The sequence below is a fragment of the Streptomyces sp. NPDC050548 genome (assembly GCF_044457385.1).
Classification (GTDB): Bacteria; Actinomycetota; Actinomycetes; order Streptomycetales; family Streptomycetaceae; genus Streptomyces.
In genome coordinates this window covers 451,866-542,936 of sequence record NZ_JBITGV010000004.1, presented here as the reverse complement: position 1 = coordinate 542,936, position 91,071 = coordinate 451,866, and the positions used below count along the sequence as shown (strand labels likewise).

At 69.5% G+C, this 91,071-nt stretch carries 78 protein-coding genes and 1 pseudogene; 28 read left to right on the top strand and 51 right to left on the bottom strand.

Going from position 1 to position 91,071, the window contains the following annotated elements; all coding sequences use genetic code 11:
- Nucleotides 1-127 precede the first annotated feature (127 nt).
- From ACIBJH_RS15660 to thyX, 3 genes are all read right to left on the bottom strand, one after another.
- Nucleotides 128-1,813, bottom strand: a complete 1,686-nt coding sequence (locus ACIBJH_RS15660; protein ID WP_399117364.1) for a ribonuclease J — start codon at nucleotides 1,811-1,813, stop codon at nucleotides 128-130.
- A 128-nt stretch (nucleotides 1,814-1,941) separates the two neighbouring features.
- Complete coding sequence (gene dapA, locus ACIBJH_RS15655) at nucleotides 1,942-2,841, bottom strand: 4-hydroxy-tetrahydrodipicolinate synthase (RefSeq protein ID WP_399117363.1); 900 nt, start codon at nucleotides 2,839-2,841, stop codon at nucleotides 1,942-1,944.
- 211 nt (nucleotides 2,842-3,052) lie between these two features.
- On the bottom strand, nucleotides 3,053-3,793 hold the full coding sequence (gene thyX, locus ACIBJH_RS15650) for an FAD-dependent thymidylate synthase (RefSeq protein ID WP_399117362.1): 741 nt from the start codon (nucleotides 3,791-3,793) through the stop codon (nucleotides 3,053-3,055).
- A gap of 213 nt (nucleotides 3,794-4,006) precedes the next feature.
- Here thyX and ACIBJH_RS15645 point away from each other — a divergent pair, with 213 nt between their 5' ends.
- Both ACIBJH_RS15645 and ACIBJH_RS15640 read left to right on the top strand, forming a co-directional pair.
- Nucleotides 4,007-4,246, top strand: coding sequence for a hypothetical protein (locus ACIBJH_RS15645; protein WP_399117361.1), 240 nt, complete (start codon nucleotides 4,007-4,009; stop codon nucleotides 4,244-4,246).
- Between the two features lie 122 nt (nucleotides 4,247-4,368).
- On the top strand, nucleotides 4,369-4,923 hold the full coding sequence (locus ACIBJH_RS15640) for a hypothetical protein (protein ID WP_399117360.1): 555 nt from the start codon (nucleotides 4,369-4,371) through the stop codon (nucleotides 4,921-4,923).
- Between the two features lie 78 nt (nucleotides 4,924-5,001).
- On the opposite strand, the gene ACIBJH_RS15635 is transcribed toward ACIBJH_RS15640, so the two are convergent.
- The 5 genes from ACIBJH_RS15635 to rpsO all read right to left on the bottom strand — a co-directional run bounded on the left by ACIBJH_RS15635 (nucleotide 5,002) and on the right by rpsO (nucleotide 10,492).
- Nucleotides 5,002-5,454 carry a hypothetical protein gene (locus tag ACIBJH_RS15635; RefSeq protein ID WP_399117359.1) on the bottom strand — a complete coding sequence of 151 codons (453 nt, stop codon included), beginning with the start codon at nucleotides 5,452-5,454 and terminating at the stop codon, nucleotides 5,002-5,004.
- A gap of 10 nt (nucleotides 5,455-5,464) precedes the next feature.
- On the bottom strand, nucleotides 5,465-6,217 hold the full coding sequence (dapB, locus tag ACIBJH_RS15630) for a 4-hydroxy-tetrahydrodipicolinate reductase (protein WP_399117358.1): 753 nt from the start codon (nucleotides 6,215-6,217) through the stop codon (nucleotides 5,465-5,467).
- Between the two features lie 25 nt (nucleotides 6,218-6,242).
- A complete protein-coding gene (locus tag ACIBJH_RS15625) occupies nucleotides 6,243-7,622 on the bottom strand; it encodes a M16 family metallopeptidase (RefSeq protein WP_399117357.1) in 1,380 nt (459 codons plus the stop codon).
- Nucleotides 7,619-9,841, bottom strand: coding sequence for a polyribonucleotide nucleotidyltransferase (locus ACIBJH_RS15620; protein WP_399117356.1), 2,223 nt, complete (start codon nucleotides 9,839-9,841; stop codon nucleotides 7,619-7,621). The genes ACIBJH_RS15625 and ACIBJH_RS15620 overlap by 4 nt, the downstream gene beginning before the upstream one ends.
- Before the next feature lie 363 nt (nucleotides 9,842-10,204).
- Nucleotides 10,205-10,492, bottom strand: a complete 288-nt coding sequence (gene rpsO / locus ACIBJH_RS15615) for a 30S ribosomal protein S15 (RefSeq protein WP_019075416.1) — start codon at nucleotides 10,490-10,492, stop codon at nucleotides 10,205-10,207.
- Between the two features lie 283 nt (nucleotides 10,493-10,775).
- On the opposite strand from rpsO, the gene ACIBJH_RS15610 reads away from it, so the two are divergent.
- On the top strand, nucleotides 10,776-11,057 hold the full coding sequence (locus ACIBJH_RS15610; protein ID WP_399117355.1) for a DUF397 domain-containing protein: 282 nt from the start codon (nucleotides 10,776-10,778) through the stop codon (nucleotides 11,055-11,057).
- A 61-nt stretch (nucleotides 11,058-11,118) separates the two neighbouring features.
- On the opposite strand, the gene eccD is transcribed toward ACIBJH_RS15610, so the two are convergent.
- Nucleotides 11,119-12,630, bottom strand: coding sequence for a type VII secretion integral membrane protein EccD (gene eccD / locus ACIBJH_RS15605; RefSeq protein ID WP_399117354.1), 1,512 nt, complete (start codon nucleotides 12,628-12,630; stop codon nucleotides 11,119-11,121).
- A gap of 351 nt (nucleotides 12,631-12,981) precedes the next feature.
- Between eccD and eccCa the strand changes: the two genes are divergently transcribed.
- The gene (eccCa, locus tag ACIBJH_RS15600; RefSeq protein ID WP_399117353.1) at nucleotides 12,982-16,956 is read left to right on the top strand and encodes a type VII secretion protein EccCa; all 3,975 of its coding nucleotides are present in this window, start codon (nucleotides 12,982-12,984) and stop codon (nucleotides 16,954-16,956) included.
- Nucleotides 16,957-16,980: 24 nt separating this feature from the next.
- On the opposite strand, the gene ACIBJH_RS15595 is transcribed toward eccCa, so the two are convergent.
- The 9 genes from ACIBJH_RS15595 to ACIBJH_RS15555 form a co-directional block, all read right to left on the bottom strand.
- Nucleotides 16,981-19,110, bottom strand: a complete 2,130-nt coding sequence (locus ACIBJH_RS15595; protein WP_399117352.1) for a protein kinase — start codon at nucleotides 19,108-19,110, stop codon at nucleotides 16,981-16,983.
- A 33-nt stretch (nucleotides 19,111-19,143) separates the two neighbouring features.
- A complete protein-coding gene (locus ACIBJH_RS15590; RefSeq protein WP_399117351.1) occupies nucleotides 19,144-21,303 on the bottom strand; it encodes a protein kinase in 2,160 nt (719 codons plus the stop codon).
- A gap of 84 nt (nucleotides 21,304-21,387) precedes the next feature.
- Complete coding sequence (locus ACIBJH_RS15585) at nucleotides 21,388-22,272, bottom strand: serine/threonine protein kinase (RefSeq protein WP_399117350.1); 885 nt, start codon at nucleotides 22,270-22,272, stop codon at nucleotides 21,388-21,390.
- 137 nt (nucleotides 22,273-22,409) lie between these two features.
- Nucleotides 22,410-22,709: a WXG100 family type VII secretion target gene (locus ACIBJH_RS15580; protein ID WP_043683472.1), complete on the bottom strand. Its 300-nt coding sequence runs from the start codon at nucleotides 22,707-22,709 to the stop codon at nucleotides 22,410-22,412.
- A 46-nt stretch (nucleotides 22,710-22,755) separates the two neighbouring features.
- A complete protein-coding gene (locus ACIBJH_RS15575) occupies nucleotides 22,756-23,100 on the bottom strand; it encodes a WXG100 family type VII secretion target (RefSeq protein ID WP_019075425.1) in 345 nt (114 codons plus the stop codon).
- A gap of 71 nt (nucleotides 23,101-23,171) precedes the next feature.
- Nucleotides 23,172-24,419: a S8 family serine peptidase gene (locus ACIBJH_RS15570; protein WP_399117379.1), complete on the bottom strand. Its 1,248-nt coding sequence runs from the start codon at nucleotides 24,417-24,419 to the stop codon at nucleotides 23,172-23,174.
- An 89-nt stretch (nucleotides 24,420-24,508) separates the two neighbouring features.
- Nucleotides 24,509-25,735, bottom strand: coding sequence for a S8 family serine peptidase (locus ACIBJH_RS15565; protein WP_399117349.1), 1,227 nt, complete (start codon nucleotides 25,733-25,735; stop codon nucleotides 24,509-24,511).
- Nucleotides 25,736-25,828: 93 nt separating this feature from the next.
- Nucleotides 25,829-27,610, bottom strand: a complete 1,782-nt coding sequence (locus ACIBJH_RS15560) for a hypothetical protein (RefSeq protein WP_399117348.1) — start codon at nucleotides 27,608-27,610, stop codon at nucleotides 25,829-25,831.
- A 2-nt stretch (nucleotides 27,611-27,612) separates the two neighbouring features.
- Nucleotides 27,613-28,026, bottom strand: a complete 414-nt coding sequence (locus tag ACIBJH_RS15555) for a hypothetical protein (RefSeq protein WP_399117347.1) — start codon at nucleotides 28,024-28,026, stop codon at nucleotides 27,613-27,615.
- Nucleotides 28,027-28,709: 683 nt separating this feature from the next.
- On the opposite strand from ACIBJH_RS15555, the pseudogene ACIBJH_RS15550 reads away from it, so the two are divergent.
- The 8 genes and pseudogenes from ACIBJH_RS15550 (at nucleotide 28,710) to ACIBJH_RS15515 (ending at nucleotide 36,235) form a co-directional block, all read left to right on the top strand.
- Nucleotides 28,710-29,104 (top strand): annotated as a pseudogene (locus ACIBJH_RS15550) (hypothetical protein).
- Between the two features lie 247 nt (nucleotides 29,105-29,351).
- Nucleotides 29,352-29,516: a hypothetical protein gene (locus ACIBJH_RS15545; RefSeq protein ID WP_399117346.1), complete on the top strand. Its 165-nt coding sequence runs from the start codon at nucleotides 29,352-29,354 to the stop codon at nucleotides 29,514-29,516.
- Nucleotides 29,517-29,648: 132 nt separating this feature from the next.
- Nucleotides 29,649-30,170, top strand: a complete 522-nt coding sequence (locus ACIBJH_RS15540; RefSeq protein WP_399117345.1) for a hypothetical protein — start codon at nucleotides 29,649-29,651, stop codon at nucleotides 30,168-30,170.
- Between the two features lie 98 nt (nucleotides 30,171-30,268).
- The gene (locus ACIBJH_RS15535; RefSeq protein WP_399117344.1) at nucleotides 30,269-32,584 is read left to right on the top strand and encodes a hypothetical protein; all 2,316 of its coding nucleotides are present in this window, start codon (nucleotides 30,269-30,271) and stop codon (nucleotides 32,582-32,584) included.
- Nucleotides 32,585-32,587: 3 nt separating this feature from the next.
- Entirely contained in the window at nucleotides 32,588-33,217 is a 630-nt protein-coding gene (locus ACIBJH_RS15530; RefSeq protein WP_399117343.1) for a hypothetical protein, read from the top strand.
- A 676-nt stretch (nucleotides 33,218-33,893) separates the two neighbouring features.
- Nucleotides 33,894-34,559 (top strand): hypothetical protein, encoded by a 666-nt coding sequence (locus tag ACIBJH_RS15525; protein WP_399117342.1) that lies wholly within the window; start codon nucleotides 33,894-33,896, stop codon nucleotides 34,557-34,559.
- 224 nt (nucleotides 34,560-34,783) lie between these two features.
- The gene (locus tag ACIBJH_RS15520; protein ID WP_399117341.1) at nucleotides 34,784-35,455 is read left to right on the top strand and encodes a hypothetical protein; all 672 of its coding nucleotides are present in this window, start codon (nucleotides 34,784-34,786) and stop codon (nucleotides 35,453-35,455) included.
- 117 nt (nucleotides 35,456-35,572) lie between these two features.
- The gene (locus ACIBJH_RS15515) at nucleotides 35,573-36,235 is read left to right on the top strand and encodes a hypothetical protein (RefSeq protein ID WP_399117340.1); all 663 of its coding nucleotides are present in this window, start codon (nucleotides 35,573-35,575) and stop codon (nucleotides 36,233-36,235) included.
- 11 nt (nucleotides 36,236-36,246) lie between these two features.
- On the opposite strand, the gene ACIBJH_RS15510 is transcribed toward ACIBJH_RS15515, so the two are convergent.
- Genes ACIBJH_RS15510 through ACIBJH_RS15500 form a run of 3 tightly spaced genes read right to left on the bottom strand, consistent with a single transcriptional unit; the run spans nucleotide 36,247 to nucleotide 38,459 of the window.
- Nucleotides 36,247-36,762, bottom strand: coding sequence for a hypothetical protein (locus ACIBJH_RS15510; RefSeq protein ID WP_399117339.1), 516 nt, complete (start codon nucleotides 36,760-36,762; stop codon nucleotides 36,247-36,249).
- A 55-nt stretch (nucleotides 36,763-36,817) separates the two neighbouring features.
- Nucleotides 36,818-38,113, bottom strand: a complete 1,296-nt coding sequence (locus ACIBJH_RS15505) for a putative T7SS-secreted protein (protein ID WP_399117338.1) — start codon at nucleotides 38,111-38,113, stop codon at nucleotides 36,818-36,820.
- A 40-nt stretch (nucleotides 38,114-38,153) separates the two neighbouring features.
- Nucleotides 38,154-38,459 carry a hypothetical protein gene (locus ACIBJH_RS15500; RefSeq protein ID WP_399117337.1) on the bottom strand — a complete coding sequence of 102 codons (306 nt, stop codon included), beginning with the start codon at nucleotides 38,457-38,459 and terminating at the stop codon, nucleotides 38,154-38,156.
- A 369-nt stretch (nucleotides 38,460-38,828) separates the two neighbouring features.
- On the opposite strand from ACIBJH_RS15500, the gene ACIBJH_RS15495 reads away from it, so the two are divergent.
- The 4 genes from ACIBJH_RS15495 (at nucleotide 38,829) to ACIBJH_RS15480 (ending at nucleotide 42,779) form a co-directional block, all read left to right on the top strand.
- Nucleotides 38,829-39,182 carry a DUF4333 domain-containing protein gene (locus ACIBJH_RS15495; RefSeq protein ID WP_399117336.1) on the top strand — a complete coding sequence of 118 codons (354 nt, stop codon included), beginning with the start codon at nucleotides 38,829-38,831 and terminating at the stop codon, nucleotides 39,180-39,182.
- Between the two features lie 266 nt (nucleotides 39,183-39,448).
- Entirely contained in the window at nucleotides 39,449-39,922 is a 474-nt protein-coding gene (locus ACIBJH_RS15490; protein ID WP_399117335.1) for a hypothetical protein, read from the top strand.
- Nucleotides 39,923-39,933: 11 nt separating this feature from the next.
- The gene (locus ACIBJH_RS15485) at nucleotides 39,934-42,237 is read left to right on the top strand and encodes a hypothetical protein (protein WP_399117334.1); all 2,304 of its coding nucleotides are present in this window, start codon (nucleotides 39,934-39,936) and stop codon (nucleotides 42,235-42,237) included.
- Nucleotides 42,234-42,779, top strand: coding sequence for a hypothetical protein (locus ACIBJH_RS15480; RefSeq protein ID WP_399117333.1), 546 nt, complete (start codon nucleotides 42,234-42,236; stop codon nucleotides 42,777-42,779). The genes ACIBJH_RS15485 and ACIBJH_RS15480 overlap by 4 nt, the downstream gene beginning before the upstream one ends.
- Before the next feature lie 34 nt (nucleotides 42,780-42,813).
- On the opposite strand, the gene mycP is transcribed toward ACIBJH_RS15480, so the two are convergent.
- The gene (mycP, locus tag ACIBJH_RS15475; RefSeq protein WP_399117332.1) at nucleotides 42,814-44,070 is read right to left on the bottom strand and encodes a type VII secretion-associated serine protease mycosin; all 1,257 of its coding nucleotides are present in this window, start codon (nucleotides 44,068-44,070) and stop codon (nucleotides 42,814-42,816) included.
- Nucleotides 44,071-44,095: 25 nt separating this feature from the next.
- Entirely contained in the window at nucleotides 44,096-45,628 is a 1,533-nt protein-coding gene (gene eccB, locus ACIBJH_RS15470) for a type VII secretion protein EccB (protein WP_399117331.1), read from the bottom strand.
- Nucleotides 45,629-45,844: 216 nt separating this feature from the next.
- On the opposite strand from eccB, the gene eccE reads away from it, so the two are divergent.
- From eccE to ACIBJH_RS15455, 3 genes are all read left to right on the top strand, one after another.
- On the top strand, nucleotides 45,845-47,158 hold the full coding sequence (eccE, locus tag ACIBJH_RS15465) for a type VII secretion protein EccE (RefSeq protein WP_399117330.1): 1,314 nt from the start codon (nucleotides 45,845-45,847) through the stop codon (nucleotides 47,156-47,158).
- On the top strand, nucleotides 47,158-47,913 hold the full coding sequence (locus ACIBJH_RS15460) for a hypothetical protein (protein ID WP_399117329.1): 756 nt from the start codon (nucleotides 47,158-47,160) through the stop codon (nucleotides 47,911-47,913). The genes eccE and ACIBJH_RS15460 overlap by 1 nt, the downstream gene beginning before the upstream one ends.
- A 346-nt stretch (nucleotides 47,914-48,259) precedes the next feature.
- On the top strand, nucleotides 48,260-51,196 hold the full coding sequence (locus ACIBJH_RS15455) for an SCO5717 family growth-regulating ATPase (RefSeq protein WP_399117328.1): 2,937 nt from the start codon (nucleotides 48,260-48,262) through the stop codon (nucleotides 51,194-51,196).
- A gap of 69 nt (nucleotides 51,197-51,265) precedes the next feature.
- Here the strand turns inward: ACIBJH_RS15455 and ACIBJH_RS15450 are convergent, their stop codons facing one another.
- The 9 genes from ACIBJH_RS15450 to rimP all read right to left on the bottom strand — a co-directional run bounded on the left by ACIBJH_RS15450 (nucleotide 51,266) and on the right by rimP (nucleotide 63,151).
- The gene (locus tag ACIBJH_RS15450) at nucleotides 51,266-52,216 is read right to left on the bottom strand and encodes a bifunctional riboflavin kinase/FAD synthetase (RefSeq protein WP_200714800.1); all 951 of its coding nucleotides are present in this window, start codon (nucleotides 52,214-52,216) and stop codon (nucleotides 51,266-51,268) included.
- A gap of 139 nt (nucleotides 52,217-52,355) precedes the next feature.
- Complete coding sequence (locus ACIBJH_RS15445; RefSeq protein WP_399117327.1) at nucleotides 52,356-55,718, bottom strand: trypsin-like peptidase domain-containing protein; 3,363 nt, start codon at nucleotides 55,716-55,718, stop codon at nucleotides 52,356-52,358.
- 404 nt (nucleotides 55,719-56,122) lie between these two features.
- Nucleotides 56,123-57,028, bottom strand: coding sequence for a tRNA pseudouridine(55) synthase TruB (gene truB / locus ACIBJH_RS15440; RefSeq protein WP_399117326.1), 906 nt, complete (start codon nucleotides 57,026-57,028; stop codon nucleotides 56,123-56,125).
- Complete coding sequence (rbfA, locus tag ACIBJH_RS15435) at nucleotides 57,025-57,477, bottom strand: 30S ribosome-binding factor RbfA (RefSeq protein WP_399117325.1); 453 nt, start codon at nucleotides 57,475-57,477, stop codon at nucleotides 57,025-57,027. The genes truB and rbfA overlap by 4 nt, the downstream gene beginning before the upstream one ends.
- A gap of 38 nt (nucleotides 57,478-57,515) precedes the next feature.
- The gene (locus tag ACIBJH_RS15430) at nucleotides 57,516-57,809 is read right to left on the bottom strand and encodes a DUF503 domain-containing protein (protein WP_018531172.1); all 294 of its coding nucleotides are present in this window, start codon (nucleotides 57,807-57,809) and stop codon (nucleotides 57,516-57,518) included.
- 136 nt (nucleotides 57,810-57,945) lie between these two features.
- Nucleotides 57,946-61,122: a translation initiation factor IF-2 gene (gene infB, locus ACIBJH_RS15425; protein WP_399117324.1), complete on the bottom strand. Its 3,177-nt coding sequence runs from the start codon at nucleotides 61,120-61,122 to the stop codon at nucleotides 57,946-57,948.
- Nucleotides 61,123-61,268: 146 nt separating this feature from the next.
- The gene (locus ACIBJH_RS15420; RefSeq protein ID WP_399117323.1) at nucleotides 61,269-61,547 is read right to left on the bottom strand and encodes a YlxR family protein; all 279 of its coding nucleotides are present in this window, start codon (nucleotides 61,545-61,547) and stop codon (nucleotides 61,269-61,271) included.
- 90 nt (nucleotides 61,548-61,637) lie between these two features.
- Complete coding sequence (gene nusA, locus ACIBJH_RS15415) at nucleotides 61,638-62,636, bottom strand: transcription termination factor NusA (protein ID WP_019074814.1); 999 nt, start codon at nucleotides 62,634-62,636, stop codon at nucleotides 61,638-61,640.
- A gap of 2 nt (nucleotides 62,637-62,638) precedes the next feature.
- Nucleotides 62,639-63,151, bottom strand: coding sequence for a ribosome maturation factor RimP (gene rimP, locus ACIBJH_RS15410; protein ID WP_399117322.1), 513 nt, complete (start codon nucleotides 63,149-63,151; stop codon nucleotides 62,639-62,641).
- A 307-nt stretch (nucleotides 63,152-63,458) separates the two neighbouring features.
- Here rimP and ACIBJH_RS15405 point away from each other — a divergent pair, with 307 nt between their 5' ends.
- From ACIBJH_RS15405 to ACIBJH_RS15395, 3 genes are read left to right on the top strand one after another with little or no spacing between them, the layout of a single operon-like run.
- Complete coding sequence (locus ACIBJH_RS15405; RefSeq protein WP_399117321.1) at nucleotides 63,459-63,983, top strand: hypothetical protein; 525 nt, start codon at nucleotides 63,459-63,461, stop codon at nucleotides 63,981-63,983.
- The gene (locus tag ACIBJH_RS15400) at nucleotides 63,980-64,444 is read left to right on the top strand and encodes a ferritin-like domain-containing protein (protein WP_399117320.1); all 465 of its coding nucleotides are present in this window, start codon (nucleotides 63,980-63,982) and stop codon (nucleotides 64,442-64,444) included. The genes ACIBJH_RS15405 and ACIBJH_RS15400 overlap by 4 nt, the downstream gene beginning before the upstream one ends.
- 44 nt (nucleotides 64,445-64,488) lie before the next feature.
- Nucleotides 64,489-65,379 carry an aminoglycoside phosphotransferase family protein gene (locus tag ACIBJH_RS15395; RefSeq protein WP_399117319.1) on the top strand — a complete coding sequence of 297 codons (891 nt, stop codon included), beginning with the start codon at nucleotides 64,489-64,491 and terminating at the stop codon, nucleotides 65,377-65,379.
- Nucleotides 65,380-65,545: 166 nt separating this feature from the next.
- Here ACIBJH_RS15395 and ACIBJH_RS15390 read toward each other — a convergent pair whose 3' ends face one another.
- The 4 genes from ACIBJH_RS15390 to ACIBJH_RS15375 are packed head-to-tail and all read right to left on the bottom strand — an operon-like array spanning nucleotide 65,546 to nucleotide 68,146.
- Nucleotides 65,546-66,118 (bottom strand): hypothetical protein, encoded by a 573-nt coding sequence (locus tag ACIBJH_RS15390; RefSeq protein ID WP_399117318.1) that lies wholly within the window; start codon nucleotides 66,116-66,118, stop codon nucleotides 65,546-65,548.
- Between the two features lie 29 nt (nucleotides 66,119-66,147).
- Entirely contained in the window at nucleotides 66,148-66,696 is a 549-nt protein-coding gene (locus tag ACIBJH_RS15385) for a WhiB family transcriptional regulator (protein WP_399117317.1), read from the bottom strand.
- Nucleotides 66,693-67,565 (bottom strand): BN159_2729 family protein, encoded by an 873-nt coding sequence (locus ACIBJH_RS15380; protein WP_399117316.1) that lies wholly within the window; start codon nucleotides 67,563-67,565, stop codon nucleotides 66,693-66,695. Before ACIBJH_RS15380 ends, ACIBJH_RS15385 begins: the two co-directional genes overlap by 4 nt.
- On the bottom strand, nucleotides 67,562-68,146 hold the full coding sequence (locus ACIBJH_RS15375) for an RNA polymerase sigma factor (protein ID WP_399117315.1): 585 nt from the start codon (nucleotides 68,144-68,146) through the stop codon (nucleotides 67,562-67,564). Before ACIBJH_RS15375 ends, ACIBJH_RS15380 begins: the two co-directional genes overlap by 4 nt.
- Before the next feature lie 361 nt (nucleotides 68,147-68,507).
- Here ACIBJH_RS15375 and ACIBJH_RS15370 point away from each other — a divergent pair, with 361 nt between their 5' ends.
- Both ACIBJH_RS15370 and ACIBJH_RS15365 read left to right on the top strand, forming a co-directional pair.
- Nucleotides 68,508-68,930 carry a helix-turn-helix domain-containing protein gene (locus ACIBJH_RS15370; protein WP_399117314.1) on the top strand — a complete coding sequence of 141 codons (423 nt, stop codon included), beginning with the start codon at nucleotides 68,508-68,510 and terminating at the stop codon, nucleotides 68,928-68,930.
- 190 nt (nucleotides 68,931-69,120) lie between these two features.
- The gene (locus ACIBJH_RS15365) at nucleotides 69,121-69,369 is read left to right on the top strand and encodes a hypothetical protein (RefSeq protein WP_399117313.1); all 249 of its coding nucleotides are present in this window, start codon (nucleotides 69,121-69,123) and stop codon (nucleotides 69,367-69,369) included.
- A gap of 75 nt (nucleotides 69,370-69,444) precedes the next feature.
- Here the strand turns inward: ACIBJH_RS15365 and ACIBJH_RS15360 are convergent, their stop codons facing one another.
- From ACIBJH_RS15360 to dxr, 11 genes are all read right to left on the bottom strand, one after another.
- A complete protein-coding gene (locus tag ACIBJH_RS15360; RefSeq protein WP_399117312.1) occupies nucleotides 69,445-69,654 on the bottom strand; it encodes a ferredoxin in 210 nt (69 codons plus the stop codon).
- 1 nt (nucleotide 69,655) lies between these two features.
- Nucleotides 69,656-70,885, bottom strand: a complete 1,230-nt coding sequence (locus ACIBJH_RS15355; RefSeq protein ID WP_399117311.1) for an NADH-ubiquinone oxidoreductase-F iron-sulfur binding region domain-containing protein — start codon at nucleotides 70,883-70,885, stop codon at nucleotides 69,656-69,658.
- Entirely contained in the window at nucleotides 70,885-71,463 is a 579-nt protein-coding gene (locus ACIBJH_RS15350; protein ID WP_399117310.1) for a ferric reductase-like transmembrane domain-containing protein, read from the bottom strand. Before ACIBJH_RS15350 ends, ACIBJH_RS15355 begins: the two co-directional genes overlap by 1 nt.
- A complete protein-coding gene (locus ACIBJH_RS15345) occupies nucleotides 71,460-72,419 on the bottom strand; it encodes an FAD:protein FMN transferase (RefSeq protein WP_399117309.1) in 960 nt (319 codons plus the stop codon). Before ACIBJH_RS15345 ends, ACIBJH_RS15350 begins: the two co-directional genes overlap by 4 nt.
- Nucleotides 72,419-72,745 (bottom strand): hypothetical protein, encoded by a 327-nt coding sequence (locus ACIBJH_RS15340; RefSeq protein ID WP_399117308.1) that lies wholly within the window; start codon nucleotides 72,743-72,745, stop codon nucleotides 72,419-72,421. The genes ACIBJH_RS15345 and ACIBJH_RS15340 overlap by 1 nt, the downstream gene beginning before the upstream one ends.
- A gap of 109 nt (nucleotides 72,746-72,854) precedes the next feature.
- Nucleotides 72,855-74,570 (bottom strand): proline--tRNA ligase, encoded by a 1,716-nt coding sequence (locus ACIBJH_RS15335; RefSeq protein WP_399117307.1) that lies wholly within the window; start codon nucleotides 74,568-74,570, stop codon nucleotides 72,855-72,857.
- 73 nt (nucleotides 74,571-74,643) lie between these two features.
- Nucleotides 74,644-75,207 carry a GNAT family N-acetyltransferase gene (locus ACIBJH_RS15330; protein WP_399117306.1) on the bottom strand — a complete coding sequence of 188 codons (564 nt, stop codon included), beginning with the start codon at nucleotides 75,205-75,207 and terminating at the stop codon, nucleotides 74,644-74,646.
- A gap of 115 nt (nucleotides 75,208-75,322) precedes the next feature.
- Complete coding sequence (locus ACIBJH_RS15325) at nucleotides 75,323-76,171, bottom strand: GNAT family N-acetyltransferase (protein WP_399117305.1); 849 nt, start codon at nucleotides 76,169-76,171, stop codon at nucleotides 75,323-75,325.
- Nucleotides 76,172-76,387: 216 nt separating this feature from the next.
- Nucleotides 76,388-77,545: a flavodoxin-dependent (E)-4-hydroxy-3-methylbut-2-enyl-diphosphate synthase gene (gene ispG / locus ACIBJH_RS15320; RefSeq protein ID WP_200714782.1), complete on the bottom strand. Its 1,158-nt coding sequence runs from the start codon at nucleotides 77,543-77,545 to the stop codon at nucleotides 76,388-76,390.
- A gap of 202 nt (nucleotides 77,546-77,747) precedes the next feature.
- Entirely contained in the window at nucleotides 77,748-79,040 is a 1,293-nt protein-coding gene (locus ACIBJH_RS15315; protein WP_399117378.1) for a M50 family metallopeptidase, read from the bottom strand.
- 8 nt (nucleotides 79,041-79,048) lie between these two features.
- Entirely contained in the window at nucleotides 79,049-80,317 is a 1,269-nt protein-coding gene (gene dxr / locus ACIBJH_RS15310) for a 1-deoxy-D-xylulose-5-phosphate reductoisomerase (RefSeq protein WP_399117304.1), read from the bottom strand.
- A 187-nt stretch (nucleotides 80,318-80,504) separates the two neighbouring features.
- Here dxr and ACIBJH_RS15305 point away from each other — a divergent pair, with 187 nt between their 5' ends.
- A complete protein-coding gene (locus tag ACIBJH_RS15305) occupies nucleotides 80,505-80,954 on the top strand; it encodes a lamin tail domain-containing protein (protein WP_399117303.1) in 450 nt (149 codons plus the stop codon).
- 7 nt (nucleotides 80,955-80,961) lie between these two features.
- Here the strand turns inward: ACIBJH_RS15305 and ACIBJH_RS15300 are convergent, their stop codons facing one another.
- Both ACIBJH_RS15300 and ACIBJH_RS15295 read right to left on the bottom strand, forming a co-directional pair.
- Nucleotides 80,962-82,893, bottom strand: coding sequence for an acyl-CoA dehydrogenase family protein (locus ACIBJH_RS15300; protein WP_399117302.1), 1,932 nt, complete (start codon nucleotides 82,891-82,893; stop codon nucleotides 80,962-80,964).
- A 111-nt stretch (nucleotides 82,894-83,004) separates the two neighbouring features.
- Nucleotides 83,005-83,814: an endo-1,4-beta-glucanase gene (locus ACIBJH_RS15295; RefSeq protein WP_399117301.1), complete on the bottom strand. Its 810-nt coding sequence runs from the start codon at nucleotides 83,812-83,814 to the stop codon at nucleotides 83,005-83,007.
- A 254-nt stretch (nucleotides 83,815-84,068) separates the two neighbouring features.
- Here ACIBJH_RS15295 and ACIBJH_RS15290 point away from each other — a divergent pair, with 254 nt between their 5' ends.
- The 3 genes from ACIBJH_RS15290 (at nucleotide 84,069) to ACIBJH_RS15280 (ending at nucleotide 87,707) form a co-directional block, all read left to right on the top strand.
- Entirely contained in the window at nucleotides 84,069-85,082 is a 1,014-nt protein-coding gene (locus ACIBJH_RS15290; protein ID WP_019074791.1) for a LacI family DNA-binding transcriptional regulator, read from the top strand.
- Between the two features lie 63 nt (nucleotides 85,083-85,145).
- Nucleotides 85,146-87,188: a TIM-barrel domain-containing protein gene (locus ACIBJH_RS15285; protein WP_399117300.1), complete on the top strand. Its 2,043-nt coding sequence runs from the start codon at nucleotides 85,146-85,148 to the stop codon at nucleotides 87,186-87,188.
- A 129-nt stretch (nucleotides 87,189-87,317) separates the two neighbouring features.
- On the top strand, nucleotides 87,318-87,707 hold the full coding sequence (locus ACIBJH_RS15280; RefSeq protein ID WP_399117299.1) for a hypothetical protein: 390 nt from the start codon (nucleotides 87,318-87,320) through the stop codon (nucleotides 87,705-87,707).
- An 18-nt stretch (nucleotides 87,708-87,725) separates the two neighbouring features.
- Here ACIBJH_RS15280 and ACIBJH_RS15275 read toward each other — a convergent pair whose 3' ends face one another.
- Entirely contained in the window at nucleotides 87,726-88,439 is a 714-nt protein-coding gene (locus ACIBJH_RS15275; RefSeq protein ID WP_399117298.1) for a hypothetical protein, read from the bottom strand.
- Between the two features lie 36 nt (nucleotides 88,440-88,475).
- A complete protein-coding gene (locus ACIBJH_RS15270) occupies nucleotides 88,476-90,770 on the bottom strand; it encodes a glycosyl hydrolase family 95 catalytic domain-containing protein (RefSeq protein WP_399117297.1) in 2,295 nt (764 codons plus the stop codon).
- Between the last annotated feature and the right edge of the window lie 301 nt (nucleotides 90,771-91,071).

Genomic DNA, 91,071 nt, shown 5'->3' with positions numbered 1-91,071 from the left:
TTAGCCCTCTCCGCTCCCCCCCCCACCGCGGGGCCCCCCCCCCCCCCCGCGCGCGCCCCCCCCCCCCCCCCCCCCCCCCCCCCCCCCCCCGCTCCAGGTTCACGCGTACGAGGGGGTCGTACGACGGTCAGACCTCCACGACGACCGGGAGGATCATCGGCCTGCGCCGATAGTTGTCGGAGACCCACTTGCCGAGCGTGCGGCGGATCAGTTGCTGCAGCTGGTGGGGTTCCACCACGCCGTCCTGGGCCGAGCGTTCCAGGACCTCCGTGATCCTCGGGACCACGTCCACGAAGGCGGAGTCGTCGATGCCGGAGCCGCGGGCCTGGATGTGCGGGCCGCCCGTGATCTTGCCGGTGGACGAGTCCACGACGACGAAGACCGAGATGATGCCCTCGTCGCCCAGGATCCTGCGGTCCTTCAGCGCGGGCTCGCCGACATCGCCGACCGAGAGGCCGTCGACGTACACGTAACCCGCCTGGACCTTGCCCGAGATCTTGGCCTTGCCCTCGATGAGGTCGACGACCACGCCGTCCTCGGCGATGACGATCCGGTCGTGCGGGACGCCGGTCAGGGCACCCAGCTCGGCGTTGGCCCGTAGGTGGCGCCATTCGCCGTGGACCGGCATCAGGTTCTTCGGCTTGCAGATGTTGTAGAAGTACAGCAGCTCGCCGGCCGAGGCGTGTCCGGAGACGTGGACCTTGGCGTTGCCCTTGTGGACGACGTTGGCGCCCCAGCGGGTGAGGCCGTTGATCACCCGGTAGACGGCGTTCTCGTTGCCCGGGATGAGCGACGACGCCAGGATCACCGTGTCGCCTGCGACGATGCGGATCTGGTGGTCGCGGTTGGCCATGCGGGACAGTGCGGCCATCGGTTCGCCCTGCGAGCCCGTGCAGACGAGGACGACCTCGCTGTCCGGGAGGTCGTCGAGCGTCTTGACGTCCACGACCAGGCCCGGCGGCACCTTGAGATAGCCGAGGTCACGGGCGATGCCCATGTTCCGGACCATCGAGCGGCCGACGAAGGCGACCCGGCGGCCGTACTCGTGTGCCGTGTCCAGGATCTGCTGGATGCGGTGCACGTGGCTGGCGAAGCTCGCCACGATGATGCGCTTGCGGGCGCCCGCGAAGACCTGTCGCAGGACGTTGGAGATGTCGCGCTCGGGCGGGACGAATCCCGGGACCTCGGCGTTCGTCGAGTCGGCGAGGAGCAGGTCGATGCCCTCCTCGCTGAGGCGTGCGAACGCGTGTAGATCTGTCAGACGACCGTCCAGCGGAAGCTGGTCCATCTTGAAGTCGCCGGTGTGGACGACCATGCCCGCGGGGGTGCGGATGGCGACCGCGAGGGCGTCCGGGATCGAGTGGTTGACCGCGACGAACTCGCAGTCGAACGGGCCGATGCGCTCGCGGTGCCCTTCGGCGACCTCAAGCGTGTACGGGCGGATGCGGTGCTCCTGGAGCTTCGCCTCGATGAGGGCGAGGGTCAGCTTGGAGCCGATCAGCGGGATGTCCGCCTTCTCGCGAAGGAGGTACGGGACTCCGCCGATGTGGTCCTCGTGGCCGTGCGTGAGGACGATGCCGTCGATGTCGTCGAGGCGGTCCCTGATGGACGTGAAGTCCGGCAGGATCAGGTCGATTCCGGGCTGCTCCTCCTCGGGGAAGAGCACGCCGCAGTCGACGATCAGCAGACGGCCGCCGTATTCGAAGACCGTCATGTTTCGGCCGATTTCTCCGAGGCCGCCGAGTGGGGTGACCCTCAGGCCGCCTTCGGGGAGCTTCGACGGAGGGGCGAGTTCAGGATGCGGATGGCTCAAAAGACTCTCCTACCCATGCGCGCCACGTACCGGTGGGCACGTGGCGCGCATGACGTTCGTGCAAATGCAGTTATTGGATGTGGGGTGCAGGCGCCGAAGCCCTGCGTATTCAGTTGTGAAGTCTGTTGTCAGAGCTGTACCCCGCCGGCGGCAAGATCGATCTTGAGCTGGGCGATCTCCTCGGAGGAGCACTCGACCATCGGTGAGCGCAGCGGTCCGGCGGGCAGTCCCTGGAGGGCGAGTGCGGCCTTGGTGGTCATGACGCCCTGGGTGCGGAACATGCCGGTGTAGACGGGGAGCAGCTTCTGGTGGATCTCGGTGGCCTTCTGGACGTCACCGGAGACGTACGCCTCCACCAGGGTGCGAAGTTCGGGGGTGACCACATGGCCGACGACCGAGACGAAGCCGACCGCGCCCACGGAGAGCAGCGGCAGGTTCAGCATGTCGTCGCCGGAGTACCAGGCCAGGCCGGTCCGGGCGATGGCCCAGCTGGCGCGGCCCAGGTCGCCCTTGGCGTCCTTGTTGGCGACGATCCGCGGGTGCTCGGCGAGCCTGACCAGCGTCTCGGTGCCGATCGGGACCCCGCTGCGGCCGGGGATGTCGTAGAGCATGACCGGCAGTTCGGTGGCGTCGGCGACCGTTGTGAAGTGTCGGTACAGGCCCTCCTGCGGGGGCTTGTTGTAGTACGGCGTGACGATGAGCAGGCCGTGTGCGCCGGTGCGTTCGGCCGTGCGGGCGAGTTCGACGCTGTGGTGGGTGTCGTTGGTGCCGACGCCGGCGATGACGTGGGCGCGGTCGCCGACCGCTTCCAGTACGGCTCGTACGAGATCCGCTTTCTCCGCGTCGCTGGTGGTCGGGGACTCACCGGTGGTGCCGTTGATGACCAGGCCGTCGTTGCCTGCGTCCACCAGGTGGGTAGCGAGCCGCTGCGCGCCGTCGAGGTCGATCGCGCCGTCCGCCGTGAAGGGCGTGACCATGGCGGTGAGGACCCTCCCGAAGGGGGTCTGCGGAGTGGAGGTCGGAGCCATGGGTAACACGCTACTCGCTGCTCAATGCGGGGTCTGCCCTCGGGGCAGGCGACAAGTCGTGACAAATATGGAGCCCGGCACTGCCTGCTCGGGGGTTCAAGCAGTGCCGGGTCCGTTTGATCAGGCTAGATGAACTTCTCCAAATGCCGCAATACGGACACTTCGCGCGACTGATCCGTACATGTGTGCCCGCCCGGCAAACAGAGGTGCGCTACGGGGCGACACGACCGTTGGCATTGAAGGCCGCGTAGGTGAGTGGCATGAGCTTGGCCCACTGCTCCTCCATCTTCTCGCCGACCATCTCGATCTCCCGCTGCGGGAAGGACGGCACCTTCGCCAGCTCGTGCTGCGTGCGCAGGCCCAGGAAGTGCATCAGCGAACGGGCGTTGCACGTGGCGTACATCGAGGAGAAGAGGCCTACGGGGAGCACTGCACGGGCGACTTCGCGGGCCACGCCGGCGGCGAGCATCTCCTGGTAGGCCTCGTACGCCTGGCGGTACGAGTCCTCCATGGTGCGGCCGACCAGCTCCTGCTGGGCCTGAGTGCCCTCCACGAACACGTACTTGCCCGGGCGGCCCTCCTGGACCAGCTTGCGGGACTCACCGGGGACGTAGAAGGCCGGCTGGAGCTCCCTGTACCTTCCCGATTCCTCGTTGTACGACCAGCCCACCCGGTGCCGCATGAACTCGCGGAAGACGAAGATCGGGGCGCTGATGAAGAAGGTCATCGAGTTGTGCTCGAAGGGGCTGCCGTGGCGGTCCCGCATCAGGAAGTTGATCAGGCCCTTGGAGCGCTCGGGGTCCTTGCCCATCTCTTCCAGGGACTGTTCGCCGATCGTCGAGACGCGGGCGGCGAAGAGCACGTCCGCGTCGGACGCGGTGTGCTTGACCAGTTCGACGGTGACATCGCTGCGGAAACTGGGCTTGAGGTCGTCGGCGGGAGTGTCGGTCACGGCTCGGAGGGTCCTTCCATCACGTCTCTCGGGCGGCGCCCACTCTACGGCCCGGCACTGACAACGGGGCGTTCGGTGCCGTGCCGCGACATTCGTTGGCGAACTTCTGCGAATTCGGTGAAACGGGGCACCAATTGAGGCGTTCGCTCGTCTGTCTTGGTGAGAGCCACCCGTTCGATCCCGATTCGATCCCTGAGGGGAGACGCACCACCGATGCTCCGTCGGCGCGAACCCGTCCCGTTCGCCTTCATCGCCGAGACCGACCGCTTCCGCAGCAATGTCACTCCGCCGCCTCGTGAGCGCGCGTCCGCCGGTCAGATAGCCGGGCGTTGGCTTCTGGGGCTCACCATCGTCGCCGGAATCGTGGGCTCCCTGGTCCTCGGTATGCCGGCGCTGTCCCAGAACAACCTCTCGACCCAGAACCAGCAGTCGCAGGCCGCCGACAACCGCTGACCAGGCACGCGGTCACACCGTCGACCATGACTCGTCCGGACCCCCAAGGGTGGTGAGCGGGAACACGGCCGGATAACCTCACCGGGCACAGCCCACGCATGGATTCAGTGAGGACACCAGCCGTGCCCCTGCCCTTCCTTACGGCCGACCGCGCATTCGAGGCCGCGGACGAGCTCGCGCTGCCGTTCGACGACCGCGACCGCTGGCGGCGCCCCTACCGGCCCGGACCGTGGCGGGTGGCGGTGTCGGCGCTCGTGCTGCTGCTCGCGTCGTACGTGCTCTTCGCCGCCGTCATCATCGCGTTGACCGGCTCGCGGTCCGAGGCCGGGGTGATCCTCGGTATCGCGATGGTCGTCATCCTCTGCGCCCTGCGGTTGCTGCGCATGGGCGTGTGGGTGAGCGCGCGCGGGCTGCGCCGGGTGCGGTTCTTCTACACCCTTACGGTGCGGTGGGACCGGGTCGCCGCCGTGCGCACGGTGCAGCAGCCGGTGCGCTGGCTCGGGCTGCCGCGCACGGTGCAGGGACAGGCACTGCTCCTCGTACGGAAGGACCGTGCCCCCGAGGACGTGGCCGCGCTGCTGACCACGCACGACATCGACTTCCTGGCGCGTGCCTCCGCCTTCGACCGGGCCGCGGACTCGGTCGAGGTGTGGTCCGACGAGTACCGGCGGAGCTGACCGGCCGAGAGCAGCGCCGAAGGGGCCGGTCCGCAGCGAGTGCGGGCCGGCCCCTTCGGCGTACAGGCGTACGGGAGTTCAGGCCTGGACGGGGCGGCCGGCGTGCAGGGCGATCGCGCGTTGCATGGCTTTGCGGGCGCGCGGGGTGTCGCGGGCGTCGTGGTAGGCGACGGCGAGGCGGAACCAGCTGCGCCAGTCGTCGGGGGCCGCCTCCGTCTCGGCCTTGCGCTTGGCGAAGACCTCGTCGGCGGAGTCGCGGTCGATCCGGCCGCCGGGCGTGCGCCTCAACTCGTCGACGGGCAGGCCGCCTTCGGCGTCGAGGAGGGCGGCGAGGCGGTTGGCGTCACGGACGAACTGAGTGTTCTTCCAGAGGAACCACACGCCGATCACCGGCAGGATCAGGACCGCGATCCCGAAGGTGACGGTGATGACCGTGCCCGACTGTATGAGCATGACGCCGCGGCTGCCGACCAGGACGAAGTAGAAGACCAGGACGGCGGCCGTGACGGCGTAGGTGAGTTTGGCGCGCATGTCGTGAGCCTCAGCCCAGGTCCAGGAAGTGTTCCAGGCCGAAGGTGAGGCCCGGGGTGGTCACCACGCGGCGGGCGCCGAGCAGGATGCCCGGCATGAAGCTGCTGTGGTGGAGCGAATCGTGGCGGACGGTCAATGTCTCGCCCTCGCCGCCCAGCAGGACCTCCTGGTGGGCGAGCAGGCCGCGCAGGCGGACGGAGTGGACGGGGATGCCGTCGACGTCCGCGCCCCGCGCGCCGTCCAGGGCCGTCTCCGTAGCGTCCGGTGCCGCGGCCGTGCCCGCCTTCGCGCGCGCCTCGGCGATGAGCTGGGCCGTGCGCGTGGCCGTACCGCTCGGGGCGTCGACCTTCTTCGGGTGGTGCAGTTCGATGACCTCGACCGACTCGAAGTAGGGCGCGGCGATCTGCGCGAACTTCATGGTCAGTACGGCCCCGATGGAGAAGTTGGGGGCGATGAGGACGCCCGTCTCCGGGGATGCCGCCAGCCAGCCGTTCAGTTGCGCGAGGCGTTCCTCGGTCCAGCCGGTGGTGCCGACGACCGCGTGGATGCCGTTCCGGACGCAGAAGTCGAGGTTGTCCATCACCGAGGCGGGGGTGGTCAGTTCGACCGCCACCTGGGCGCCTGCGGCCGTGAGCGCCTCCAGGGTGTCGCCCCGGCCCAGGGCGGCCACCAGTTCCATGTCCTCGGCGGCCTCGACGGCTCGTACCGCCTCGGCGCCGATCCGGCCCTTGGCACCGAGGACCGCCACGCGCAGCTTGCTCATCGTTCTTGCTTCCTTACGACGGGTGTTAGACGACGGCGTCGTTCAGTCGGGCCGCCTGCTTGTCCTTGAGCGGGCCGATGACCGCCAGCGAGGGTCGTTGTCCCAGGATCTCGCGGGCGACCTCGCGGACCTCGTCCGGGGTGACCGACGCGATCCTGGCCAGCAGGTCGTCGACGGACATCTGCTCGCCCCAGCACAGCTCGCTCTTGCCGATGCGGTTCATCAGCGCGCCGGTGTCTTCGAGGCCCAGGACGGTGGAGCCCTGGAGCTGGCCGACGGCGCGGCCGATCTCGTCGTCGGACAGGCCGTGTTCGGCGACCTGGTCGAGTTCGTCGCGGCAGATCTTCAGCACGTCGTGGACCTGCGAGGGCCGGCAGCCGGCGTAGACCCCGAAGAGTCCGCAGTCGGCGAAGCCGGACGTGTACGAGTACACGCTGTAGGCCAGGCCGCGCTTCTCCCGGACCTCCTGGAAGAGGCGGGACGACATGCCGCCGCCGAGGGCCGTGTTGAGGACGCCGAGGGCCCAGCGGCGCTCGTCGGTGCGGGCCAGCCCCGGCATGCCGAGGACGACGTGCGCCTGCTCGGTCTTGCGGCCGATCAGCTCGACGCGGCCCGTGGTGCGCAGGGTGCGGCGGCCGTCGCGCGGGGCGATGGGCGCGGCCTGGGCGTTCTTGAAGGCGCCGGCCTTGTCGAAGGCGGCACGGACCTGTCGTACGACCTTGTCGTGGTCGATGTTGCCCGCCGCCGCGACCACGAGGTGGGTCGGGTCGTAGTGCTTCTTGTAGAAGCGGCGGATGCGGTCCGCGGTGAGGGCGTTGACGGTGTCGACCGTGCCGAGGACCGGGCGGCCGAGGGGGTTGTCGCCGAACATCGTGCGTGCGAACAGGTCGTGCACGCAGTCGCCCGGGTCGTCCTCCGTCATGGCGATCTCTTCGAGGATGGCGCCGCGTTCTACGTTGACGTCCTCCTCGCGGATGAGGGAGCCGGTCAGCATGTCGCAGACCACGTCGATGGCGAGCGGCAGGTCGGTATCGAGCACGCGCGCGTAGTAGCACGTGTACTCCTTGGCGGTGAACGCGTTCATCTCGCCGCCGACCGCGTCGATCGCGGAGGAGATGTCCAGCGCGCTGCGCTTGTGCGTGCCCTTGAAGAGGAGGTGCTCCAGGTAGTGCGTGGCGCCGTTCAGCGACGGCGTCTCGTCGCGGGAGCCCACGTGTGCCCAGATGCCGAAGGTCGCGGAGCGGACCGAGGGCAGGGTCTCGGTGACGATGCGCAGGCCGCCCGGGAGGGTGGTCTTACGGACCGTGCCGATGCCGTTGGTGCCCTGGATGAGGGTTTGGGTACGGGCGACGGCCCGCGCCTCCGAGGAGGTGCGGGCCGTCGTCGTGGTGCTGGTCGACGTCACTTGTCGCCGTCGTCCTTCTTGTCGTCCTCGGCGTTCTCTTCACCCTCGATGACGGGGATCAGGGAGAGCTTGCCGCGGGAGTCGATCTCGGCGATCTCGACCTGGACCTTCTGGCCCACGCCGACGACGTCCTCGACGTTCTCCACGCGCTTGCCGCCGGCGAGCTTGCGGATCTGCGAGATGTGCAGCAGACCGTCCTTGCCCGGGAGCAGCGACACGAACGCGCCGAAGGTGGTGGTCTTGACGACCGTACCCAGGTAGCGCTCGCCGACCTCCGGCATGGTCGGGTTGGCGATGCCGTTGATCGTGGCGCGGGCGGCCTCGGCCTGCGAGCCGACCTGGGCACCGATGTAGATGGTGCCGTCGTCCTCGATCGTGATCTCGGCGCCGGTGTCCTCCTGGATCTGGTTGATCATCTTGCCCTTCGGGCCGATGACCTCGCCGATCTTGTCCACGGGGATCTTGACGGTGATGATCCGCGGGGCGTTCGGGGACATCTCGTCCGGCGTGTCGATCGCTTCCATCATCACGTCGAGGATGTGGAGGCGGGCGTCACGGGCCTGCTTGAGGGCGGCGGCCAGGACGGAGGCGGGGATGCCGTCCAGCTTGGTGTCGAGCTGGAGGGCGGTGACGAACTCCTTGGTGCCGGCGACCTTGAAGTCCATGTCGCCGAAGGCGTCCTCCGCACCGAGGATGTCGGTGAGGGCGACGTAGTGCGTCTCGCCGTTGATCTCCTGGGAGATCAGGCCCATGGCGATACCGGCGACGGGGGCCTTGAGGGGCACACCCGCGTTCAGCAGCGACATGGTGGAGGCGCAGACCGAGCCCATGGACGTCGAGCCGTTCGACCCGAGGGCCTCGGAGACCTGACGGATCGCGTAGGGGAACTCCTCGCGCGTCGGGAGGACCGGGACCAGGGCGCGCTCGGCGAGCGCTCCGTGGCCGATCTCGCGGCGCTTCGGGGAGCCGACGCGGCCGGTCTCGCCGACGGAGTACGGCGGGAAGTTGTAGTTGTGCATGTAGCGCTTGCGGGTCACCGGGGAGAGGGTGTCCAGCTGCTGCTCCATGCGGAGCATGTTGAGCGTGGTGACGCCCAGGATCTGGGTCTCGCCACGCTCGAACAGCGCCGAGCCGTGCACGCGCGGGATGGCCTCGACCTCGGCGGCCAGGGTGCGGATGTCGGTGACACCGCGGCCGTCGATGCGCTTCTTCTCCTTGATGACGCGCTCACGGACCAGGGACTTGGTCAGCGAGCGGTACGCGGCGGAGATCTCCTTCTCGCGGCCCTCGAACTCCGGGAGGAGCTTCTCGGCGGCGAGACCCTTGACGCGGTCCAGCTCGGCCTCGCGGTCCTGCTTGCCGGCGATGGTCAGCGCGGCGGCGAGCTCCGGGCGGACGGCGGCGGTGAGGGCCTCCAGGACGTCGTCCTGGTAGTCGAGGAAGATCGGGAACTCGCCGGTGGGCTTGGCGGCCTTCGCGGCGAGGTCGGCCTGCGCACGGCAGAGCACCTTGATGAAGGGCTTCGCGGCGTCCAGACCGGAGGCGACAACCTCCTCGGTGGGCGCCTCGGCGCCGCCCTGCACGAGCTGGATGGTCTTCTCGGTGGCCTCGGCCTCGACCATCATGATCGCGACGTCGCCGTCCTCCAGGACGCGACCGGCGACGACCATGTCGAAGACGGCGTCCTCAAGCTCGGTGTGCGTCGGGAACGCGACCCACTGGCCGTTGATCAGCGCGACGCGGACGCCGCCGACCGGGCCGGAGAAGGGCAGACCGGCCAGCTGCGTGGACGCGGAGGCGGCGTTGATCGCCACGACGTCGTACAGGTGGTCGGGGTTGAGCGCCATGATCGTGGCGACGACCTGGATCTCGTTGCGCAGGCCCTTCTTGAAGGAGGGGCGCAGCGGGCGGTCGATCAGGCGGCAGGTGAGGATGGCGTCCTCGGAGGGACGGCCCTCACGGCGGAAGAAGCTGCCGGGGATCTTGCCGGCGGCGTACATCCGCTCCTCGACGTCCACCGTGAGGGGGAAGAAGTCGAGCTGGTCCTTGGGGTTCTTGGAGGCGGTGGTGGCCGACAGCACCATGGTGTCGTCGTCCAGGTACGCCACGGCGGAGCCGGCGGCCTGCTTGGCCAGGCGGCCCGTCTCGAAGCGGATGGTGCGGGTGCCGAAGGAGCCGTTGTCAATGACGGCCTCGGCGTAGTGGGTCTCGTTCTCCACTAGCGTTTTCTCCGTTACTTGTCGTCTTTCGTCCCTCCCCGCCCGTGTGGCGGGGGGACGGTGGCGGAGAAGCGCTGTCTGGTGCGGGCCGGTCTTCGATCGAAGCACCCGGGGTTTCCTGCCCGGGGGCCACTACCGAGGACCGGCGGCTGCGAGGCGCGCTTCTCCTCGTTCGTTTCGTACGTTGTTCGTACGGTGTCGTGCTGCCCTGCGTTGTCGTGCTGTGTCCTGCGTATTGCGTTGTGCTACCACACTACAAAGCGGCAGTGACACTCCGCACGTTTCCGCACGTACGGGCAATCCGCACATACGGCAAAGGGAGCGGGTCCCGATCGTTTCGGGACCCGCTCCCCTCACGGCGTCTTACTTGGCGCCCGCCGCACCGCGACGGATGCCCAGGCGGTCGACCAGCGCACGGAAGCGCTGGATGTCCTTCTTGGCCAGGTACTGCAGCAGCCGGCGGCGCTGACCGACCAGGATCAGCAGACCACGACGGGAGTGGTGGTCGTGCTTGTGGGTCTTGAGGTGCTCGGTCAGGTCCGAGATGCGGCGCGAGAGCATGGCGACCTGGACCTCGGGGGAGCCGGTGTCGCCCTCCTTCTGGCCGAACTCGGTGATGAGCTGCTTCTTCGTAGCGGCGTCGAGCGACACGCGTACTCCTCGTAGTCTGAGATGTGCCACCGAGTGCCCCTGGTCCACTTCTCAGGGGAGCTTCCGTAACTCGGGAGGCGGGATCCGCTGGGCGCTGCCTCCAGAGCGGTGAGCTCCAGGGGTGCGTACACAAACGGCCGCTACACAGCGTACCAGCCTGGGGGGACACCTCGGTCCAGCTCCGTGAAGGGCCCTGACCGGGGCGGATACGGCCACTAGGGTGATCCGCATCCACATGAGGACCGTGGATCACGTCGGTTCGTCGGGAAGGGGTCGCTTCGCCATGGCGGAGACGGAGCAGGAGATCAAGGCACGCAAGGAGCGGGAGCGGGACGAGCTGTACGCCCTCGACATCTCGGGCGTGGAGTGGCGCAGCGCGCCGGGCACGGAGGAGCACGAGGAGCGCGTCGAGATCGCCGACCTGCCCGGCGGAGGGATGGCCATGCGCTCGTCGCTCGACCCGGACACCGTGCTGCGCTACACGGAGGCGGAGTGGACGGCCTTCGTGCTGGGCGCCAGGGACGGCGAGTTCGATCTGGAGCCCGCTCCGGAGGAGCAGCAGTAGTCGTAGGCGTGGAAAAGGGGCGGCACGCGTGTGTGCCGCCCCTTTCGCATGCCTGCGGCTCCTAGCTGGTCATCGCCCGTGCCTGCGCGTACACGTCGAAGACGGCCAGGGAGAGTGGGATCAGGGTGAGCAGGACGAAGCTCTCGGCGATCTCCAGGAAGCGGCCCCAGAAGGGGGTGACTCCGCGCTTCGGGGTGATCAGGCCGACGGCGGTGACCAGGGCGGTCGACGCGGCTACGGCCGCCGCGAGCCAGACGCTGCGGATGTCGAGGGAGTTCGGGTCGCCGAGGAACGCGTCCCGCACGTACGCGTGCGGCGGGTTCAGGGCGAGGCCCAGGCCCAGGAAGACGAGGGCGGCCAGGCCCGCGGCGAGGGTGGCGCCGACCTGGGCGGTGTAGCGGAACAGGTGGGCGCGCATCAGCATCGCGACGCCGGTGGCGAGGGCGAGGAGCTGTGCCCACACGTCGCTGGAGAAGCCGAGGACGATCGAGGCGCCCACGGAGACGAGGGCGCAGCCGCCGACCAGGCCGACGAGGAGTTCGTGGCCGCGGCGGGCGCGGGCGGCGATGCGTTCGGCGTCGACGGGCTCCTGGGCCACGGGTTCGCCGTCGCCGTAGCCGCGGGTGGGGTTGGGGGGTTCGAAGCCGATGGGGAGGCGGGCGAAGCGCATGGACAAGCCCGGCAGGAAGGCGAGCGCGCACACGGAGAGCGGGGCGCAGATCGCGGCCGTCTCGATGGGCTTGAGGTGGGCGAGCATCGCGGTGAACGTCGTCAACAGGCCGATGGCGGAGGCGAAGACGAAGGCCACGAAGGGGCCGTCGCCGCCGGGTGACACCAGGGTGAGGACGACGGCCGCGACGAGGACGGCGGCGCAGGCCAGCAGGAACTGGAGTCGCCCAATGCCTTCTCCTTCGGAGAAGGGGAGCAGTCCGGAGCCCGCCACGGCGATGTTCGGGAGTGCGCCCAGGCCCAGGGCGACCGCCGAGCCCCGGTCGTCGTACACGCGTGCGCGTACGCACGCGATGGTGACGAGGAGGATGCCGGCGAGGCCGGCGACGATGCCCTGGAGGCCGTTCATGTCGTGGTGGATCTGGGAGCTCCAGGCCACGAACGCGAGCAGCGCGGGCAGGATGCCGCCGGCGACGAGACCGGCGGCGCGCGTCAACTCGCCGTTCCACAGGGCACGGTCACGGGTGACGGCGGCGGCGACCGCCTCGGAGACGTCGTCGTAGACGGCCGGCGGCAGCGAGTCGGCGAAGGGGCGCAGGGTGAGCAGTTCGCCGTCGAGGATGCGCTGGGCTGCGAAGGAGCGGGCGCCGTCGAGGACGGTGCCGTCGCGGCGGACGAGGTGGTACCCGACGGGGGCGCCGTCGGTGAGGCTCTGCTGGGACAGCCGCAGGATCTCGGGGTACAGGTCGGCGACGGGTACGTCGTCGGGCAGGGCCACGTCGATCCGGCTGTCGGGCGCCACGATGGTGACCCGGCAGAAGCCGAAGCCCATGCCCGCCCCGGATGGGGCTCCGCTGCCCGTTCCGCCGGTCGCGCCCGCCGGCGCGGAGGCCGTGATGCTCACCTGCTGTTCCCCCTTGTCAGTGACGGACGGTCCGCGAAGGTGCCGCGCGCGTCCGTCGTGAAGTTCCGCCGTAAAGATCCTGTGCAGGTCGCGCCGTACCATCCGTCCCGCCGGGCTGTCGCGCCGTAGCGCCCCGCGCTCAACGGGATCCGACGGGATCCGCCCGCCGCGAACACTGCGGTTTTGCCCGGTTTTCCCGGAACGATTCGCAACTGCTCACACGTCTCACGGGCACCCTACCGCCCGTCGTTGTCAGTGGTTGTCAGTAGGATCGCGCAGTGCGGATCGGCGTCCGCCCGACACGGGGCGGCGGACGTAAACAACTCGGTCCGGCAAGGGAATTGGTGCTTAGTGAGCCAGATCGTCGTCAAGCGCCCGCCGAGGTCGCTGCCGAAGGAAGTGCCCACGGACGAGGTCATGCTGCAGGCTCCGCCGGAGCTGCCGCGCGGCCAGCAGGAGGGCGCCATGATGCAGCTCCTGCCCATGCTCGGCATGGGCGGGTCGGTGGTGTTCTTCTTCAACCCCAGTGCCCAGCCGTTCATGAAGATCATGGGCATGGTGATGATCGCGTCCACGGTCGCGATGGGCGTCTCGATGCTGGTCCGCTACCGCCGGGGCAACCAGGGGCAGATGGCCGACATGCGCCGTGACTATCTGCGCTATCTGTCCCAGACCCGGCGTACGGCCCTGGAGACCGCGCGGGCCCAGCGCGACGCCCAGTACTACCTGCACCCTTCGCCGGAGCAACTGTGGGCACTGGTCGCCGAGGGCAGCCGGGTGTGGGAACGCCGCACGAACGACGAGGACTTCGGGCAGGTGCGGGTCGGCCTCGGCCCGCAGGGTCTCGCCACTCCCCTGGTCCCGCCGGAGACCGCCCCGGTCGACGAGCTGGAGCCGCTGACGGCGGGTGCCATGCAGCGTTTCCTGGCCACGCACAGCACCCTTGAGGACCTGCCGATGGCGGTCTCGCTGCGCGCCTTCTACCACGTGACGATCAGCGGCGAACCGGCCACCGTGCGCGGCACCGCGCGCGCCCTCGCCGCCTCCCTCGCCTCGATGCACTCCCCCGAGGACCTCGTCATCGCCGTCGCCACCGGGCGCGAGTCGGTGCCCGAGTGGGAGTGGGCCAAGTGGCTCCCGCACGCGCAGGCGCAGGGGCTCGCGGACGGCGCGGGCACCATGCGGCTCATCAGCACCAACCCGATGGAGCTGGAGGAGATGCTCGCGGACCGCCTCCAGGGCCGCCCGCGTTTCCACCCGGCCGGAGCGCCGGTACCCGAACAGCCGCACCTCGTGGTCGTGTTGGACGGCGTCTCCCTGCCGCCCACCTCTTTCCTGGCCAGCCCCGAGGGCCTCCAGGGGGTGACGATCGTCGAGATCGTGCCCGGCGACCTCAGCAGCGGTCGCGGTGACCTCTCGGTCGTCGTACACCCGAAGGAACTCCGCCTGGAGTCGGGCCACGGCATGGTCTACGAAGGCACGCCGGACGTCCTGTCGTACGAGGCCGCCGAGGCGCTGGCCCGGCAACTGGCGCCGCTGCGCATGGTGTCGGGCGGTGACGACGACGAACCGCTGCTCGCCAACCTGGAGTTCACCGATCTGCTGAACCTGGGCGACGCGGCCTCCGTCGACCCGAAGCGGACCTGGCGCCCGCGCTCCACGGCGGAGCGGCTGCGGGTGCCGATCGGGCTCGGTGAGGACGGCCGGCCCGTGATGCTCGACCTCAAGGAGGCGGCCCAGGAGGGCATGGGCCCACACGGTCTGTGTGTCGGCGCGACCGGTTCCGGCAAGTCGGAGCTGCTGCGCACGCTGGTCCTCGGCCTCGCGGTGACGCACTCCTCGGAGACGCTGAACTTCGTCCTCGCGGACTTCAAGGGCGGTGCGACCTTCGCCGGTATGGCGCAGATGCCGCATGTGGCGGCCGTGATCACCAACCTGGCGGACGACCTGACGCTCGTCGACCGTATGGGTGACTCGATCCGCGGTGAGTTGAACCGCCGCCAGGAGATGCTGCGCGACGCGGGCAACTACGCCAACATCCACGACTACGAGAAGGCGCGCGCCGCGGGTGCCCCCTTGCAGCCGGTGCCGTCACTCGTCCTGGTGATCGACGAGTTCAGCGAACTCCTCACCGCCAAGCCGGACTTCATCGAGATGTTCGTGCAGATCGGCCGCATCGGCCGTTCGCTGGGCGTGCATCTGCTGCTGGCCTCGCAGCGCCTGGAGGAGGGCCGGCTGCGCGGCCTGGAGACGTACCTCTCGTACCGGATCGGTCTGCGCACGTTCTCGGCGGCCGAGTCGCGGGCCGCGCTCGGGGTGCCGGACGCGTACGAGCTCCCGAACGTGCCGGGTTCCGGCTTCCTGAAGTACGGCACCGACGAGATGGTCCGCTTCAAGGCGGCGTACGTCTCCGGGGTGTACCGCACCGGTTCGCAGCAGGCCGCCGCGCTCGGCGGGCCGCTCCCGGTGGACCGCAGGCCGGTGCTGTTCACGGCGGCGCAGGTGCCGGTGCAGTACGCGCCCGTGCCGCGTCAGCGCCAGCCGGAGACGCCGGACGAGAAGGACGACGCGCTCGCCGACACCGTGCTCGACGTGATCGTGCGGCGGCTTGAGGCGCAGGGTCCGGCCGCCCACCAGGTGTGGCTGCCCCCGCTGGACAGCCCGCCGTCGCTCGACTCCCTACTGCCCGGACTCGCGGCCGTCCCCGGCCGGGGCATGACACAGCCCGGCTACGAGGGCGCGGGCCGGCTCGTCGTCCCGGTCGGCCTGGTCGACAAGCCGTACGAGCAGCGGCGCGACCCGCTGTGGACGGACTTCGGCGGCGCGGCCGGCCATATGCAGATCCTCGGCGGCCCGCAGTCCGGCAAGTCGACGCTGCTGCGCTCGCTCATCGCGTCGTTCGCGCTCACCCACACTCCGCGCGAAGTGCAGTTCTACGCACTGGACTTCGGCGGTGGCGGTCTGTCGGCGGTGGCCGGTCTGCCGCATGTGGGCGGGGTGGCCTCCCGGCTCGACCCGGAGAAGGTCCGACGTACGGCGGCCGAGGTCTACGGCGTGATGACCCGCCGCGAGGAGTACTTCCGTACGGCCGGGATCTCCTCGATCGCCGAGTTCCGCGCCCGCCGCGCGCGGGGCGACATCTCCGTGACGGACCAGCCCTGGGGTGACGTCTTCCTCGTCATCGACGGCTGGGGCAACTTCCGTACGGATTATGAGGCGTTGGAGCCGCTGGTGCTGGACATCGCGGCCCGCGGGCTCGGTTACGGCATCCATGTGATCCTCACCGCTTCGCGCTCCATGGAGGTCCGCGCGAACATGAAGGACCACCTGATGAACCGGCTGGAGCTGCGGCTCGGCGACCCGATGGACTCGGAGTTCGACCGCAAGGTCGCCGCCAACGTGCCCACGGGCGTGCCCGGTCGGGGCCAGACCCCGCAGAAGCAGCACTTCATGGCGGCGGTTCCGCGCATCGACGGCCTCTCCTCGGACACGGACCTCGCGGAGGCGACGACGGCCCTCACGGCCGAGGTCGCCCGGCACTGGCAGGAGCCCGGCGCGCCCGAAGTCCGGCTGCTGCCACGGGAGTTCGCGGCGGCCCAGCTGCCGCCCGGCGACCGGTTCCCGAACCGGGGCATCTCCTTCGCCCTCGACGAGGACAACCTGGAGCCGGTGTTCGTGGACTTCGACCAGGACCCGTTCTTCCTGGTCTTCGGCGAGAGCGAGTCCGGCAAGTCGAACCTGCTCAAGCTGCTGATCAAGCGCCTCGGCGAGCGCTACGACGGCAACGCGTGCAAGCTGTTCGTGGTCGACAACCGGCGTTCCCTGCTGGGCGTGACCCCGCCCTCGCACCTGGCCGAGTACATCCCGATGTCGAACCAGATGCAGCACCACATGGACGCGCTGGCCGACCTGATGCAGCGCCGGACGCCGACGTCCGATGTCACTCCGCAGCAGCTCCGGGACCGGAGTTGGTGGCGGGGCCCACAGGTCTTCGTGATCATCGACGACTACGACCTGGTGTCCACGTCGAGCGGCAACCCGCTGTCGGGGCTGACGGAACTCCTGCCGTTCGCCCGGGACGTGGGCGTGCGCTTCATCATCGCCCGCTCCACGGCGGGTGCGGGGCGCGCCGGTTACGAGTCCTTCATGCAGCGGATGAAGGAACTCGGCGCCCAGGGCGTGGTGTTGGCGGGCGACCCGGCCGAGGGCGACCTGCTGGGCGGGGTCAGGCCGCGGCCGATGCCCGCCGGGCGGGGCGTGTTCGTGTCCCGGAAGCGAGGCAAGCCGCTGGTCCAGATCGGCCGGGTGGCGGACGGGGACGAGTGAGGACCGGGGAAGCCGCTCAGGTCTTCAGAACGTGGTGAGGGCGACGACCTTGCTGTCGTGCATGAGGAAGACGCGGTTTCCGTCGGCGGCGAGGCGGGTGTAGTCGGTACGGGGGAACTCGTACCGCCACAGCCTCCCCCCGTCGACCGCCTTCGCGGCGTCGAGCTCCATGGGCTCGGTCGCCACCACGCTCTTGTCGATCGACCAGACCGCGTGCCCCTGCGGCAGCGCACGGCCCGCGTAGAGAGCGGTGCCCGCGGATTCGGAGTAGCCGGACCACAACTGGCTGCCGTCGCGCGGGTCCAGGCGTCGAGGATAGATGCCCTCCGTGGCGTAGAGCCTGTTCCCGGAGACCGTCACGGGACCCCACCGCTCGCGGTAGAGGTCCCCGTGGGGCTTGACGCTCCAGATCCGCTCCCCGTCGGCGATCCGCACCGCCTCCAGGGTGTAGCCGCCGAGGTACACGGTGTCGCCCCGGACGGCCGGCCGGAGCCCGATGGGGACATGGGCGAGGCGATTCCACGTCATACGGCCGTTGCTGGTGTCGATCGCCAGGAAGTTGCCGTCGGTCGTCCCCATGACCAGCCGGCCCGGGCCGACGGCGGCCGGGGCGATCACCTTTTTACGGAAGTCGGCCGGGACCGTCGCCGTCCAGCCGACCTTCGCGTCCGCGCGGCGCACGCTGCGCAGCCGGTCGTCCTTCGTGATGACGTACACCGACTCCGCGTCGGCGCCGAGGAGTTGGGCCGCCTCGGCCGCCGGGCAGGTCCACTTGGCCTCGCCGGTGGACGAGACGTACGTACGCAGCCCGCCCTGGCTGTCCGTGCCCACGACCAGCCGGTCGGAGAGCGACAGATAGCCGCTCTTCGTCACCACGCGGGGCGCGCTCCAGCGGCGTCTGCCGTCCTTGACGCCGTAGGCCACGATCCCGCCGCTCGCGGCGCCGAACACGAGGACGTCCCGCACCGGCAGGAGATACGGCGAGTAGACATCCGCGGCGTTCTCCAGAGTCCAGAGGGCGGTGGGCCGGCCCAGGGAGCCGGAGGCCTGGTCGGCGACGACGGCCATCCTCGCCGTGGGGGTGGGCACCGCCGACGGGACGGTGAAGGGGCTGTTCGCCAGCCGGACGCTCGTACCCCCGTCCGACGAACCGAGCAGCCAGGCCGTCGTACCGCCCCCGGCGGCGAGCACCACGCCCGTGGTGGACAGTCCGGTGACCAGCCGCCGCCGTGTCAACAACCGTCTCTCGCCCGGCAGTTGAGCGGTCGTTTCGGTGGTCATCCGACAGGCGCCGGTCTCCTGCTCCCTGATGGAGTCGGCGAGCCGTCCCCGTTTCCAGGCCCGGTCGGCGCGCTTGGGGACGTCCATCGCCCGTACGATCTCGGCGGGTTGGGGCCGAGCGGCCGGGTCCTTGGCGAGGCAGGGTTCGACGAGCGCCCTCAACTGCGGCTCCACGTCGTCGAGTCGGGGCTCCCCGTGGACGACCGCGTACTGCACGACGGCCACATGGGAGCCTTCGAAAGCACGCTGTCCGGTGAGCGCGTAGGCGAGCACCGCACCCAGCGAGAACACGTCCGCGGCGGGGGTCACGCGTTGGCCGAGGACCTGTTCGGGGGCGCCGTAGCCCGGGGTGACGGGGGCCTGGCCGGTGGTGGTGAGGGTCAGTCCGTGTTCGGGGCGGGCGATGCCGAAGTCGATGACGCGTGGCCCGTCCGAGGTGAGCACGATGTTCGGCGGCTTGAGATCGCGGTGGATGAAGCCCGCCGCGTGGATGTCGGCGAGGGTGTCCGCGAGGGAGGCGCCCAGGGCGCGCAGCGCGGGCTCGGTGAGCGGCCCGTGCGCCTCGACCGCCTCGGCCAGGGTGAGTCCGGCGAGGAACTCACTGGCGATCCACGGCCGCGTCCCCTCGGTTCGGGCCTCCAGTACGGCGGCAACTCCCTTGCCGCGTACGGCCTGTGCGGCCTGCGCCTCGCGCACGAAGCGCTGGGCGAGCTCGGTGTCGTGGGCGAGTTCGGGGCGCAGCACCTTCACGGCGGCGAGGGTGCCGGGGCCGTCCTGGCCGAGGTAGACCTTGCCCATGCCGCCTTCGCCGATGACGCCGAGCAGACGGTAGGGACCGAGGCGGATCGGGTCACCGGTGCCGAGAGGGTTCATCGTGGGTGTCCTTCTGCGGGTGGGTCGCGGCGGTCACCTGAGCGGGTAGGCGGACAACCGGTCGTCGTCCACGGCGAGGACCAGCCGGGCCTCGGGGTACGCGTGGAAGTGTTTTCCGGCCGTCCGATACGTAAGTACGGTTCTGTGCCCCGTGAGGTTCACCGCCCGCAGTTGCAGCCCGTTGCGGTAGTACGCGTAGCGGGTGCCGACGACCGGCTGCCAGACGGTGTAGGCCTCCCCCGCCTCGGAAGTCGCCTCGGTCCACAGGACTTTGCCGGTCGCGGCGTCGATGGCCGTGAGCCCGATGCCCGAACCGACGGTGTACACCACCCCGTTCGCGAGCGTCGGCGGGCCGTAGATCTGCCCGGCCTTGGTGGCCCACCCCAGCGCACCGTCGCTGAGCCGCAGCGCCCGCAACTGGGTACCACCGAGGTAGAGATACGTCTCGTCCACGGCCAACTCGCCCCGGATCGCGTCGGGATCACTGACGTTGTACGGCAAGTCCCAAAGGACCGCACCGCTGTTGATGTCCCGTACGACGACGAGCGTCTGTGACTCCGCCGTCGCCTGAAGGGTCACCAGGCGCTCCCCGACGACCTTGGCCGCGACGAAGTGCAGCCGCCGGCTCCCGCTCGACCGCCGAGGCAGGGGCTGCGTCCAGCGCGTCCGACCGGTCCCGAGGTCGGCGGCGCGCAGCGTCCAGGTCTGTGCGGGCAGGAAGCCCCTGTCCGCCGGGACCTGCCCCTGGCCCACCGCCACGTACGCGATGTCGCCTACGACGCACAGGAGTTGGTTCGGTACGAGGGTGGGCGTGGCGTCCGTGAGGGCGGCCGGGGTCGGTTGCGTGCTGTCCTGGTTGTCGCTCCAGGTGTCGATCGACACCGACTCCGCCGCCTTGGCGGGATCGTGGCCGAGCAGGTACAACTGCCCTTTCTGTACGGCCGTTTGCCACCAGTTGGCGGTGACGCGCACCTCGCCCCGCGACCGCCCGGTGGTCGGCGCGAGGCGTTCGGCGGTCGCGTTCAGCGGCAGCCAGATCGACCCGTCGGCCTGATACGGCACGACCAGGCCCCAGCCCAGCACGTCGAGGTCCTTGCCGCCGTACTGCCACAGCGGAGCGAGGTTGCGCGTCTGCGGCGGCGCCTTCGCGGAAGGAGTGGTGGCACGCCCCTTGTACCACCAGACACCACCCGCGGCGGCGGTCGCGGCGAGCGCTCCGCTCACGGCGAGGAGCCCGCGGCGCGAGGGTCCGGACACCGACGTGACTTCGGTGGTGCCCTCCTCGGCGACCGGGGCGGGCAGCCGCTGCGGCACGGTCCGCCATACGTCGGCGGCCCGCCGCCCGATGTCCGCGAGCACGGCGTCGGGCAACTGCTCGGCGAACTCGCCGCTCCCGTCGTGCAGTTGGGCCGCGAGTTCGGCCAAGTAGGGCCGTTGCGCAGGCTCCTTGGCGAGGCACCGGGCCAACAACGGTACGAGCGCGGGCGGTACGTCGCGGAGGTCGGCCTCCGCGTACCGCACCCGGTACATCAGGTCCGCGGGCTGCCCGCCACCGAACGGGGCCCGCCCGGTGGCCGCGAACACCAGCACACCGGCCAGCGCGAAGACGTCGCCGGCCGCGTCGTGCTCCTGCCCGGCCGCCTGCTCCGGGGACATGAACGCCGGGGTGCCGACCGAGGCACCGGTACGGGTCAGCCGGTCGTCGCCGATGGCCCGCGCGATCCCGAAGTCGATGACCTTCGGGCCGTAGGCGGTGAGGAGGATGTTCGACGGCTTCAGGTCGCGGTGCACGACGTCCGACCGGTGGAGCTGGTCCAGCGCGGAACACAGTGCGGCGCCCAACGCCCGCACCGACCGCTCGGGCAGCGGACCCGTGCTCAGAACGGCCTCGTCGAGGGCGGGCCCGAGCACGAACTCCGTTGCCAGCCAGGGCGTTTCGGCGAACGGATCGGCGTCCACGACCCGGGCCCCGAACCGGTCCCCGATGACCCGGGCCGCGTCCACTTCGAGCCGGAACCGGCTACGGATGCCCGGATCGGTCGCGATCCGGGCGTGCATCGTCTTGAGCGCGACCGTACGGCCGCCGACGCCACGCGCCATGTACACCGTGCCCATGCCACCACTGCCGAGCCGGGCAACCAGCCGGTACGGACCGAGAGTTACGGGGTCGTCGTGGGCGAGGGGTGTGGGCATGGGGTTCCGGGCTCACGTCGTCAGGGGCTGTGGTGGGAGGGAACTGGGTACCGCGGCCGATACGACGCTCACTCCCGGCCGCGACTACGGGGACAACTGCACCTCGGCGGCCAGCACGGAGGCCGACTGATGAGCGACGGCCGCGACGATCCGGGCGGGCAACCAGCCGACGCCGAGCCAACCACCGCCTGCCGGAACGGCAGTTCGGGAGTCGGGCGCCAGCTCCCCGATGATGTCAGAGAGTTGAGGCCGATGGGCCGGATCACGCGCCAAACACCGCGCCACCAGCGAGCGCAGCACGGCCGGCAACTCCCCACGCTCCGGGGCCGTATGACCCGTGGCGGCGTACGCGAGCGTCGCGCCCAGCGCGTATACGTCACCCAGCGGACGCGGCTGTCCACCGGCCGCCTGCTCGGGCGGAAGACTCCCGGCGTCCAGCCCAGGCGCTCCCCACCGCGGCACACCGTCCGGCCCGGCGGCCCGCACCGCCCCGAAACAACCGAGCCGAGGCCCGTCGGCGGCGAGCAGCACGGCCGCCGGACACACCCCCGCGTGCGTCAACTCCTGCCCGTGCAGCACGGCGAGCGACTCGGCCAGTGCTACGGCGAGTGCGAGCACGGTCCGCTCGGGCAGGGGACCGCCGTTCACCGCGAGGGCGGTCGGGAGCGGCAGCGCGGGCACATAGGGCCGGGCGTGCCACGCCTCACCACCCGGGGCGGCGAGTTCGACGGCCGGCAGCACCCAGGGCCCGAGCAGATACCGCGAGGTGTCGGCCTCCGCCATGAACCGCCCCGGGTCGGCCTTCGACAGGGGCGCACTCAGCAGGACGGTGCGGTCACCGTCGGGGCTGCGGGCGATGAAACGGCGTTCGGGGGTGGGGGGTTGAGACGGGGTGTGGGCGGGGGTGTTGCTGTCGAGCCGGGTGACGACTGTGTAGGGGCCGATCCGCCGGGTCGTTGCGCTGGCCATAGCCATGGATCGTGCGCTCCCCTCCGTCCGGCGTCGGCTGGCGCTCACCCTCTCGTGCGGGGGCCAGGTACGGCAACAGGGTGGGCGCCTCCCGCGCGCACCCACCCTGTGTTGCTGTTGTTGCTGCGTGCCTCGCCCTACTGGAAGTAGCTGGCGGCCTTCTTGTCGCCCTCCATGTAGGTACCGCCCGACGTGTACACGACGTGGCCGATGCCGGTCAGCGCGGTGTGGATGTCGTTGGCTTCCTTGTCCCAGCGGTGCAGCTTCTCGTTGAAGGTGTTCTGCGCGTCACCCTCCCAGTACTGCAGGCTCTTCACGACCAGCGCGCGAAGCTCCTGAAGGTCCTGCTCCAGCTGCTTCGCCTCGTTGCCGATCTTGGTGGCCGCGAAGTCCAGCCCGTCATAAGTGACGGAAAGGCCGTCGGAGTTACGGCTCATGCGTGTGTACCTCGTCTCGTTCGTATGGGGCAGTGGGCGTCGTGACTCAGTAGGAGCTGAGCGGGGAAGTCACTGTCGGGGCGCCGTCCTGGAGGTCGATCTTGTTGACCGCCGCACGGACCTCGTCTTCCTTGCTGTCCTTGATGTTGCGCGTCGCGGTCATCGCCTCGATGACGTCACCGAGGATGGTGCCGATCTTCTGCAGCGACTCGTTGATCTCGTACTGCTTCTTGTCGAACGCGGCACGCCCGATACCGTGCCACTGGCCCTCAAGCCCGTCGATCACACCCTGAAGCCCGTGCACGCGCTTGGCGATGCCGTCGTACTTGTCGAGCATCTGCTTCTGAATATCGACTACTGCGGCATCTTCGAGCTTCTGCTTGTTGGACATGGTCAGCTCACCCTTCTTCTATTGACTGGCGTCGTGTGTTGACTGATGCGCGGTCTGGCTGGAAATCCCGGTCATCTGGCACGCCGTGCGCGCATTACGGCTACGCCCGCACCGCCGATGACGATGGCTGCGGCCGCGCCGCCGAGTGCGATCCAGAGCGTGTTGCTGTCGCTGGACGACTCGGCGCTTGATCCTGCGGCTGAGGTGCCGCCGGTTGAGGTCTTTTGCCCGGCCTGTGACGTGGCTGAAGCGGACGGGGAGGGGGAGGACGACGTTGCCGACTTGGCCAGCAGGTCCCCGCCGTTGTCTTTCGCGAGGGGGTCGACGTTTGCGGGGCCAGCATCGTAGTCGGCGTTCTCAAGGACTATCCGGGGCCTGATGAATCCATAGCCCGCGTACTTGCTCGGGTCGTCCTTCGCCCACGTACGGCCCGCGGTGTCGATCAGGGAGCGGGTGACCTGGTTCACCGTCCAGTCGGGGTGCGCGGACCAGATCAAGGCCGCGGCAGCGGCGGTGAGGGCAGTTGCCGGACTCGTACCCTTGCTGTCGCAGTAGTCGCGGAAGGCAGCGTTGCACCACGCGGGAATTGCAGCACCTGGCGCCGCGAGGTCGACATAGTTTCCGTACGAGGAGAACTTCGAAACCGTCAAAGATTCGTCGGCGGCCGCGACACCGATCACATACGGATAGCCAGCCGGGTAGTCGATGAAGTTGGTCTTCCCGTCATCAGCGTTGTTACCGACAGCGGCGACCAATAGTTTCCCCTTGGAGGCGGCGTAGTTGATAGCCGCTTTGTCCTCCTCGGTGGTCATACCGCCGAAAGACATGCTGATGATCTTTGCATCGGTGTCGGCCGCTGCCCTGAGTGCCTCCGCAGCCTCGGGCGTCTTATCCTTCTCCGCCCCGCTCTTGAGACCCTCCAACTGCACGCGGTACGGGACGATCTTCGCGCCCGGCGCCAGTCCCTTCAAACCCCCGTCCGCTCCCGTACCCGCGATCAACTCTGCCATGGACGTTCCATGCCCGTCATAGTCAACCGTGGCGTGGTAGGCGACCGCCTCGGGAACGTCATCGGCCAGGACCTGCCCCTTGAGCGAAGGGGTGTTCGCGTTCACTCCCGTATCGATGACAGCAACCTTGACGCCCTTCCCCGTGCTGACCTTCCACATCTGCTCGGCATGCATCGTGTCCAGGTACCACTGCTTCGACTGCTCGTCGTACGCGGCGGCGCTCGGGGCAAAGCCGATGCCCGCAGTTGCCAACGCACTGACGACCACACTCACGGCACGTACTCGTCCGACATGACGCGTCAACGCCATTGACCGCCCTCGCTCGCGCTTAGTTGGCAACGGACGGCACATCACGTCGCGACGTGGTGGGCCGATGCGCTTCGTTGTCATTCCGCGGATCACCTCGCCCGTCGCGCACGCATGACGGCTACGCCCGCGCCGCCGATGACGACGACCGCGGCGGCACCGCCGAGTGCAATCCAGAGCGTGTTGCTGTCACTGGACGACTGCGCGTTTGATCCTGCGGCCGAGGTGCCGCCGGTTGAGGTCTTTTGCTCGGGTTGGGAGGTCGCGGATGCGGACGGCGTGGATGCCGTCGATGGCGAACTCGCCGACTTCGCGAGCAGGTCGCCACCGTTTTCCTTCGCAAGCGGATCGACATTCGCTGGACCGGCGTTGTAGTTGGCGTCGCCAAGGACCTCACGAGGACGAACAGCCCCATAGCCCAGATACGAGCTCGGATCGTCCTTGGGCCAATCACGACCAGCGGTGTCGATCAGGGCACGGGTGACCTGGTTCACCGTCCAGCCAGGATGGGCGGACCACACCAGGGCAGCTGCAGCCGAAGCGATAGCAGCTGCCGGGCTCGTACCCTGACGGCCGTCACAATATGAGTGGAATTTGGCGTCACACCACCCGGGAATGGCTTCACCCGGCGCGGTGAGGTCCACGTATCCTCCATACGAGGAAAATTTCGACACTGTACCGGATTTGTCCATTGCCGATACACCGAGAACGTAGGGATAGGCCGCAGGGTACCCGACGTGGCCTTTCGCCTCACCGGCATTTCCGACCGCGGCAATCATCAACTTACCCTTTGAAGCGGCATATTTGATCGCCGCTTCCTCATCAGGATCAACATAGTCCGAACCGAACGACATGTTGATGATCTTTGCATCAGTGTCAGCAGCCGCTCTGATAGCGTCCGCGGGCTCGGGCGTCTTCTTCTTTTCTTCTTCGCTCGTCAATCCCTCAAGCTTGATGCGGTAGGGGACGATTTTGGCTCCTGGAGCCAACCCCTTAACACCACCACCAGCTCCGGTTCCCGCGATCAACTCGGCCATACTCGTGCCGTGGCCCTCATAGTCGTCAGTTGCGTGGTACGCCACCGCCTTGGGGACCTCGTCGACCAAGACCTGCCCCTTCAAGGACGACGTATCAGGGTTCACCCCAGTGTCAATTACAGCAATCTTGACACCTTTACCGGTGCTCACCTTCCACATCTGATCGGCCTTCATGGGATCCAGATACCACTGCTTCGACTGCTCGTCAGAGGCCACGGCGCTTGGCGCGAGACTCACCCCTGCAACAGCCAGGGCGCCGACGACCACACCCATGACACGCACCCGTTGTACGCAACGCGCCTTGAGGAGTGCGAACCCCTCGACTCGTCGGCTGGTCCTCCCTGACTTCATGACGTTGTATGTCCTCGCTCGCGCTCAATTGCCGGTCGGCGGCACATCGCGCCGTGGCTTGGTGGGCATGCATGTCTCTTCATCTTCGACAAGATGGTCGGGACTCGTATCGCCGGAGTCCGCGTTCCTCCTGTCACCCGTTTTCCCGTGGTTGCCGACCCCACGTACCAGGCCAGCACCTCCCCGAGTCATGCCATTGCGCTCGGCTTGAGCAACAGAGTTACGCGCAGCGGACTGGCCGGTGACTGCCTCAGCAGATCGCGCACCACCACGAGAAACGGTCGCGCCCGCGCCCGGCTTGGCCGTGGACTCCGGTGTTCCGATGACACCACGCTGTCCGGGCCGACCGGTGCCATTCCTTGAGTTGCTCGCATCCTCGGCACCGACAACAGTGCCGCGAGGAATCCTCGACCCGCTCTTCCCCGAAGTGTCACCCGTGGCCGTAGGCCTCCCCCCGACCACACCGTTGGCCCGGCCGGCACCAGTGGCCGGTCCTCCATTGGCTCTAGGCGTCGACGTGCCGCCAGGTCGTGGAGTCCCACCTGTGACACCGCGGCCCATGGGGGACGACTTCGCCCCGGAAGCTGTGCCTTTGGCCAACGATCGACCAGTCTCTGCAGTGCGGCCCATCTGGTTCGTGAGCCCTCGCGTTGCGGAGCGCCCTGAACTCGCATTGTTCGAGCCGGACGTACCAGTTCGCCCTTGAGGGGACGCCGGCGAACGGAAACCGCCCGCTCCGCCAGCGCTTCTACCTGAAATGCCATTGGGAATCGAGGCGCCGTAGCCGCCCTCGAACGCACCGTTTGGGCCGCTCCCGACCACAGGTGTGCCCGTGGCCGCCGATGTATGGCCCGTTACGGTTGCGGCCGAGGACGGGGGTGGGAGTGTGCCGACACTGTCGATATGCGTCCGAGCAGGGACATCGGTGGGCGTAGTCACTCCGGTGACGTCGTTCGACGATGCCGACGTGTCGTGTGTGCTGTGCGCGCTGGTGTGGACCGAAGCGGCTGACGTCACATGATGACTGCTGACAGCCGTTTTCCCGGTCGACTCCGTCCCGTTCGAGGTATGGCCTTCAGGCGTGAAATAGCCTGAACCCGATGGCTTGGGTACACCGACATCCGGCATGTCGGTGAACGTCGGAGCCTGCTCCTGCAGGACCTGCAGTTGCTCTTTCGACACCGAGTAATACGACGACAACCGATTCATCTGGTTGATCGCCTCTTGGCGATGGTTCTCCACCTGAACTGCAGCGGTGTAGTCGTGTTTGCTAGTGGTCTTCTCGACTTCGGTGAACGCTGAGGGTCGCTTCGGATTCGCTCGCGTGTCACGTGGCGGCATCGCCCCACGCACGGATGCCAGTCCCACGGCTGCGGCGGTGATCTGGTCGCCCGCCCCTCCGGCGAAGTCACTCAGGCTGTGTGTAGCGACAACGAGCGAACTACCCCAATCCCGGAAGGCGTCGCCCGATTCTCCGACCCAGTGGACGTTGTCGATATGACCACTGAGTTCCTCAGCAGCCGCCTTGATCGCATCGCGCGCGTCCCACAGTGCCTTGCCGGAGGATTCAAGGTCTTCGGGATTGGTCTGCCGAACGAGGTCGAGCATCTCGTTGAGATCGAGATTCAAACCGTCGAAGTCCGTACGATCCCGCACTGCCTGACCAAACGGAGTGGCCTCGACCGCAGTGCGAAGCATGTTGTTGAGGAGACCCCCCTTCGGACGCTCCTCAACTCCTCGCGCAAAGTCCGTGACAGAGTTCTGCGTCGAGATCCGATCCAGATCGCCCTTGTGTTTGTCAGTCATCGTCAGAGCCTCGCACCAGTCTTCGGACCGTCCGCGTCCTTCTTCGGGGCGCGAATCTCCTTGATCTCCGTCTGGATCTCCCAGAACCGCCGACGCTGCTCCTCCTCAAGGTTGTCGAAGCCTCGATGCGCCCCCTGAACCGCGATGCCGATCGCCTCGATCTGCAGATGGAGGGTTTTGGACAGGGAGGTGAGCTGCTGGTGGACGCTGTTGTACTGGCGGTACAGATCGTGCGGTTCAGGGAAGACGCTCTCCTGCCCCTCGCCGAGCGATGTCACATTGATCGTCTGGGCACCGACCCGCGTCGGGTTGCCCGCCGACGACTCAAGGACACTCAGAACCGAGTCCACCCGCTTCATGAAGGTGGTCAGCGCCTCGTTGCTGGCCTCCAGGTTCGCCGCCCTGGTAGCCGACACGTCCCCCACCATGTCTGCCGGAAGCACGACGCTCCTCCCCGTTTCCCCGTACATCCATCGGTCGCAGCTGAACCGAGGACGATGAACCGCTCACCCTACGATCGCAAAGCGAGCCACTCCTGACAACGCGTTTACCACTCTAGTCAGCCTGTACATCGAGGCCAACCGGCCTGTGTGTTAACTCAGTTACGAGGGCGGGTCAGACGCCACGGTCTGCCGGTTTTGTCACTTTACGACTTATCGATCACGCGTCCCCAGTACCGGCGTCCCGGGGGAGGTCCGAGCCCGCACGACCACGTCGGATGCCGTCGGCCGGGCTCCCGTTGCGATCTTCATGGAATTCCCACACGCGACCGGTCACTCCGGATCGCAACGGCTCCCACGCGCCACTCGGGGCGCATCGGTGTCGACAGGGGGTGCCCGGTCGAGTCATGCGCCGACAGCGCCGGGTTTCGGCCACCGCTGTCTTCCGGCGAGCAAGCTCGGCGCGGCCAGGACCCGTCGACCAACCACAGGCTCAGCACCCGCTCGAACCTTCACGATCGACAATCACCGCGCATCGGACGCGACTCCAATTTTCCTCGGCACGGGTTGTTCACTTGACCAACTCATCGTCAAGCAGGAGACAGCATCGCCTGCCGACCGGTACGTCGGAGGCAGCGCACGGGGGAAGGTGACCAACGGTGGGCCGGGACGAATGGGAGCAGCTCAAAGGCGACGCGCCGGCGCGCCGACAGAGCTCCACGCACATGCAACTCAACTCGGTCCCCGCCGATCCCGGCGGCGGCAATCCGCAGGGTGACCTGCGGGTCAGCCAGAGCGACCTCGCCCGTACGAGTTCCATCAAGGCCGGCGACGGCCTCAAGAGCGAGGGCTACGAGATCAGTTCGGCGCTGGACCACATCGCCGAGCACTGGGTGGACCAGGTCCAGTCGCTCCTCGATGCGACGGCCCACATCTCCAACCACCTCGACTACACCAAGGGTGCGCGCACGCGGGCGACGAGGCGTACATCGCGGGCACGCTCAGCAGCATCGCCACGCTCGACAAGGGCTTCGACGAGCGGAAGGGCGGCTGACCCGAGCGACTCTCAAGATGAACTCATAGGTCACCGCACACAGTTGAACGACGCCATCGACCGCTGCACCAAGAAGTACCTGCCCGTGGTGGACACCGGCGGCGGTACCTTCGTCGTCACGTTTTCACCTCGCGGGTGACGGCATCAAAGACGGGAGTGCACCCTGCGCGAGCGCCGCGTCCGACACCTCGCGCCTCGACTCCGCTGCCCCGTCGGTCCCGGACGCGCGAAGAACACCGTGCTCTCCGTGGTCATCGGAACGTACAGACTCAACCGGAATCACGACGCCCGGGCCCCTGAAGACCTGACCCGCGTCGGCTACGGCGCCGCCGTGAGACTCGCCCAGCAGATGAACTGCCTCCGGGAGAGCAAACTCCCCGCACCCTTGGGCGACTTGAAGAAACTCATCTGAGCCGACGGCGTCCTCCCTGAAACTTCACACGCCACCAATCGCCACATTTCGGACCTGACCAGGACTTTACCCGGAACGGATTGCCAGCTTGACCGGAGATCGGAGTCGAGCGCACGGGGGAAGGGTCTGTCCATGGCGTGGGAAGAGTGGGAGCAGCTCAAGGATCAGGCCGCCGATCGGCAGTCGCCTGCCATGCAGTTGAACCACGTCGACGGTGGCGGCGGGACGTACGGACCCTATGTCCTGCCGAAGGAGTACGGCGATCTTCGGGTCGGACAGAAAGACCTGGCGAAGATCGGCAACGCCGCGAACTCCCTCTACAACCAGCTCTGGGACAAGGCCCGCGTCGCCGTACCCAGCAGCGACTCCGCGGCCGGCGACCTCTCGAAGCAGGGGTTCGCACTCGGCGCCGGGCTCCAGCATGTGTCGACCCGCTGGGAGGAGCAGCTCAAGTCCCTGATGGACGCGTGCGCCCAGATCTCCAACCACATGCACACCACGACAAAGCTGCACGCCGGCGACGAGGGCTATATCCAGCGGCAGATGAGCAGCATCGACACACTGGACGCCGGCTTCGACGAACGGGTCGGCGTGCCGGGCGAGAAGAATCCCGTCCATTCCGGAGACAAGGGCAGGAAGGACGAGAAGAAGTAGCGAGCGCCGGGGCGGACAGCGGTCCGGCCACATCGCCGGTCTCGCATTCACTCCCCCTTCTTCGTCTGTTCTGCCGCCCTCTCCAAGGACACATCCCCATGCAACTCGACGCTCTCCGCGACGCGAATTTCACGCTGCTCGACGACGCCGTATCCGACTGGTCGACGCTCGTCGGGCACCTTGAGGAACTCAAGAAGGACGCCGAGGACGACCTTCACCGGGCCGCCAACAAGGCCGACTGGGCCGGTATGAACGCGAAGGTGTCCAAGGAGTTCATCGGGAAGACCGCTGGTGAATTCACCGACGCCCACACGCAGGCCAATTCGATTCACAAGATCCTCAGCGACACCCGGGACGAACTCAAGGCCTACCACGGGCAGTTGGTCGACGCCATTGAAGGCGGCCGGAAGAAGAACCTCACGGTCATCGGCTACGACGGCGGTTTCACGGTCACCACGAATGTTCCCCCCGAGGGCCGTGCCCAGGGGGACAAGGTCAACGCGACCGAGATCACCGCGCTCCGGGATCTGATCCAGGGGATTCCGAACAAGGCGACCGAGAGCGACCAGACGGCCAAGTCTGTCCTCCAAGCCATCGCGGATCAGAGCGAGTTGGGCTTCACGGACGCCAACTACGCCAACCGCGACGATGCCGCGGCGGCCTTGAAGGAAGCCGACGGGCTGGCCGAGCTCGCGAAGAAGAACCCCGACGATCTGACGGTCCAGGACTTCGACCGGCTCAACGCCGGGCTCAAGAGGTACGGCGGGGACGAGCTCTTCGCGGAGCGGTTCGCCACGCGGCTCGGGCCGCAGAAGACCCTGGAATTCTGGACCGGGATCACGGACGCCAACCGGGGGAACTACGAACTGGGGCACGAGCGGCTCGACCAGTTCGACGATCTGCAGCGCAGCTTGAGCATGACGCTGGCGCACGCGTCGCAGAGCGATTCGGCGGCGATGGCCGACTGGAAGCGCACGATGATCGACATCGGTGACAAGCCGCTGCACGGCGACCGTGGCGGCCCCATGGGTTTCCAGGTCATGAGCAACCTGATGCGGGCCGGCGACTACGACGACCGGTTCCTCCAGGACTACGGCACCAAGCTCATGGAGACCGAACGCAAGCTCACCGGCAACAGCGCGCACCGCAACGGGTTCTGGCAGCTCATGGGCGGAGACCCATGGCTGAACCGCATCGGCGACGACAGCGGCTCCGACCCGCTCACCGGTTACCTCAAGGGCCTGTCCAACAGCCCTGACGCGGCTACCTCGTTCTTCAACCAGGAGTACGTCTCGAAGGACAACCCGGACAATCCCTTCGAGCGCGACTCGGACGACGAGAACGACTACAAGGGCAAGGTCACGCTGTCCAACTTCCAGTACCTGTTCGAGGAACGCGACTGGCCCCAGGAGGTGGACCTCCAGGGCGACGACATCCACACCGGCCAGAACAATCTCGCCCTCGCGCTGGAAGCGGCCACCACCGGGCATCCGGCGGGTGAAATGCCCACGGCGGACACTCCGGTCCACAATGCCGAACAGGCAAAGCTGATGGAGCACATCGTCCAGTCGGTCTCCGAGGACCCGTCCCGCCTGAGCAAGAACAACTATATGTCGGACAGCATGGGGCAGATCGCCGCGGAGTACATGCCTGACATCAATCGCCAGTTGCACGCGGGACAGGACCACGAGACGGCGCTCTTCCCCATCACGGGAACCGCGGCCGCATCCGACGAGCGGGATCTGACGAGGTTCCTCTACACGGTCGGCCAGAATCCCGAGGGATACGCCGCCGTGAATCTGGGCCAGCACAGCTATACGACCCAGTTGATGCAGCATCACTTCGAGCATCCGGACGCCTACGTCCAGGATCCGTCATTCAGCCAGAGCGAGAACCTCAAGCAGGGGATCGACGGTGCGGCCCGCACCGCGGGCCAGATCGAGGGCATTCTCGGCGCCGGACGCGCCTATGCGGGCGAGTTGGAGGGTGGCGCCAAGGACGCCGAATACAACGCCGCTCTGGAGAACGCGAGCACGTGGGGCGGAACCGCCATCGGTATCGGCGTCGGCATGGCCACGGAGCCGCTCACTGGTCCTGGGGGCGCCATCGTCGGCGATCTGGCGGGGACGGCCGCCGACGAGATCATCAGCTCCATCACCGAGGGAGCCATGAAGGACAGTTCGGGAGAAGTGATCTACCGCAACGGTGCGAGCTTCCAGGACACCTCCGACTCGACATACAAGTTGGTCGAAGCGGCGGCCAGGAAGGCGGGCGAGAATACCGGTCACCGGTATCCCCTGATCGAGGCGTCCGTCGCGACCTCCGCGGAAGACGGATTCGACTCGGCAGGCCGGAAGGTCCACCAATATCTCGACGGAGAGGGAATCCCTCGGCAACTCGACACGGAAGACTGAAAAGTGAAACTCACTCGTTCAAAGACCCTCCTCGCCTGCGCGGTGTTCGTCTCACTGGCTCTCCTCGGGGGCATCGCCTACGTGGTCAAGCTGCCGCCCTTCGAGGAGAAGGTGGGCGGCATCAAGGCATCGGATGTGTGCGCGACCCTGGGATCCGCGTCCACAAGTGCCGCCGCCCTGAAGCGGGTTCTGCCCGAGAAGTCGTCGTACTCGTTCGACAACAGCCTGACCGACCTCCGCCTCGACGCCACCGACGACACGTACCAGACGGACTGCACCGTGGACGGGGGCGATGAGCAACTCGCCTGGACGGGGGCCGAGTTGCTGGAGTACGACACGACGGAGGCATGGGCCGATGAAGTACTGGGGCAGTACGACTCCGTGTCGTCACTGACACCGTTCACCGCCGGAGACAAGGCACTTGCCTCGTCAAAGGTCGCGGCGGTCTACCTGCCCTGCACATCACACGGTGCCGACCGTCACCTCAGCGTGGTCGTCAACTTGAAGAAAAAGGGCGATGCCGGCGACTCGACTCTGCGCGCCGGACTCATCACCCTTGCCAGGAATGCCGCCCAATACGCCCACAGTAAGGCGAAATGCGTTACACCGGACAAACTCGGCGAGAGTTCATAAAGGATTCCCGAACCAGACCACAACGGCCGCCCGGGAAGAAGATCAGCGGGCGGGCGGCGCGTCCGCCGGGGATGTGGCAATGTCGGCGATCGGGATCGAGCCCACTGACGCGAGCGCGGACGACGGGCAGGTGATCTTCGAAGACCGGCGCCGTCGCCAAAGTGGGGCGCCCGGCTTCCGGGGCGGCGGACAGTTCGCTGTGGGTCACGGCCCGGGCCACCGATGCCTCGGCCGCGTCGGACCTGCGGCGGTTCGTCGGGGAGTACGCAGCCGCCGTTGCGAAAGCCGACGCCTGTGTGGACTGAGGTCCTTGCCTGCCTTGGAAGTTACGGAGTGCTCTGCGTCGAGCGCCGGTGCGCCTTCGCCGAGTGTTCGGCGAAGATCCGTAGCGCCGTTCTCGCATACGCCAGAGCTCGCACCGTCAGGCGCCGCACGTTTCCGGCGCCTGAAGTCGACGACATTCCGGGCAAGCCCATATGAGGCACGCCCGCGATGTCATGGCGGTCGGTGACGAAGCGGGAGTCATCCTCGGCGACTCCCGTGTTCAGCAGGCGGAGACGACGTACGGCGAAGACTCGGAAGAAGAGCAACCCGCAGGCAGAGGACACGGCCGACGCTCAGCAACGGGTTGAAGAAGGGACAGGGAATGCGTCGAATTACAGGGCAGGCCGCACGAATGAACGCGCTCGCCATCACCGTGGCGGCCGTATTCGTCAGCGGTTGCAGCAACAACGCCGACGACAGCGGTACGGCGGGGCAGGACACCGGTACATCGTCAGCGAAGGTGTGCGACGGAACCCTGGACCCGGCCGCCTCGGCCGCGCTGCGCCGGCTGGCCGGTTCGGATCGGTTCGACGAACTCACTGGGACCAATGAGGCAGGCGAACCCAACACCTTCTCCTCGACCAGAGCCGTCAAGCATCTGCACGACGAGTACCTCAGACGGAGCGCGTGCAGACTGTACAAGCCCGGTGACAACAGCGGCCAACCCCTTCTGGAGGTCCGCTTTTCGGCATCGAGCACTCACCCCTCGGCTGTTGCGGCGGAGTCCAGCAGCGACCGGGTCTCATATCCCTTGGGCGTCTACGCACTGGCCGGCAGCAACGGGGCGGATCTCTTCTTCCACTGTCCTACCAAGGCGACCACCAGCGGCGCATCGGTCGGCGATACCGACTACGTAAAAGCAGAAATGTCCGCGATAGCCGACAACCTGCATGGCAACAGCGTGAACAAAGACCGCATGGTGGTGCTGAATTCGATGGCCAGGGCGGTCGCCAAGGCCGCCGGCTGCGCTTCCGTCGCCGCGCTGCCAGCACAGGTACCGGAGGCCAACGGCAGCTGAGTCCGAAGGAACGTCTTAGCCCTGTTCTGCGTACACGCGTTCCGACACCGTCACTGGTGGGTTTTCGAGGTGTACCTGGCTTTCTACCCAAGGGACGGCCACGCAAGTGCGTGTACCGTGGCCGAACTCCATACAAGGACTGACCTGTGCGACGACAACAGACACCCGAACCGCTGCGACGCAGGACGAGCGCACGTACCGTACGGCGTTCAGTGCTGGGTGCCATGGCGCTGGTCTTCGGGGCCTCCGCCTGTGGCGCGGGAGACAAAAGCACTGATGAGACCGACCTGACCGCTTCCCAGGTCTGTGCTTCCGCTTTCGACGCCTCGGCAGCCAAGTCTCTACAACGCATCGGTGACACAAGCAAGTTCACAGAGCTACCCGGTAGCGACGACTCCGGACAGTCGAACAAGTTCTCCTTGGAAAACGCCGCGAGCACGGTCCACAAGGACCAGACACAGCGCAGTCAATGCGTCGTCTTCAAGGCTGGAGACAAGAGCGGCCATCCACTGATCAGTATCGATTTCTCGGCATCCAAGTACGTCCCGAAAACGGAGACTTCAGGGTCGGGTGGGGATTCCGAAAATACCTTCTACCCCATCGGCTCCTATGCCCAGACCGGCGGCACCGGCAGCGCCCTGCTCTACTTCACCTGCCCGACCCAGGATCCCACGAAAGCAAGCAGTACCACTCCTTACATCCGAGCAAGTCTCACGAGTGCGCCGGGGCAGATTCCCACGAAGGCAACCGGCCGAGACTTGATGACCGTACTCAACTCCCTCTCGGGAGCCATGGCGAAGCAGCTCGACTGCGCTTCGCAGGCGGCGCTCCCATCCGAGATTCCGACACAGGCGTCCGGTCTGCCGGCCAATGTGCCCAGCGGTACACAAGGTTGACCTGGGAGTCCCATGGGGCCAACTCACGGCCCCACTCGGCGTCCGCAATAATCTGGAGGCATGGAGACGGTGGTAGGGATTCTGCTGAAGGTGTGCCTCTTCGCTTTCGTGGTGGGGATGTTCGCCCTCGTCATCAGGGCGTTCGTGCGCAGCGGCAAGGAGGACAGGCGGATCAGGCAGGGGTGGGCGGACCTCTCGCGGGTCGCCGCGGAGCGCGGGTGGACGTACGAACAGCGTGCGCGAGGGCGGGCCACCGAGTACTGCGGGGTGGGGCCCATGCCCGGCAGCGGATCGAACCTGAGCGCCTGGCACTACATCACCGGTGAGTTCCGCGGCCGTTCGTTCACGTGCTTCGAGTACCGCTACTCCAATCCCCTGTCGGGCAGCAGCGGTGTCGGGGAGTCCAAGAAGCTGACGATCGAGTCGATTTTCCTGGTCTCTGCGCCCGGTTCCGGACCGTTCCTGCAGATCGGTCGACCGAGCAAACTGGATGCGGTGCTCGGCCGTCGCCCCAGAATGCTGCTCGGGGTACCGGAATTCGACGAAAAATTTCGGGTTGTCACCGATGACGAGGATTTCGCCCGCAGCATCCTGAGCGATCCCATGCCGGCCTTCCTGCTCTCGGACTCCCGCGCCGAGAAGTCCCCGCTTCGGCTGCGCGACGACGAACTGTTCACGTGGCACACGGGCACGCTGTCCCCGCAGGACATCGAAGAGCGGCTGGACTATCTGTGCGATGTGCTCGACCGGATTCCCGCGCAGGTGTGGGCCACCGCCTGACCGGTCCGGTCCTAGGCGGGCGTCTCCCCCGCCGGCTCCACCGTCCTGAGGAATTCCTTGTAGTCGCCGATGAGCTCGTCGAGTTGATTCGGCTTCGCCGTGAGGACGATTTCGATCACGGCGCGCTGCGCCGGATTCCTGACGTCCTCCATTCCTAGGTACACCTGACTCTGACACAGGTCTACGGGCTCCCCCCGCAGGGTGGTGGAGAGGACGAGGTTCTGAACGATTCCGGGAGAGTCCGTCAGGCCCGGAATATCCGGTGTGCCGATCTCGGCCTTCTTGAGGACGCGTACCGTCCCGGCCTGCTCCAGCCTCGGCACCGCCTCGTCGGCGATCTGCGACATGGTGGCGCTGTCGTTGCGCATCTCGCCGGAGATGGTGATGTTCGCGGTGAAGCCGTTGTCGATGGAGGCGGGGTGCAGCGCCACGAAAGCCACGTTCGGAGTTCCCACCTCCTCCGGGGGTGCCGCCTGCCAGCCGTCCGGCAGTGAGAAGGAAATCTTGACCGGCAACGTGGCCGCCATGGTGGATCCCAACCTTCGGTGAACTTCGACATGTCGACTCGGACTTCGACTCGGGCTAGAGCCAGCTGCCGACTGTGCTGTCCCAGGCGTCACCGACGGCGTCGGCACCGTCGCCGAGCGCGTCGCCCAGCTTTCCGGCGTCGACGTTGACGCTGAATCCGACCTTGCCGCCGAGGCCCAGACCCAGGCCGACCTCTCCGCCGATGGTGAACTTGCCGTCCGTTCTGCCCAGATCGGCCTTGGCTTCAGCGCCGGCTCCCGCCCAGGCCTCGCCGTTCACACCGGCGCCCACACCGGCGACGTCCGCGGAGAAGGACCCCGCGGCCTTGGCCCCGGCGAACGCCTCCGCGCCGCCGTGCAGTCCGTCCTTGCCGACCGAGACCTTCGCCGAGGCATCGGCGCCCGCGAAGGCTTTCGCCTCGCCCTGCGCCCCGAGGATGCCGTACTGCGCGCTGCCGGTCGCGGAGGCCTGTCCGAGATACGCGGTCCCCGAAGCCCCGGCCTGGAACTGCCCGTTCGCGACGCTCGCGCCGACGGAGCCGTCCACGCCCAGCAGTGAAACGCCCAGCGCGCCCTTGAGGCCGACCCCGGCCACCTTGCCCTCTTTGGAGGCATCGGCCGACCAGGCACTGGCGTCCCCCGACCACTCGGCGAGTTTGACGCTCCATTCGACCTTCTTGCCGGCGATCGCGTCGGCGTCGTCCTCCGACTCCGTCGGCTTGTCGCGGAAGAACCAGTTGCCTTCCTCGTCCTTGCCCCATGCCTTTTCCCGGTGGCGCGGGTTCTCCTCGGTGCCGAACCACTCCTGCTTCTCCTTGGCCCATGCCTCCGGCGCGATGGCACTCTTGCCGACTCCGTGGTCCTCAGCCCACTTCTTCGCGTCCAGCCCGCTTCTGATCGCCACAAGCCAGTCCGGACTGTCTGAGGCGCTCCCCGCAAGGTCGTTGAGCTTCTTGGCCAGCTTCTCGGCCTCGGGCTTGAGCTGTGTGCGCGCGGCGCTCAGTACATGCTCCGCGCCGTCGTGGTCCCCGGCCTGCCATTTGTCGATCGCGATCGCGGCCTGGCCCTGTGCCCAGTGCAGTGTGGAGGCATACGAGTGAACCGCCTTGGAGGCACCGGACATTGCGTCGCCGGCGAAGTACCAGTTGGTCTTCTCCTTGCCCAAGGTGGGCCAGAAGGCGTCGCTGGCCTTGCCCACCCAGCCTTTGACGCGCAGGTCGCGCAGACCGTCGCCGATTCCCTCGAACTCGGTCGACCATTTGGTGAGCGCGCTCTCCAGGTCACCGAGCTTTCCGGTGTCTCCCGGGACGAGTTCCTTCGGGTCACTCGTCGACCCGAGTGAAGCTGCCATGTCTGCGGATTCCCCGTTCCTGACCCCTGGGCGTGGGTGTCTACTTCAGTGCCGTCCTGACGGAGTTCACCGCGTCGCGGATGGCCTCGTCCGTGTCCTCGTAATCGCCGTTGGCCTTGTTCAGCCCCGCGGCCAAGGTCGCGGCACAGTCGGCGAGGAACTCCGCGCCCGACTCCCACGTGGCGCAGAACGTCACCAATGCCGCGGCGGTGTCGTCGTCCCCGATGGAGGTAGCCAGCCCGGCGGGGTCACTCAGATCCACCTTCTTGACCGGGTCGAGGCACTCCAGGATGTCCGCCCCACCCTTCTTGAGGACCCCTGGACCTACTCCGAGATCGCCGGCCACAGCGGATCACCCCTTTTCCTGCCACACCTGTTCACACACGCAACTCACGCCGAGCGCAAGCACGTTATCACCAAGATCACCCTCGACATCCCGGCCGGTCCCCCAGCGCCCCAATGACCTCCACCAGACATTCACCATCGCGATGCACATGCAACTCGAATCGCGCTCCCGTAATGGAAAAGGCATTGTTTGCACTGTTTGCCCAGGGCTCGTTATACCTTGGGCGCAACGAGAGAGCGTGCCCACGGCGCCCGGTTGGGGAAGCGTCGACGGCCTCGGCTCAGCCCGGACGGCTCCTCCGACGGACCCGACGCAATTGCCAAGTATTCTTCGTGACTTCCCTGCCACGCCCTCACTCCGGAGTCCCCCATGCCCGCAACTCGGTTGTCCGCAGCAGCGTCGATCCTCCCGGCCGTCGCCGTCGGCACACTGCTCGTCGGCTGCTCCGCATCGGTCAGCGTCGGGAAGTCCACGCCGAAACTGTCCGCGGAGAAACTGGCCACCACGGTCTCCGAGAAGCTCGCCGCCACAACGGGCCAACCGAAGCCGGACATCACCTGCCCGGAGGACCTCACCGGCAAGGTCGGGACGACCACCCGGTGCAAGCTCACGGCGAGCGACGGCAGCACCTTGGGCGTCACCGTCACGGTGTCCTCCGTCGACGGGGACGACATCAACTTCGACATCAAGGCCGACGCCACACCGTCCCCTGCCGCGAGCTGATCCAAGCGACCCCGCCAAGTCCCAAGTCGGCGGTCCGCCCGGGCCGAGATCCGCACCTCGGCCTACGTCGGCTCGACGCCAGGTCCCGCCGGGGCCGACCAGGGCATCTCCTTCGAAATTTCACGCGGGGACAATCAAGTCAATACGGATATGACCCGGACTTTGCCCGGACCTGGTTGCTAACTTGACCGCGCGACCGTCCGGAGGCGGCCACGTTCGCCGAGCGGTGGCACCTGCGGCAGAGCACACGGGGAAGGGGTCCACGCATGGCGTGGGAGGAATGGGAGCAGCTCAAGTCCCAGGCGGCTGAGCGGCAGTCGACCCATATGCGTCTCAATCAGTTGGCACCGGACGGCGGAGGCGGGGGCTCCGGGGACCTCGTCGTGCACCAGGACGACCTGGGTGCCGTAGGACATGAGGCGCGCATCCTCTACGACGCCATCCGCTCCGGAGCGGACATCGCCGCCGCAGGCGCCGGCAAGGACGGCGCCGGCTCGACCGCGCAGGCCGCCGGCGCGCTGAAGTCACGCGGCTTCGAGACGGGCAGCGCCCTGGAGACGACCGTCGAGGTGTGGACATCCCAGGTCAAGTCCGTGCTGCAGGCCTGTGCGCACATCTCCGACCACCTCGACTACAGCAAGAAGCGTCACGCCGAGGACGACGCGGAGATCGGGACCGTCCTGCGTGCCAGCGACGGCTCGGCCGTATCGGTGTCGAAACTCAACGAGTACTTCAAGTAGGGGAACCAACTGTGGCTCTCACCTTCACGGACCTCGTCGAGGTCGATCTCGACAAGCTCGGCACCGCCGTATCGGACTGGAAGAAGACCGTCGACAGTCTCAAGACGGCGGCGGAGAACGCCGGCAAGGGCATGCAGGCGAAGTCGGACTCCGCGCAGTGGGCCGGTGTCAACGCGACAGTGACCCGCGGCTTCATCGCGAAGACCGCGAAGGAGGTCTCGGATCTCCACGCCGAGGCCAACAGCATCTACCAGGTGCTCGCCGACGGGCATCCGGAACTCGTCCAGCTCCAGAAGCAGGTCAAGGACGCCGCGGGGAAGGACGCGAGCGCTCTCGGCGTACGCGTCACCGACATCGGGGACGGAAAGGTCATCTGCATCTTCCCCCACGTCCGCGGCGACACCGACGAGCGCACCCAGGAACAGCTCGACGCCAAGCGGGAGTTGGAGAACCGGATCAACGGGCTCCTCTCCCATGCCGCGGAGGTCGACGCGTCGGTCGCCCGGGCGCTTCGCAAGAGCCACGGCGACGACGCCCACAACGCGGGGCACAGCACATACGAGTCCCTGAACGACGCCCAGGCCGAACGCGCCCTTGAACTCGCCCGCAAGGGCGACAAGATGAGCGATGCGGAACTGCAGGAGTTCAACCGGCTGATGCTCTTCAACGGCCGGGAGAAGGACGGTGAGTTCGCGACCGAGTTCTACCAAGGGCTGGGCGGGCCGGAGAAAACCCTTGAGTTCTACGCCGAGATGTCCATCGACGGGACGAGCCCCGACGCGAGCAAGCTCCGGCTGAACGCCATGAAGGACCTTCAGCAGAACATGGGGTTCGCGCTGGCCAACGCCACGGACCCGGACACGCGGCATCATCTGCCCGCGAGCTGGGGAGCCGATTTCCGTCGTCTGGGCACCCAGCAGATCGGCTGGGAGCAAGGGCAGTGGAACAAGCCCTACGGCTATCAGGTCCTCGGCGGCCTGCTGCGCTACGGCAACTACGACCCACGTTTCCTCGACCCGATCGCCGAGCACGTCACCCAACTGCACAAGAAGGACCCGTACTTCTTCCTCAACAACAAGGCCCCGGGCCAGGAGGACGTCTACGGCTTCAATCCCTCGGGCAAGTTGGGGTCGGGCAACGACCCGCTCAACAGCGTGCTGGAGGCACTCGGGCACAGTCCTGAGGCCTCGGAGAAGTTCTTCACCGAGCCGCCGACCGCGTACAACGAGGACGGCACGGTGAAGGCCGGCAGCCCGGGGTTCACTTCGTATCTCGATCTGTTCACGGACGAGAAATTCGACTGGACGGTCGACACCAACGACACGAACATCCTCGCCGACGAGGACAAGACGAAGAACGCGCTGACCTTCGGACCCCAAGCGCTCGGGCACGCACTTGAGTCGGCGACGACCGGGCGGCCGTACGACGACGATTCCGGTGACGCCATCAAGCACACGGAAGCCCGGGCGCATCTGGTCAGTGAGATCGTCGACAAGTTCGGTGAGAATCCGGAACTTCTTCGGCACAACGAGAACGGCGACCTGGACGACCTGGAATCGGGTCCCCTGTACGGAACGCGCGACAGCCTCGGAGACATCACCGCCGAGTACATGGGCGATTTCCAGCGGGCCATGTACAAGGAGGACCCCAACAGCGACCTGTTCCCGACGTTCGGTGCCGCCGCCGGCCTGGACAGCGGTCACGCCGCTCGGTTCCTGAGCGCCGTGGGGGAGGATCCGGATGCCTACGCGGCGATCACGAGCGCGCAGCAGGCGTACACCGCCGAGGTCGTGGACCACGTCGTCAACGGCGGCAGCGACTCGACGGCCTCGCTGGACGGACGCCTGGGCGATGTGGTCGCGCCCGGTTCGGCGATCGCGGGCATCATGAGCGACTCCAGGGCCAACGCGGTCTACGAGTATCACGCCGCGTCGGACGCGGAGTTCAACGAAGCGGCCGCCGACAAGCAGAAATGGGTGAACCGCATTCTGGGCATGGGGATCGAGAAGGTCGGTGAACGCATTCCCATTGCCGGCGCCCCTCTCGAATGGGCCTCCGAGGACATCCAGGAGTCCATCATGAAGAGCATCGAGAAGGACACGGCGAGCGAAGCGGAACAAGAGGCGGGGAAGAAATACACCGCCGGTCGTGAAGCGGCCATCGATTCGGCCCAAGCCGCGCTCGACAACGCGTTGGTGAACAACCAGCACATCAACTCCGCCACGGCCGACGATCTGAGGCGTGCCGTTCGCACGGCCGCAGGTGTCAGCCACTCGGACGGTGCTCAGTGGAACTCGGAGAGTGACGCGAAGTGAGGCACAAGACATACATCCTGCGGGGTGTCTCCACAGTCGTCGCCGGCGTCGCCGCCGTCGCCACGGCCGGCTGCTCGGCGGACAAGCCGAGTCGGGAGTTCACGGTGCCCAAGGCCCTGTGCGGGGTGTCCGTGCCGGTCGACGCGCTGTCCCGGCTTCTGCCCGCCTCCGGCAAAACGCTCAGCACTCAGGCGGAGGGGTCGACCGACGGTGCGCTGCTCTGCACGGTCGACGTCGACGACGTCATGGTGCTGGCATTGAGCAGGGAGCGCATCGTCGCCGGTGACTCGGCGCGGCACATTCTGTACACCCAACTCCGCGTCACACAGCCGAAGTTCACGGAAGGCACCAGCATCGCGTACGTCGACCACGCCGCTGTGTCACTGCTCAAGTGCCGTGGAGCAGGCGTCGAGGAGGAAGACATCAGCACCCTCGTCAACGTCTTGAAGCCCGCACGTCCGAACGAGTCGGCCATGAAGAGCCTGATCACCGACTACACGGCGAGGGTCAAGAAAGAGGGGCCCTGCAAGAAGACCCCCTGAGCGGGTGTCGGGGTCCGACAACCGGGCACCCCCGTCAACTCCCCGCCCCGCCACCCCCCGCGACCCGCCCCCGCCGCCTCCGCGCATCCCGCACCGCCACCGCGCTCCCCCCGAGCCCCGCCACCGCCAGCAGACCGCCCACGACCACATACGTGCCGAGCCGCGTGTTCCGTTCGTCCGCCGTCTCGCCGAAGTGGAGTGGAGTCACCGACGGGGCCTCGGCCTTGGAGACTCCGCCCTCGGGGGCCGGGGACTCCACGGGGTGTTCGGGGTCGACGTCCGTGAGGGCCTTGACCGGGTCGACGACGCCCCAGCCGACCAGGCGGTCGTGGCCGGAGATGGAGCGTTCCGCGGTCTGTTCGATCTGGGCGACGACCTGCTGGGCCGTCCAGTGCGGGTACTTGGCCTTCAACAGGGCTGCCACGCCCGCGACATAGGGCGCCGAGAAGCTCGTACCGTTGTCGGAGCAGTGGCCGCCGCCGGGCACCGTGGAGATCATGTCGACGCCGGGCGCGGCCACGCCGACGAACTCGCCGGACTGGGAGAAGGAGGCGCGTTCGTTGTTGCGGTCGGAGGCCGCGACGGCGAGGACGCCGTCGTAGGAGGCCGGGTAGGTGACCTTGACGTTGCCGCCGAGGCCGTCGTTGCCCGCGGAGGCGACGACCACGACCCGCTGCGCGAGGGCGGCGTCCACTGCCTGCCGGAGGCGGTCGTCGGGGGCCACCGCGTTCGCCGTGTCCTGGGAGATGTTGATGACGTCCGCGCCCTTGGCCACCGCGTCGCGGATCGCCGTCGCGAGGGTGGCGGCCGTGCCGTCGCCCTCCGCGTCGTTCTGCTTGATCGGGATGATCGTCGCGTCGGGGGCCAGGCCCACGAAGCCCGTGCCCTTGGCGGGGCGGGCCGCGATGATGCCGGCCACTCGCGTGCCGTGGCCGACCGTGTCCGTGGTGCCCTGGCTGTTGCCGCGGTCGATCGTCTCGCCCTTGGAGTTCTTGGTGGGCAGCAGGTTCTCGCCCTTGGCCGCGTCGACGGCCGACTTCAGTTGCTTGTTCTTCACGTCGACGCCCGTGTCGATCACGGCCACCTTGACGCCCTTGCCGGTGGACTCCGCCCACAACTCGTCGAGATTGACGCGCTGCAGGGCCCACGGGCGGCCCGTGTAGTCCTTCGACGGGAACGTGCACTGGCCGTCGTCCGCCCACACCGGAGTCACCAGCAACGGTGACATCGACAGGGGGACGGCCACCATCGAGGCCGCCACCGTGACCCTCAACATCCGCGCGATCAGCATCGGTTGAACCCCTCGCCCGTTTCTCTCACGAACCCTGCGGCTGCCGTGCCGCCGCCTCCGACAGGCGGGGGCCCATCGGCAGGAACGTCGACCACTCGGCGGGAACGGGCGTGGGGGTGACCTTCTCGTAGCCGAGGCGGGTCTGCGCGATCTCGGCCTCGCTCAACTCCTGCTTGCGCTGCGCGGCCGTGGTGCCGATGCCGCTGTCGTCGGTGGCGCTGTCGCTGTTGGACTGCAGGGCGTAGCGCAGGCCGGTGTCGGTGACCAGGAAGACCGGGCCCGCCTTCGCCTCGGTGCCCTTGACCTGGCGGAAGAGCTGGCCGGAACCGGCGGTGACGTACGCGCTGGAGGAGCCGGTGGGCAGCTGCGCCGGGTAGTCGGTGCCGACCCAGGTGGAGAGGGTGGTCTTGTTGTCCGCGCCGACCGAACGCAGCACATTGCAGACGGTGTTGGGGCCGCTGGTGGCGCTGGTGCCGTCGTTGACCGTCTTCGGCTTGTACGTCGGCCAGTTCTTGTCCGCGTCGAACGTCGTACTGTCGGCGACCGCGCCGGGGCTGACCTGCTGGGCCTCGCCCGCCTGGCCGACGTCGACGAGGTCGCCGCTGTTGAGCAGGAGCGTGGCGGTGAACTCGGAGATACGGGCCACCTTGCCGGGCAGCACCACGTAGTACTGCATGACCTGGCCTGCGTAGGCCTTGATGACCTCGCCGACCTTGTCGTAGTCCCCCAGGAGGGTGGACGCGTCGGCCTTCGTGCCCGGGGTGCCGCCGGTGATCTTCGGGATGGAGATCTCGTCGCCCTTGTGGAGGGTGTCGAGCCATTCCTGGGACACGCGTTGCGGGGCGCGGCCGCGGGTGTCGAGGGCCTTGAGGAGTTCGGTGTCCGAGGGATCGGCGATCTTGTAGGCGGTGCCCTGGGCGTCGACCACGTACCGGGTCTTGCCGTCCGGGGCCACGACGTACATCAGGTCTCCGCCGGAGAGCCTGCCGGTGCCCTCCGTCTTCGGCCACTCCTTCTTCGCGAGGACGAACGTCGCCTTCTGGATGGCGCGTCCGCCGGCGCTGGGGCGCTCGCACACGGCCCAGCGCTTGGCGGCCTCGGCCTCGTCGGAGGAGGGGAGGCGGTCGGGGGCGTAGGGGATGCCGATGGTGGCGCCGTGCGGGAGCTTGCCGTTGTCGAGGACGTTCTCGTCGACGGTGATGACGCTGGACTTGTTCGGATCCAGGAGGAGTTTGGCGGAGGCCATGTTGAGGACCGGGTGCAGCTGCTTCTGCTTGTTCTTGCCGGTGGTCAGCACCACGTACCGGGTGGTCGACTTGCTCGCGACGATGACGTGCGACTCGACATCGGCCCACCCCTGGGGAGCCGTCGGCTTGAACATGCCGATACCGCCGAACACCGCGAGGATCACCACGCCGACGATGACACCGGGCACCAGCGCGCCCAGCGGTTTCGGAGCGCCTTCTTCCGAGCCCGTCGGGGACGGCTGCAGGAAGGACGCGAGCGTACGGCGCTTCGCGAAGGTGTAGGCGTTGAGTTCGTCGCGCCGTGATGCCATCTGTGTCCGCTCTCTCCCCGTGCGGAGCCGTGGAGGACCTGTGGAGATACGTCCACTGCCCCCGATTGCCTCTGATACCTCTGGTGTCAGACCCGCCCCCTACTATGCCTGTTGCGTGGGTGTGCTTGTGTCACGGGTAGGGTGCTCGGGCCCTGAGAGGACCGGCGCGCAGGGAACATCGCAGGGATTTCGGGAGAGTTCGGGGGTTTTGGAGTGATGGCTGCCGCAACGCGGAACCGGTCGCGATCGCAATCAGCGGCCGGCGCAGATCGCGTGAGCGTTTCGGGTCCGTATCGCGGCGCCTTCACGCCGCATCTGAAGTCGCGTTCGGGGCGCGGGGGTTCGTTCACGACCCAGCGGCTGGTGCTGCTGGAGGTCGCGGCGGCGCTCGTGGTCTCCGGCTGGCTCGTCGGCCCGGTCGCGCTCGTGCCCGCGGCCGCGGTCGCCGCCCTCCTCGTGGTCCTCGCTGTCGTACGACGCCGGGGGCGCTCCCTGCCGGAGTGGCTGGGCACGCTGCTGGCGCTGCGGTCCCGGGTGCGGCGGGCCGCCAACACCCCGGTGCCGCCCGGGACGGACGCCGGTCTCGCGCCCGCCGTGGAGTGCGACCCGAGCCTGCGGACGTACAGCTACCACCGCGGTGACGACCGCGACCAGCGGCCGGTCGGGATGATCGGCGACGGCGACTTCCTCACCGCGGTGCTCCAAGTGGAGTCGGACGCGGGCGCGTTGCGTGCCGAGCGCGGGCGCAGACCGCTGCCCGTGGGGCTGGTCCGGGACGCCCTCGAAGTCGACGGCATCCGCCTCGAATCGGCGCAGATCGTGGTGCACACCCAGCCCGCGCCCGCACTGCATCTGCCCCAGCAGTCGGTCGTGGTGAGCAACTACGCGCCGCTGCAGGCCCAGACGGGCTCCCCCGCCGTCCGTATCACCTGGATCGCGCTGAAGCTCGACCCGGAGCTGTGCCCCGAGGCGGTGGCCGCGCGCGGGGGCGGACTCGTCGGGGCGCAGAAGTGCCTGGTGCGGTCGGCGGAGCATCTGTCGAGCCGGCTGTCCGGGGCCGGTCTGCGCGCCAACGTGCTCACCGAGGAGGAGCTGACGGCCGCGATCGCCACCTCCGCGTGCGCCAACCCGATGGTGACCGCGCAGGCCGGGCGGAGCGAGGCACCGCAGCGGCGGACCGAGGAGTCCAGCCGCAGTTGGCGCTGCGACAACCGCCGGCACACCACCTACTGGGTGCGCCGCTGGCCCCAACTGGGCGAGTCCGGCACCTCGTTGGCACAGCTCGTGGCCCAACTCACGGCGGTGCCCGCGCTGGCGACGACCTTCAGCCTGACCCTGGCCCGCGGCGAGCGGCAGGACGTGGCGCTCACCGGACATCTGCGCATCACCGGCCGCAGCAACCAGGAACTGACCGACGCCCGGCGCGAGTTGGAGCACGCGGCTCGGCAGTCGCGTACCGGCCTGGCCCGCCTCGACCGCGAACAACTCCCCGGCGTCCTCGCCACGTTGCCTCTCGGAGGTGCCCGCTGATGACCGTGACGACCATGACGAACACAGAGCCCGGGACCACCGGCATCGCCTCGCGGCTGCGCACCGGCTTCGGCCTGCTCGGCCCCCGCCACCCCCGGCACGCACTGCCCGTCGACCAGGTGGAGGCACTGTCCCTGCCCATCGGGGACGACGGCGTGGTCGTGGGCATCGACCCCGAGGGCAAGCCGGCCGTGCTCGGGGTCAACCGCCCGACGCCGTACGACATCCTGCTCATCAGCGGCCTGTGGACGGCCCAGGTGCTGGCGCTGCGCGCGGCGGCCACGGGCGCACGCGTCGCCGTCGAGACCGGACGGCCGCAGGCCTGGATGCAGATGGTGCACGCGATGGGCGGCGGACAGAACGGCCTCGCGGTGTACGACGTCGGCCGCGTCCCCCCGCAGGGCGCCTCCGCCGGCACGCCCGTGCTGGTGGTGCGGGACTGCGGTATGCGGCCCCCGCGCGGGCGGGTGACGTCGGCGCCCTGGCAGTCCGTGCTGACCCTGCTGCCGTATCTCAGCCCGGTGGCGCCCCGGTTGATGCGCCAGGCGCGGCTGGTGGGTGTGCAGCGGGTGTCGCCGGACGAGGCGGCCGAGATCGGGCGCGTGATCGGACTGCCGCGCGCCGACCTGGAGTCACTGCCGACGCTGCCCGAAGGCGTCACGCTGTGGTGCACGGAGCGGGACCGGCAGTACGTGATGACCCAGCCGACGGACGCCGAGGTCGGACTGCTGGGCGCGGCCCGCCGCATGGACTGACGGCGGACTGACGGCGGAGCGACGGCGGGCCGACGGACCGCCGCCGGTGGGGTGGATCCGGCGGATCGAAGTGCCCGAGCTGTCGCGATTGGTCGATTTCCAGGGGGATTTGGTCCGCTATCTCCGGTCTCGATCGTGTGGGTGTGCACGAAGGGATGGGCGGGCCTGCCGAGTCCACGGTTTTGGTGATTAGGCTGGGACAGGGCACGTCACGAGTATCCGCGAGCGGGTGGTGCGTCGCCCAGGGCAGGGGCTCAGGGGGACGACCCGGCGCATCGGACATTCGGATGTCACGAACGGTCGCCCCAGCACGGCATGAGGGTGCTCGACCACACCAGGAGGAATTGTGAGCAGCGATCGGGACGGGATCCGCGGGGGCTGGGCCACGCCCGGCGATGACCAGCCCGATGACGAGTCCGCCATCGAGATGACGGGCGAGTTCACGATCGACTACGCCCCGCCGGCCTGGTACACGCAGAACTCGTCGGGCACGCCCGCGCAGGCATCGCCGACGCCCGCGCCACCCGCACCGCCTGCGGCACCCGCGACGCCGACGTCGACTCCGGCGAACGGTACGGCCACGCCGCCCCCGCCGCCGTCCCCGGTCGGCCTCCCGTTCTCGACACCGGCGCTGCCGAGCAACGCCGGTTTCCCGTCCGCCTGGACAGCCGCGGCCCTGGTCTCCGACGAGGACGACGAGGACGCGGACCACGGCGACCTCGTGAGCGGTGCGACCATGCGGATCTCGGCCGCCTCGTTGAAGCGGGAGATCACAGAGCAAGGCGGGGTGACCGGGCCCACGTCGGAACCGAACGGCGCGGAGGCCCCGGTGGCTGCGACTCCGGTTCCAGCACCGGCCGAGGGCTCTGCGGGCCATGCCCCTGGCGCGCAATCAGGCTCAGGGGACGAGGAGTTCGAGGGTTCCGCAGGTTCCGAGGGTGAGGTGCCCGGCGGGGTGCTTCCGGCCGACGGCGAAACGGCGGAGGCCCCGGCGAACGGTGACACCGAGAGCCCCGACGCCGCCGAGGTGTCCACTCAGGAGGCGGACGACGCGGTCGACGACCCGGAGAGCGCGAACCCGGCCGATGCCGAGGACGAAGGCACCGACGACACCTCAACATCCGCCACCGCCTCCACGGACGAGCCGAGCGACACCCACGCCCCGGCCTCCGCACCCGAGGCCGATTCCCCGCAGCCCGCTGCCGCCCCGGCCACCGATCCGGCCAAGGGTGCCCCCAGCGACGTACCGGACCTTCCGCCCGCCTGGTCGCGCCCGCCGGCCCCGCAGAGCGAGGTCCCGCCCCTGCCGCCGTCCTACCAACCCGCCGCCCCGGCCCCGGCCGACCAGTGGCCGGCACAGCCGCAACCTCAGCCCCAGACCCAGGCCCAGCAGCCCCCGGCCCTGAACCCCGCGCCGCCCCAGCCGCCGTCGCCGCCCCAGCAGCAGCCCGCGTTCCAGCAGCCGCAGGCACCCCAGACACCCCAGCCCGCACCGGCCGCATGGCACACCCCCGCTCCACAGGGCCCGCCGCAGAGCGGCTACGGCTTCCCCCAGCCCCCGGCACCGCAGAACCAGCCGGGCACCCCGCCCAACCAACAGGGCAGCTACGGCTTCCCGCCGCCCGCGCCGCAGGACCGGCAAGGCGCCCCGCACGCCGGGCCCGGGCCCGTCCCGCAGGACCAGCAGGGCGGTTACGGCTTCCCGCCGCCGCCCGGTCAGCAGGGTGGCTACGGCTTTCCCCAGGCCCCCGCGCAGGAGGCACCCCGCCCCGGCTTCGCCCCGGAGTCCTGGTCCGACGCGCCGCAGCCCCCGCACGCGCCCCCCAACCCACAGCACAACCCACAGTCGGCGGGCGATCCGCGGCACCCCGGTCTGCCCCCGCAGGCGCAGCCGCAACCGCTGCCGCCGCAGGCTCACCCCCAGGCTCCCTCCACGCCCCCGGTCGACCCCCGCACCGGTGCCGCCTGGCCGCAGCCCATGCAGCACGACCACCGGCAGCCGGTCAACCCCGGTGCCGCGCCGCTGGGTTACACCGCCGCCGTGGAACTGTCCTCGGACCGGCTGCTCAACAACAAGAAGCAGAAGGCGAAGAGCGGCCGGCCGGGTGCCGGGTCCTCGCGGTTCAAGCTGGGCGGCAAGAAGGAAGAGGCCGAGCGGCAGCGGAAGTTGGAGCTGATCCGCACGCCCGTGCTGTCCTGCTACCGGATCGCGGTCATCAGCCTCAAGGGTGGTGTCGGCAAGACCACGACCACCACCGCGCTGGGCTCGACCCTCGCCACCGAGCGCCAGGACAAGATCCTCGCGATCGACGCCAACCCGGACGCCGGCACGCTCGGCCGCCGGGTGCGTCGCGAGACCGGTGCCACCATCCGCGATCTGGTCCAGGCGATCCCGTACCTCAACTCGTACATGGACATCCGCCGGTTCACGTCCCAGGCGCCCTCCGGTCTGGAGATCATCGCCAACGACGTCGACCCGGCCGTCTCGACGACCTTCAACGACGAGGACTACCGGCGCGCGATCGACGTGCTGGGCAAGCAGTACCCGATCATCCTCACCGACTCCGGTACCGGTCTGCTCTACAGCGCCATGCGCGGTGTGCTGGACCTCGCCGACCAGCTCATCATCATCTCGACGCCGTCCGTGGACGGTGCGAGCAGCGCGAGTACGACGCTGGACTGGCTGTCGGCGCACGGGTACGCGGACCTCGTGTCGCGCTCGCTCACCGTCATCTCGGGGGTGCGCGAGACCGGCAAGACGATCAAGGTGGAGGACATCGTCAGCCACTTCGAGACGCGCTGCCGGGGTGTCGTGGTGGTGCCGTTCGACGAGCATCTCGCCGCCGGTGCGGAGGTCGACCTCGACATGATGCGGCCGAAGGTCCGGGAGTCGTACTTCCACCTCGCGGCCCTGGTCGCCGAGGACTTCGTCCGCCACCAGCAGATGCACGGCCTGTGGACGAGCGACGGCAACCCCCCGCCGGTGCTGGCCCCGCCGATGCCGGGCCAGCAGGGTTACCCGGGAGCGCAGGGCTACCCCGGTCAGCAGGGCTATCCGGCGCAGCAGCAGCCGTACCCGGGCCAGCCCGCTCCCGGCCAGCAGCAGCCGTACCCCCCGCAGCAACCCCAACCGCAGCCGGGCCGGCAGCCGTACGGTCAGCAGCCCTACCCGCAGCACCCGGGACAGCAGGCCCAGCAGCCGTACCCGCAGCACCCCGGTTACCCCCAGCAGGACGGTGGCCAGGTTCCGCCTCCCCCGCCGTCCGCACCCCCGCAGCAGTAGCCGAACGCCGAAGGGCGGCCGGTGCCCACAAGCACCGGCCGCCCTTCGGCGTCGTAGAAACGAGAGTGGTTACCCGGCGTCGGCCGAGATCAGCTCCCGGCAGCGCTTCACGTCCTGGGCGATCTGCTCCAGCAGGCCCTCCAGCGACTCGAACTTCGCCTGGCCGCGCACGAAGGCGAGGAAGTCGACGGCGACGTGCAGGCCGTAGAGGTCGAGGCCGACGCGGTCGATGGCGTAGGCCTCGACCGTGCGCTCGGTGCCGTCGAACTGCGGGTTCGTGCCGACGGAGATCGCGGCCGGCATGGCCTCGCCCTCGACATGGAGGTAACCGGCGTAGACGCCGTCCGCCGGGATCGCCGTGTGGGGCAGGGTCTCGACGTTGGCCGTCGGGAAGCCCATTTCGCGACCGCGCTGGGCGCCGCGTACCACGACACCCTCGACCCGGTGGGGACGGCCGAGAATCTCGCGGGCGCCCTCGACGTCGCCCTCGGCGACCAGCCGCCTGGTCAGTGTGGAGGAGAAGGGCTCGCCACCGCCCGCCGCACCGCTCACGTAAAGATCCACCACCTCTACCTCGAAGTCGTATGTCCGGCCCTGCTCGATCAGGAAGGCCACATTGCCCGCGGCCTTGTGGCCGAAGCGGAAGTTGGGGCCCTCCACGACCGCTTTCGCGTGCAGCTTGTCCACCAGGACCTTGACCACGAAGTCGGCCGGGGACAGCTTGGAGAACTCTTTGGTGAACGGCAGGATCAGCGCCGCGTCGACACCCAGCTCGGCCATCAGTTCGGCACGGCGGTGGTGCGGGGCGAGCAGCGGGGGGTGGCTGCCGGGGCGCACGACCTCGCTGGGGTGCGGGTCGAAGGTGACGACGACGGAGGGAACGCCCAGCTCACGGGCGCGTTCCACGGCATGCCGGATGATCAGCTGGTGCCCGCGGTGGACCCCGTCATAAGAACCGATGGTGACGACGCTGCGCCCCCAGTCCTCGGGGATGTCCTCCAAGCCACGCCAGCGCTGCACTGTGACCGCTCCTCATCGAACCCGTGTCCGGATGTAGACCTGTGTCGTTGACCTCTTACGCAGGTCTAAGGGTGCCATGCCGGGGGCTTCCGGCCCGCATCGGCATGGTGGCTGTGACCGGGCGCACGTACGAAGGCGGCTAGGCGGGAACCCCCACTCCGGCCAGGTTCTCGATCATGCGTCGCGTGCTGGGTCCGACCACCGCGGCCCAGTCCTCCGGGGTGTCCGCGAGCCAGCGGGCCATCAGGGCGGCGAAACCCGGCACCTGGCGGCCGAGGTCGACGAGCCCGCGGTCGAAACGGGTCGCTCCGGCGGGGGTGCGGACGAGCAGCCGCCCGGTCCGGTGGACGAGGTCGCGGAGCCCGTCGTCGTCGCGCCGGGCCGCCGCGTGCAGCAGCGCGTCCAGGACGGCGGGGTCGTGCTCGTGCGCGAGCAGGAACTCCAGGAGTTCGCGGCGCAGCGGCCGCGAGGCGGGGGCGCCGGGCGCGGCGAGCACGGCGGCGAGGACCGTCCGCACCGGTTCCGGGCCGCCGTCGAGCAGGCCGGTGACCAGGGGGAGGAGGACGGCCCGTGCGGTGGGTCCGTGGTCGAGGCACCGGTCGACGTAGACCCCGAGGTGGGCGGCCGTCTCCGGCCACCGTACGACGGTCTCGCGGACCAGGGCGGCGGCCCGGCGGGCGAGGGCGGGGGTCGTGACGTCCGCGAGTGTGCGGACCGCCTCGCCCGCGTCCGGTCCGTGCAGCCGGGCCCGGAAGGCTTCGAGGACGGGGGCGGAGTGGGTGGTGAGGGCGGCGGCCAGCGCGCTCGGCGGGAACTGCGGGTCGCCGGACGCGAAGTGCCGCAGCGCCTGCGGGAGATGGCGGGCGCGGGTGTGCGGATCGCGGACGAGGAGGGCGAGTGCGCCGCCGTGCAGGGAGCGGTCGGCGGGCCGGGCCAGCAGGAACTGGGCGGCATAGCGCAGGAGTTCACGGTCTGCCTCGGTCCGTACGTGCGGTGCGGCCCGCAGCCCGTACGCCACCGCCGCCACCCGCCGCCCCGGCCGCTCGTCGTGCGCCCACCGGTCCACGGCCCGGCACACGGCCGACGGCTCCTCCTCGGCGAGCACGGCGAGGAGTTCGTCGGCCCGCCCGTGCGCACAGCCGACCAGCACCTCGGTCAGATCGTCCAGCGCCCGCCGCCGATGCGTGTGCAGCAGGGCCTGCGCGGCCGTCGCCACCGTCGCGTGCGGGGTCGCGGGCAACGGCCGCTCGTCGTCGAACCACCGCGTCAGCAGCGGCTGTACGGCGGCGGGGTCGGCGGCGAGCAACTCGGCGGCGGTGTCCAGGAATCGGGGCCCGCCGCCGTCCTGCGGAGCACCGTCGGCGAGCACCAGCCGCCGCAGCAACTCGAACCGCTCGGCCTCCGGCAGCGCGAGCGAGGTCCAGAACTCCGGCCCGAACTCCGCCGGTACGTCGCCCTGTTGCTGCCGTCGCCCCACCAACTGGTCGGCGAGCAGCCGCAGTACACCGGTGTACGGCGCCGCGTCGGGCATCCGTACCAGCACCTCCGCGAGCAGCCGCGCGGCCCACCAGGAGTGCGGGTCGGCGTCGAGAGCCTGCGCCAACTCCTTGAGCCTCAGCGCGAGTTGGCCGGTCCCGTGCTCGCGGGCGAGGAGCAGCAGGGCCTGGACGACGGGGCCGATGCGGTGGTGCGGGACGGGGAGGAGATGCGCGGCCCGCTGGGTGCGCGGGCGGTGCACGAGAGCGTGCAGCGCCTCGTCGAGGTCGAGGTGCGTGCCCTGGATCCAGTCGGCCAACTCCTCGTGGGCGAAGCGGTATCCACTGCCGGCCGGCACGAGGAGCCCCTCGGTGAGGACGGCGGACGCCCACCCGGTACCGCCCCCGAGCCGCGCCGGCGCCGGCCCCCACGGGAACACCGCCTCGAACGCCTCCCGGCCCAACTCCCCCTGCCCCGGCCCGAGACTGCGCCGCGCCGCCTCGTGCACCTGCCCGGACACCTTGGCGGCGAGCCGTCGTACGGCGGTGCCGCGCAGGCCGTTCTCGGCGGCGAGGCGGACGGCGATGCGGAGGCACATGAGGTCGAGGTAGGCCGCGAACACGTCGTCGCGGTGGAGTGGGGCAGCGGGGGCGGTGGGCATTGCGGCGAGCACCTCGGAGAGGAGGCGGAGGGTGAGGGGGTGACGAGAGTCGGGGTCGGCGAGGGCGTCCTCGGGGACGGCGTAGGCTGCGCGGGCCTGTCGGGCTTCGTCGTCCCGCAGGTCACCCAGGCGCACGCAACTCTCCGAGGTGTCCCCTCCGTACAGCAACTCCCTTGAAAACCCCGCCCCTTCCCAGTACTCCACCCCGCACCCCACCACCAACCGCGCCCCGCTCTCCCGCAGCCACTCCCCCGTCCCCCGGGTCCACTCCTCCAGCCGGTGGGCCAGCACGGGCGGCATCTCCTCGGGCCCGTCGAGAAGCAGCAGCAGCGGCCTCCCGGCGTCGCCCGCGACCCGCGCCAGCCGCTCCGGGCCGACGTCTCCGAGGCCGCCGGGCAGGGCGACGGACGCGGCCAGGATGCGGGCCGCCCGCTCCACCGTCCGCCGTACCGCGTCCGCCACCGACGCGTCGCCGTCGCGCAGATCGGCGCCGCGCAGCCAGAGCGTGGGGGCCGGTTCCGCTCCGCCGCCGCGCCTGGCGGCGAACGCCGCGAGTTCCGTCGTACGGCCGCTGCCCGGGGGCCCGACGAGGCCGAGCACCGCGGCCGGGCTCGCGGTGAAGCGGGCGAACTCCCTTGCCACCGCAGGGCGTTCGACCGGCTGCGGCACGTATGAGCCGTCGCGGTCGCGGCCGACGAAGCCCGCGAGTGTGCCGGGCGGGCCGTCCGAGCCCACCGAGGTGGCCGTCAGTTCCAGCACGCCCGCCAGATTGAGGTCGGCGCCGTACGCGGGCACGGTCGCCGCGTTGCGGGCGAGGAGTTCGGCCAGGGGGCCGTCGGGCGCGCGCAGGGGTACCGCGAAGCCCGTGTCCCGTTGGCCGGACTGCAGCGCTGTGCCGAGAACGGCGACCACCGCGCCGGTCACCGTGTCGAGGACCGGTCCGCCGGCCGCTCCGCCGCCCAGCCGCAGTGCGTCCCGGCCGGACGTGCCGATCGCCAACTCCAGTGCGTCGTCGAGGAGATGGAAGCGGTCGGTGGCCGTATACGTGACGGAGGTCGCGCCCAGGACGCGGGCCTCGCGCCAGCAGCCCGCGGCGATCCGGACGTAGGTACCGGTCTCGATCCGGTCCCGGACGGTGACGGGGAGCGGGTCGACGCCGAGTCCCTCGGTGCGGACGAGGGCCAGGTCGAGGTCGGGCAGCGGGGTCACCGCGTCGGCGGTCACCAGGCAGCTGCGGTCGCCGGCGGCGTGCAGGACGAGCCGGGGCAGTCCGTCGACGGCCTCGTGGCTGGTGATCACCGTGCCGTGGTGGTCGGCGACGAATCCGGTGCCGCGCGGGCGTCCGGCCAGATCGCGGATCCGCACGAGGCGCTCCGCTGGGGCCGCGATGTGCCGTCGTTCCTCTGCGGCGCCGTCGTGGTTGGTCGCGCAGTTCCCCGCGCCCCTTTGGGGCGCTGTCGCATCGCCCCCGGTGGATCGCCGCGGGCCCCGTCCCACCATGGTCGAACCTCCCCGCTGTACCCCTGCCCTGTGTTCGACGGTAGGCGTGGCGTGATCGGCGGGACAGATCGCGTGGTGAACGCGCCCCCTTCCGCTCCCTCGGTTCACTCCGAGCGCCTGCCCAGGTGGGTGAATAGACGCGGAGCGTTGGATACACCCTAGGGGTGGGGGAACCGAGGGGGGACCGTGGAGCGGCGGGAACGTGGACCCCGTGACCGCCGCTCCACGGGCGGGAGTTGAGCCCCCGGAGAAGTCTCCGGGGGTGTCACTCAGGCGAAGACGGCGAGGCTCTTGGCCTTGCCCTTCTGCTCCTCGACGAGCGCCAGGAAGCGCCCCTCGGGGTCGAAGACGCCGACCGCGCCGACGCCCGTGTACTCCTCGGGGATGTCCAGGCGGACTCCGTTGAGCAGCAGCTTGGCCCGCCGCTCGTCCACCGACCAGCGCGGGAACGCGGCTTCGGCGGCCTCCGCGATCGGCATCACGGTCAGCTCCTCCTGGAGCTGGTCCAGGGTCCTGGCCGAGTCCAGCTTGTACGGGCCGACGCGGGTGCGGCGCAGGGCGGTCAGGTGGCCGCCCACGCCGAGGTCCGCGCCCAGGTCGCGGGCGAGCGCCCGGATGTAGGTGCCGGACGAGCAGACCACCGAGACCACCAGGTCCAGGACGGGGGTGCCGTCCTCGGCGACGGCGTCCCGGACGTCGTAGACCGCGAAGGAGGAGATGGTGACGGGGCGGGCGGGGATCTCGAAGTCCTCGCCGTCGCGGGCCCGTTTGTAGGAGCGCACACCGTTGATCTTGATGGCGCTGACTTTGGAAGGGACCTGCATGATCTGGCCGCTGAGCTTGGCGATCCCGGCGTCGACGGCCTCGCGGGTGACCTTCGAGGCGTCGACCGACCCCGTGATCTCGCCCTCGGCGTCGTCGGTCAGGGTGTTCTGGCCCAGGCGGATCGTGCCCAGGTACTCCTTCTCCGTCAGCGCGAGATGGCCGAGGAGCTTTGTCGCCTTCTCGACACCGAGGACGAGTACGCCCGTGGCCATGGGGTCGAGGGTGCCGGCGTGCCCGACGCGGCGGGTGCGGGCGATGCCGCGCATCTTGGCGACCACGTCGTGCGAGGTGAAGCCCGACGGCTTGTCCACGATGACAAGGCCGTCGGGCGTCTGGGTCTTCTGCGTCATTCGGCGGCGTCGTCCTCGTCGTCGTCCTCGCCCGGCTTCTTGTACGGGTCGGCGTCACCGGCGTAGGCGGCGCCCGCCGAGACCTCGCGCACCTTCTCGTCGGACTGCCGGGCCTTGTCGAGGAGGTCCTCGATGGTCTTGGCGGTGTCCGGCAGGGCGTCCGCGACGAAGGTGAGGGTCGGCGTGAACTTCACGCCGGCCGCGGCACCCACGGCCGAGCGGAGCACGCCCTTGGCGCTCTCCAGACCGGCGGCCGCCTCGGCCCGCACCTCGTCGTCCCCGTACACCGTGTAGAAGACGGTCGCCTCCCGCAGGTCACCCGTCACCCGGGTGTCCGTGATGGTGACGTGCGTGCCGAGCCGCGGATCCTTGATCCCGCGCTGCAGCTTCTTGGCCACCACCTCTCGGATGAGGTCCGCCAGCCTCTTGGCGCGCGCGTTGTCGGCCACTGGTCCGTCTCCTTAGTAACTACGTCTTGCTGCTTGCTTCAGTCTTCGTCGCTGTGGAGCCTGCGTCGAACCGAGAGCAGTTCCACCTCGGGCCGCCCGGCGACGAGTCGCTCGCAGCGGTCCAGTACGTCGGTGAGGTGTCCCGTGTCCCCGGAGACCACCGCGAGCCCGATCTCGGCCCTGCGATGAAGGTCCTGGTTGCCCGTCTCGGCCGCGCTCACCGCGTACTTGCGCTGGAGTTCGGCCACGATCGGACGGACGAGAGAGCGTTTCTCCTTCAGCGAGTGGACGTCGCCGAGGAGCAGATCGAAGGACAGAGTCCCCACATACATGTGTGTCCGGATGTCCCGCCGGTTCGGGGTATGGGCGCCGGTCTCGGACGCCGATACAGGAACCGTACACGCAACGGCCGGGGCCGATCGACGGAATTCTCTCCCGCCGACCGGCCCCGATCGCGTGCTGTGACGGTCAGCCGCGAGGCTTCTCGCGCATCTCGTACGTCGCGATGACGTCGTCGACCTTGATGTCGTTGAAGTTGCCGAGGTTGATACCGCCCTCGAACCCTTCGCGGATCTCGGTGACGTCGTCCTTGAAGCGACGCAGACCGGAGATGGTGAGGCTCTCCGCGATGACCTTGCCGTCGCGGACGAGGCGCGCCTTGGTGTTGCGCTTGACCTCTCCGGAGCGGACCAGGACACCGGCGATGTTGCCCAGCTTGGACGACTTGAAGACCTCGCGGATCTCCGCCGTACCGAGCTCGACCTCCTCGTACTCCGGCTTGAGCATGCCCTTCAGGGCCGCCTCGATCTCCTCGATGGCCTGGTAGATCACCGAGTAGTACCGGACGTCGACGCCCTCGCGCTCCGCCATCTGCGCCGCGCGGCCCGCGGCGCGGACGTTGAAGCCGATGACGATCGCGTCGGAGCCGGTCGCCAGGTCGATGTCCGACTCGGTGACCGCACCCACACCGCGGTGCAGGACGCGGATGTCGACCTCGTCGCCGACGTCGAGCTGGAGCAGCGAGGACTCAAGAGCCTCCACCGAACCGGACGCGTCGCCCTTGATGATGAGGTTGAGTTCCTGCACCAGACCGGCCTTGAGGGCCTCGTCCAGGTTCTCCAGGGAGAACCGGACTCCGCGCCGGGCGAAGTTGGCGTTGCGCTCGCGCGCCGCGCGCTTCTCGGCGATCTGACGGGCCGTGCGGTCCTCGTCGACGACGAGGAAGTTGTCGCCGGCGCCCGGGACGTTGGTGAGTCCGAGGACGAGGACCGGGGTCGAGGGACCCGCCTCTTCCACGTTGTCGCCCTTGTCGTCGAGCATCGCGCGGACACGGCCGTAGGCGTCGCCGACCACCATGGTGTCGCCGACCCGCAGGGTGCCGCGCTGGACCAGGACGGTCGCGACGGCGCCGCGGCCACGGTCCAGGTGGGACTCGATCGCGATGCCCTGCGCGTCCTGCTCCGGGTTGGCCCGCAGGTCGAGCGAGGCGTCCGCGGTGAGGACCACGGCCTCCAGCAGCTGGTCGATGTTCAGACCCTGCTTGGCGGAGATGTCGACGAACATGGTGTCGCCGCCGTACTCCTCGGCCACCAGACCGAACTCGGTGAGCTGACCGCGCACCTTGGTCGGGTCGGCGCCCTCGACGTCGATCTTGTTGACCGCGACCACGATCGGCACGTCGGCCGCCTTGGCGTGGTTCAGCGCCTCGATCGTCTGGGGCATCACACCGTCGTTGGCCGCCACCACGAGGATCGCGATGTCGGTCGACTTGGCACCACGGGCACGCATGGCGGTGAACGCCTCGTGGCCCGGGGTGTCGATGAAGGTGATCTTGCGCTCTTCGTCGTTGACCTCGGTGGTGACCTGGTACGCGCCGATGTGCTGCGTGATACCGCCGGCCTCGCCCGCGACGACGTTCGTCTTGCGGATGGTGTCCAGCAGTCGGGTCTTACCGTGGTCGACGTGACCCATGACGGTCACGACCGGCGGACGCGCGACGAGGAACTCCTCGCCACCCTCGTCCTCGCCGAACTCGATGTCGAAGGACTCAAGAAGCTCGCGGTCCTCCTCCTCCGGGCTGACGATCTCCAGGACGAAGTTCATCTCGTCCGCGAGGAGCTTCAGCGTCTCGTCGGAGACGGACTGCGTGGCAGTGACCATCTCGCCGAGGTTCATCATCACGCCGACGAGCGACGCCGGGTTGGCGTTGATCTTCTCGGCGAAGTCGGTGAGCGAGGCACCGCGCGACAGACGGACGGACTGTCCGTTGCCACGAGGCAGCATCACACCGCCGACCGACGGGGCCTGCATGGCCTCGTACTCCTGGCGCCTCTGCCGCTTCGACTTGCGACCACGACGCGCGGGACCACCGGGACGACCGAAGGCGCCCTGTGTGCCACCACGGCCACCCGGACCACCGGGACGACCGCCGAAGCCGGGACGGCCACCGCCGCCACCGGCGGGAGCACCCGGACGGCCGGCGAAACCGCCGCCACCGCCACCGGGACCCGCGGGACGACCGGCGAAACCGCCACCGCCGCCACCGGGACGACCGGCGAAGCCGCCGCCACCACCGGGACGACCGCCGCCGCCACCGGGACCGCCGGGACGACCGCCGCCGGCACCGGGACCACGGCCACCGGGGCCGCCACCGGGACGGGGGCTACCCGCAGCGGGACGCTGCGGCATCATGCCGGGGTTCGGACGGTTGCCACCGGGGCCACCGCCCGGACGCGGAGCGCCGCCCTGCGGGCGGGGCATGCCGCCGGGGGTCGGACGCGCGCCACCCGGAGCACCGGGACGGGGACCGCCCGAAGCACCCTGGGGACGGGGACCGCCCTGACCGGCACCCTGCGGACGCGGAGCGCCGCCGGGAGCACCACCCGGGCGGTCCTGGCCGCCGGGACGCGGGGCACCGGGACGGGGCGCACCGGGGCGCGCCATGCCGGTGGAGCCGCCGGAGGTGAACGGGTTGTTGCCCGGACGGGGACCGGCCGGACGAGCACCGGGGCGTGCGCCCTGGCCGCTCGGACGCGGGGCGCCGGGACGGTCGCCGCCACGCTCGGGGCGGTCGCCACGACCCTGGCCGCCCTGGCCGGGACCGGCCGGACGGGCAGCGCCCGGACGGGGCGCCTGGCTCGCCGGACGCGGGGCGCCCGGACGAGGTGCGGAGCCGCCGGTGGAGGCAGGGGCGGCCGGAGCCGCGGGAGCCGCCGGAGGCGCGGTGAACTCGGGCGCGGTGGGCGCCGGCGAGACCGGGGCGGGCCGCGGCGCGGGCCGCGGGCCCGGACGGGGGCCACCGGTGGAGGCCGGAGCCGCGGGAGCGGCCGGAGCGGCGGCAGCCGCGGCGGGGCTCTCGGCGACGACCGGCTTCGGGGCCGGCGGACGCGGCGCGGCGGGGCCCGGACGGGCACCCTGCGCCGGAGAGGGGGCTCCCGGACGGGCCGGGGCAGCCTTGCGTGCGGGGGCGGGCTTGCCGCCTCCGCTGCCCTGCTGGAGGGCGTCTGTCAGCTTGCGTACAACGGGCGCCTCGATCGTCGAGGACGCCGAACGGACAAATTCACCGAGTTCTTGGAGCTTGGCCATGACGACCTTGCTCTCCACCCCGAACTCCTTGGCGAGTTCGTATACCCGGACCTTAGCCACTTCGCTCCTTTTAGGTCCGGGTGCGTCCGGACCGTCGCTACTTCATGGGCGTACTCATCGCGTGCTCATCGAGTGCTCATCGCAATCTCGACCTACTTCCAACTCGCGGAATACCGGGCCGCACGGAGGTTCCGTACGACTCGCTCTTACGGTGTTGCCTGCTCGACGGAGAGACGCAACGTCTTTGTGTCGAGCGTTCCCTGGGCACGCAGCGCCCGTGGGAACGCCCGGCGACGTACCGCCAGGTCGAGACAGACCAGGGCGGGGTGCAGATATGCGCCCCGGCCGGGCAGCGTACCGCGATGATCGGGGACGCATTCGCCCTCGACCGCCACGATCCGCAGCAGTTCCTTCTTGGCCGCTCGCTCCCGACACCCCACACAGGTGCGTTCAGGGCATGCGCGGGCTCGCGTCCGGCCAGACACGTCTAAGTCTACCTCCCCGCACCGACCTCACCCCTTCGGGGCAAGAATCGAACGGCTGTTGTCGTGATCTAAGCCACTGGCGGCCGAGAACTATTCCCCTGGCTGGTCGGACGGCTGTTCGGTGTCCGGACGGATGTCGATTCGCCAGCCGGTGAGGCGGGCCGCAAGCCGGGCATTCTGCCCTTCCTTGCCGATCGCAAGGGACAGCTGGTAGTCCGGCACCGTCACGCGCGCGGAACGGGTCGCGAGGTCCACCACCTCGACCTTGGAGACCCGCGCCGGGGACAGCGCGTTGGCCACCATCTCGGCCGGGTCGTCCGACCAGTCGACGATGTCGATCTTCTCGCCGTGCAGCTCGCCCATCACCGCGCGCACCCGGCCGCCCATGGGGCCGATGCAGGCACCCTTGGCGTTCAGGCCGCTGCGGGTGGAGCGGACGGCGATCTTCGTACGGTGGCCGGCCTCGCGCGCGATGGCGGCGATCTCCACCGACCCGTCGGCGACCTCCGGCACCTCCATGGCGAACAGCGCCTTCACCAGGTTGGGGTGCGTACGGGACAGGGTCACGGACGGACCGCGCATGCCCTTCGCCACCCGGACGACGTACGACCGCAGGCGCAGCCCGTGCGGGTACTCCTCGCCCGGCACCTGCTCCTGCACCGGCAGGATGGCCTCCAGCTTGCCGATGTCGACGAGCACGTTCTTCGGGTCGCGGCCCTGCTGGACCACACCGGCGACGATGTCGCCCTCACGGCCGGCGAACTCGCCGAACGTCACCTCGTCCTCGGCGTCCCGCAGCCGTTGCAGGATGACCTGCTTGGCGGTGGTGGCGGCGATCCGGCCGAAGTCGGACGGGGTGTCGTCGAACTCGCGCGGCTCCTCCCCCTCCTCCAGGTCCTCGGGGTCCTCTTTCGCCCACACCGTCACATGGCCGTTCTCACGGTCGAGCACCACGCGCGCGTGGCGGCGGCTTCCCTCGGTGCGGTGGTAGGCGATGAGGAGGGCCGACTCGATCGCTCCGACCAGCAGGTCGAAGGAGATCTCCTTCTCCCGTACCAGGCCCCGCAGGGCACTCATGTCGATGTCCACGGCTACGCCTCCTCTGCGTTCTCTTCGTTGTCGTTCTTGTTCTTGCGGTTGAACTCGACCTGCACACGCGCCTTGAGGACCTCCGCGAAGGCGAGCCGCTTGGCGGTGGGCTTGCGCCCCTTCACGCCGGGCACCTCCACATCGATGCCGTCGTCGTCCACGTCGAGGATCCGGGCGACCAGCTCACCGCTCTCGGCCAGCTGGAACTTCACCAGCCGGTCGGTGGCGCGCACGTAGTGACGGTGCTCGGTCAGCTCACGCTCGGCACCGGGCGTCCCGACCTCAAGGGTGTACTCGCCCGCGCCCATCGCGTCGGTCTCGTCGAGCTTCGCGGAGAGCGCGCGGCTCACATCCGCGATCTGGTCCAGATCGGCACCCGTGTCGGAATCGACGACCACGCGCAGCACCCGCTTGCGTCCCACCGAGTCCACTTCGACCTCTTCGAGATCGAGTCCCTGGGAGCTGACGAGCGGTTCCAGCAGTACTCGCAGCCTCTCGCTCTGGGTCGTGCTCATCCGGGTGACTCCTCGGCCGCGTGTGCTGTTGTGGGTAGGGCGCGTGTCTGCTCAAAGGGTATCCGGTCCAAGGGTGTGTTGCCGTCCACGTGTGCCTCCGGCGGTGGAGCGGGGCGCCTTTGAGCTCGGATGGTTTCGGTGGTGGGGCGAGTGCGGGTCGGTGGGGGCCGGGCGCGCAGTTCCCCGCGCCCCTGGGGTGGGCACACGAGCCGGTGACATGAGTCCGAGGCATGCGCGGGTACCGTGATCACGGGCGCGCAGCCCTTCCCGTGTTTTCGTTCGTACGAGCCCCCGAGGACGATCCGCCGTGCCGTTCCCCCCACCTCCGCGCACCCTCATGGGACCGCGCAGAAGGAGCCTGCTCGCCTCGGCCGCCGGAGCCGCGCTCCTGGTGGGCTGCTCCACCGACGGCGACGACACCGAGAACACCGCGGACAGTCCCTCGGCCGCGGAACGCGCACGCGCGCGTGCGGCCTCCGACAGCGAGACCCTGCTCCAGCAGTACGACGCGGTACTCGCCGCCCACCCGACCCTCACCGACCGCCTGAACCCGCTCCGCGCGGAGGTCGTCCGGCACGCGACGGCCTTCGGAGGCAGCGGTTCCACGCCGTCTCCTACGGCCACTGCCGCGCCGTCGGCCACGGCTTCGGCCTCCGCCGTGCCCGCGACCGCGAGCGACGCCCTCGCCGGGCTGGCGGCCGCCGAGCGGAGCCTCGCCGACAAGCGGGCCAAGGCCCTGCTCGACGTACCGGGCGAGCTGGCACGGCTGCTGGCCTCGGTGGCCGCGGCCGGGGCCGGGCACGCGTATCTGCTGACGGAGGATGCCAAGTGAGCGAGGAGAAGGCCGCGGAACTGACCGCACTGCAGGCGGCCCTGGCCGCCGAACACGCGGCGGTCTACGGCTACGGCGTGGTCGGCGGCCGTATCCGTGAGGGCCGGCGCACCGAGGCCAAGGCCGCCTACGACGGACACCGCGCCCGGCGGGACGCCCTGGTCCGGGAGGTACGGGACCTGGGCGGCAAGCCGGTGGCCGCGTCGGCCGCGTACGCGCTGCCGTTCCCGGTGCCGGACTCGGCCGCCGCCGTACAACTCGCCGCGGAGCTGGAGGAACGGGTCGCCGGGGTCTACTCCGACCTGGTGCGGGCGTCGACCGGCGGGGTGCGCGGTACGGCCGCGGAGGCGCTGCGGGAAGCGGCGGTCCGGGCGGTGCGCTGGCGCGGCGGGAGCGTACCCTTCCCAGGTCTCGCCGAGCGGGCCGCGACCCCCACGGCCTCGGCGACACCCACGGCGTAACACCGCACCGGGCCGCAGGACCATCTGAAGGGAACAACTCGCGCATGGCTTTCGAACCGCCGCAGCGTCTGGTGAGAGCGCTCGGTGAGACGGCACCGAGCGGTGACGACTGGTTGGAGAAGCTGCCCGAGGTGGCCCAACAGGCCGTTGATCTACGCGAGTTGACCGCTGAACGGGTGCAGGTGCCCGGTGGGCGCAGCAGCCTGGTCGTGCTGGTGCGGCGGGACGACGGGACCCCTGCGGTGCTGAAACTGGCCCCGCGCCGGGCCCGGCCGGAGAGCGAGCGGGCCGCGCTCGCGCACTGGGGTGGGCGGGGGGCCGTTCAGCTGGTCGAGTCGGCTGCCGGTGAGGGTGTGCTTCTGCTGGAGCGGTTGCATCCGGATGTGTCGGTGCGGTCGTTGCCGGAGGCGAAGGCGTTGCTGGAGGCGGCGGGGGCGTTGCGGCGGCTGTGGGTGGAGCCGCCTGCGGATCATGTTTTCGAGACCGTGGCCGAGCGGACCGGTCGGCAGGCGGCGGCGATGCAGGGCGCGTCCGCGGAGGTGGCGCCCTTGGTGAACGCGGCTCTCGCAGCGCGTGAGGAGCTACTGGCCGCGCCGCCCGAGGTGCGGTTGCTGCACGGGACGTTCCGGCAGAGCAAGGTGCTGGCCGGTGACCGGGTGCCGTGGCTGGCCGTGGGGCCGGACCCGGTGGTCGGTGAGTGTGCGTTCGATCTGGCTCGGTTGGTGCGGGACCGGGTGGAGGACCTGATCGCCACGCCTTCGGGAGCCGCCACCACCCGACGGCGGATCAAGCGGCTCGCGGAGTCGCTGGAGGTGGATCAGGAACGGCTGCGTGGCTGGACGCTGTTCCGGGCGGTGGAGTCGGGGGTACGGGCGCGCCGCGTGGGACGGACGTCGGACGCCGAATTGCTGCTGGAGTTCGCGGGCTGGCTGTAGCCGCATCGCGGGCGGGGCCCGGGCGATCCCCGTGGCATGCCGCGGGCGGGGCGGCGCTCCCCTGCGGGAGGTCCTCGCAGGGGAGCGCCGTGGGTCCGGCCGACGTGCCTCCCGAGCCTGCCAACCGGAGCTTCGCGGGGCGGCCGGGAGGCCGTCCCGTGCCGTGTCAGCGCTCGGTCGGGGGCCGCGCCTGCGGCTGTTGTCGGACGGGGGCGGCGAACAGGGCTCCCTCCATGGCCAGCAGGCGGGTGTGACTGCGGATGTGGGCGGCCTGCTCCAGGGCGGCGGGGCCGTCCCGTCGCAGGTGGTGGACGGTGTGATCCACCCGTCGGACGTGCCCGAACAGCGGAAGGTCCCTCGGCAGCAGCCACCAGGACAACTGCCGGTCCCCGGCCACGAGGCTCAGCAGGTGCCTGCCGCCGACGGCCGGGCTGATGGCCGCGCTCGACGGGTGCAGCGCGGCCAGCCAGGCGAGGAGGTGCGCGCGCTCGAAGGAGACACGGGTCAGCTCCCGTTCGAAGGAGTCGGTGTGGCGCTGCCAGCGGGCCAGTTCCTTCCGGCAGCCGTCGAGGTCCACGGAGAGACGGTGGCTCAGGGCGGCCTCCTGCCGCAGGGCACGCCCGCGCGGCCTGAGCAGGCGGAGCAGGGCGGCCGTGCGGCCGACGGGCCGGGTGCCGCGAGCCTCCGAGCCGCCGGACACGGGCTCTTCGGGCAGGGGCATCGTCAAAGGTGCGGGCATGAGGTACTCCGGTGGCGGTGAACGAGGAATCACTCCCGGGGCGGACCGCTGCTCGTCCCGGCCGCGTCCCACAGGTGGTCGCGGGCTCGGGAGTCCTCGGTACGGCCGCGGGTGGAGCCGGTGCGTCGGTATGCGCTGGCGCTCCGCGCGTTGGCGAGGAGACAGGCCTCGTCGGGGGGCTCCCGCAGGCGCAGATGCCGTTGATATGCCGCCCGGGTGCCGCACGGGGCGAGCTGCCCTCGCGGCACACCGGCCGGGACGCGGGGTGCCGCGGGCTCGGCGGGCGGCAACGGATCCGCCTGACGCTCCAGGGCGTAGCGCTGAGCTCCGGTCAGACCGGCGATGACACCGTCGCGATGGCATTTCGGCAGTCCCTTCTCGCGTTTGAGCACGGCGGCCCGGCACTGGGCCAGTACGGGGCAGGCCGCGCAGATGGACACGGCCATGGACGAGGACCGGCGGGAGAACCAGAGCTCCGCGTCCTGGTGACGGCAGGCGGCTCTCGCCTCCCACGCCCGGGTGCCCTCCTCCGCCCCTCCCCCGGCGCCGGTCGGCCCCCTCGACCGACCGGCGCTCATCGGTCCGGCCCCTCCGGGCCCGCCGCACGTCCCGACGGCACGAGCGGTACGGGCCGTTGCGCCCAGGCCGGCCGGTGCCCCTGCTCCGGCAGCATCCGCGGTACGGCCGGTTCGGGCAGTGCCGCCGAGGTCCGCACCGGGCCGGCGGCCGGGCCTTCGCCGTCGGCCCGCTCCGGCGACAACGGCCCCAGGTATGCGGCCACATTGGCGAGGGAGCAGCGCTCGGGCCGGCCGTCGAGAGACATCAGGGGCATGCCGTCGCCGGTCCGGTAGCCCTGGAAGTACCAGACGTCCCCGTGTCCGTCGCACTGCGGCAGGGCCAGGTCATAGAGGGTCTCGCCGATCCGGAACGGACGCTGCTGCGCGCCCGCCGCCGGCTCCGGTGGTGCCGTGGGGGCGCCGAGGACCATCACCGTCACCCGGACGCCGTCGAGTTCTCCCTCGCCGGTCAGCGTGTGGGGCTCGGTCCGCTCGCCGACCACCGTGATGCCGAAGTACGAACGCCAGCGGGCCCATTGGGCGAGGTCGTCGATGCGGAGCAGCACCCGCACCCGGTCGCCCTCGACGCGGACGGCGTGCGGACCGGGGTGGCTGTCCAGGTACCGCTCGATGGTGCGGGCGGCATGACGTGCCCGCGCGCAGGAGGCGTCCCAGCTCATGGCCTGCCGCTCCAGTTCGGTGACCGGACGCGCGGCGCGGGCCCAGCCACCGTCCGGCGTCCGGCTCAGCACCACACCGAAGGAGCGTTCCGGGTCGACGAGGAGGCGGGCCGAGTCCAGCGCGTGCGCGAGGGCCACCGCCTGTTCGGTGCGGACGGTCGGCAGCGCCGTGCGGATCACGCGGGCGGCGTGGGGAAGGCTCCTGTTCACGCGCCCACCGCCGTCCAGCGCAGCTTGCGCAGCGCCCGGTGGGTCAGCGCCTTGACCGCGCCGACGCTCCGCCCCATCTCCAGGGCGGTCTCCTGCGGTGTCAGCTCGTGGAGGAAGCGCAGTTGCACACAGTGCCGCTGCTGGTCGTTGAGGGTGTGCAGGGCGGTACGCACCGTCTCGTGGGCCTCGACCGCCTCCAGCTCGCGCAGGGCGGGCGACTCCTGTCTGCGGCCGGGTGTCTGCACCTCCGGGAATTCCGCGACCGGGGTCTCCAGCCGGGTGCAGCCGCGGCCGAGTTCGTCCAGGTAGAGGTTTTTGGCGATGGTCATCAGCCAGGCTGCGAACGCCGTGCCCTGCCAGGTGAAGACGTCGATGCGGCGCAGTGCGCGGATGAACACCTCCTGGGTCAGGTCCTCGGCCAGGTGTCTGTTGCGCGTACGGATGAGCAGAAAGCCGTACACCAGGTGGTAGTGCTCGAAGTAGAGGGTGGCGAACGCCTCCCGGTCGCCGGCTCGGGCCCGGGCGACCAGCTCGGGCTCCGGACCGTCCGGTGCGGACGTGCCGTTGTTCGGTGCGAACACGATGGGTACTCCCGTCGACGTCTTTCGGGGTGTGGAGCGACGGCACCCCACATCTTCAATATTCATGTAGATGTAGATTATCTCGACGGTCGTGCGGCATGGACACCGCTGCACGACCCCACCGCCGAGCATCGGGGTCCGCCTCCGGAGATATCTACAGTCTTCACGTAGATGCATACAGTGTCAAGTTATGCACGGACCGCAAGGAGAGGGCTCACCCTCGCGGCAGGAGCGCGCGGGCGCACACCCGCACATTTACGGTGGAACAACCGCAATAGCGCTCCGGCGTGCACCAGAAGCCCGAATTGCCGGTCTGCGATCTACTTGCGCTTGTAGATAGCGATGCCGGATCCTCTGTTGCGTGACAAACCAGCAAAGCCGCCGAGGAGACGAAGAACCCGGCAACGATCCGACCCGTCAGGACGTAGACCTGACGGCTCTGCTCGAACGCCTCCTGGCGCAGGCCCCGGGAAAGACCCAGAAGGACCTGGCGTCGGCAGCGGGCATCTCGTACCCGACACTCAACGCGTGGATGAACCGGACCCGCGGCACCTCTCGCATCGACCCGGAGAAGCTGCGGGCCATGGTCGAGGTGTTCCGCGGCTGGGGCGTGCGGACGACGCCGCGCGAGTTCTTCGAAGCGGTGGGCCGCCCCGCGCCCGGGCCCAGCGCTGACGAGCGGGAGGCGCGACTCCTCAAGCTGTACCGGCAACTGCCGGAGGCACGTCAGCGCGCACTCATCAAGGACGCCGAGGCGATGCTCCAGGTCAGTCGCATCACATGAGGTCAGCGCCGTCCGCCCCGGCGCCTCGCGGCGATGCCGGCGCCCGGCGGACACGGCAAGGCGATACACCCCTCACGAGTGAATATGACCGAAACTCTCCCAGCCACCGACCGCCATGGATACCATCGGTCAACCGCTGACCTCCCGGAGCGGATCACTTGCGTCATCGTGCATCCCTGGGGAGACAGTTGTGTGCATCCACATTTCATTAGCGGACAATCTGTCCGAAATTGCGGCCTGGGACCCGGACGAGGTCATCATCCGTGTCGCCAAGGGCTTCCAGCCGAGTGACGTGCTCCGGGAAGTACGGGACATCCTGATGATCGACCTGGGTGCCCCCGCATCGCACGGCAGCCTCCTGCGATGCTTCTGCGGCATGCGGGTGGAACTCCCGCGCGAGCTGCTCCTGCGCGAGCTGGTCACCGCCGAGGTCTGCTGATTTCCCGTCAGCCTGTCGGCGTCTGAACCGGCGCCGGCGGCCCCAGGCTGTCACGGCCACCGGTTCCGACGGACGTCAGCCCGCCGGAACCGGCGTGAGTTTGAGGGCGAGGACGGGGCAGTCGGCGGCGGCTCTGCGGGCGCGCCTGACCGTACGGGCGGGGATGCGGGTGTCCCCGGCCAGGGGATAGCCCCACTCGTCCATGGTGAGGTGGTCCGGCAGCAGCTCCGCGCACAGGCCGTGGCCCTGGCACGCCGTCCAGTCGATGTCGAGCTGTTGGTCCATGTCAGCGGGCCTCGTTCGGGATCGGGAGGAAGGGGGTGCGGTCGCTCGCCGTGCACAAACCCCTTGCGTGGGCGTCGAGTTCGGCCGCGAACGTGGTCAACGCGCTGCGGACCAGGCGGACCGTGCCGTCGGGGTGGTGGCAGGCGCCTCGGCCCTCGACCAGGCCGGACCAACGGGCCACGTCCTGGCGGGTGTCGAACTGAGGGCCGGGGGCGGCCAGGGTGCGGAACGCGGAGGCTATGCGCGGGAGGCCGTTGAGGCAGGGGCCGCACTGGCCGGCCGACTGGAGCGCCAAGTAGCGCAGGACGCGGGCGGTTTCGGCCACTCCGCAGCGGTCTGCGGGGAGTGCGGCCAGGACGCCCGCCCCCAAGTACGTTGCATCCAGGGTGAGTTGGGCTGCTTCGGCGGCCGGGATCCACGTGCCGTGGTAGCCACCGACCAGGACCGCCGACATGCCTTGGAGGGGGAGCAGCCGGTCCAGCGGGAGGCCGAACGGGGCTTCCACGACCCGGACTTCGCGGCCCGGCACATGCAGGGTGCAGAGCGTGCTGCCGGGCTGGGTGGGGGTGCCCGCGCTGCGGAACCAGTCGGCGCCGTAGCGGGCGACCAGGGCGAGGTGGGCCAGGGTCTCGACGTTCTGGACGAGTGTGGGGGCCTTGCGCACCCCGCGTTCGCGGACCGGTGGACGCTGGTGGCGGGGCAGCGGGGCGTTCCCGGAGACGTACTGCGCGAGGGCCGAGGCCTGGCCGGAGAGGAAGCGTTTGGGGAGGCGGATCACCTTCACGTCCAGCGGGTCGTTTCGCCGGGACAGGGCCGACTCCAGGTAGGACGCGCCGTCCTCCACCGCCAGGTGGGCCTCCCCCGCGCCGACCGCCTTGGCCGCCAACTGCAGCCCGTCCAGGACCAGATGGGGTGACAGGCGGAGCAGGGTCTTGTCCTTGCGGCTGGCCGGTTCGCCCTCCGCGCCGTTCGCCACGACCACGGGGGCGCGGCCCGTGCGGCGGCTCGCGTCGGCCACCGCGACGAGCTTGCGGTACGTCGGGAACGCGGCGCCTCCGCGTCCGGTGAGGCCGGATTCGGCGACGGTTCTCAGGAGGGCGTCGGGATCGCCGTACGACAGTGGGCCGTAGCGCTGTTCGTGGGTGGCGAGGTCGGCCGCGGTGCCGCCGGGGGCGAGGAGGCGGGGGGACATGTAGACGTCGGCGAAGGCCGTGTTCGTGGTCGTGGTCATCAGCGGGCTCCTTCGGCTGTGCGGAGCAGGGCCGCGGGGGTGCGGCGGGCGGCGCGGGCGGAGTGGGCCGTGCGGACGGCGAAGGCGGCGACCACCGTGGCCACGCAGGAGACCGTCAGCCAGGTCATCCAGTCGGCGCCGGTGTCCGTGCCGATGCCGATGCCGTGGATCAGGGCGATGGGCCAGGAGGCGTAGGCCAGCCAGTGGACCGCCCGCCAGGTGCGGTGGCCGATGCGTTCGCGCAGGAGGCTGGTGATCAGGACCGCGAGCATCAGGTCGAGGGCGACCGTGCCGAGGCCCAGCCAGAGCGGCTGGTAGTCGGAGACGAAGGGGATCACCGCGTCCAGGACGGTGATGTTCACGTAGCCGTCGATCACCGCCACCGCGATGTGCAGGGCCAGGAACGCGGTCGCGGAGAGGGAGAGGGTGCGGTGGAGATTCACCGTGCCGAAGCGGGGCAGGCCGGGGAGCCGGGTGCGCAGGCGGACGGCGATGCCGAGCAGGACGACGACCGTGAACAGGACCAGGCAGACGGCTCCGGTGGCGCGGTTGGCGTACCAGAGGGTTTCGGAGCTCATGCGGCGGCCGCCAGGGAGGTGGGCCAGCCCGGGGTCGTGACGACCGTGCCGTCCTGGGCGACGAGGCGGGCCGGGAGGCCGAGGCGGGTCAGCCAGCGTTCGGCGCCCGCGCCCTTGACCAGGCAGGCCGTGCTGGCCGCGTTGGCGTCGGCGCAGGTGGCGGCCGCCACCGAGACCGTGCGCCAGGGGCTGCGGACGGGCAGGCCGGTGCGCGGGTCGACGATGTGGTGCAGTTCGTGGCCGCTGCGGCGCCAGTTGCGGGCGGACGTGCCCGAGGTGGCGAGGCCGCCGGAGCGCAGGCCGATCGTGGCGTACGTGCCGTGCGTGGGCGTCTCGTCGACGGAGCCGGTGATGTCCTGGACGCGGATGTTCCAGCCGCCGGCCGGGGGCTCCCCCGCGACGGCCGTGTCGCCGCCGAGGCTCACCAGGACTCCGCAGCCCGCCACTTGGGCGAGCATCGCGGCGGCCTTGTCGGCGGCCCAGGCCTTCGCCGTGGCGCCGAGGTCGAGGCGGACGCCGGCCGGGACGGTGACGGTGCCCGTCGTACGGTCGAGGTCGATCATGCGCCAGCCCGGGGCCCGTTTCACGGTGAGCCGGACCGGGCGGTCGTCCTCGCGGACGAGGGTGAAGTCGCGGTCGTAGCCGATGGCGTTCATCGCCGAGCCGACGGTCGGGTCGACCGCGCCGTCCGTCGCCTCGGCGGCGCGCAGGGCGACGGCGAGGGCCTCGGCGAGCAGGGGGCTGACGGTGACCGGGCGGCCCGACGAGGCGTCCAGGGCGGCCAGTTCGGAGTCGGTACGGAACCGGCTGCAGGCCGCGTCGACCTCGGCGAGGTGCCGGGCGAGGAGCAGGTTGCAGGAGTCCAGCAGGGCCGGGTCGGTGACGACCAGCCGGACGCCGGTGCCGAGGGCGCGCCAGTCGGCGGCGGCCGTCGTACGCAGGGTCGTTGTGGTCATCACGACGCTCCCGACGTGGAGTCGGTGGAGCCGCCGGAGGAGGACGAGACTCCGCTGGAGGACGCCTGGAGGTCCGAGGACGACGAGGACGACGAGGACGACGAGTTGTCCGAGGAGGAGCTGCTCGTCGAGTCCCCCGAGGAAGTGGAGGACGAGGAGGACGAGGACGAACCGGTGTCCGTGCTCGCCGTCGTCTCCGACTGCAACGTGCCGACCAGGGCGAACACCCCGGCCGCCGCCGCCAGCGTGACCGCTGCCGTGGCGGCCGCGATGCGCCGCTTGCCTCTGCGGACCGCCGCAGCGGCCCCACTCTCCTTGACTGTCATGACCGTTCCCCTCCGCAGTGACGCTCTGTCACGTACTACGGTCGGGGACCAGCCTGAGAGAAGTCTGTGAGGCGCCCATACGCCTGCGCAGAACTCCCTGAGAGATCTCTTACAGAGCGGGCTGCGCGGTCAGGCGCGCGATCGCCTCGTCGACAGTCAGCTCTTCACGCTCGCCGGTCCGGCGGTCCTTCAGCTCCAGGACGCCCTCGGCGGAACGGCGGCCCGCGACCAGGATCTTCGGTACGCCGATCAGCTCGGAGTCGGTGAACTTGACGCCCGGGGAGACCCCGGCGCGGTCGTCGACCAGGACGCGCAGACCGGCCGCGCGCAGCTTCTCCGAGACGTCCAGGGCGAGTTCGGTCTGGAGGGCCTTGCCCGCGGCGACCACATGGACGTCGGCCGGGGCGACCTCGGCGGGCCAGCACAGGCCCTTGTCGTCGGCGGTCTGCTCGGCGAGGGCGGCGACCGCGCGGGAGACACCGATGCCGTAGGAGCCCATGGTCACGCGGACCGGCTTGCCGTGCTGGCCGAGGACGTCGAGCTTGAGGGCATCGGCGTACTTGCGGCCGAGCTGGAAGATGTGGCCGATCTCGATGGCGCGGTCGAGCTTGAGGCCGGTTCCGCACTTGGGGCAGGGGTCGCCCTCGTTGACGACCACGACGTCGACGTACGCGTCGACCTCGAAGTCACGGCCCGCGACGACGTTCTTCGCGTGCGTGCCCTCCTTGTTGGCGCCCGTGATCCAGCTCGTGCCGGGAGCCACGCGCGGGTCGGCGATGTACGTGACCTTCTCGCCGAGGCCCTGCGGACCGACGTAGCCGCGCACCAGGTCGGGACGGCCGGTGAAGTCCTCCGCCGTCACCAACTCCACTGCGGCGGGGGCGAAATGGGCCTCCACCTTGTCCATGTCGACCTCACGGTCACCGGGCACTCCTACGGCCACGATCTCGCCGTCGACCTTCACGAGGAGGTTCTTGAGGGTCTCGGAGGCCGCTACGCCGAGGTGGGCGGCGAGGGTCTCGATGGTGGGGGTGTCGGGGGTGGGGATCTCTTCGAGCGCGGGCACGTCGGTCGCGTCCACGGACGTCAACTCATACGTGATCGCTTCGGTGTTGGCGGCGAAGTCGCAGTTCGGGCAGTCCGCGAAGGTGTCCTCGCCGGCCTCGGCCGGGGCGAGGAACTCCTCCGACTTGGAACCGCCCATCGCGCCCGCGGTCGCGGCGCAGATGCGGTAGTCGAGGCCCAGTCGCGCGAACACCTTCTGGTACGCCTGGCGGTGCAGGGCGTAGGAGTGGGCCAGGCCCTCGTCCTCGGTGTCGAAGGAGTACGAGTCCTTCATCAGGAACTCACGGCCGCGCAGGATGCCGGCCCGGGGGCGGGCCTCGTCGCGGTACTTGTGCTGGATCTGGTAGAGGATGACCGGCAGGTCCTTGTAGGAGGACGCCTGGTCCTTCACGATCAGCGTGAAGATCTCCTCGTGGGTGGGGCCGAGGAGGTAGTCGCCGCCCTTGCGGTCCTTGAGACGGAACAGCTCGGGGCCGTACTCGTCCCAGCGGCCGGTCGCCTCGTACGGCTCCCGGGGCAGGATCGCGGGAAGCAGCACCTCCTGGGCGCCGATCGCGTCCATCTCCTCACGGACGATCCGCTCGACGTTGGACAGCACCTTCTTGCCCAGGGGCAGCCAGGACCAGATACCGGCCGCCGTACGGCGGACGTAACCGGCCCGCACGAGCAGCTTGTGACTGAGGACCTCGGCGTCCGCCGGGTCGTCGCGCAGCGTCTTCGCCATCAACTGGGACATGCGCTGGACCGGTGCGTTCGCCATGGTTCCTGTACTCCTGCCGGGAAAGGGTGATGGCTAGGAGGTTAGCCGGGCTCGCTGTGCCGGTGGAAATCGGTTAACGACGGCGGAGCGGGAGTGGGGCGCCCATCACTGCGTACGGCTTCGGGGCGCTGGGGAACAGGACCTGTCGGGCGAGGTCCTCGTAGCCGAGGGAGCGGTAGAGGCCGCGGGCCGGGCTGTCGGTGTCGATCGCGGAGAGGATCGAGCGGGGTTCGGCCGCGGTGTCCGTGATCGTGGTGATCAGGGAACGGCCGACACCGCGGTTCTGGAAGTGCGGGTGGACGTGCAGCTCGGTGATCACGAAGGAGTCGTCGAGCCAGGTGTCGTGGCCGCCGGAGCGGAGGTACGGCTCCACGACCGTGGACCACCAGTGGGTGCGGTTGTTCGGCATGCCGTAGACGAAGCCTACGAGGCGCTCCGCTGAGGTGGCACCGAAAGCTCTTGCACCTGGGTAGGTCATGTGGCGCAGGACGATCTGGCGACGTACTGCCACCTCGTCCGCACCGAGACCGAAGGCGATGGCTTGGACTGCGAGGGCCTCGTCCACGCGGGCGGAAAGGTCCAGGGGGCCGATCACGACGTCTTCGGGGTGGCGGTGGCCGTGACCGGGAAATCGCATGTGGGGAGAGTACAGGGGGGTGGCTGTTGTCGTTCGGGTGCGGGCCGTGTGTGGCTGAGCGCGCCCACGCGGCGGAGCCGCACATCGAATACAGCCCCGCGCCCCTGAAAGCGCCTCAGAACAGGACGCTCATGAAGGCGCCGACCTCTTGGAAACCCACCCTCAAGTACGCCCTTCTCGCTGGGGTGTTGAAGTCGTTGACGTAGAGGCTGACGATCGGGGCCACGTCCGCGAGGGCGTAGCGCAGTACCGATGCCATCGCCGGGGCCGCCACACCCATCCCCCGGTACTCGGGGGCCACCCATACGCCCTGGATCTGGCATGCCTGCGGTGTCGCCGCGCCGATCTCGGCCTTGAAGACGACCTTGCCGTACTCGTCGAGGCGGGCGAACGAGCGGCCGGAGCCCACGAGTTCGGCCACTCGGGCCTGGTACAGGAGGCCGCCGTCGCCTGCCAGCGGGGAGACGCCGACCTCCTCGGTGAACATCGCCACGCACGCCGGCATGATCGTCTCCATCTCGTCCTTGCGGATGCGACGGACGTAGGGATCGGGAGCGATGTCGGTGGGCATGCGGTCGGCGACCATCAGGGGCTGGTGGGCGCGGACCTCGCGGGCCGGGCCCCAACTCGGTTCCAGCAGGCGCCACAACTGAGCGGTGGCCTCCGCGGGGCCGACGATCGAGGAGCAGCGGCGGCCCGCCCGGCGGGCCCGGTCCGCGAACGCGCGGATCGCCCGAGGGGTGGCGCAGATCGGGACGAGGTTGGCGCCCGCGTAGCAGAGGGACGTCAGCATGCCGTCCTCGTACCAGCCCCACATCTCACCGCCGAGGCGCCACGGGTCCAGGCCCGCGACCTGCACGCGCGAGGTCACGAAGGCGTTCGTGACCGGCTCGCGGTCCAGTACGGCGAGCGCGGCGTCCAGGTCGCTCGGTTCGAGCACCCGAGAGGTGGTCTGGGTCAACACGTACGGGACCTCACCCTGAGGGTCTGCTGATCTCCGCACTGTACCTGCGGAAGCTGAGCGGTGCCGCCTTGTGTCGGGGCTCGCTTCTCAGTGGGGGTGGGGAAAGTGGGTGTCTGGGGGCTGCCGCCCCCAGGCCCCCGCCATCGGCCTGGACGGCCTCGTCCTCAAGCGCCGGACGGGCTGTCAGTGCCAAGGCGCGCTACAAAGCGAACCGGTTCAGCCCGCCACCGCGACCGTCGGCTCCCCCGAAGCCACCCCGTCCGCCTCCATCTGCTCGGCGATCTTCATCGCTTCCTCGATGAGGGTCTCGACGATCTTCGACTCGGGGACGGTCTTGATGACCTCGCCCTTGACGAAGATCTGGCCCTTGCCGTTGCCGGAGGCGACGCCGAGGTCGGCCTCGCGGGCCTCGCCCGGACCGTTCACCACGCAGCCCATGACGGCCACGCGGAGCGGGACCTCCATGCCCTCCAGGCCCGCCGTGACCTCCTCGGCCAGCTTGTAGACGTCGACCTGGGCGCGACCGCAGGAGGGGCAGGAGACGATCTCCAGGCGGCGGGGCTTGAGGTTCAGGGACTCCAGGATCTGGAGGCCGACCTTGATCTCCTCCACCGGCGGGGCGGAGAGCGAGACGCGGATGGTGTCGCCGATGCCCTGCGAGAGGAGGGCGCCGAACGCGACCGCCGACTTGATCGTGCCCTGGAACGCCGGGCCGGCCTCCGTCACGCCGAGGTGCAGCGGGTAGTCGCACTGGGCGGCGAGCTGGCGGTACGCCTCGACCATCACGACCGGGTCGTTGTGCTTCACCGAGATCTTGATGTCCTGGAAGCCGTGCTCCTCGAAGAGGGACGCTTCCCAGAGGGCGGACTCGGCCAGCGCCTCGGGGGTCGCCTTGCCGTACTTCTTCAGCAGTCGGCTGTCCAGCGAGCCCGCGTTCACGCCGATGCGGATCGGGGTGCCGTGGTCCTTCGCGGCCCGCGCGATCTCCTTGACCTTGTCGTCGAACTGCTTGATGTTGCCGGGGTTCACGCGGACCGCCGCGCAGCCGGCCTCGATCGCGGCGAAGACGTACTTCGGCTGGAAGTGGATGTCCGCGATCACCGGGATCTGCGACTTGCGCGCGATCGTCGCGAGGGCGTCGGCGTCGTCCTGCGTGGGGCAGGCCACGCGGACGATCTGGCAGCCGGACGCGGTCAGCTCGGCGATCTGCTGGAGCGTGGCTCCGATGTCCGACGTACGGGTGGTCGTCATGGACTGCACGGACACCGGCGCGTCGCCGCCGACCGCCACGGATCCGACCTGGATCTGCCGGCTCTTGCGGCGCTCGGCGAGCCGGGTCGGAACGGACGGAATGCCGAGAGAAATCGCAGTCATCTGCTGTGCAACCCCAAGTCGTGGATCAAGGCCCCGGTCCCGGAACAACGGGCTCCAGGCTTCGAGATTACGTCAAGCGTGCGGGCCCGAGCACTCCCCCACCTCGAATGCACTCGGCGGGGGGACCCCCATCGCCCGTAAACCCACCCAATGGAGGGCGGCCCCACATCAAGGATGTGAGGCCGCCACAAACCACGGGTGACTAGGAGATTTTCACCGGGTTAACCACGTCCGCCACGAGGACGAGCAGGGTGAAGCAGACGAAGATCCCCGCCACGACATACGCGACCGGCATCAGCTTCGCCACGTCGAACGGGCCCGGGTCCGGGCGCTTGAGCACCTTCGCCAGGTTCCGGCGCAGCGCCTCCCACAGCGCGCCCGCGACATGGCCGCCGTCGAGCGGGAGCAGCGGGAGCATGTTGAAGAGGAACAGGGAGAGGTTGAAGCCCGCGACCAGCATGAGGGCCATGGCCAGCTGCTGGGTGGGCGGGATGTCGAGGGTGAAGATCTCGCCGCCTACGCGGGCCGCGCCGACCACGCCCATCGGGGAGTCGGCCTGGCGGGGGGCGCCGTCGAAGGCCGCGTTCCACAGGGCCGGGATCTTGCCGGGGAGTGCCGCGATGGAGTCGACGGCCTCGCCCATGCGGTCGGTCATCCAGGTGACCGAGTCGCCGAAGTCCTGGCGGACGATGCCGGTGGCCGCGCTGAAGCCGAGGAAGCCGGCGGTGACGTACTTGCCCTGGACGATCTGGCCGCTGGAGTCCTTCCGGGCGACCTGGTTGCTCGCGATCTTCGCGTGCAGGGTGATCTCCTGGCCCTTGCGCTCGACGACGATCGGGACCGTCTTGCCGGGGGCCGCTCGGATCAGGTCGGAGAGTTTGTTCCAGTCGGTCGTCTTGACGCCGTTGAAGCTGAGGATCTTGTCGCCCGCCTTGAGGCCGGCGGCGGCGGCCGGGGAGGCCGGGTCGGTCGACCTGCAGGTGTCGCGGTTCTGGCTCTGTGCGATCACGCACTGGGAGACCGAGCTGACCGTGTTGGTCTGCTGCGAGATCCCGAAGCCCATCAGGACGGTGAGGAAGAGCGCCACCGCCAGGATGAGGTTCATGAAGGGGCCCGCGAACATCACGATGACCCGTTTCCAGGGTTTGCGGGTGTAGAAGAGGCGGGTCTCGTCGCCGGGCTGGAGTTCCTCGAAGGCCGCCGAGCGGGCGTCCTCGATCATGCTGCGCCAGGGCGAGGTGGAGCGGGCGGTGATCCGGCCGTCGTCGCCGGGCGGGAACATGCCGATCATGCGGATGTAGCCGCCGAACGGGATCGCCTTGAACCCGTACTCGGTGTCGCCCTTCTTCCGGGACCAGATGGTCGGGCCGAAGCCGACCATGTACTGGGGCACCCGGATGCCGAAGAGCTTCGCCGTCGAGAGATGCCCCAGCTCGTGCCAGGCGATCGAGACCAGCAGGCCGACCGCGAAGACGACTATGCCGAGGATCATCATCAGGGCTGTCATGCACGCGCCTCCGCGTTCGCCGTGGTCGTCTGCGCTGTCAGTTCGCGGGCCCGGGCGCGTGCCCAGGTCTCCGCTTCGAGGACGTCCGGCACGGTGAGCGAGGTTCCCGTGGCCGGTGTCCCGTGTTCCTCGACCACCCTTGTCACCGTCTCCATGATTCCGTTGAACGGCAGCGCGCCCGCGCGGAACGCCTCCACGCACTCCTCGTTCGCCGCATTGAACACCGCCGGGGCCGTGCCCGCGAGCTGTCCCACATGCCGGGCGAGGCCGACGGAGGGGAACGCCTCGGTGTCGAGCGGGAAGAACTCCCAGGTCGAGGCCTTGCTCCAGTCGAACGCGGGCGCCGCGTCCGGGACCCGCTCGGGCCAGCCGAGCCCGATGGCGATGGGCCCGCGCATGTCGGGGGGCGTCGCCTGGGCAATCGTAGATCCGTCGTTGAATTCCACCATCGAGTGGACATACGACTGCGGGTGCACGACCACCTCAATGCGATCGAAGGGAATGTCGTACAGCAGGTGCGCCTCGATCACCTCCAGCCCCTTGTTCACCAAGGTCGCCGAGTTGATCGTGATCACCGGGCCCATCGCCCAGGTGGGGTGCGCGAGGGCGTCCTCGACGGTCACATTCGCCAATTCCGCCTTCGTACGGCCGCGGAAGGGGCCGCCGGACGCGGTGACGACGAGCTTGCGGACATCGGCGCGGGTACCGGCCGCGAGGGCCTGGAAGAGGGCCGCGTGCTCGGAGTCCACCGGGATGATCTGGCCGGGCTTCGCGAGGGCCTTCACCAGCGGGCCGCCGACGATGAGCGACTCCTTGTTGGCGAGCGCGAGGACGCGGCCCGCCTCCAGGGCGGCGAGGGTGGGCGCGAGGCCGATGGATCCGGTGATGCCGTTCAGCACGGTGTGGCAGTCGGAGGCGGCGACCTGCGTGGCCGCGTCCGGTCCGGCGAGGATCTCGGGGAGCGGTTCCCCGGTGCCGTACTGCGCCGCGAGCGCTTCACGCAGCGCCGGTACGGCGTCCTCGCGGGCGACCGCGACCGTCCGCACCCCGAGCCGGTACGCCTGCTCGGCGAGGAGTCCGACCCGGCCGCCGTTGGCGGAGAGTGCGGTGACCCGGAAACGGTCCGGGTTGCGCAGCACCAGGTCGATGGCCTGGGTGCCGATGGACCCGGTGGAGCCGAGGATCACCAGGGCCTTGGGACCGTCGCCCACGACGGGGTCGTAGACGAGATGTGGGTCGGCGAGGGGTGCTGGACTGTCGCTCATCCCTCCATTGTTGCCGCAACGGGTGGCCAGGTGGACAGCGGTTCCCTCGGGCGGGTGGCTTATCGGCTCTCGTCGGTGATTGAAGGGAAATCCCCCTTTGTGAATACGGCGTGAAGGTCATGTGATAACACTTCAGTCCTGCGCCGGTGGACGACCGGCCAGTGGACGACATCCTGGGGGATTCTCCATGCGGATACGCGCCGCTCTGCCCGCGCTCGCGGGCGCCGCGATACTCACCGGCACCTTGCTGAGCACCCCGGCCGAGGCCGCCGGCGGGGTCACGATCTACCACGTCTGGTTCGACAGCCCGGGCTCGGACAACCGGTCCAACACCAGCCTGAACGGCGAGTGGGTGCAGATCAAGAACACCAGCCGGTCGGCGATCTCGCTCAAGGGGTGGGTCCTCAAGGACGTCTCGAACCACCGCTACGTCTTCAAGAACATCAAGATCGGCGCCGGCAAGTACATCAAGGTGCACACCGGCAAGGGCACGGACACCGCGTCGAACACGTACCAGAACCGCGGTGCGTACGTCTGGAACAACACCAGCGACACGGCGACGCTGACCAGAGCGACCGGCAGCAAGGTCGACACCTGTTCGTGGACGACGCGGGATCCGAGCGACAAGTACTGCTGATCCGGGGCTAGTTGACGGTTCGGTGCACGTTGTCCACCTTGCTCGGACCGGCGGAGGCGTCGGCGATCCACGGGCCCTCGCCCGACGGGTCGACGATGCCCTCCTCCAGCCAGGTGTACGCGCCGCCCATGACTCCCTTGACCACCTTGCGGTCGAGGTCGTCGGTGTTGGTCCACAGCCGGCCGAAGAGTTCCTCGACGCGGATGCGGGACTGCTGGCAGAAGGCGTCGGCGAGTTGGTAGGCCTCGCGGCCGTGTTCGCCCTGGGTGCGCAGGAGTTCGGCCCGTACGCAGACCGCGCTCATCGCGAAGAGTTCCGCGCCGATGTCGACGATCCGGCCCAGGAAGCCCTGCTTGGTCTCCATCCGGCCCTGCCAGCGGGACATGGCGTAGAAGGTGGAGCGGGCCAGCTTGCGGGCGTTGCGCTCGACGTAGCGCAGGTGCTTGGAGAGGTCGATGCCGTGGCGGAACTCGCCGTAGGTGCCCGGGAGTTGGCCGTTGCCCGCGACCAGTTTCGGGAGCCACTTGGCGTAGAAGACACCCGCGTTGGCGCCCGCTTTCGCCTTGTCGGAAAGGGACTTGTCCGGGTCGATGAGGTCGCCGGCGACCGTGAGGTGGGCGTCGACGGCCTCGCGGGCGATGAGGAGATGCATGATCTCGGTCGAGCCCTCGAAGATGCGGTTGATCCGGAGGTCGCGCAGTACTTGTTCGGCGGGGACCGCCCTCTCGCCGCGGGCCGCGAGCGACTCGGCGGTCTCGAAGCCGCGGCCGCCGCGGATCTGGACCAGCTCGTCGGCCATCAGCCAGCCCATCTCGGAGGCGAAGAGCTTGGCGAGCGCGCCCTCGATGCGGATGTCGTTGCGGTCCTCGTCGGCCATCTGGCTGGATAGGTCGAGTACGGCCTCCAGGGCGAAGGTCGTCGCCGCGATGAACGAGATCTTCTTGCCCACGGCCTCGTGCTCGGCGATCGGCCTGCCCCACTGCTCACGGGCCGCCGACCACTCACGGGCGATCTTCAGACACCACTTGCCGGCCGCGACACAGGACGCGGGGAGCGAGAGGCGGCCGGTGTTGAGGGTGGTGAGGGCGATCTTGAGGCCCGCGCCCTCGGGGCCGATGCGGTTGGCGGCGGGAACCCGGACCTGGTGGAAGCGGGTGACGCCGTTCTCGATGCCGCGCAGGCCCATGAAGGCGTTGCGGTTCTCGACGGTGATGCCGGGCGAGTCGGCCTCCACGACGAACGCCGTGATGCCGCCCCTGCTGTCCTCGGTCTTCGGCACCCGGGCCATCACGACCAGCAGATCGGCGACCACGCCGTTGGTGGTCCAGAGCTTCACCCCGTCGAGGACGTACGCGTCCCCGTCCCGCACCGCGCTGGTCGCGAGCCGCGCCGGGTCGGAGCCCACGTCCGGCTCGGTGAGCAGGAAGGCGCTGATGTCGGTGCGGGCGCAGCGCGGCAGGAACTCGGCCTTCTGCTCGTCCGTGCCGAACAACTTCAGCGGCTGCGGTACGCCGATCGACTGATGCGCCGAGAGCAGCACGCCGACCGCCGGGCTGGCCGAGCCCGCGAGGGCCAGCGCCTTGTTGTAGTACACCTGGGTGAGGCCGAGGCCGCCGTACTTGGGGTCGATCTTCATGCCGAGGGCGCCGAGCTCCTTGAGGCCGGCGATGACCTCGTCGGGGATGCGGGCCTCGCGCTCGATGCGGGCGGCGTCGATCTCCGTCTCGCAGAAGACGCGCAGTTTGGCGAGGAACTCCTCGCCGCGCCGCACGTCCTCGTCGGGCGGGAGCGGGTGGGGGTGGATGAGGTCGAGCCGGAAGCGGCCGAGGAACAGTTCCTTGGCGAAGCTGGGCTTGCGCCAGTCCTGTTCCCGGGCGGCCTCCGCCACCTGCCGGGCTTCTCGCTCGGTGACGGTGGGTTTGCTGGGTGGAGCGGACATGAGGCTCACCTCGCCGCGAATCGGACCCTCGGCCCTCGGTGGTTACCGATGGGTGCTACCCGTTCGTATCTACCCGATCCGCCGCGAAGCGGCCACCCTTCGCGCGTCCGTTCAGCCGATGTCGACGGAGTACGCCTTTGTGTCAAGGCGCCCCGAGCCCTTGAAGACCTCGGTGCCGGACTCGATGCCGGAGAGGTACTTGTCGTTGCTCAGCAGCTTGCGCCGGACCAGGGCCTGGGTGAAGTCGTCGATGTTGAGGCTCGCCTTGGTGGTATTGGTGCGGCGGACGAAGGAGTACACGTTCCAGCCGATGTTGCCCTGGTAGATGTCCCACATCGCGCCGTCGAGGCTGACGCTGCCGTACTTGGTGCCGAGCGGGCCGGCCCCGCCCTGCCGGTTGAGCCAGATCATGATCTCGTCGGTGGGCTGGTCGGCCCAGTCGGCGGTGTTCTTGGAGTGCAGCCACAGGTCGTAGGCGACGTCGAGCGTGCCGGGGTTGCTGCTGAGCGAGAAGTCCCAGGTCGTCTTCACCGGCTTGCGGTCGCCGACCCGGATCGGGAGGCCGGTGGTCGCCTTGTCGACCTTCCAGCCCCAGTGCCAGCCGAGGACGGTACTCGCGTACGACTTCACGTCCGCGTCGGTGCCCTTGCCGTTGTTGGCCCAGCTGAAGGACGTGCCCCACGAAATGGTGGACCCCGCCTGGGAGTTGTCCCAGACGCACTGGCTTCCGGTGGCCTTGTCCTGGCCCCAGAGGTTGTTGTTCACGTAGTACTTGCCGAGCGTGACGGTGTCGAAGGCCCCGCACTTCTTGCTCGTCTCGCCCGCCTGCGCGACGGTCACACCGGCGAGCGCCGTGAGCGCGACCGAGGCGGCGGCCAGCACCTTCGCCTTCTTCGAGAGACGGGGTCTGCGGTGTTGCATCGGGGGTCCTTCCGGGGGACGGTTCGTCTACGGCCCGTCAGCGGCCGCTACGACCTCTCAGTGGCCGCCGGGCTGCCCGGAGGTTGCCTTCCGCGCGCGGGGAATCTCTTGCAGTCCGATGTTCGCAGAAAGTGTCGAAGCGCTTCGACAACCTATGGACACCCACACCGCCTGAAGCTAATGTCGAACCACCCTCACTCGCCCTTGTCAGCAACGCGCACTGTCGAAGCGCTTCACAAAGCTTGGAGAGCTGGATGGTCACCCTCGCCGAGGTCGCCCAGCACGCCGGAGTCTCGGCGAGCACGGTGAGCTATGTCCTCAGCGGCAAGCGGTCCATCTCCGGAGCCACCCGGCAGCGGGTCGAGCAGAGCATCCGCGAGCTGGGCTACCACCCGAACGCGGGCGCCCGCGCCCTGGCCAGCAGCAGGTCGAACATCATCGCGCTGATGGTGCCGCTGCGCACGGACATGTACGTACCGGTGATGATGGAGATCGCCATCGCCGTGGCGACCACCGCCCGGCTGCACGGCTACGACGTGCTGCTGCTCACCGGCGAGGAGGGCCCCGACGCGGTCCGCCGGGTCACCGGCAGCGGGCTCGCCGACGCGATGATCCTGATGGACGTCGAACTCGCCGACGAGCGGCTGCCGTTGCTGCGCGGCACCGACCAGCCCTCCGTACTCATCGGCCTTCCCGCCGACACCACCGGACTGACCTGTGTCGACCTCGACTTCGGGGCGACCGGCGCGCTGTGCGTCGAGCACCTCGCGAAGCTCGGTCACCACGACATCGCTGTCATCGGCGAGGCGCCCGCGGTCTATGAGCGGCACACCGGTTTCGCCGAGCGCACCCTCGACGGACTCCGGTCCCGCGCACGGGAGTTGGACCTCCGGGTGCTGCACCGGCCGTGCGAGGGCGGGTACGACGCGATGGCGGTGACACTGGCCCGGATCTTCGACGAGCGCCCCGGCACCACGGGCTTCGTCGTGCAGAACGAGTCGGCGGTCGAGCCGCTGCTCGCGCTGCTGCGCCAGCAGGGCCGGGCCGTGCCGGAGGACGTGTCGGTGGTCGCGGTCTGCCCCGACCAGGTCGCCACCCAGGCCTCGGTGCGGCTGACGTCCGTCGCCATCCCCGCGCAGGAGATGGGCCGTTACGCCGTGGAGCACCTGGTGGCCAAACTGGACGGCCGCGGCAGTGACGAAGTCGTGCTGATCGCACCGGAGTTGACGGTGCGGGCGAGTACGGGGCCGGCGCCGTCAGCTTCTTGACCAGCCACGCTCCACGTGTTTGTGCGGTTACCCCCTGCCTGCTTTCCTCCAGGAGCACTCCTCGTGAATCAGCCTGCCGTAATCCAGTCCGAGGTCAGTCTCGCGCAGTCCTCCCCCACCGTCGGAACGTTCCGTGAGAGGGACGGCGCGCTGGAGTGGAGCGGGCGTCAGGAGACCGTGCGGATCGAGCCCTGGGGTCCGGACGCGGTCCGGGTCCGGGCCCGGCTCGGCGGACCGATCCTCGACGGGCTCCCCGGTGCTCTTCTCGACGAACCTCCAGCCGCGGACGGCTCGGTCAAGATCGGCGACGGTGAAGCGCAGCTGACCGTCGGCGAGTTGACCGTCCTCATCGACGCCGAGGGCCTGATCCGCTTTCTGCGTACCGAGGACTCCGCCGAACTCCTCGCGGAGGCCCGCGCCCACTTCTGGTGGCCCGGCTCGCGGCTCTACACGGCGGTCGGCAACGGCCACCACCGCCTGGAGCAGCGCTTCGCCGCCTACGAGGACGAGAAGCTGTACGGCCTCGGGCAGCACCAGCACGGGCAGTTGGACCAGAAGGGGCTGGTCCTCGACCTGGTCCAGCGCAACGCCGAGGTCGGCATCCCGGTGCTCGTCTCCAGCCGTGGCTACACGCTGCTGTGGAACAACCCGGCGATCGGCCGGGTGGAGCTGGCCGGCAACGGCACACGCTGGGTGGCCGATTCGGCCCGGCAGATCGACTACTGGATCACCGCCGGCGATCCGGCCGACGGCCAGCGCCGCTACAGCGCGGTGACGGGCCGTACGCCGATGCTGCCGAAGTGGGCGGCGGGCTTCTGGCAGTGCAAGCTGCGCTACCGCACCCAGGCCGAACTCCTCGCCGTGGCACGGGAGTACAAGCGCCGAGAGTTGCCGTTGTCGGCAATCGTCTGCGACTTCTTCCACTGGACGCACCTGGGCGACTGGAAGTTCGACCCGGCGGAGTGGCCCGACCCGGCGGCCATGGTGCGTGAACTCGACGAGCTGGGCGTGAAGTTGGTGGTGAGCGTCTGGCCGTCGGTGTCGCCGCTGAGCGAGAACCACTCGGTGCTGGAGCAGCGCGGGTTCCTGATCGGCACGCAGTACGGGCCGATGGCCCACGCCGACTGGCCGGACAAGGGCGTCGCGTCGACCGTCCAGGTCGCCTTCTACGACGCCACCAACCCCGGGGCCCGCGAGTTCCTGTGGTCGAAAATCCGCGACAACTACCTTGTGCCGTACGGCATCACGGCTTTCTGGCTGGACGCCTGCGAGCCGGAGCTGAAGCCGGGCTTCCAGGAGAACCTGCGCTACTGGGCGGGCCCCGGCCTGGAGGTCGGCAACAGCTATCCGGCCGAGAACTCCCGCACGTTCCACGAAGGACTGCTGTCCGAGGGGGAATCGGAGATCATCACCCTCAACCGCTCGGCGTGGGCGGGCAGTCAGCGCTACGGCGCCGCGCTGTGGTCGGGTGACATCGGCACCGACTTCCCGACCCTGCGCCGTCAGATAGCGGCGGGCCTCAACACCGCACTGTCCGGCATCCCTTGGTGGAACACGGACATCGGCGGCTTCCACGGCGGCGACCCTGACGACCCGGCGTACCAGGAAGTCATGGTCCGCTGGTTTCAGTTCGGCGCACTGTCCCCGCTGATGCGCCTGCACGGCTTCCGCGACCCGGGCATGCCGCTCGGCCCCGACATGACGGGCGGCCCCAACGAGGTCTGGTCGTACGGCGATCGGGCCCTCCCCGTTCTGGAGAAGTACCTGCGGCTGCGCGAACGTCTGCGGCCCTACGTCCTCGATGTGATGCGGGCCGCGCACGAGGAGGGGCTGCCGGTGATGCGGCCGCTGTTCCTGGAGTTCCCCGCGGACCCGGCGGCCTGGTCGGTGGACGACGCGTATCTCTTCGGCCCCGACCTGCTGGTCGCCCCGGTCCTGACGGCGGGCGCGACGGCCCGTACGGCCTATCTACCGGCGGGCGCCTGGTGGACGGACGCGTGGACGGGCGAGACGTACGAGGGCGGCACGGCCGTGACGGTCGACGCCCCGCTGGACCGTATCCCGCTGTTCCTGCGGGACGGGGCGACGCTGCCGATCGCGGAGTAGCGAAGTGGTCTCCTCCGGAGGGGAGTTGGGCCTCTCCTCCGGGCGGCCCCGCCGGCCGTGACGCTTCCGTAGTGCGGAACTGTGGGCTCCGTCACAGCCGTGCCGATCTTGTTCTGGTGGACTCCTGGGATGGTCTTGCGCAAGCTCGCCGGGGCGGCGGGCCTGGCCGCGTTCGCCCTGTATCTGTGGGGTCTGCTCTACGTGCTGGGCGCACTCCTGCAGGCCGGGGACGGCGGCGCCGATTCCTCGCCGATACTGCCCTGTCGTACGACCAACGGACAGGAGGGCGGGCCGGAGGACCCCAGGGCCGCCCAAGTCGTGGACTACTCCGTGGACTTCGTCCCGCTCAGGTTCGTCTGCGAGACGACGGGCGGGGGAAGCTATGTCACCCGCACGGTTCCCGGATACGTCAACCCGGCCGTGGGCGGCCTCGTGCTCACGGCTCTCGGCTGCTGGGTCGCCGCGCTCGTCGTCGCGGAGCCGCCCGGCCCCCGCGGTGTGCGGGGACCGGGCGGCTGAGCGCGGTGCCGGGGTGGGTCAACTGCTGGTGACGCTCTCGCTGTTGGTGGTGAAGGCGAGGCCGCCGGACGAGGACGTGATCTCGAAGCCGAACTGCAGGTCCCCGATGGTCACATTGCCGAACCAGCCCTTGGTGTCCTTGATCCACTTGAGGATCGGCAGGATGTCGATCGTGCCGGACGAGGAGTTGGAGCTGCGCACGAACGAGAACACGTCGTTGCTGCCGTTGTTGCCCTTGTAGACGGTCCAGGTGGAACCGCCCAGCGTCAGACTGCCCTGTGAGGTGCCGAGCGGACCGACCGCGCCGGTCTTGTTGACCCAGAGCATGATCTCGTAGGCGTAGTTGGTGTCCCAGATGTCGTACGACGTGTTGTACGCGCCCGACGACGGGACCGTGACGTTGTAGCTGCTCTTGAGCGAAGCGAGCGAGGTGATCGACTTGCCGATCACCTTCTTGGCGTTGGGATAGGCCTTGATGCCGCCGGTGTTGGGGTGGTTGGCGGTAACTCCCCAGTTGGTACCGGAGTTGGCCCAGATGCACTGGGTGCCGGCGCCGGAGCCCCAGATGTCGTTGTAGAGCGTGTAGCCGTTCAGGGTCGTGCTGCCCCACTGGTCGCAGGAGCTCCAGACGGCGGCGGAGGCGGGGGCCGAGGCGAGGCCGACGGTGGCGCCGAGCGCGAGTGCGGGGGCCAGCAGGGCCATAACCAGCCTGCTGCGGGTGCGTGTTGCCATGGTGTCCCTTCCATGGGTGGGGGGAGTTGCGTGTGGCTACCGCGCCCCCAGGGTGAGGACGCGGTCTTCTCCGGCGACGAGTTCGAGCGGCTGAGTGCCGGAGGAAGTCCGCAGTTCGACGCGGTGGGTGCGGGAGGGGCGGAGGACCGCGACGGCCGAGTCCGGCGTCCAGGTCAGATCCAGCACCGCCCCGAACCTCGTACGTACGCCGGTGAGTTGGCCCTGCGGATACGCCGCCGGCAGCGCGGGCAGCAGGACCAGCCGGTCCGGCGTCGACTGCACCAGCGTCTCGATCAGCACACCGGGCAGGGTGTGTGCGGCGTCCGCGTTGTAGACATCGCGGTTCGGGTAGTGCGCGCTCATCAGCGAGACGTGGAAGAAGTCACCGTCGAGGACCTGGCCGAGGGCGTGCGCGACCCGTTCGCCGTCGCGGAGGCGGGCGGCGACGAGCGCGTGGTGGAGATGTCCGTGCGCCGAGTCGTTCTCGGCGCCCCGGAGTTGGAGGGCACGGTGGGCTGCGGCCGCGAGGCGCGGGGTGTCGTAGGGGTTGATCTCGTCGAGGGGCCAGACGCCGTAGAGGTGGCTGAGGTGGCGGTGGTCGTAGGTGTCGTCGAGACCGGGCCAGGCCCATTCGGCCAGCGCGCCTTCGGAGTTGACGCGGTGCGGCGGGAGCCGGTCGGCGAGGGCACGCCAGCGGTCGGCCTCCGGGGTGCCCGGATGGTAGTCGGCGGCGGTGCGCAGCGCGTGCCGGGCGGCGGAGAGGTCCATCGCCGCGTTGATGGCACCCCAACTGCCGTTCGCGGGACGGTTCTCGGGCGAGTAGGAGGGGACGAGGACCAGTTGACCGTGGGGGTCGGTGCGTTCGGTGCGTTCGGTGCGTTCGGTGCGCTTGCTCGTGAGGAAGTCCTCGTAGAACAGGGCGACTTCGGCGAGTGTGGCGGCGGTGCGCGGGTCTCGTTCACCGCGGGTCTCGTCGTGGTCGACGAGCGGCTTGAGCAGCCAGTCGGCGCCCGCGGTCCACAGGTGCAGCGGGTACTCACGGCTGAAGTGGTACGACAGCCCGGACTCGCCGTCGGTGTGCGCGGGCGCGACGACTCCCCGGGCGCCGAAGACGGCGCGGGCGTTCTCCCGCCAGTCGTCGAGCTGACGGTGGATCAGGGAGGCGAGGGCGTCGGTGACTTCGGGGAGGGCGGCGCTGGCGGCGGAGGCGGTCTGGAGGTTGAGGTTCGCGTCGTTGGTGAACGCCCCGGACCATGCCGTGTTCCAGTCGCCGGTCCACAGTCCGGTGAGGCGGGGCGGCAGCAGGCCGCTGGATGAGAGGAGGTGGTAGCGGCCGGCGGCGAAGAGGCGTTCCAGGAGGGCGGAGCTGGTGGGCCGCTTGAGCAACTCGGAGCCGGGGAGGGCGCGTTCGGTGGTGTCGGCGCGGAGGTCGAGGGTGACGCGGGCGTAGGCCGTGCGGTGGAGGGTGAGGTGCCGGTCGAGGAGGGTGTCGTAGGGCTGCCCTTCGTCGACCTGCCGTTCGTCGGGCAGCAGGGCGCGTAGGGCGCGGGTCTCCGCCGCGACGTCCAGTTCGCCGGTGTGGCGTCGTACGCGGGTGAGGAGCAGGACCTCGGTGGCGCCGGTGATACGAACTCCGGTCGGCGCGAGTCGAGTTGTGCCGCCGGTGACCACGGCCAGGGTCACCCCGGTGTAGGCGCGGTCGCTGTCGGGATAGCGGACACGCAGGTTGAGCAGGACGCCGTCGGAGGTGAGGAACGTACCGTGGCCGACGACCAACCCCGCCGGTGCGCCGGGGAGTTCGTGCTCCTGGGCGAGGTCGAGGGTGAGGTCGGCCGCGGTGACGTGCTGGACGATCACATCGTCGGCGCGGGAGACGAAGACGCGGCTGCGCCGGTCGCCGCGATGGGCGGTGACCTCACCGGTGGTGAAGTCGACGGAGCGGCGGTAGTCGCGTTCCGCGCCGGCGGTAGTCGGCCGTCCGCGCAGTCGGGTCTGAAAGGCCGGGTGGAAGGGCTGGACCCACTGGAGCGGACGCCCGTCCGTGAAGTCCTCGGCGGCGGTGAGATCACCGGCGAGCAACCGGTCCTGGAGCGCGGGGAGTTGGGCGGCGAGACGCGGGGGCCGGGCGTGCTCGGCGCCGTTCGGGCGGACGAGGGTGTGATGAGTGACGATGACCCGGTCATCATCCGGATCACCGAACACGAGGACGCCGTGCCGACCGTTACCACTGAGGTAGGCGTCCTCCCAGCGGGCGGCGGGGACGGGTTCCCAGGTGCCGTGGCGGGGGGTGGTGGTGGGTGTGGGGTCGGCGGACTCGCGTGTCTCGGGCACGGCTCCGCTGGACGCGTGCCCTTCGGGCGCGGCTCCGCCGGATCCGCGCGCCTCGGGCGTGGCTCCGCCCGGTCTGCGCGTCTCGGGCGCGGCTGCACTGGACGTGCGCGCTCCGGCCGCCGCTCCACCGGATCCGCGCGCCCCGGACCCGGCCTCACCGAACCCGCGCGCCTCGGGCACCGCTCCAACGGACCCGCGCGTCTCGGGCACCGCCCCACCGAATCCGCGTGCCTCGGGCACCGCCCCACCGGGCCTGTGTCCCTCGGGCGTGGGTCTGCCGGATCTGCATGTCTCGGGCACG

Coding starts and splice junctions, on each gene's coding strand:
- dapA (WP_399117363.1), bottom strand. CDS start 2,841: ATGGCTCCGACCTCCACTCCGCAGACCCCCTTCGGGAGGGTCCTCACC.
- ACIBJH_RS15645 (WP_399117361.1), top strand. CDS start 4,007: ATGCTCCGTCGGCGCGAACCCGTCCCGTTCGCCTTCATCGCCGAGACC.
- ACIBJH_RS15635 (WP_399117359.1), bottom strand. CDS start 5,454: ATGCGCGCCAAACTCACCTACGCCGTCACGGCCGCCGTCCTGGTCTTC.
- dapB (WP_399117358.1), bottom strand. CDS start 6,217: ATGAGCAAGCTGCGCGTGGCGGTCCTCGGTGCCAAGGGCCGGATCGGC.
- ACIBJH_RS15610 (WP_399117355.1), top strand. CDS start 10,776: ATGGCGGAGACGGAGCAGGAGATCAAGGCACGCAAGGAGCGGGAGCGG.
- ACIBJH_RS15595 (WP_399117352.1), bottom strand. CDS start 19,110: ATGAACCCTCTCGGCACCGGTGACCCGATCCGCCTCGGTCCCTACCGT.
- ACIBJH_RS15590 (WP_399117351.1), bottom strand. CDS start 21,303: ATGCCCACACCCCTCGCCCACGACGACCCCGTAACTCTCGGTCCGTAC.
- ACIBJH_RS15585 (WP_399117350.1), bottom strand. CDS start 22,272: ATGGCCAGCGCAACGACCCGGCGGATCGGCCCCTACACAGTCGTCACC.
- ACIBJH_RS15580 (WP_043683472.1), bottom strand. CDS start 22,709: ATGAGCCGTAACTCCGACGGCCTTTCCGTCACTTATGACGGGCTGGAC.
- ACIBJH_RS15575 (WP_019075425.1), bottom strand. CDS start 23,100: ATGTCCAACAAGCAGAAGCTCGAAGATGCCGCAGTAGTCGATATTCAG.
- ACIBJH_RS15570 (WP_399117379.1), bottom strand. CDS start 24,419: ATGGCGTTGACGCGTCATGTCGGACGAGTACGTGCCGTGAGTGTGGTC.
- ACIBJH_RS15560 (WP_399117348.1), bottom strand. CDS start 27,610: ATGACTGACAAACACAAGGGCGATCTGGATCGGATCTCGACGCAGAAC.
- ACIBJH_RS15540 (WP_399117345.1), top strand. CDS start 29,649: ATGGCGTGGGAAGAGTGGGAGCAGCTCAAGGATCAGGCCGCCGATCGG.
- ACIBJH_RS15535 (WP_399117344.1), top strand. CDS start 30,269: ATGCAACTCGACGCTCTCCGCGACGCGAATTTCACGCTGCTCGACGAC.
- ACIBJH_RS15525 (WP_399117342.1), top strand. CDS start 33,894: ATGAACGCGCTCGCCATCACCGTGGCGGCCGTATTCGTCAGCGGTTGC.
- ACIBJH_RS15520 (WP_399117341.1), top strand. CDS start 34,784: ATGGCGCTGGTCTTCGGGGCCTCCGCCTGTGGCGCGGGAGACAAAAGC.
- ACIBJH_RS15515 (WP_399117340.1), top strand. CDS start 35,573: ATGTTCGCCCTCGTCATCAGGGCGTTCGTGCGCAGCGGCAAGGAGGAC.
- ACIBJH_RS15510 (WP_399117339.1), bottom strand. CDS start 36,762: ATGGCGGCCACGTTGCCGGTCAAGATTTCCTTCTCACTGCCGGACGGC.
- ACIBJH_RS15505 (WP_399117338.1), bottom strand. CDS start 38,113: ATGGCAGCTTCACTCGGGTCGACGAGTGACCCGAAGGAACTCGTCCCG.
- ACIBJH_RS15495 (WP_399117336.1), top strand. CDS start 38,829: ATGCCCGCAACTCGGTTGTCCGCAGCAGCGTCGATCCTCCCGGCCGTC.
- ACIBJH_RS15490 (WP_399117335.1), top strand. CDS start 39,449: ATGGCGTGGGAGGAATGGGAGCAGCTCAAGTCCCAGGCGGCTGAGCGG.
- mycP (WP_399117332.1), bottom strand. CDS start 44,070: ATGCTGATCGCGCGGATGTTGAGGGTCACGGTGGCGGCCTCGATGGTG.
- eccB (WP_399117331.1), bottom strand. CDS start 45,628: ATGGCATCACGGCGCGACGAACTCAACGCCTACACCTTCGCGAAGCGC.
- eccE (WP_399117330.1), top strand. CDS start 45,845: ATGGCTGCCGCAACGCGGAACCGGTCGCGATCGCAATCAGCGGCCGGC.
- ACIBJH_RS15460 (WP_399117329.1), top strand. CDS start 47,158: ATGACCGTGACGACCATGACGAACACAGAGCCCGGGACCACCGGCATC.
- truB (WP_399117326.1), bottom strand. CDS start 57,028: ATGACGCAGAAGACCCAGACGCCCGACGGCCTTGTCATCGTGGACAAG.
- ACIBJH_RS15430 (WP_018531172.1), bottom strand. CDS start 57,809: ATGTATGTGGGGACTCTGTCCTTCGATCTGCTCCTCGGCGACGTCCAC.
- rimP (WP_399117322.1), bottom strand. CDS start 63,151: ATGAGCACGACCCAGAGCGAGAGGCTGCGAGTACTGCTGGAACCGCTC.
- ACIBJH_RS15395 (WP_399117319.1), top strand. CDS start 64,489: ATGGCTTTCGAACCGCCGCAGCGTCTGGTGAGAGCGCTCGGTGAGACG.
- ACIBJH_RS15390 (WP_399117318.1), bottom strand. CDS start 66,118: ATGCCCGCACCTTTGACGATGCCCCTGCCCGAAGAGCCCGTGTCCGGC.
- ACIBJH_RS15385 (WP_399117317.1), bottom strand. CDS start 66,696: ATGAGCGCCGGTCGGTCGAGGGGGCCGACCGGCGCCGGGGGAGGGGCG.
- ACIBJH_RS15360 (WP_399117312.1), bottom strand. CDS start 69,654: ATGGACCAACAGCTCGACATCGACTGGACGGCGTGCCAGGGCCACGGC.
- ACIBJH_RS15355 (WP_399117311.1), bottom strand. CDS start 70,885: ATGACCACGACCACGAACACGGCCTTCGCCGACGTCTACATGTCCCCC.
- ACIBJH_RS15350 (WP_399117310.1), bottom strand. CDS start 71,463: ATGAGCTCCGAAACCCTCTGGTACGCCAACCGCGCCACCGGAGCCGTC.
- ACIBJH_RS15345 (WP_399117309.1), bottom strand. CDS start 72,419: ATGACCACAACGACCCTGCGTACGACGGCCGCCGCCGACTGGCGCGCC.
- ACIBJH_RS15340 (WP_399117308.1), bottom strand. CDS start 72,745: ATGACAGTCAAGGAGAGTGGGGCCGCTGCGGCGGTCCGCAGAGGCAAG.
- ACIBJH_RS15335 (WP_399117307.1), bottom strand. CDS start 74,570: ATGGCGAACGCACCGGTCCAGCGCATGTCCCAGTTGATGGCGAAGACG.
- ACIBJH_RS15330 (WP_399117306.1), bottom strand. CDS start 75,207: ATGCGATTTCCCGGTCACGGCCACCGCCACCCCGAAGACGTCGTGATC.
- ispG (WP_200714782.1), bottom strand. CDS start 77,545: ATGACTGCGATTTCTCTCGGCATTCCGTCCGTTCCGACCCGGCTCGCC.
- ACIBJH_RS15315 (WP_399117378.1), bottom strand. CDS start 79,040: ATGATGATCCTCGGCATAGTCGTCTTCGCGGTCGGCCTGCTGGTCTCG.
- dxr (WP_399117304.1), bottom strand. CDS start 80,317: ATGAGCGACAGTCCAGCACCCCTCGCCGACCCACATCTCGTCTACGAC.
- ACIBJH_RS15305 (WP_399117303.1), top strand. CDS start 80,505: ATGCGGATACGCGCCGCTCTGCCCGCGCTCGCGGGCGCCGCGATACTC.
- ACIBJH_RS15300 (WP_399117302.1), bottom strand. CDS start 82,893: ATGTCCGCTCCACCCAGCAAACCCACCGTCACCGAGCGAGAAGCCCGG.
- ACIBJH_RS15295 (WP_399117301.1), bottom strand. CDS start 83,814: ATGCAACACCGCAGACCCCGTCTCTCGAAGAAGGCGAAGGTGCTGGCC.
- ACIBJH_RS15290 (WP_019074791.1), top strand. CDS start 84,069: ATGGTCACCCTCGCCGAGGTCGCCCAGCACGCCGGAGTCTCGGCGAGC.
- ACIBJH_RS15280 (WP_399117299.1), top strand. CDS start 87,318: ATGGTCTTGCGCAAGCTCGCCGGGGCGGCGGGCCTGGCCGCGTTCGCC.
- ACIBJH_RS15275 (WP_399117298.1), bottom strand. CDS start 88,439: ATGGCAACACGCACCCGCAGCAGGCTGGTTATGGCCCTGCTGGCCCCC.